We start from the raw sequence: 115,343 nt of genomic DNA, 5'->3' as shown, positions 1-115,343 counted from the left end.
AGTACGCGGCGAGCGTCTCGGCGTTCTCCGGGTTGGTGAACCACGCGAGGAAGTCGGCCGCGACGTCGGGGTGCTCCCCGGCCGCGAAGACGCCGATGCCGGCCTGGCCGATGACGTTCTGCTGGCCCGCCGGGCCCGCCGGGAGCGGCACGACGTCCCACCCGAACGAGTCGTCGAGCGACGACGCGCGGCTGATCTGCGTGATCGTCATGGCGGAGTCGCCCGCGAAGAAGTCGGCCGTCGTGCCGGGACCGGGCAGCGCCTTGTCGACGAACGTCGCGTCGTGGATCCACGTGAGCGCGTCGACCATCTCGGGGTCGGTGAACGTGCACTGCGTGCCGTCCTCGCTCCAGGGCGTCGCGTCCCAGCCGTCCCAGATCGTCGACAGGTTCTCCCACACCTTGTAGTCGAAGTCGCGGACCACGAGGCCCTGCTTGCCCGACGTCGCGGCGGCCGCCGCCGCGATCTCACGGACCTGGTCGTAGGTCCAGTCGCCCGACGCGACGAGGTCCGCCGGGTTCGGCTGGCCCGCCGCGGCGACCTGGTCGGTGTTGACGAACAGCGCGAACGGCGAGTTGGAGAACGGGTAGGCGTACAGGCCGTCGTCCTTCTGCCACAGCGCGAGCGAGGACTCGAGCAGGTCGTCGTACGCGTACCCCTCGGTCTCCTGCAGCTTGGGGGCGACGTCGACGAGCGCGCCGCTCGCCACGAACTCGGGCGCGTAGCTCTCGAGGATCCAGGCCAGGTCCGGCGCGTTGCCGCCGGCGAGCTGCGTCGTGAGCGACGTCGTGTAGTCCTCGAACGGGATCGTCTCGAACGTCACGCCGGACACGAGGTCCGGGTTCTCCGCGACGTACGCGTCGGCGATCTCCTGGAACTGCGCGAGCTGCGTCTCGTCGGCCGTCCAGACGGTCATGCGCAGCTCGACCGGCTCGCTCGGGGTGCTCGGCTCGCCCGCGACGTCGTCGCCGCCGCCGGAGCACGCGGTGAGGACGAGGGCGAGCGCGACGCCGCCGACGGCGAGAGGTGCGCCGACGAGGCGGCGTCGGGTGCGCGGGGTGAGGGGGTTCATCAGTTCTCCTTCGGACTGAGGGTGGGCGGGGTGTCGGGCGCGGGGAGCCCGGGTCAGTAGGGGTGGGCCTCGGCGGGCCAGCGCAGCTCGACGCCCGCCCGGACGAGCTCGTCCTGGTAGTCGGCGAGGAGGTCGGCCTTCGACTGGACGGCGTGCGGCGTGCGCCCGGTCGCGAGGCAGTGCGCCGCGAGGTGGCCGGCGGCCTCGCCGATGTTCCACTCGACCGGGTGCAGGCGGTAGCAGCCGTTGGTGATGTGCGTCGTGCCGATGTTCTTGTTGGCGGCGAGCAGGTTGGTCACGCGCTGCGGCAGCAGGGCGCCGAGCGGGATCTCGAACGGCGTCGACGCGACGTCGATGTACGTGTCGCCGCCCGTGGAGGGGTGCAGGTCGATCCGGTACATGCCGACGCCGACCGAGTCGTCGTAGCGCGTCGCGCCGCGGTCGCCGCGCACGGCGTACGAGACGTCGTTCTCCGTCACCGTCGTCACGGCGCGCAGGCGGCGGGACTCGCGGTGGTAGGCCGCCTGGGCGAGCCCGTCGGCCGAGCCCATGACGTCGGGCCGCAGGCGCAGGCCCGGGAAGCCGGTCCCGCCGTCGGCGCGGGGCGCCTCGGTCTGCATCCAGTAGAGCATCGAGAGGCTGAGCTGCCGGGCGTCGGCGATCCGGGCCTCCTCCACGTCGCGCGGCACGTCGAGCACGGGCTCGAGGAAGTAGTCGATGCTCGGCCAGTTCACGAGGCACAGGTCGCTCGCGTAGTGACCCGGCGCGAAGAGGTCGCGGGCCGCGATGCGCCGGAACGTCCAGAGGTTGCCGTCGCCGGGGTTCTTCGACTGGTCGGCGTCGACGGCGCGCGGGTCGTCGCCCGGGTTCGGGGTGAACGACCGCACGTCCATCGCGAGCGTGCGCGGGTTGGGCGCCTCCCACGACAGCATCCGCCGCCCGTTCCACGGTCCGGGGGTGTACGTGCTCCAGAAGTCGTAGCGCTCGGGACGGTCGATCGTGTGGTCGCCGTCCACGTGCTCGACGGCGAAGCACACGCTGAGGGCCTGCACGTTGTCCGGCTGCGCCTCGTCCGGCGCGCTCGGCTCCCCGGTCTCGCGGTTCGACTCGAACCCGGTGACGTACTCGGTGCCCGTCAGCGGCAGGAGCTCGCCCGTCTCCGTCGCGTCGACGACGAACGCGGCGTGGACCGTCACGGCCGCGCCCGCGCCGTCGGCGGTGACCGGGGTGAGCGTCACGGAGGTGACGCGGTCGCCGTCGGTGGTGGCCGCCGTCGGGCGCACGCGCTCGAGCAGGCGGACGCGGCCCGCGGACCGCCACGGGGCGAGCATCTCCTCGAGCACGCCCACCGCGACGCGCGGCTCGTGGCACAGCTTGGAGACCCAGCCCGCCCCGGGGTTGAGGGCGTCCCACGTGCGCGCGGCGTCGGTGAGCGGGTAGGAGCGGCGGTAGACGTCGCGGATGCCGTCGCGCAGCGCGCGGTAACGCGCGGTCACGCCGAACCGCTCGACCCACGGGCTCTCGTCCGGCGGTACCGCCTGGGACGTGAGCTGCCCGCCGATCCACGGGTGCTCCTCGGTGAGGACGACGCGGGCGCCGCGCTCCGCCGCCGCGAGCGCGGCGGCCACGCCGCCGAGCCCGCCGCCGACGACGAGGACGTCTGCCTGGAGGTCTGCATGGGTCACGCTGGGGTTTCCGTTTCTCTGGTGCTCGGTGGTGCGGTCTGAGGTCGGTCAGGCGGGCGCGGCGACGCCCGACGGCGCGGCGACGGTCTCGCCGTCGACGTCCACGCACTCGAGGAGCTGGTGGAGCTCCTCCTCCGGGACGGCGACGGCGCGCGACGCGCGGCGGTCCGAGCGGCCCGAGCCGGACTCGGCCGCGACGAGGCGGGACAGCAGCACGAGGGCGCGCGCGCCCATCTCCTCGCGCGGGATGGAGAAGCCCGACCAGCGGCGCCCGCCCGGGCGCCCGTGGTGCGGCTGGCCGAGCAGGAGCACCGAGACGTCCGCCGGCACGCGCACGCCCCGGTCCTCGAGCTCGTCGACGAGCTCCTCCGGGGAGTTCTCGGGCGCCACGACGACGGCGGTGAGCCGCTGGTCCACGATCTCGGTCGCCGTCGCGGGGACGTCGTCCAGCTCGACGAACCGCACGGTCAGGCCGTGCGCCTTCATCGTCGCGCGGTAGGCGTCGACGCGGTCGAGCGTGGGCTGGTCCGTGCCGCGGGGCCCGACGTACCCGATGCGCTCGTGCCCGAGCTCGACGAGCCGCTCGACCTGGCGCGCGGTCGCCGCGACGTAGTCGGCACCGACGTAGGGCAGGCGTCCGCCGTCGCTGCCGCGCTTGCCGATGAAGACGAAGGGGTAGTTCGTGTCGAGCAGGTGCTGGAGCTCGCCGCGGTCCTCGTGCTGGCCGAGCAGCAGGCAGCCGTCGGCGATCCCGAGGCGCTGCCAGCCGTCGCGCGTGAGGCGGCGGCGCCCGTCGACGACGCGCGCGCTCGTGAAGAGCAGGATGTCGATGCCGAGCTTCTCGGCCGCGTGCTCGATCCCGACGAGGAACGGCCCGTAGAAGTCGCGCCCGGCGCGCGGGAACGTCGCCTCGTAGGTGAAGACGCCGAGGATCTGGTTGCGCCCGCCCGCGAGACGCTGCGCGACGGGGTTCGCCGAGTAGCCCGTGATCCGGATCGCGTCGAGCACGCGCTGCCGCGTCTCCTCGCTGATCCGCACCCCCGCGGGCGTGGAGTCGTTCAGCACGAACGAGACCGTCGCCTGGCTGACGCCCGCCATGGCGGCGACGTCGGCCTGGGTGATGCGGTGCCTCGGCATGGATCCTCCTCGATCACGTCGTCGATGACGTGGAAGGAGTCTCGCCAGGCCGGGCCCGGCCGGTCAACGCGATAATACGCATTATTACGCCGGGACCCGCGCGACTCCGCGGGCGGGCGGCCGCCCGGTGATCCGCATAATGCCGTGCGCCACGGGCTGAGGCCGGCGCTGCGGCCGGGCGGGCGGGGCGCGGGGACGCACGACGGGCCCGGGGCCGCACCGTGGTGCGTCCCCGGGCCCGTCGCCCCCGCTCGCGCCGCGCGCTACCCGCAGGTCAGCGCGCCGTACGGCGCGGTCGTCGTCCCCTGCCCGACGCCGTCCGTCCCGACGACCTCGACCGTCGCCTCCCCCGCCGCGACCGTCGCGGCCCGCGTCGCGAACGACTGGTAGGCGCTGCGCCCGGACGCGACGTCGGCCACGGTGCGCTCGCCGAACGGCGTCGCGAGCCGGACCGCCACCGCGCCCTCGCCCGCGTTGCGCGCCGTCACGGCCACGTACGCGCGGCCCGCGAGGCACCGCGTGACGGCCTCGACCTCGACGGCGGGCTCGCCGTCGTCGCACGCCGCCGCCTCGTCCGCGGTCGGCGTCCAACGGAACCAGTCGAACGACGCGACGATCTCCGGCGGCGTCGCCGAGCCGCGCATCGCGAACGGGCCGACGCCGGTCGCCCGGAGCGCGGCGACGTCCACCGTGCGGCCCCACGGCGCGAACTCGACGCCGTCGACCGACACCGACGCCTGCACGGCGGTCCCGTCGCTCGTCAGGCGCAACCAGAAGGTGTCGCCGAGACCCGCGGGCGGGACGACCGAGTCGAAGCCGGTGTTGCGGTCCGTCCCGTCCTGGCGCCAGATGAACTCGACCCGCGGTCCGAGCGACCCGTGCACCAGGTCGAGCTTTGCGTAGTTCGCGTCGTCGCGGTACAGCAGGAGACCGCCCTGCTGGAACCGCTCCGTCGGGGAGACGGAGACGGCCGTCGTGACCTCCCACGGCCCGGCGGGGACGGCCTGGAGCGGCAGCGCGGCGCCGGCGACGCCGGTCGGGTACGCGGGGACGCGCAGGGAGCCGTCGACGAGCTCGTGCCGGGCGGTCCCCGGCCGGACGACGGTCCAGCGCGCCGGGTCGAGCGTCGTCCCGTCGAACTCGTCGGACGCCGCGCCGCTGCACCGCTCGCGCAGCGGGTCGGGGTCCTGGCCCGGCTCCGGGGGTCGCACGGCGTCGGGGTCGCGCTGCGCCCACGCGATCGTCGCGCCCAGGCGGTCGCCGGACTCGTAGAAGAGGTACGTCTCGTCACCGTCGGTGACGATCTCGGGGGCCGCGACCCGGCCCGTGTCGTCGCCCACGCCGCTCGCCCGGTGCAGCTCCCACCGCGGGCCGACCTGCGTCATCGTCGGGTCGAGCGTGCGGGCGAACGTGATGCCCGTGGAGCCGTGGTAGATCACGTACAGCTGGCCCTCCCACTCCCACAGGTTGCCGCCGGACACGTTGGTGCCGGTCGCGGCGTCGGGCACGACGAGCGGGTCCGGCCGCACGACCCAGGTCTTGCCGTCGACCGACTCGGCCACCTTGATGCGGCGGATGTTGTCGGTCCGGTTCTGCATGTACGTCATCGCGAACCGGTAGCCGGACGACGGGTCCGGGTGCTCGACGACGCGCGCGTACGAGGTCTCCGTGGTCCCCGCGCCGCTGTCGGCGTTCGTCACGGCGACCCCCGAGTCGTCGAACGCGAGCCCGTCGGGCGACGTCGCCCAGCGCGTCGTGGAGTTCTCGCCGTGGAAGTACAGGAGCACCTGGTCCGTCGCGTCGTCCCACAGGACGTCGGGCGACGAGACGTGCGAGACGCGCTCGTAGAACGGCAGCCACTCGTCCGCGACGATCGGGTTGTGGGCGTACTCCGTCCACGGGCCCTCGAGGGAGTCGGCGTACATGACCGAGATCCCGCCCGGGGAGTCGTGCGGGGCGTAGTAGAGGTACCACTCCCCCAGCGGGTCGTCGAGGTACGCGCCCGCGTGGAAGACGCTCGGGAAGATGAACTCGTCCGTCGGGTTGTAGATCATCGACTCCTTGTCGGTGACCACGCCGCGGTACTCGAACACGGGCAGGTCGGACGCCGACGGGCCGTCGGTCGTCGCTCCGGTCGTCGCTCCGGTCGTCGCTCCGGTCGTCGCTGGGGTCGTCGTCGTTCCGGTGGTCGCCCCGGTCGTCGTCGGGGCGGTGGCCGCGGACGGCGCGCCCGCGGCCTGGGCCGTGGCCGGGACGAGCGCCCCGGCGGCGAGGACCGCCGTCAGGGTGGCGACCGCCGTCGCCACGGTGCGCGGTCTGCGGCGTGGTGCTGCTGCTCGGGTTCTCACAGGGGACCTCCGTCGGTTCCTCGCCGGCGGCGTCGTCGCCGCCGGGCGCCACGTCGGGACGTGGGCTGCTGGCAGTGTCGCCGGACGAGCACGGTGGAGGTCAAAGGGATGATGCGCATTATTAGCGTGCTCACGGTGCCTGGGGCGACGACGCTAGAGTCGTCCCGACCGCACCTGAATGTCGGACATCAGATGTATTGACCGGAGGATCGCCCCGTGCCGCTCTTCGACCTGCCCCTCGCCGAGCTCGAGACCTACGCCCCCGTGCTCGACGAGCCCGCCGACCTCGACGCCTTCTGGGCGAAGACCCTCGCGGAGTCGCGCGAGGCGGGCGGGGACCTGGCCGGGTCGGTGCGGCTGGAGCGCGCGGAGACCGGCCTCGACCTCGTCGTGGTCGACGACGTGACGTTCCCCGGGTTCGCCGGCCAGCCCGTCAAGGCGTGGCTCGTGCGGCCCGCCGAGGCCGCCCGCGCCGCCGCGGCCGGCGACGACGACCCGCTGCCCGCGGTCGTCGAGTTCCTCGGGTACGGCGGCGGTCGCGGCCTGCCCCACGAGCACCTCGCGTGGGCGAACGCCGGGTACGCGCACCTCGTCGTGGACACGCGCGGGCAGGGCAGCCAGTGGGGCAGCGGCGGCGGCACGCCCGACCCGGCCGGGTCGGGACCCGCCGTCCCGGGCGTCCTCACGCGCGGCATCGAGGACCCGCACGACCACTACTACCGTCGCGTCTTCACCGACGGCGTGCGCGCCGTCGACGCCGTCCGCTCCCTGCCCGGCATCGACCCCGAGCGTGTCGCGGTGCACGGCGTGAGCCAGGGCGGCGGCATCGCCATCGCCGTCGCGGGCCTCGCCGACGGGCTCGTCGCGGCCCTCCCGGACGTCCCGTTCCTGTGCCACTACCGCCGCGCCGTCGAGATCACGGACCGGGACCCGTACCGCGAGCTGACGCGCTACCTCGCCGTCCACCGCGACGCGGAGGAGACCGTGTTCCGCACGCTGTCCTACCTCGACGGCGCGGTCCTCGGGCGCCGCGCCACCGCGCCGGCGCTGTTCTCCGTCGCGCTCATGGACCAGGTCTGCCCGCCGTCCACCGTCTACGCGGCGTACAACGGCTGGGGCGCGGCCGCCGGGGCGGCACCCGCGGCCGAGCGCGCGATCGACGTCTACCGCTACAACGAGCACGAGGGCGGCCAGGGCTACCGCTTCCCCCGCCAGCTCGCCTGGCTGCGCGACCGCTAGACCGCCGGGAGGTCAGTGCGCGACGACGCGCGCGCCCGCCGCGGGGGCCGTCGTGCACCACACGGTGTCGCACGCGTCGTTCGCGGTCCACGAGGCGGCGATCGCGAGCGCGTGCTGGCGGCTGCGCGCGAGCGCGGCGACGGTCGGGCCGGAGCCGGACACGATCGCGCCCAGGGCGCCGGCCTCGGTCGCGACGTCGATCGTCCGCCGGAGCTCGGGCCGCAGCGCGAGCGCCGGGCCCTGGAGGTCGTTGCGCAGCACCTGCCCGAGCCCGACGGCGTCGCCCGCGCGCAGGGCCTGCATGAGCGCGGTGTCCTCCGCGAGGTCGAGCTCGGCCGGCCCGCCCACGGTCTCGTCGAACGTGCGGTAGACCTGGGCGGTCGACAGGCCCTCGGCCTGGACCGCGAACACCCAGTGGAACTCCCCGCGCGTCATCGCGGGCGTGAGCACGTCGCCGCGCCCCGTGCCGACGGCGGTGTGCCCGACGAGGCCGAACGCGACGTCGGCCCCGAGCCCCGCGGCGAGGCGGACGAGCTCGGCCCGCGGCACGCCCGCGTCCCAGAGCGCGTCGCACGCGACGAGCGCGGCGGCGGCGTCGGCCGACCCGCCGGCCATGCCGCCCGCGACCGGGACCTCCTTGTGGATCTCCAGCCGGACGTCGGGGTCGAGCCCCACGTGCTCCGCGAGCGCGACGGCGGCGCGCCACGCGAGGTTCGTCTCGTCGGTCGGCACGGCGTCCGCCTGGAGGCCCGAGACGCTGAGCGACACCCCGGAGCCGGGCGGCACCTGGTGCGCGACGACGTCCTCGCTGAGCCCGACGGCCTGGAAGATCGTCACGAGCGGGTGGTAGCCGTCGTCCTGCACCGCACCGACGCGCAGCGAGAGGTTGACCTTGCCGGGCGCGCGCACGCGGACGGACGGGGGCGGCGCGAGGGAGATGCTCGGCGGGCGCGGGGGTGTCACGCGTCCACTGTGCCAGGTCGGCCGGTGGGCCGCCCCGCGGCCGGGCCGGCGCCGCGCGCCGGTCGGTCGGCGAGGCCGACGCGGCGGACGAGCTGCTCGGCGACGCGCGCGAAGGCCGCGACGTCGAGCACCTCGCCGCGCGCCTGCGGGTCGACGTCCGCGGCCTCCAGCACCTCGGCCGCGACGCTCGCCGAGCCGGCGAGGCCGGACAGGGCCGAGCGCAGCATCTTGCGGCGCTGCGCGAACGCGGCGTCCACGACGGCGAAGACCTGCTCCCGGGTCGCCGCGGTGGCGGGGGGCTCGCGACGGTCGAGCGCGACGAGGGCCGAGTCGACGTTGGGGACGGGCCAGAACACGTTGCGCCCGATCGTGCCCGCGCGTCGCGCGTCGGCGTACCAGGCGGCCTTCACCGACGGCACGCCGTACGTGCGCGACCCCGGGGGCGCCGCGAGCCGGTCCGCGACCTCGGCCTGCACCATGACGAGCACGCGCTCGAGCGAGTCGAAGCGCTCGAGGAACGTGAGCAGCACCGGCACCGCGACGTTGTACGGGAGGTTGGCGACGAGCGCCGTCGGGGCCTCGCCGGGCAGCGTCGTCACCTCGAGCGCGTCCGCGCCCACGACCTCGAGCCGCTCGCCGACGTCGGGCACGTGCGCCGCGACCGTGTCGGGGAGCTGGCGCGCGAGGACGGGGTCGATCTCGACCGCGACGACGCTCGCGCCCGCCTCGAGCAGCCCGAGGGTCAGCGAGCCGAGCCCGGGCCCGACCTCGACGACGCGCTCGCCCGGGCGGACGTCCGCCGCACGCACGATCTTGCGGACGGTGCCGCCGTCGTGCACGAAGTTCTGGCCGAGGGTCTTCGTGGGGCGGACGCCGAGACGCCCCGCCAGGTCACGGATCTCGGCCGGACCCAGCAGGGCGCCTCGGGTATCGCTCATGGGACGCAAGCCTACCGACCCGACGCCGACCGGCCCTCGCCGGGGACGACGAAGGGCGGGGCGCCGTGCGCCCCGCCCTCCGCGGTGTTCGTCGGTCCGCCGTCAGGCGGCCGCGTGCGTGCCGTGCGGGCTCAGAGGAGCCCGAGCTTGCGCGCGCACGCGGGCCACTGGCCCCAGCCCGAACGGGCCTGGAGCGCCTGGGCACGCTGCGTCTGCTCGGCCGCCGAGGCCTCCGAAGGGAGGCCGGAGCCGCCCATCGCGCGCCACGTGGACAGCGAGAACTGGTACAGGCCGTAGTAGCCGTTGCCCGTGTTCGTCGCGGGGTTGCCCCCGGACTCGCACTGCGCGAGGGCCGACCAGACGCCCGCCGGGGCCGACCCGAGGTCGGCGGCCGGGGTCGGCGCCGGGGCGGACGAACCGCCCGACGACGAGCCGCCGCTCGACGACGAGGACGACGAGCGCTGCGACGCAGCGGGCTTGGGCTCCGGCTTGGGGCGCTCCTTGGTGCCCTGCACGAGGATCTTGTTCACCGGGGGCGTCGTGACGCCCTCGGAGACGAGCTCGCGGGACTCCTCGACGCCGTCGACCGTCGTGACGCGGTGCACCGTCGTGTGGACGCCCTCGGCGCCCTCCTGCTTGACGACCGGGTCGAGGTCCTTGAAGCGGTCGGCGTCCTCCTCCGTGACCGTCTCGAACGGGACGGCCTTGTCGGTGGGCACCTCCTCGACCTTGACGCGCTGCACGACGAGGGAGACGGGCGCGGCGTCCGCCGCAGCCTCGGCGTCCTCGGACGTCGCGACGGCGGCAGGCTCCTCGGTGGCTGCCGCGTCGGCGGCGGGCGCCTCCTCGGCCGGGGCCGCGGCGGCCTGGGCCGCCTCGACCTGCTCGGTCTTCTCGACGTGGACACGGTCGAGCTCGCCGAGCTGGACGCCCTGCTGGTCGAGGATCGCGTCGATCCCGATGCTCCCGTCGGGAGCGACCTTCGTCTCGCCGTCGACGACGACGTTCACGGGGCCGTCCGCGTCGAGGCGGATCGGGAGGGAGGCACGCTCGCCGGAGCGCGACGCCACGAGGCGCACGTCGCTGCCGCGCGAGGCGAGGGTCGTGAGCGCCTCGTCGGCGTCGAGCGACGTGAGCCAGACGGAGGACTGGGAGCCGTCGACCTGCACGGGCACCTCGCGCCCGTAGCGCACGACGACGTCGCCGCCGCCGCGCAGGGCCGAGTCGACGTCCGGGACGACGAGGTCACGGTCGCCCACGGCGACGTCCTGCTCGGCGAGCAGGCCCTCGACGGATCCGGCGAAGGTCGTGACGGTGGTGATCTGGCCGTCGACGTCGAGCTCGACGGTCTTGCGCGCCTGGCCGTAGGCGACGGCACCGGTCGCGAGGAGCACGACGGTGGTCGCGCCGGCGACGAGCGGCCAGCGGCGGCGACGGTGCGCGGTGGTGGTCGCGGGGCTCTGGGGGCTCTCCGCGAGGGTCTCGGTGGTGTCGGGGGTGATGTCGGCGCCCTCGGGGGCGCCGGCCGCGTCAGCGGTCCGGTGGAAGGGGTTCTTCACTCGGGTCCAGTCGTCGTGCGTCCCGGGCACGGAGGCTCGACGGCGCGTAGCACCACCCGTGGCCCACGGCGGACTGTCGTCCTCCGCGGCGGGCGCACACGTGCGACCACGGGTCTCGAGCGGCCGATCCGGCTGCCGGCGCCACCCTCGGCACCCCTTCCCCAGGGTCCGTCGACGGCGCACCGCTCGCGTCGGTCCGGGCACGTCCCGCCGGTCCGGGTGGACCGTCGGAGCACGCCGTTCACGCGCGAGCGACGATCGACCGTAACCGATCTGTTATCGAAGTCCAACCCCTGGGGGGATACGCTAGTGAGTTCTGTCCGTATTTCGCCGTGAATGTCGTGCGTCCTCCACGACTCCCGCACGCCGTCTCACGGGCCCTCCCCCTCCGCGCGCGCACGCCCGGCGCGCACGCCGCGCGCCCCGAGCCGGGCGAGGACGACCGCGAGCTCGGGCGGGTCCAGCACGGTGAGGTCCACGTCCAGGCTCAGCAGGAACCCCGCGACCTGGGCGAGCGACGTGCCGCCGGTCTCGAGCAGGCACGCGTCGGGGCCGTCGTCGGCGAGCGCGCCCGCGACCGGGGAGAGCCGCTCCGCCACGACGACCGCCGGGGCGTGCAGCCGCACCCGCACCGGCCGGGCCCACGCGGCCGAGCCGACGCCGCGCACGACGTGCGCGACGGCGTCGCCGCCCGGCACGGCGCGCGGCACGAACCGCGGGCCGCCGGGCGTGCGCAGCGCGAGCCGGTCCACGCGGAACGTGCGCCAGTCGTCCCGGTCGAGGTCGAACGCGAGCAGGTACCAGCGGCGCCCCACGTGGACGAGACGGTAGGGCTCGACGGCGCGGGACGTCGTCGAGCCGTCGTGCGCGCGGTAGTCGAGGCGCAGCCCCGTGCGCGCGGCGATCGCCGCCGCGACGTCCGCCAGCACCTGCGCCCCGACGGCCGGCCCGCCGCCGGGCGCGCTCACCACGGCGGCGCGCAGGGCGTCCGCCCGGGCCCGCAGGCGGGCGGGCAGGACCGTGTCGAGCTTGACCAGCGCGCGTGCCGCGACCTCCTCGACCCCGACGATCGACCCGGCGGCGGCGGCGCGCAGCGTGACCGCCACGACGGTCGCCTCCTCGTCGTCGAGCAGGAGCGGCGGCAGCGCCGCCCCCGAGCCCAGCCGGTACCCGCCCGCGGCCCCGGGGGCCGACCGCACCTCGTAGCCGAGGAGGCGCAGGCGCTCGACGTCGTTGCGTACCGTGCGGGTCGTCACGCCCAGGCGCTCGGCGAGCTCGGGCCCGGACCACGACGGGCGCGCCGGCAGGAGCGCCAGGAGGCGCAGGAGCCGGACCGAGGTGTCGAGCACGCCCCCATCGTGCCGCACCATGCGGAACCGCACGTTCCGCAGAGGGTCCTACGGTCGAGGTGTCGGCCCCGCCGGGGACGACGGGACGACAGCACCGGGCACCGCCCGACGACGAAGGAGACGACGATGCTGCGTGGGATGGCGACGCTGAACCTGTGGGCCGACGACCTCGAGGCCGCGTCCGCGTGGTACGCGGAGGTGCTGGGGACCGAGCCCTACTACGTGGTGCCCGGCGGGTACGTCGAGTTCCGGGTGGGCGACCGGCAGGACGAGCTGGGCATCATCGCCCGGTCGTGGTCGCCGCACCCCCAGCCGGGGACGCCGGGCGGCGCGATCGCGAACTGGCACGTCGACGACGTGCGGGCCGCGTTCGCCCGGCTCCTGGCTCTCGGCGCGACCGAGTACGAGGGCGTCGTCGAGCGCGGGCAGGGCGAGGGCTTCGTCACCGCCTCGGTCGTGGACCCGTTCGGCAACGTCCTCGGGATCATGCAGAACCCGCACTACCTGGAGATGCTCGGGCGATGACGGGCCGGTAGCGGGGCGACAACGGGGAGCGGTCAGTACCAGCCCTTGGCCACGGAGTGGGACCACGCCGAGCACGGCGTGCCGTAGCGGCCCTCGATGTACCCGAGGCCCCACGTGATCTGCGTCGCCGGGTTGGTGCGCCAGTCGGAGCCGGCGCTCGCCATCTTGGAGCCGGGGAGGGCCTGCGGGATCCCGTACGCGCTCGAGCTCGGGTTGTCCGCGTCGACGCGCCAGTTGCTCTCCTTGGTCCAGAGCTTGTCGAGGCACACGAACTGGTCGTCGCCCCAGCCGCGCTGCGCGGCGAGGGAGCGGCCTACGGCGCGCGCCGAGCCGGGGTCGACCGAGACCGAGACGTCCATCGTCCCGACCTTGATGACCTCGTTGCGCGGCTCCGTCGTGACCGTGCGCGTGAGGACCGTGCGCGACACCTCCGCCCCGCCGAGCGTCTGCACCGAGTAGGTCGTGACCGCCTCGCCGACGCGACCGGACTGCACGACGACGCGGTGCCCCTGCGGGAGCGTGGGGTCCTCGCGCTCCTCCGTCTCGAACGGCAGGACCTCCGTGACCGTGTCCGCGGTGGCCGCCGCGCGGCTCACGAGCACGAGCATGCCGTCCACCGCCGCGGCGTCGAGCGGCGCGGACGTGCCGTCGCCCTCGGCGAGCACGATGCCCGCGGTCGCGAGGACCCCGCGCACCGTGGGCTCGGCCGTCGTGATGGGCATGACCGCGCCGTCCACCGCGACGTGGACCGTCTTGAGCGTGGAGACCCGGATCGGCTCGCGCCCGAGGGCCTGCGTGCGCGACACCTCGGTCACGGCACCCTCGGCACGCGGGCCGAGGTACGTGAGCAGCTCGCCCACGGTGCGGGCCGTCGTCGGGATCGTCTGCACCTGGCCGTCGATCTCGACGGTGACGTCGTGGCTCGTGCGCACGACGATCGTGCCGCCGTCGCGCGCCGGGTCGGCGAGCGCCGGCTCGACGAGGTCCTGCTCACCGACCGCGACGCCCTGGTAGTCGAGCACCGCGGCGACCGTGCGCCCGTACGCGGAGACCTGGTGCAGCTCGCCGTCGACGTCGAGCGTGACGTCCTTGTGGAGCGTGGCGAACGCGCCGGTGACCCCGACGAGGCTCGCGACGACGAGGCCCTGGGCCGCGAGGCGCTGCACGCGCCGCCGACCGGTTCCGTCAGGTGCGAGCACGCGGGCGGTCCCTTCTGCGGGAGGACGCCCGTCGGCGAGCGCCGAGGGCGAGGTGCGGGACGTCGTCGGCGCGGGGCGCACGACGCACGGACCCGACCGTAGCCGAAACGTGACCTGGGGCGAAACCTCGCAGCCCTCGCGCACCGGACGCGGTCCGCCCGCCCGGACGCGTCGTCGTCACCAGGGTCCGTAGACCGCGACGGAGGTCGCGGCCAGGCGCTCGCACACGTCCGCGAGCGGTCGGTCCACGACCTCGGCGACGGTACGGACCGTCGTCGGCAGGACGTACGGAGCGTTGGGACGCCCGCGGTACGGGTGCGGCGTGAGGTACGGGGCGTCCGTCTCGACGAGGACCTGCGCGAGCGGGACGGCGCGCAGCGCCGCCCGCAGCTCGTCGTTCGCGCGGAACGTCACCGGACCCGCGAAGGACAGGTACCAGCCCTGCTCCGCGCAGAACCGGGCCATCGCGGCGTCTCCCGAGTAGCAGTGGAAGACCGTCCGCTCCGGGGCGCCGTCGCGCGCCAGGACGTCGAGCACCTGCGCGTGGGCGTCGCGGTCGTGGATCTGGAGCGCGAGGCCGAGCTCCTTCGCGAGCGCGACGTGCGCGCGGAACGCCTCGCGCTGGACGGCCTCCCCCCGGGGGCCGGTCCGGAACAGGTCCATCCCGGTCTCGCCGATCGCGCGCACGCGGTCGTTCGCGCGGGCGATCGCCGCGATCTCCGCGACCGCGACGTCGAGCGGCACGTCGTGGTGCGGCCGCGGGTCGGGCTCGAGCCCGTCCGGGCCGACCTCCCGCACCCCACCGTGCAGCACGGCCTCGTTCGGATGGATCGCCACGGCCCCGAGCACCTTCCCCACCCCGGGGCCGAGCACGGGGTTGTCGCCCGTCACGGCCGCCGGGCGGGCAGCAACCCCATGCTCGGCAGACGCCGGTTCCCTCAGGAGGGCGTCGGTCCACCGCGCCGCCGGCAGGTCGCAGCCGACCTGCACGAGCCGGTCCACGCCGACGGCCGCCGCCCGGGCCAGGTGGTCCGCGACGGTCGGGGCAGGGGTGCCCTCGGGGAGGACGTGGGCGATCGAGTCGAGGTGCGTGTGGTTGTCCACCACCGGGACCGGCAGCGGCTCCGGGTCCGGCGGCCAGCCGCGCTCGCGCTGCTTGGCCACCGTCAGGCGTTCTCGCGCAGGCGGTCGAGCTCCTCCTCGACGATCGAGTCGTCGAGCTTGGTGAACACCGGCGTCGGCTTGCCGACCGGGGTGCCGGGCACGACGGCCTTCGGCTCCCACGTCGCCAGGCCCTCGGCGCGGTAGTCGCCCGTGATGACCGGGTAGTGGCGCGAGTCGTCGTCGAGGTCGGTCACCTCGTCGATGCGCGGCTGGGCGGCGAACGTGCCCGTGCCGCCGAACGCCTCGTGCACCTGCTGCGCCGAGTGCGGCAGGAACGGGGACAGGATCGTGTTGAGGTCGCTCACGGCCTGGGTCACGGTGTGCAGCACGGTCGCGAGCCGGTCCGGGTCGGTCTTGAGCTTCCACGGCTCGGTGTCCGACACGTACTTGTTCACCTCGCCGACCGTCTTCATGGCCTCGGCGACAGCCGCGCGCTGACGGTGCGTCGCGATGAGCTCGCCCACGCGCCCGAACGCGGTCGTCGTCGTCGCGAGGACGCCCTCGTCGATCGGCTGGCGCTGCCCCGGCTCCGGGATCGCCCCGAAGTTCTTGTGCACGAGGTTCGCCGTGCGGTTCACGAGGTTGCCCCAGCCGGCCACGAGCTCGTCGTTCGTGCGGCGCTGGAAGTCCGCCCACGTGAAGTCGACGTCCTGCGTCTCCGGCCCGGCCGACGCCACGTAGTACCGGAACGCGTCCGGCTGGTAGCGGGCCAGCATGTCGCGCACGTAGATGACGACGCCGCGCGACGACGAGAACTTCTGGCCCTCGACGTTGAGGAACTCGCTCGACACGACCTCGGTCGGGAGCTGGAGGTTCCCGTACGGGCCCGGGGCGCCGCCCTTGCTCCCCCGGCCGTCGTAGCCGAGCAGCTCGGCCGGCCAGATCTGGGAGTGGAACGTGATGTTGTCCTTGCCCATGAAGTAGTACGACCGCGCCTCCGGGTCGTTCCAGAACGCGCGCCACGCGTCCGGGTCGCCGCTGCGCCGCGCCCACTCGATCGACGCCGAGAGGTACCCGATCACCGCGTCGAACCACACGTACAGGCGCTTGCTCGAGTTCTCCTCCCACCCGGGCAGGGGGACCGGGATGCCCCAGTCGATGTCGCGCGTCATGGCGCGCGGGCGCACGTCGTCGAGCAGGTTGAGCGAGAACTTCAGGACGTTCGGGCGCCACGCGGTGCGCGTGCGCAGCCAGTCCCCCAGCGCGTCGACGAACGCGGGCAGGTCGAGGAAGAAGTGGTTCGACTCGACGAACTTCGGCGTCTCGCCGTTGATGCGGCTGTGCGGGTTGATGAGGTCGATCGCGTCGAGCTGGTTGCCGCAGTTGTCGCACTGGTCGCCGCGCGCGCCGTCGTAGCCGCAGATGGGGCACGTGCCCTCGATGTAGCGGTCGGGCAGCGTGCGGCCCGTCGACGGCGAGATCGCGCCCATGGTCGTCTGCTCGACCATGTACCCGTTCTTGTGGACCGTGCGGAACATCTCCTGCACGACGGCGTAGTGGTTGCGCGTCGTGGTCCGCGTGAACAGGTCGTACGACAGGCCGAGCTGGTGCAGGTCCTCGACGATGACCCGGTTGTACCGGTCCGCGAGCTCCTGCGGGCTCACGCCCTCCTTGTCGGCCTGGACGAGGATCGGCGTGCCGTGCTCGTCGGTGCCCGAGACCATGAGGACGTCGTGACCCGCCATCCGCATGTGCCGGCTGAAGACGTCCGACGGGACACCGAAACCTGCGACGTGGCCGATGTGGCGCGGCCCGTTGGCATACGGCCACGCCACGGCCGAGAGGATGTGGGTCATGGTGCCCGATCCTAGTCGGGCCGCGCCGCGCTCCGCGGCGTCGTCCGCCCCCCGGAGTTCGAGCGACGCCGAGAACGGGGTTGCCGACGTTCTCAGCTCCAGAACGTCGGCGACCCCGTGCTCGGCGGAGAGAAAGCGCGTGCTCAGTACCAGTTGACGGCCTGCGAGTGCGACCACGCGCCGCACGGCGAGCCGTAGGAGCCGGCGATGTAGTCGAGGCCCCAGGCGATCTGGGTCGCGGGGTTGGTGGCCCAGTCGGCGCCCTTGCTCGCCATCTTCGAGCCGGGCAGCGACTGCGGGATGCCGTAGGCGCTCGACGTCGGGTTGTCCGCCGTCGGGTTCCAGTTGGACTCCTTGGTCCACAGGCTCTCGAGGCACGTCCACTGCGAGCCGGTCCACCCGCGCTCGGCGGCCATGGCCTGCCCGATGGAGCGCGGGTCCTTCGGGCGCTCCTTCGTGCCGGTCGCGACGACCTCGTCCACGGGAGCGGTCGTCACCTCTTGCGAGAGCTGCTCGCGCGACTCCTCGACGCCGTCCACGAGGGTGACCTCGAACGTCGTCGTGGTGACGCCGTCGGCGCCCGCCTGGGTGACGGCCGACTCGTCGGTGTACCTGGCGTCGTCGGGCTGCTGCACGGTCCCGTGCGGCACGGGGGTCGTCGTCTGCTGCTGCTCGACGACGACGCGCTGCACGACGAGCGACACCGCCGGTGCGCCCGGCTCGGGCGCCTCGACGCGCTGGACGCTCACGCGGTCCAGCTCGCTGAGCTCGATGCCCTGCTGGTCGAGGATCGCGGGGATGCCGATGCTGCCGTCGGGCGCGACCTTCGTCTGCCCGTCGGCGACCACGTTCACCGGCCCGTCGGTGTCGAGGCGCAGGTCGAGCGACGCGCGCTCGCCGGACCGCGACGCGACGAGGCGGACGTCGCCGCCGCGCTCCGCGAGGGTGTCGAGCGCCTCGTCGGCGTCGAGCGCGGTGAGCCAGACGTCGGACTGCGCGCCGTCGGTCTGGACGGTGACCTTCTTGCCGAGGCGCACCACGACGTCGTCGCCGTCGCTGAGCGCGGAGCCGGGGTCGGGCGCGACCTGGTCGCGCGCGCCGACCTCGACCCCGGCGGCGTCGAGCGCGCCGCCGACGGAGCCGGCGAGCGTGCTGACGGTGGTCGTCTCGCCGTCGACGTCGATCGTCACGGTCTTGCTGGCCTCGCCGTAGGCGACGGCACCGGAGCCGACGAGCGCGACGGCGGTGGCCGCCGTGACGATCGACCAGCGCCGCCGGCGCGTCGACCGGAGGCTCCGGGCCGCGCGGGCGGACCGACGGGTGGGGTTCTCGGGGCTCTCGGCGGTCGGCACCGCCTCCGGGGTGGTCTCGGGGGTGTGCGCCATGACGTCGGCCGTCTCGGGCGCGCGGGAACGGAAGGGGTTGTGCACAGTGGTCCAAGTCGTCGGGGGCTCCCGGGCACGGGGGTCGACGGCGCGCACGCGCCTCCGGGGTGCTCCGCAGCGTGGCGGGCGCACCCGGCTCGACCGGCCGATCCGGCGTCCTGCGGCCCTCGGCGCCCTGGGCGCCCGGGAGAGGCCGCGTCCCACGGCCGGCCAATACACCTGTCCCCGGTGAGCGGCTACGCGAGACACTCGACCGTAACCGATTCGTTATCGCACACCAAACCGCCTGGTCACCCCGCGCGTCCCCGACATCGGCCCTGCGGTCTCCCGATCGGCCCTCAGGAGGTCGATCCCGGACGCCCGGGCCGATCTCGCGGCCGGGCGCCGGGCGGTCCCGGTGCTCACCTCGTCGGCGTCACCGTGACGCGCAGGAGCCGGTCGTCCCCGTCGCGCGGGTCCCCCCGACCGTCCGTGCTGCCCGTCAGCACGTAGAGCACCGCGCTCCCGTCGGCACCGGGCGGCGTCGCCGGGTCGACGAGGACCGCGCGCAGCCGGCCGCGGTCCGTGAGCACCGCCTGCGGCGCGCCGAAGGCGGCGGCGTCGGTGCCGCCGTCGGGCGACGTGAACGGCACGCGCCACAGGCGCTCCCCGCGCAGCCCGGCGAGGTACGCGCCCTCGCGGGTCACCGCGAGCCCGCTCGGCGAGGCGTCCGACGTCGGCCACGTCGCCACCGGGTCGACGAACCCGGCCGCCGCCCCGCCCGTGCCCTCGACGTCGGGCCAGCCGTAGTTCCCGCCGGGCACGACGACGTTGAGCTCGTCGAACGTGTCCTGGCCGAACTCGGACGCGAGCATCCGGCCCGTCACGTCCCACGCGATCCCCTGGACGTTGCGGTGCCCGAGGCTCCACACGGGCGAGGCCGGGTCCGGGTTGCCGGGCGCGGGGTCGCCGTCCACCGTGACGCGCAGGATCTTGCCCGCGAGCGCGCCCGGGTCCTGCGCCGCGCCGCGCTGCTGCGCGTCCCCCGTCGTGACGTAGAGCTGGCCGTCGGGACCGAACGCGAGCCGTCCGCCGTCGTGCGTGGACGCCGCGGGCACGCCCTCGACGACCGTGGTCAGGGCGGAGAGCTCACGCCCCGCGAGCGTCCCGCGCAGCACCTCGTTGCCGTCCGGCGCGGTCCGGTACGCGAACACCTCCCCCGCCGCGACCCCGCCCACCGGGCCCACCGCGACGCCGAGGAGCCCCGACTCGCCGCGCGCGACCGTGCCGTCGCGCAGGTCGTCCGCTCCTGGCCCGGTCACCGGTTCGACGGCGCCCGTCGCCGGGTCGACGACGACCAGCCGGCGCTCGTCGCGCAGCGAGACGAGCAGCGTGCCGTCCGCGAGCGCCGCGAGCCCCCACGGCGCCGGGAGCCCGGTCGCGACCTCGACCACGTCGACGCGCACCTCGGGCACCACGACCAGGCCGTCGGAGGCGGCCTCCGGTGACAGGGCGGACGCGTCGGGCGCGACCGGGTCGGCGGGCGGGGACGGGACGGTCGTGGCCGACGGCGCAGGGGCGGGCGCGTCGTCGGGCGCCCCGTCCGAGCACGCGCCCGCGCCGAGCACGACGGCGAGCCCGACGGCGAGCACGGGCACGCCGGTCCGCGCGCGCACGGCGGGACCTCGACCTGAGGCCCGGGTCCTGTGGTGGCGTCGCACCCGCCCATCGTCACCCGCAGCGGCGGGTCGTGCCGGGCGACGATCGGCAGGGGCGACGGACCTTCGGCCCGCGCCACCGGTCCTTCGGCGGCCGTCGGGGGCCGGACGACCAGGCATGCTGGAGGTGTCCCCGAGATCCGGGGACGTGGGCGAGGAGGCGTGTGCACATGTCGCGGACGTACGTGGTGACGGGATCGGCATCGGGCGTGGGGGCCTGCGTGGCCGGGTTGCTGCGCGAGCGGGGCGACCGGGTCGTCGGCGTGGACCTGCGCGACGCCGAGGTCCAGGCGGACCTCAGCACCGACGAGGGTCGCGAGCGTGCGGTCGAGGAGGTGCTCGCCGCCACGGACGGCACGGTCGACGCCGTCGTCGCGTGCGCCGGGATCTCCGCACCCGTGCCGACGACGGTCGCGGTGAACTTCTTCGGCGTCACCCGGTTCCTCACGGGACTCCTGCCCGCGCTCGAGCGCTCGCAGGCGCCGCGCGTCGCCGTCGTGTCGTCGATGGCGACGCTCCAGCCCGTGTCCGAGGCGATCGTGGACGCGTGCCTCGCGGACGACGAGGAGGAGGCCCTGCGCGTCGCGGGCACGCTCGCCGAGCAGGGCCCGCAGGTCGGGTACCTCGCCTACCCGTCGTCCAAGCGCGCGCTGTCGCGCTGGGTGCGGCGCGAGTGCGTGACGCCGGCGTGGGCCGGGCGGGGCGTCCCGCTCAACGCCGTCGCCCCCGGGACCGTGCTCACGCCCATGACGGCCCAGCTCCTGTCGACCCCGGAGTCGGTCGCCATGGTCGACGCCGCGGTGCCGATGCCCCTCAACGGGCACCAGTCGCCCGAGTCGGTCGCGTCGCTCCTGCTGTGGCTGACCGACGTCGCGAACACGCACGTCACCGGGCAGACGATCTACGACGACGGCGGCGCCGACGCCGTGCTGCGCGGCGACGACGTGTGGACGGGGACGGTCCCTAGCCCAGTCGCGTGAGCCCGCGGCGCAGGCCCCGGACGGCCTGACCGATGCGGTGCTCGTTCTCGATGAGCGCGAACCGCACGAACTCGTCGCCGCCGGGGCCGAACCCGACGCCCGGGGACACCGCGACGTCGCACTCCTCGACGAGGTGCGTCGCGAACTCGATCGAGCCCATGTCGCGGTACGGCTCGGGGATGCGGGCCCACGCGAACATCGTGCCGCCGGGCTTGTGGATGTCCCAGCCGATGCGCTGCAGGCCGTCGTGCAGGGCGTCGCGTCGCGACTCGTAGACGGACGAGATCTCCCGGGGGAACTCCGTCGCCTCGTTGAGCGTGACGGTCGCGGCGATCTGGATGGGCTGGAACGTGCCGTAGTCGAGGTAGCTCTTGAGCTTCGCGAGCGCCCCGACGACGTCCCGGCGCCCCACGAGGAACGCGACGCGCCAGCCCGCCATGGAGAACGACTTCGTCATCGAGTACAGCTCGACCGCGACCTCGCGCGCGCCCTCGCACTCCATGATCGACGGCGGCTCGAACCCGTCGAACGTCATGTCGGCGTACGCGAGGTCGTGCACGAGCACGACGTCCTTGTCCCGCGCCCAGTCGACGAGGCGCTGGAGGTCTTCCTTGGTCGCGACGGTGGTCGTCGGGTTGTGCGGGAACGACAGCACGACGACGCGCGGCTTGGGCCAGCCGAGCTCCCACGCCTCGATGATGCGGTCGATGTACCCCGCGGCGTCGGTCCCGTCGCCGATGGGGACCTGGCGCGCGTCGGCGCCCGCGAAGTAGGGGCCCCAGATGTGGATCGGGTAGCTCGGGGTGGGGACGAGCGCGACGTCGCCCGGCTGCAGCAGCACCCACATGAGGTGGCTGAAGCCCTCCTTGGCGCCGATGGTCGAGATGATCTCCGTGTCCGGGTCGAGGCTCACGCCGAACCGGCGCTGGTACAGCCCGGCGACGGCCTCGCGGAGCTTCGGGATGCCGCGCGACGCGGAGTATCGGTGGTTGCGCGAGTTCTGCGCGGCCTCGGCGAGCTTGTCGACCGCGACCTGCGGGCTCGGCAGGTCCGGGTTGCCGAAGCCGAGGTCCACGACGTCGCGCCCCGCTCGGCGTGCCTCGATCTTGAGCCCGTCGATGATCGTGAAGACGTAGGGCGGCAGACCGGGGATCCGGCGGAACTCCATCGCAGTGCTCCAGCTCTGTGCGGCGCTCCCGGGCGCGGGGGTGCGCACGGGTCGCGGGTCTCGCAGGGTACGCCTGCCGCCCGACGGCGCGACACCGCGTCTCGCGACCGGCTCACCGGCCGCGGGTCAGCCCGACCAGCCGAGGTTGCGCGCCATGCGCTCGAGCGTCGCGACCGTCCGCGCGTACTCCTCGCGGCTCACGCCCTGCGCGACGCGCTCGCGCGCGACCGACACCGCGTCGAGCAGGTCGTGGTACGCGTGGTTGCCCGCGACCGTCACGGACAGCCCCTGGTCGCCGCGCGCGACCCAGCCGCGGCGCACGAGGTCGTCGATCTCCGCCGTCACGGCGCTCGCGCCGCCCGCCGCGGCACCCGTGAAGGGTGACAGCACGCCGTCGACGCTCGTCTCCTCGCTCACGCCGTCGCGGATGGTGTTGAGCACCTGCCAGTGCCGGCGCGTGAGGCCCGAGTGCTGGAAGACGCCGTCGAGGTTCTCGTCGATGAGCCGGTCCACGAGCTTGAGCCAGTACCCGATGGGGCGTCCGGCGTCCGCGCCGGAGGGGGTCGTGGGCGGTGTCTGGTCCTCGGTCATGGGCTGCCTCCCGGTCGGATCACGGCTGGCCCCACTCTCGCACCCGCGCTCCCCCGGTGCCCGCCGGGGGTGGCAGAGTGGGCGCATGACCGAGAGCACCCCCGCGCCGCGCCGCGCGCTGATCGTCGTCGACGTCCAGCCCACGTTCTGCGAGGGCGGCGAGCTGGGCGTCGAGGGCGGGAACGCCGTCGCCGAGCGCATCGCCGAGCACGCGCGCGACCACCGCGACGCGTACGACCTCGTCGTGACCACCCAGGACTGGCACGTCGACCCGGGCCAGCACTGGAGCCCCGACCCGGACTTCGTCGACACCTGGCCGCCGCACGGGATCGCGGGCACCCCGAACGCCGAGCTGCACCCGGCGCTCGCCGACCTGGCGCCCGACGCCGGGGTGAAGAAGGGCGAGTACCAGGCCGCCTACTCGGGCTTCGAGGGCGTCGACGTCGCGGGCCGCCCGCTCGCGGACCTGCTGCGCGACGCCGGGATCGAGGCTGTCGACGTCGTCGGCATCGCCGAGTCCCACTGCGTGCGGGCGACCGCGCTCGACGCGCACGCGCTCGGCCTCGCGACGCGGGTCCTCACCGACCTCACCGTGCCGGTCACGCCCGAGCTCGGTGCCGCCGCGCGCGAGGAGCTCGCCGCGGCGGGCGTCGCGCTCGTGCCGAGCGACGCCGTCGGGCGCTGAGCACCGCGGGCGCGGGCCCGGCCACCCTGCGGGGCGCCCGGCCCGTGCTCACCCGCGGCGTGCGTCGAGCGCCGCGGCGTACAGGTCGCGCTTGGGCACCCCGGCGCCCTGGGCGACGTCCGCGACCACGTCCTTGAGCCGCTCCCCGCCGTCGACACGCGCCAGGACGGCGGGGACGAGCTCCGCGAGCGGCACGGGCCCGCGCGGCGGCGCCCCGCCGACCACCACGCAGATCTCCCCGCGCAGCTGCTCCTGCCCCGCGTGCTCCGCGAGCTCGGCGAGCGGACCGCGCAGCACCTCCTCGTACGTCTTGGTCAGCTCGCGCGCGACGGCGGCCGGCCGGTCCGGGCCGAACGCGTCGGCCATCGCGACGAGCGTCTCCGCGACGCGGTGCGGCGCCTCGAAGAACACGAGCGTGCGCGGCTCGTCGACGAGCGCCGCGAGCGCGCGTGACCGGTCCCCCGCCTTGCGGGGCAGGAAGCCCTCGAAGCAGAACCGGTCCGTCGGGAGCCCCGAGAGCGCGAGAGCGGTGAGGACCGCGCTCGGGCCGGGCGCCGTCGTCACGGGGAGACCGCGCTCGACCGCGCGGCCCACGACGCGGAAGCCCGGGTCGGACACGCTCGGCATCCCCGCGTCCGACACGACGAGCACCGTGCCGCCGCCGTCGACGACGTCGAGCAGGTCGTCGGCGCGCTCCGCCTCGTTGTGCTCGTGGAAGCTCACGACCCGCCCGCCCACCTGGACGCCGAGGCGACCCGCGAGCGCGTGCAGGCGGCGCGTGTCCTCCGCCGCGACGACGTCGGCCTCCGCGAGCAGACGGCGCAGGCGCGGGCTCGCGTCCTCCGCGTTCCCGATGGGCGTGCCGCCGAGGACGAGTTGCCCGGCCTCCCGCCGGGTCGTGGGCGCGTCGGGGCCGGGCACGTCGGTCGAGGAGGACATGGCTCCCAGGGTTGCACACGTGCGCGGCCCTACGATGGCCAGCGTGTCCCAGCCGCCCGCCGACGCGACCCCCGGCCCTCGTCCCCCGGCCGACGCCACCGACGCGCCGCCCGGCACGGGCGACGACGCCGAGCTTCGGCCGGTGCCCGACCTGCCGGTCGACGAGCACCCCGCGGGTCACGACGGTGCTCCGCCGTCGGCCGTGACGACGGACGACGGCCCCACGCAGAGCCACCGCGAGCGGCTCCTCCTCGCGCTGCTCGGCCCACGACGGCTCGCGCTCGGCGCGACCGCGCACGACCGGCTGTGGGGGTGGCTCGGGGTCGCGATCGTCGCCGTCGTCGCGGCGGTGCTGCGGCTGTGGAACCTCGGCCGGCCCGGCACCCTCGTGTTCGACGAGACGTACTACGTCAAGCACGCGTGGACGCTGCTCCAGGTCGGGTACGAGGCCGACTGGCCCGAGGAGCCGAACCCGGCGTTCGAGGCCGGGGACGTGAACTCGTTCCTGCCCACGGCCGACTACGTGGTCCACCCGCCGCTCGGCAAGTGGATGATCGCGCTCGGCATGAAGGCGCTCGGCGGGGCCGAGAACCCGTGGTCGTGGCGGATCGCGTCCGCCGTCGTCGGGGTGGTCGCCGTCGTGCTCGTCGCGCGCATCGCGCGCCGGCTGTTCGCCTCGACGGCGATGGGCATCGTCGCGGGTGCGCTCATGGCCGTGGACGGCGAGGCGATCGTCCACTCCCGCACCGGCCTGCTCGACAACATGCTCATGCTCTGGGTGCTCGTCGCGTTCGGCTGCCTCCTGCTCGACCGCGAGCAGGCGAGGCGACGCCTCGCCGAGCGCTGCGCGGCGATCCTCGACGCGGGCGGGCGCATCGGCCGCTACGGCCCGGGGCTCGGGTGGCGGTGGTGGCGGTTCGCCGCGGCCGTCGCGCTCGGGCTCGCGTGCGGGGTCAAGTGGTCCGGCCTGTACTTCCTCGCGGTGCTCGCGGTCGTCTCCGTGCTCTGGGACGCGACGGCGCGGCGCACCGCGGGCGTCGGGCGCTGGTGGGAGGACGCGCTCGTGCGCGACGCGATCCCGGCCGCGCTCGTCATGCTCCCCACCGCCGCGCTCACGTACGTCGCGACGTGGACGTCGTGGTTCCGGTCCCCCGGCGCGTACATGCGCCAGTGGGCCGTCGACCACCCCGGGGAGGGCGTCGGATGGCTGCCCCCGGCGCTGCGCTCGCTGTGGGAGTACCACCTGAAGATGTGGGACTTCCACACGGGGCTCACGTCCGAGCACACGTACGAGGCGCACCCGCTCGGCTGGATCCTCCAGTGGCGGCCCACGTCCTTCTACTGGCGCTCGTACGAGGCCGGCGAGGCGGGCTGCGAGGTCGAGCGGTGCGCGCGGGCGATCACGTCGCTCGGCAACCCCGTCCTGTGGTGGACGGCGGCGCTCGCGATCCTCGTCGCGCTCTACGCGCTCGTCCGGCTCAAGGACTGGCGCGCGCTCGCCGTGCTCAGCGGGCTCGTCGCCGGCTGGGCGCCGTGGTTCCTCTACGCCGAGCGGACGATCTTCACGTTCTACTCGATCGTGTTCCTGCCGTGGGTCGTGCTCACGCTCGTCTACGCGATCACGCTCGCGCTCGAGCGCACGGAGGGCCGGGCCGTCGCCCGGGCCCGCGTGCGCGTCGGGATCACGGTGCTCCTCACGACGATCGGCGCCGTGAGCGTGTTCTTCTACCCGATCTGGACGGCGTGGCAGGTGCCGTACTGGTTCTGGCGCATGCACATGTGGCTGCCCACGTGGATCTGACGCGCTGCCGGCCTCACTGGTAGCTGACGAAGTCCGGGGTCGGGCTGATCCCCCACGTCTGCTCGGGCGTGAGCATGGGCGCGTCCTCGTCGTAGAAGTTCTTCCAGCCCCAGAACAGCCCCGCCGGAGCGTCCCGGTGCAGCGTGGACCACGTGGCGGCCTTCGCCTCCTGGCCGCCCTGGCCGTCGGCGTGGACGACGGTCGCGAGCTCGGGGTGCGCGGTGTCGAGGCGCGCGCGGTCGGTGATCATCGACGTCCGGAACTGGTGCAGCAGGAAGACCTTCTGCGGGAGGTCGCGCTCGCGCACGAGGCCCGCGAGGTAGTCGCCGACGGCGTTGACCTCGTCCACCCCGACGGAGCCGATCTGGGCGAGGTGCACCTGGTCGGGGCCGAGGCGCCACTCCGGGTCGAGCGCGACGCCGACGTGCGGCTGCGCCACGAGGTCTTCGTACGCGCGCACCTGCGTGAGGAAGTCGGTGCGGCCCGGCTGGAAGTCCAGCACGACGTACACCCCCGCCTCGCGCGCGGCGTCCACGTAGGGGCGCGCGAGGTCGGCGGCACGCTCGTTGGAGTAGTTGCCGTCGGAGCCCGCGGAGCCGGAGGCGACCGTCGTGATGATCTCGAGCGTCGGGACCACGGGCTCGTCCGTGAACCCCTGGTACCAGGCGGCGTGCTCCTGGGCGCGAGCGATCGTCGCGGCGACGTCCTGCTCGCCGAGCACGCCGAGCACCGGTGCCCCCGGCGACCCGTAGAGCGCCACGTAGCGCTTGCCGGGCAGGGCGAGCTGCCCGCCGCCGGGCAGCTCCGTGCCCGTCGCGGCCGCCTCGACGCGCCACGCGAGGTCGTCCGGGCTGCCGAACGACGCCCCGAGGCCGACGGTCGCCGTCGCCCCGGCCGCGGCGACCGCCTGGACGGCCTCGGACGTGGTGCGGGGGTCGCCGCCGGGGGCGTCGACCACCGTCGCGCCCGACGCGCGGGCTGTCGCGGCCGCCGGTCGGGCCGCGCTCCCGGTCGCGGGGTCCGTGAGCGCGAGGACGCCGGTCGACGTCTCGGCGGTGCCCGTCGCCGGCACGTCCTGGACCGCGAGGTCGGCGGCGCCCGCGAGCGACTCCTCGTCGACGGCCCCGTCCGGCGCGACGGCCGCCGGGTCGACGTGCACTGCGGTGACGTCGCCGAGACCGGGGACGCTCGTCCCCTCCGGCGCGACGACGACCGCCGCGGCGGCGTCGAGACGCGCCAGCTCGTCGGCGAGCGCCGCGTCGTCCCCGGCGACGAGGACCGGGGCGACGACCCGCTCGGCCAGCGCCCCGGCGACGCCGACCGCGACGGCGTCCTCGGCGACGTCGGCCGGCACGACGACCGCGACCGGCGCGGTCGTGAAGAACGTGCGGCTCGCCGCGAGGGCGAGCGCGGCGGGGTCCTCCTCGGCGAGGGTGACGACGCCCTCGGGCGCCGCGGCGCGCGCGCCGTCGGCCTCGACGGCAGGTGCCGCGGTGCTCGCGGCGGGGTCCGGGTCCCCGCCCGTGCACGCGGCGAGCGCGGTCGCCAGGGTGAGCGTGGCGGCGAGCGCGACCGCACGACGGCGGGCGCCGCGCCGGCCCGTGCGGGTACCGGGACGCGCGGTGGAGGAGGGAGATCCGGTCGGGTCGTCGTGGCGGGAGGCGGACAGGGTCACGAAGGCCATCGATCGATGGTCCGTCAGCGGTCACCCGCCTCGCGACCGCTGGCGGGGTTTTCCCCGGTGACGTCCGCCACCCCGCGGGCGTCGCCCGCCTGCGTCACCAGTCGACCTGCTCCGAGGGGTGGAACGCGGTGCCGGTGCGTCGCCACGCGTGCGCCTCGCGCGCGACGCGGCGGCGGTAGTCGTCCCAGTCCTTGCGGTCGGGGGCCGTCCACGCGACCTCCGCGACGGCGGTCAGGCGCGGCAGGAGCATCGTGAACAGCGCGTCGAGCGTGGGGATGCGCTCCGTCCAGACCGCGGCCTCCACGCCCTCGATCGCGTCGGCCGGCATCCCCGGGACCGCCTGCTCGGGCTCCCAGTCGTACGCGTCGCGCACCTCGACGAGCCCCGCCCAGTCCTGGCCGAGCGGGAAGTCGGCCGTGTACTTCATGTCCAGGTAGACGCGGTTCGCGGGCGACATGATGACGCGCGCTCCCGCCGTCGCGGCGTCGACGAGGTACGTGAGGTCCATGGGGTGGGTGTCCCAGTACTGCACGAGCGTGCCCGGACGCAGCGGCGCCTTCGCCGCCTCCTGCCACGCGACGGGCTTCCTGCCCGCCTCGAGGATCAGCCGCTCGCACAGCTCGACGAACCGCGCGTACTCGGCGGGCTCCATCTTCAGCACCTCGTCACCGCCGAGGTGCACGTGCTCGCCGTCGGTCGCGTGCGCGAGGTCCGTGAAGACGTCGCGCAGGAAGGGCTCGGTGGCCGGGAGGTCGAACGTCAGGCGCGAGAAGCCCACCTCGATGCCGGAGTAGGCGTCCGTGGGGACGCCGTCGGGCATGAGGTCGCCGTACACGTGGGTCGCCGCGTTGATGTGGCCCGGCACGTCGATCTCCGGCACGACACGCACGAAGCGCTCGGCGGCGTGGTCCTGCAGGGCGCGGAAGTCGGCGAGCGAGAGGTGGCCGCCCGTCCCCCCGGACGTGTCGCCGCCCGAGGACAGCTTGGCGAGCTCGGGCCGCGACGGCGACTCGATGCGCCAGCCCTGGTCGTCCGTGAGGTGCAGGTGCAGCACGTTGAGCTTGTACGCCGCCACGACGTCGACCACGGCCCGCAGCGCGTCCAGCCCGAAGAACGTGCGCGCCACGTCCACGGAGAGGCCGCGCCAGGGGTAGCGCGGCGCGTCGTGCACGACGACGTACGGCACCCGCGCGGGCGCGCCGTCGCCCGCCGGGACGACGAGCTGGCGCAGCGTCTGCACCGCGTGGAAGAGCCCCGCCGGTCCGGGCGCCGTGGCGGTCACCCCGCCGGCGTCGACGACGAGGCTGTAGCGCTCGGGGCTCGTGGAGCCCTGCGGACCGGCCGACCCGTCGACGCGCAGCACGAGCGCGGTGCGCCCTCCGTCAGCGGCGGACGGGCCGGCGGCGGGGTCGTCGTGGGTCGCGGTGACGCCGTCGAGGCCGGAGAGGAGGCCCGCGGCGAGGTCGGCGAGCCACGGGGCGGCGCCGTCGAGCCCGACCGCGTGGACCTCCAGGGCGCCGGCGGGCACGTGGCCCTCGCCGGGCTCGACGTGCAGGGGCTGGGGGATGATCGAGACCATCAGGTACCTCGTCGTCTGGGTCTGGTCGAATCGATTCGGCTTTTGCGAGCGCCACACCCTAACCCGCCTGCGCGGGACCGACCAAGTGCCCGACCGGGCGGACCCGTCAGCGCGACGGCGCCACGTAGCGCGGGCTCGGGTCGAGCGACAGGACGCCCTCGACGTCCCGCGCCGGGTCCGCCGAACCCGTGGTCCAGCCGCCCACCACGCCCGCCGGCACGTCGTCGAGCAGCGTCCCCCACTCGCGCGCGCGGGCGCCGAAGCCCGACTGCGAGGTCGGCTGGAGCACGACGGCGGCCTCGCCCGCCCCCACGTCGAGCGCGGCGGCGTCGAGCACCGCCTCGGCGTCGGGTCGCTGCACGACGACGAGCTTCTGCGGCAGGCCCTGCGTGCGCACGACCTCCCCGACGGCGTCGATCGCGGCGCTGAGCTCCGCAGCGCCCACCGTGCCCGCGCGCGACCCCTCCCCTGCACGACGCGCGTCGACCGCGAGCGCGACGCCCACGGTCGGGCGTGCGAGCACGTCCGCGTACTCGGCGACCTGCTCGTCGAAGCTCGCTCGGCCGGGCTCCAGGCGCAGCACCACGAGCACCCCGGCGGCCGCCGCGGTGTCGACGAGCGGCACGAGCTCCTCGGCGGGGATCTCCGTCGAGTAGTCGCGGTCCGCGCCCGGGTTCGACGACGCCCGCGTGGCCGGCACCTCGAGCACCGGGACCACCACGTCCTCCGGGGCCGCCTCGGCGTACGCCGCCGCCGCCTCCTGCGCGCGCGTGACGGCCTCCGACGCCGAACGCTCCCCCACCGCCACGAGGCCCGACGTCACGGCGTCCGCCTCGACCGCGACGTACCGGACGCCGTCGGCGAGGACGAGCTGGGAACCGCTGGGGAGCAGGTCGCCCGCCTCGGCCGACCGCAGCCGCCACGCGAGGTCGTCGGCCGTGCCGAAGCCCTCGCCGATGCCGACGACCGCGAGCGCTTTCGCGGCCGAGATCGCGTCGACGACCTCCGCGGACGCCCGCGGGTCGCCCTGCGGCACCTCGAGCGGCACGGCCCCCGCGGCGCGCGCGGTCGCGATGGCCGCGGACTGCGGCCCGCCGGGCGTCGCGAGGCTCCCGGGCTCCGTGAGGGCGAGGACCTCGGTCAGCGTCTCCGGCTCGCCCCGCTCGGGCAGCGCGGAGCGGACCTCGTCGAGGTCGCGCTCGTCGAGCGTCCCGTCGGGCAGGAGCGCCCCGACCTCGAGCAGGACGCGCTCGACGCCGTCGACGTCGCCCAGGGTTGCTCGCGCGGGCTCCTCGCCCGCGTCCTCCTGGCCGGGAGGCGCCTCCGCCTCGCCCACCTCGACGACGGCGACCGTGCCGAGCCGGCTCAGCTCGGTGCGCAGCCCGCCGTCCGAGATGGCGCCGCCCACGAGGAGCACGGGCGCGGCGAGATCGACGGCGGCCGCGGCCGCGGTCGCGCGCGCGGCCTCGTCGTCGGCCGTGGCGAGCACGACGACGGGCGCGTTGGTGAAGAACGCCTGGCTGCTCGTCAGCGCGAGCTCCGCCGGCTCGGTCGAGCCGAGCACGAGGACGCCGTCGCTCGGCTCCGCAGCGCGGGCGACGAGCCCGGTCTCGCCCGAGGACGGCCCGTCGGCCTTCGCGGTCTCCGCGGCACAGCCGCCCAGTGCGACGACCGCACCGAGCGAGAGGACGACGGGGAGGGCGACAGGGACGAATCGGACCTTCCGAGTGTTCACGTCCCCATCATCGCGCACCCCGCGTGCCACGCAGACCGAGGGATGTGAGGGACTCGTGATGGTCGGACCCGGCCCGCGTGACCCGCACCACCTGCGCCGGTCGCCGGACGCGCGCGGAATCACAGGGCGCGCGGCGGCCCCGACCGGCATACTGGGCAGGCCCTGACCGAACGCCGAGGAGATCGCATGTCGACCCCCGACCAGCCCGACCAGAACCCGCAGCAGCCCGGCGGGACGCCGTCCGGCCCGCCCGCCTACGGCGCGCCGCAGTCCGGCGAGCCGCAGCAGCCGCCGCAGGCCCCGCAGTACGGCGCCCCGCAGGCCCCGCAGTACGGCGCCCCGCAGGCGCCCCAGTACGGCGCCCCGCAGGCGGGCACGCCGTCGTACGCCGCCCCGGGCCAGGACCCGGGCAAGACGATGGGGATCGTCGGCCTCGTGCTGTCGTTCCTCGGCTGCCTCTCGATCGTGGGTCTGATCCTCAGCATCGTGGCCTTCAACAAGTCGAAGAAGGCCGGCTACAAGAACGGCCTGGCGCTCGCCGGCATCATCGTCGGCGCGATCGTGCTCGTCCTGACGATCATCGGCTCGATCGTGTTCTTCAGCACCGTCGGCGCCGTGACGCAGGAGGTCCTCGACGCCTGCTCCGGCGTGCCGTCCGGCACGGTCGTCGAGGTGCGTGGCGAGCCCGTCACCTGCCCCTGACCTCCCGGCGGCGACGCCGCTCCGCGAAGGCCCTCACCGCTCGGTGGGGGCCTTCGTCGTGCCCGCGGCGGCAGCGGCGGCCACCGGCTCGCTGTCGGCGGACGTCCGCGGCGCGCCGCCCCGCCGCGCCGTACCGACCGCGCATCCCGACGACGCCCGCCTCCCCCGGCGCCCGGTGCGGCTGCTTGCCCCTGCCGCGCATCGCGCGAGACCGCAGACGACGCGTGGGCGAACGAGGCCGACGCGTATCGCCGACGTGGGGTGGGACGCCTGGCCCCGGGAGCTGCGCGCGGCGACCGGGGCGAGCCGGGACGCGAGCTTCGACCTGGACGCCGCACCGACCACGCGTCCGCTGCAGGCGACCGTGCACGAGCTGGCGGTCACCGACGTCGTCCGTGCCGTCCAGGTCTCGTGAGCCGCGCCGCGGAGCAGCCGGGACGCCCGACGACGAGCGCTCCGCGACATGCGGAAGGCCGCCGGTCAGGACTCTTGTCCTGGCCGACGGCCTTCCACCGGTGGAGCTAGGGGGATTCGAACCCCCGACCTTCTCATTGCGAACGAGACGCGCTACCAACTGCGCCATAGCCCCTCAAGCGAGGAACAGATTAGCACCCCGAGGGCGGGGTCTCGCAAACCGGCCGCCCCCGGGGGGTCTACTGGCCCGCCGCCCGACGGCGCGCCAGGATCTCGTTGAGGTCGAGACCGAGCGTCTCCGTGGAGGGCTTGCGCTCGTCGCCCGCGGCGGGCGCCGGGGCGCCCGACGGGGCAGCGTCTGCGACGGCCGCGACCACGGGCTCGACGCGGGCCGACCGCGTCGGCGAGACGACGTCGTCGTCCGTGAGCGGGGCGGGCTCGCGGCGAGGAGCCGTGGGCTTCATGGTGTACGTCGGCGGGGGCACCGGCACGGGGTCCCACGCGCGGCCCGTCGGGACGCGCTCCGCGTCGACGACCTCGGCCTCGACGACCGGGGCCGTCTCGCGAGCGGTGGTCGGCTCGTCGGACGCTGGGGCGGGCTCCTCGGAGGCCGGGCCCTCGGTCGCACCGGACGCGGTGACCCGCTCGCGGGACGACGCGGCAGGCGCGCCCGCGTCGGCCGACGCCGCGGCGTTGGCCCGCGCGAGGTCCTGCGGCGTGACGCGCGGGATCATCTGCGTGCTCACCTGCGACCCGTGGACGGCGCGGCCGGTGACGCGCGGCCGCGCGCCCCGGGGTGCGGGCGGTGCGCCGAGCACGGCGCCGCGCGCCGCGCGGGCCGCGGCACGACGCTCGGCCAGCCACGCGGCGTCGGACCGCTGCGCGGCGAGCACCGCACGACGGCCGAGCACGAGCACCAGCCCGAGGAACGCCGTCGGGACCACGCCCGCCCACCACGGGACGAGCCCGAGCGCGACGACGACCCACACCCCGACGGTCGCGAGGAGCAGCACGACCGTGAGCGTGAGACGACGGCGTGCCGCGGCGGCGCGCCGCTCGAGGAGCTCGAGGCGGGACTGCTCGGAGGCCGGCTGACGGCGCGGCGGTGCCCCGCGCGAGGGTGACGCGCTGACGGTGCTCCCCATGGCGTGCGTTCCCTCCTCGTCGTGCGTCCGGTCCTCGGACCGGCCCTGCGTCCCCGTTCCCGTTCCCCCGAGCAGGGGGCGCCCTCCGCCACCGGCGGGACCGGAGGCGATCGCCGCGGCCGTCGTGACGCCGTCGAGCCGGGCGTCCCAGCGGTCGAAGCCCCCGCCGCCCGGGCCGGCGACGGCCAGGACGCGCAGGGAGCCGGAGAAGCGGTCGTCCGTGCGCGCGTCCAGCAGCTGCTGCCGGTGACGCACCCGGTGCGGGACGTAGAAGCCGACCCACAGCAGGAACACCGCGAGCGCGACGATCCCCGAGGCCGATTCCACATCACGACCGTAGGCGAGGCCCGCGGCCACGCTCCGCACGCGCCCCGGCGTGTCGGGCGGCTCAGATGCTCTCGCGGCGCGTCGCCTGCCAGCGCGCGAGGAGCCCGTCCGGGACCTCCTCGCTCGTGACGGCGAACGTCCGGTGGTCGCGCCACTCCCCCTGGATGTGCAGGTACCGCTCGCGGACGCCCTCGTCGCGCAGGCCCAGCTTCTCCACGACGCGCAGGCTCGGGCCGTTCTCCGGGCGGATGTTGATCTCGATCCGGTGCAGCCCGAGGATCGTGAAGCAGTAGTCCGTGGCCATCGCGACGGCGGTCGGGATGACGCCGCGGCCCGCGACGTGCTCGCTTACCCAGTAGCCGATGCTCGCACCGCACAGCGAGCCGTACGTGATGGACGACACGGTGAGCTGGCCGACGAGCTCGCCGTCCAGCTCGACGGCGAACGGCAGCGAGGACCCGGCGCGCGCCTGGGCCGACAGGACCCGGACGTACTCCGCGAACGTGGGCGGTCCGCCCGGCGTGCCGGGGCGGGGCGACGTGCCCTCCCACCGCTCCAGCCAGTCGGCGTTGCGGGCGCGCAGGCGCATCCAGGCGTTCGCGTCCCGACGCCGCAGCGGGCGCAGGACGACGGACCCGCCCAGCGTGTCGTCCCGCAGCGTCACGGGCCACGGCTTGGCGACGGTCCAGCCGCGGGCGATCTTGTGGGTCATGCGGCGGTGTACCGTCCTCGGCCTGTCGGTGGGCGTGGCGACGAGGACAGACGGTGCGCCCGACCCTCGGTGCACAGGGTGACACCACCGGGCGCCCGCGCGCCACCGACCGGTGACGCGGGCACCCGGTGGTGTCACCCGTGCGCTGTCCCGCGATCAGCCCAGCGTGACGACGACCTTCGCCTCCGTGCCCGCGGGCAGCGCGGGGATCGGGCTCGCCGGGTCGTGCTCGACGCCGTCGACCGTCACCGAGCGCACGCCCTTCGACACGTGGTCCGGGTTGCGGACCTCGATGTCGTAGACGGCGCCGCGCCACTCACGACGCACCTCGAACCCGTCCCAGTCCTTCGGGATCGACGGGTCGACGACCAGGCCGTCGAGCGCGAGGCGGACGCCGAGGACGTACTTGGTCACGGCGGTGTACATCCAGCCGGCCGTGCCCGTGAGCCACGGGTTCTGCGCCTTGCCGAACCACTCGTGGTCGCGGCCGTAGAGGAACTGGACGTACGCGTACGGCTCCGCCCCGCGGACCTCGATGTTGTCGTTCTGGTGGTACGGCAGGATCGCGTCGTAGAACTGCACCGCCTCGTCGCCGCGCCCGAGCATCGCCTCGGCGATGATCGGCCACGCGTTCGGGTGGGAGAAGATCGCGGCGTTCTCCTTGATGCCCGGGTAGACGCGCGTCACGAAGCCGACGGTGTCGTCGACCTTCGTGAACGCCGGCCAGTTGAGGTGGTTGCCGTACTCGGAGCCCAGGAGCTCGCGCACCGCGTCCATCGACGCCTCGCCGCGCTCCTGGGTCGTGATCCCCGCGATGACGGGCCAGGCCTGGTGCTCGAGGAAGATCTTGCCCTCGTCGTTCTGCGCCGAGCCGATCTTCACGCCGTCGCGCGTGTAGCCGCGGATCCACCAGCGCCCGTCCCAGAGCTGCGCGTCCGCGACCTTCGCGATGCGCTCGCGCTCCGCCGTGAACCGGACGACGTCCGCCTCGGCCCGCTCGTCGCCCGCCGCCGCGAGCGGCTCCGCGACCTCGAGGAACGCGCCGATCGCCCACGCGTGGAGGAACGTCACGAGCGACGTCTCGCCGCCGCCGAGGTTGAGGCAGTCGTTCCAGTCGGCGCGCAGACCGAGCGCGACGCCGTTCTGGCCCACCTGCTCCGCGGAGAACTCGAGCGCGCGGACGAGGTGGTCGTAGACGGTCGCGGGCGTGCCCTCGGCGAACGGGATCTCCAGGTCGAGGAACGCGCGGTCGCCCGTCTCCTTGACGTACTCCACGACCGACGGCACGAGCCACAGGTGGTCGTCCGAGCACGTGTCCTCGAGGCCGTGGATGAGGTCCTTCGGGTCGACCGTCGGGACGATCGTGGGCGACGGGACGTCGGGCAGCTTCTCCGCGTCGGGGTCGAACGCCTTGGGGTCGAACAGGTGCAGGCCGTAGCCCGCCTCCGTCTGGGCCCGCAGGAGCTCGACGATGCGCTGCCGCGTCTTCGTGGGGTTCGAGTGGATGACGCTCATGACGTCCTGCGCGGTGTCGCGGTAGCCGAGCCCGGCGCGCCCGCCCACCTCGACGAACGACGCGAACCGCGACCACACGACGCACGTCTCCGCCTGGAGCAGCGTCCACGCGTTGATCATCGTGTTCATGCCCTCGTGGGGCGTGCGGATGCGCAGCTTGTCCTGCTTGGCGCGCCAGAAGTCGCGCAGGCGCTCGCGCTCGTGGTCCACCGCCGCGACGTCCGAGTACTTCGCCTGGATCGCTCGCCCGACCGCGTCACGCGAGCCGTAGCCGAGCATGAAGACGAGGCGCTTGGTCTCGCCCGGCGCGAGCGTCACCTTGTGCAGCAGCGCGCCGCAGTGGTTCTGCGTCGTCGCGCTCGCGTTGGTGCCCTCGCCCCGCTCGATCGCGATCGGGTTGCTCTCGGTGCGGTACGGGCCGACGAAGCTGTCGCGCAGCGAGTCGTACGACGACGGCGTCTCGCTCGACGCGAAGTAGTGGTACGTCCAGGGCTCGTAGTAGAAGTCGTACTCGATGATCCCGTCCTCGTACGAGGAGCCGGAAGCGTAGAGCGACATCTGCAGGTTCTGGTTGTCGATCGTGATCGTGTGGAACGAGAACTCGACGTACGACCCGACGGTGAGCTCGCGCACCTCGTCCGTCGTGTTGGTGACGCGCACGTCCCACAGCTCGACGTCGTCGTCGAGGGGGATGAAGACCGTCTGCTCGGCGTCGATGCCCTTGTACTCGGCGCGGAACGTCGTGTAGCTCAGGCCGTGGCGCGTGGTCCAGCGCCCCGCGCCGCCGGCCGGGTCGAGCTCCTCGTCCGGCCCGACGAACGGCTTGCCGACCGGCTGCCAGGACACCGACCAGTAGTCGCCGTCCGCGTCGTCGCGCAGGTAGACGTAGTGGCCGGGGCGGTCGAGCGGCACCCCGTTCTGGCGGAAGCGCGAGATGCGCCCGTACTGCGAGCTCTTGTAGTACGAGTACCCGCCGCCGTGGTGCGACAGGACCGTGCACATGTCCTTGGTGCCGAGGTAGTTCGTCCACGAGACGGGGACGTCGGGGCGCTCGACGACGTACTCGTCGTGCGTGGTGTCGAAGTGGCCGTAGCGCATCGTTGCTCTGGTTCCTGTCCTGGGGTGGGGCTGGGGCTGGGTGCGGCGGGGGTGCCGGGTGGGGACGCGGACGTCAGACGCCGGCCGTGACGAACCCCTGCAGCCACTCGAGGAGCTCGGCGGCCTTCTCGGGGGTGTCTGCCTCGACGAACATGCGCAGGACGGGCTCGGTCCCGGAGAACCGCAGGAGCGCCCAGTTGTCGTTCTCGAGGAAGATCTTGGTGCCGTCGAGGTGGGAGACCGAGACGACCGGGTACGGCCCGACGTGCGTGAGGGGCTGCGCCTCGAGCCGGCGCGGCACCTCGACGCGCATCTCCGGGGTGGCCGGCACGCCCGCCTCGAGCGTGTACAGGCGACCGGTGATCTCGTAGAGCATCGCGCGCAGCTCGGAGATCCGCTTGCCCGTGCGCGCGAGCATCTCGGCCACCAGGGCGCACGCGAAGATGCCGTCCTTGCCGAGGATCCAGCCGCGGATCGTCAGGCCGCCCGACGACTCGCCGCCGAGCACCGCGCCGATCTCCTCCATGCCGGCCGTCACGTGCTTGAACCCGACCTTGACCTCGCGCGACTCCTCGCCGAAGTGCGCCGCGAGCCGGTCGAGCAGGTGCGTCGTCGCGAGGTTGCGCACCACGCCGCCCTTCTCCCCGCGGACCTCGTGCAGGTACCAGTACAGGAGGAGGAGCAGGTCGTTCGTCGAGATGTACTCGCCCGTCTCGTCGACGATCCCGATGCGGTCCGAGTCGCCGTCCGTCGCCATGCCGAGGTCGTAGCGGCCGCCGCCCTGCTGGATCATCGTCACGAGCGTGCTGAGGCGCTGGAGGTCCGGTGCCGGCGCGACGCCGCCGAACAGCGGGTTGTGCGCCGCGTGGATGAACTCCGACCGCACGCGCATGTCGGACAGGATGGTGCCGAGCGTGAGCTGGCTCGTGCCGTACATCGGGTCGACCACGACCTGGAGGTCCGAGCCGCGGACCGCCTCGACGTCGATGATCCGCTCGATCGCGTCGACGTACGGGTCCGTGAGCGACCGGTCGACGACGACGCCCGTGCGGCGGGCCACGTCGATGTCGAGCGTGATGACGTCGTCGACCGAGAGCGCGTTCGCCTCGTCCTGGTAGCGGTCCGTCTCGTCGTCGAGCGGGAGCGAGCCGTCCTGGCGGAACACCTTCATGCCGTTCCACTCGGGCGGGTTGTGGCTCGACGTGACGATGATGCCGTAGGCCGCCCCGAGGTAGGGCGCGGCGAACGTCACGAGCGGGGTCGGGACGTCGTCGGGCAGGAGGGTCACCGCGATGTTGTTGCCGGCGAAGACCTCGGCCGCGGCGATGGCCGACTCGCGCGAGAGGAAGCGGCGGTCGCCGCCGATCACGACGCCCTTCGCGTCCAGCCCCCGGCGGATCGTCTCGTTCGCGATGGCCTGGCACAGCCGGCGCACGTTGGCGAGCGTGTAGCCCTCGCCGATGACCGCGCGCCAGCCGCCGGTGCCGAACACGATCTTCGTGTCGGTGTTCTTCTTCGGCACGAACAGGCGCTTGAGGACGATGTCCGCCGCCTGGGCGAGCTCGTCCGGGGTGTTGATGCCGCGGACCTCGTCCACGTCGACGATGCGGTACGACGAGATGCGCTTGCCCGCCCCGATGACGCGGCGGGCGAGCTCGGTGAGCCGGTGCTCGCCGTCGGCCGCCATGCGCTCCAGCTCCCCGAACAGCAGGCGGGGGGCCGCGACGTACGCGCCCACGTTGATCTCGGTGCGCGGCTCGGGAGCGGCGTCCGCGACCTCGGACGACTCGAGGATCGCCGTGATCTCGCCCCCGGCGCGGACCACGCGCCCGTACCCGTCCGGGTCGTCGACGACGGCGGAGAGCAGCGACAGGTCGGCGCCCGTGAGGGTGTGCCGCGTGAGCAGCCCGAGGAGCGACTCGGAGCGCAGCAGCGGCGTGTCCGCGTAGGCGACGAGGACCGGCTCGTCGACGCCCGGCCCGAGCACCGACGCGACCGCCTCGCGCGCCGCGAGGACCGCGTCGCCCGTGCCGAGCGGCGACTCCTGCTCCACGTAGACGACGTCCTCGCCGAGCAGCTCGCGCACGGTCGGGTCGTCGGGCGACACGACCACGACGATGCGGCCCGCGTCCACGACGCGGCGGACGTTCGCGACCGCCAGCTCGACGACCGTCGCGTCGCCGAGCGGCCGCGACAGGAGCTCGCGCGACGCGTCGTCGTGGCCTGCGGCGAGCACGACGGCGGCGCGGCCCGTCCTCGGGTGGGCGCCCCCTCGCGGGGTGGTCGCGGTGGGGTTCGCGGTCGTCGCGGTCATGGCGTCCTCACTGTCGGCACCTCTGTCGGACGGCGACCCATTTGTCAGGAGTCCGAACTACTGGCTCCCTCCGATCATAGGCACCCGGGACGCGTGCACGGAACCCGCTCCGGGCGTCCGGGGCCGAAGGTCACCCGCGCGGCGTCGGCGCGGAGGCGCGCGCCGGGTGACAATAGGGACATGAGTGGCCCGGTCCAGCCATACCCCCTGCACGGAAGCATCGAAGCCGAGGACGCGAAGGAGATCCTCCGCAAGGCCATCCGCACCCACCGCCAGGCGCGGTCCGAGCGGCTCCGCAAGGAAGCGGACGCCGCCATCGCCGACGTCGTCGAGACCATCCCCGAGGTCGCGGCCGCCACGTGCGTCGCGACCTACGCCGCGCGTCCGGGCGAGCCGGGCACGTCGGCGATGCTCGAGCGTCTCGCCGCGCGCGGCGTCCGCCTGCTGCTGCCCGTGCTCGGCGCGGGGCTCCAGCGGGACTGGGCCGTCTACGACGGCCCCGCCGACCTCCAGGTCCGCGCACCCGGGCGGCCTCCCGAACCCGGCACCCCGACCCTGGGCCCGGAGGCGATCGCCGAGGCCGACGTCGTCGTCGCCCCCGCGCTCGCCGTCGACTCGCGCGGCGTCCGGCTCGGCCAGGGCGGCGGGTGGTACGACCGCGCGCTCGAGCACGTGCGCCCCGGGACGAAGGTCGTGGCGGTCGTCTTCCCGGAGGAGGTCTACGACGCGAGCGACCGACCGCTGCCCGTCGAGCCGCACGACCGCACGGTCGACGCCGTCGCGACACCCCTCGGGTGGCGCTGGCTGCCGTAGCGGCCCGTGCCGTCCTCCCCCGGGGCGATCTCCGCCCCCGGGGAGGCTCCGAGCCCCGACGCCGCTACGGGACGAGGGTGAGCTCGTCCTTGCTCGCCTCGGCGACGGCCTCGGTGGAGAACGGCCACGTGTAGGTCTCGCCACGGGCCCAGGTCGAGAGCTGGTCCGCGTAGTGCTTCGACGCCGGGTGGCCCGAGGTGCCCGTGACGGTCACCCACGTCGAGCGGTCGAGGTCGCCGAGGTCGACGACCATGCGCATCGACGGGCCGGCCGTCACGTCGAACGACCCGGACGCGGCGTCCCACGCGGTCGCGTTGACGATCGACGAGCCACCGGGCATGCCCACCGGGGCGGGGTTGACGAAGTCGCGCACCGGCCCCGGGATCGACTCGCCGCCCAGCACCGGGTGCTCCAGGGCGAGCACGTGGATCTTGCCCCACGCCCAGTCCGACGGCTGCTTGCTCTGCTCGACGGTGAGGTCGAGGCGCGCGGAGACGAGCGCCTGCGTGAGCACCTCGTCGCGCGTCTCGACGACGCTGACCGTCTGGCGGTCGTCCCAGAACGGGTCGGTCGGGTTCTCCAGGAGGTTCTGCACGACGGCGAGCCAACGGCTCCCGCCGCTCGGGCGCGCCGACTCGGGCAGGTCGTCCCAGAAGGTGAGCTGGAGCAGGTTCCGCCACACGGCGGCGAAGTACGCCGCCGCGGCGGAGTCGGTGTCGGTCCGGTAGTCCCAGCCCGCGAGGAGCTGCTGGCCCTCGGCCGCGAAGTCGTCGTCGATCTCCTGCTCGAGCAGAGGCTGCACGAGCACCTCGGCGTACGGGCTGCGGTCGTCGACCTGGACCTCGTTCATCGTGTCGACGTCCACGGTGCGCCCGGCCGCGATCTCGGCCTCCAGGAGCTGACGGATGCGCTGCGAGCGGTACCCGTAGTCCCAGTCGGTCGTGAGGAACGGCGCGACGCCGTCCGGCAGCACGGCCTGGTTGGCGGCCACGATGAAGCCCTCGGCCGGGTCCACGACGCGCGGCATCTCCTCGCTGGGGACGTAGCCCTGCCAGTCGTAGCGCTCGTCGGACCCGTCGCGCGGCCACGTGCCGTCGGAGGGCACCTCGGCGTCGGGGACCGCCTGGCGGACGGGGATCTTGCCCGGAGCCTGGTAGCCGATGTGGCCGTCCGCGGTCGCGAAGACGATGTTCTGGGCCGGCACCTCGAAGAGCGCGGCGGCCGCCTGCATGTCCTCGGCGTCCTGCGCGAGGTTGAACGCGAAGACGGCGTCGGCCGTGCGGCCCGGCTCGAGCGCGGTCCACTGGAGCGCGACGGCGTACTCCCCCAGCCGCGTGTCCAGCGCGGGCGTGTCGACCGCCGCCTCGGTCGCCGGGATCGCCTCGGAGACGATCGGGCCGTGGAGCGTCGAGCGGACCTCGATCTCGATGTCGTCGCCCCCGGCGACCCGCAGCGTCTCGGTGCGGGTCTCCAGCGGGACCCACTCGTCGCCGCGGAGGTAGGTGTCGTCGCGCACGCGCTCGACGAAGAAGTCGGTGACGTCGGCACCCATGTTCGTCAGGCCCCAGGCGAGCTGGGCGTTGTGCCCGATGACGACGCCGGGGAATCCCGCGAACGAGAAGCCCGCGACGTCGAACCCGCACGCCGGGGAGACCTCGTTGCAGTGCAGCCCCACCTGCGCCCAGATGCCGGGCGCCCCGAGCGCGAGGTGCGGGTCGTTCGCGAGGATCGGCTTGCCCGACGCCGTGTGCTCGCCGGACACGACCCACGAGTTCGAGCCGGTGCCCTCGCCGCGGCCGATGAGCACGGGGACGGCACCGAGGGCGCGGTCCGCGGCCTCGAGCGCGGCCTGGAGGTGGTCGGAGCCGTACTCCGCACGGGCCTGCGGACCGAGGTCCAGCGCGACCTGCTGCGGGTTCTCCAGCTCGCCGGGGTCGAGGATCGGCGCGTTGAGCTCGGACGGGTAGGCGGGGAACAGCTCCGCCACGCGCGCCGCGTCCTGGATCGTCCCGTAGGCCAGCGCGCGGTCGAGCTCGTCGTCGTAGTTGCCCCGCAGGTCCCAGGCCATCGCCTTGAGCCAGGCGAGGGAGTCGACCGGGTCCCACGGCTCGGGCTCGGCGACGTCGACCTGGAGGCCCAGCACCGTGTACTCGAGCGCGATCTCCGACGGGCTGCGGTTCTCCAGGTAGGCGTTCACGCCCTCCGCGTACGCCTGGAGGTACGCCTTCGTCTCCGGGGAGACGACGTCCCACTCCTCCTCCGCGACCTGGCGCCAGCCGAACGTGCGCGTGACCGTGTCGGCGGCGATCGCATCCGGGTTGTCCCCGACGAGCTCGGCGAGCCGCCCCGAGGTGACGTGGCGGCGGTAGTCCATCTCGAAGAAGCGGTCCTGCGCCTGGACGTAGCCCTGGGCGCGGAAGAGGTCCTCGGGGGTGTCGGCGTAGATCTGCGGGACGCCCTGGGCGTCGCGCAGCACGGTCACCTCGCTGCCGAGCCCGGGCACGGAGATCTCGCCGGACGCCTGCGGCAGCGGACGCCGGACGGTGACCACGACGAACGCCGCACCCGCGACGAGCGCGACGACGAGCAGCGCCGCCACGCCGATCAGGACGCGCCGGCGCGCGGACCGGCGACGGCGCCGCGGCGGGGCCGACGCCTCGCCCGGGGTCGCGGGGTCGGCACCGGTGACGGGGTCACCGGCAGGGGCCTCGGCGGGTTCGTGCGCAGACACGGATGCGAGACTACCCCGGCCCTGCCCGGGCGCCGGTCCGCGTATGATTAGCACTCGGAAGTTTCGAGTGCCAGGCGGTGTTGACACCGTCGACCAGGCCGAGACCGTCCCGATCCCGACCCGCCGGTGGCCGCCTCGACGGCCGTCTCGTGAACGAGGAGAACCCGTGCCCACCTACGCGTACACCTGCACCGCCTGCGGTCACGCCTTCGACATCCACCAGTCGTTCAGCGACGACGCCCTCACCGTGTGCCCCGAGTGCTCGGGCCGCCTGCGCAAGGTGTTCTCCTCGGTGGGCGTGACCTTCAAGGGCTCCGGCTTCTACCGCACGGACTCGCGGTCCGGCGGCAAGACGTCGACGGCGCCCGCCGCCTCGACGTCCAGCGCGTCGTCGTCCTCGTCGTCGGGGTCGTCCTCGTCGTCGGGCGGCACGAGCTCGAGCGGCACGTCGAGCAGCTCCGCCGCGTCGTCCTGACCTGACGCGGCGCCGCCGGGCTGCTCGCCCCGGGCTCGGCCGGCTGCTCGGCCGGGCCGGCGTCGGCGCCCCACCGGTGCGCGGCCGACCACAACGGGTCGGTCGGCGCACGGTGCGCGGGTCCCCGCGCCGCGTCGTCCACAGGTCGCCGCGCATCGCGTCCGCCGGCCCGCCGCGCGCGGCTACGGTCGCGCCATGCCTCGCTCCTCCCGCCCGCCCGGCCCGTCGACCCGCCCCGGTCGCACCGCCGCGCGGCGACGCCTGCTGCACGGCCTGTGGTGGCGGTCCCGGTACGTCGTCGCGGCGCTCTGCTGCGGGCTCGCGGCGTCGGTCGTCGTCGGCGCGCTGCGGCCCCCGCCCCCGCCGACGACGACCGCCGTCGTGACGGCCCGCGCCGTGCCGCCCGGCACCACGCTGACGGCACCCGACGTGCGGGTGGACCACGTCCCGGCCTCCCTCCTGCCCGCCGGGGCACCGACCCGGGCCGACGACGTCGTCGGGCGCCGCGCGACCGTCGCCCTGCCGGAGGGCACGCTCCTCCAGGACGGCTTGGTCGCCGGCGGGGAGCTCGCCGCCGGGGCGCCCGACGGGACCGTGGTCGCACCCGTCCGGCTCGACCCGGGCGTCGCCGCGCTCCTCGGGCCGGGCGACCGCGTCGACCTGCTGGCCGCGGGCGACCCGGCGCTCGCCCCGGTGCCGACGGACGTCGCGGACGCGGGGACCGCTCCCCCGCATGATCCGTACCTGGCCCGCGCCGCGGTCGTCGTGCCGGCGCCCGAGCCCGACGACGGCGGAGGGCTGCTCGGCACCGGTGGGTCGGGCTCCGACGTCGTGACGCTCGTCGCGGTGCGCCCCGAGGAGGCCGTACGGCTCGCGGCCCGGACCGGCCACGCCCCGGTCACGGCGGTGCTGGTGCCCTGAGGACGTCGCGGGACCGGCCGGACCCGACCCGCCGGGCCGAACCGTTGCCCCGTGCCGCGCACGTTGGCAGGATCGCGCGTGCACGCGCCGTGGCACCGTCGTGACGCGCGATCGTCGACAGGAGAGGGAAGCAGCACATGAAGGGCGTGTTCCAAGGGTTCAAGGAGTTCGTGCTCCGCGGCAACGCGATCGACCTGGCGGTCGGCGTCGTCATCGGGGCGGCGTTCTCCGGGGTCGTCACGGCGATCGTCGAGGACTTCATCAACCCCCTCATCGGGGCGATCTTCGGCAAGCCCGACCTCACCGGCCTGTGGGACATCACGCTGCGCGCCGGAGACGCGGCGAAGGACATCCCGCCCTCCGTCATCTCCGTCGGCGGGGTCCTCAACGCGATCCTCCAGTTCCTCATCATCGCCGTCGCCCTCTACTTCGTCATCGTCCTGCCGATGAACAAGCTCGCGGAGCGACGCAAGAAGGACGAGGAGCCCGAGCCCGAGGCGCCGGCCGAGGACGTGCGCGTGCTCCAGGAGATTCGTGACCTCCTCGCCGCCCAGGCGGGCGGCGGACCCGGCGCGACAGCGGGCGGGATCGCACCCGGAGGGCCGACGCCCCCGCGCCACCTCTGACGCGGCCGTCGCTCACGAGCAGGTGGTCACCCGGCGGGCCGTCAGTGGCGCCCGTAGTGGGGCGGCACGTCGCCCAGCAGGCGGTCGTCGTTCTCGCCCGGCGCGCCGCGGCGCGGCGCCGCCTCGTCGCCCCATCCTTCGGCGCGCTCGTCGGCGCTCGTTCCGGGCACCACCGTGCTCTCGGTCCCCCGCCGCACGGCCCGCCGCGGACGCCGACGGTGCCCGGTCTCGGGACGGTCGCGCGCGTCGTCGGGCAGGTGCTGCGGGTCAGGGCTCGGGTCGGCGGTCGTGCTCACGCCTCCCATGGTCCCACCGGCGGGCTGCTACAGGTCCTCGTCGCCGTGCTGCTCGTCGTCGTCGAGCACCGGCACGACGACGATCCGGTCACCACCGCCCGTCTGCGCGACGCCGCCCGTCTCCGGGAGCCGCGCGTCGCGCACGGCCTGCACGACCCGCCGGATGCGCTCGGCCTCCTTGGCGGGGTCGAGGAACGCCGCGGCGGACCAGACCTGCGCGACCGTCCAGCCGATGCGCTCGAGCCGCTCGGCGACCTGCCGGTCGCGCACGCGGACGCTGCGCTCGGCGACGTACGCCGCGTCGTCGGTGAGGACGGCGACGAGGAGCTCGCCGGGCAGGTCCGGGTGGCCGACGACGAGCGGGATGCGGTCGCCGTCGCCGATGCCGTAGTCGGTCTCGACGACGAGCCCCGCGCGCCAGAGCCGCTCGGCGAGGTCCAGCACGAGCCGGTCGGGGCTGCCGCCGAGGTCGACGCCGTTGCCCAGCGTGACCTGGTCGGCGGCGCCGCTGCGCTGCTCGGCCAGGTCGAGGACCTCGGCGAGCAGCCGGGCGCCCGCGCCGCGCAGGCGCTCGGGGTCGAGGTCGCCCGCGGTGAAGCACGAGACGACGTGGAGACGCCGCCGCGTCGCCCCGACGGCGTCGAGCAGCATGGCCTCGGCGCCCGGGGTGTTGAGGATGCCGAACCGGTGCAGCACGCGGCCGTGCGGCGTCCGCCCGAAGCCGACGGACAGCACGATCGTGTCGCGCACGAGCCCGGCGACGCCCGAGACGTCCGCGACGACGACCGGCTCGGCGCGCGCGCCGGAGAAGAACCCGGCGAGCGCCGGGTTCTGCCGGACCTCGACGAGGAGCGCGTCGCGGATGCGGTCGGCGTGCAGGGGCGTGACGGTGACGATCGCGAGGGACTCGTCCGGCCGGGTGAGCGCGTGCTCGATCGCGACCTCGACGACGCGGTCGACCTCGGCCTGCGTGCTCTCGACCGCGCCGGACGCCGTGTCGGGCATCCCGGCACCGTCGACGACGTCGAGCTGGACGAGGACCTCCGCGCGCGGCAGCGGCGACGGGCGCAGGACCCCCGCATAGCCGTGCTCGGCGAGGAACGTGGTGACGAACGGGTCGCGCCGCGAGCCGTCGGCGAGCAGCTCGACCGTGGGCAGGAGCTCGGCGAGCTCGCGCACGGTGTCCGTGGACGCGGCACGCGGGTCGCCGACGGCGACGACCTGGCGCCCGCGGGCGAGCGCCGACAGGACGAGCTCGACGGGCGTGTGCTCGATCGCGTCGAGCACGACGAGGTCGACGGTGCGGGTCGCGGGCACGAGGTGCGGGACGAGCGTCGGGGTGGCGACGAGCACGGGACGCAGCCGGCGCAGCACGGCGGGGTGCTGCTCCGCCGTCTCGCGCAGGCTCACGAGCCGGCCCTCGAGCAGCTCGGTGAAGAGGGCCTCCGCCTCGTCGCGGTGCTCGCGCATCGCGGTCCCGAGGTGGTCGCGGACGGCCGCCCGGACGGGTGCCGCGAGGGACGCGACGTGCGCGCGGTCGAGCTCGCGGAACCGGCGCGCGAGCGCGTCGAGGCCCGCGCCGTCCTGCCCGGCGAGCGCCTGGTCCTGAGCGAGGATCTGCTCGAACACCGAGCTCCACCAGGCGAGCTCCAGCTCGGGGCCGACCTCGTCGGCCTCGACGCGGCGCGCTGCGAGGTCGGTGAGCAGCTCGCCGAGGCCGAGGTCGGTGAGCCGGTGCTGGATCGCGGTCCGCGCCGGGAGCGCGTCGAGCGCGGCGGCGTCCTCGGCGAGCGCGTCGAGGCGGGCGGCGAGCGCGTCGAGCGGCACGTCGAGCAGGCCTCCGCCTGCGGGCGTGCCCGCGAGCACCGGCTCGAGCTCCTCGACGTCGATGCGGACGGCCTCGTGCGTGTCCTCGATGGCCGACAGCCCCTCGGGCAGCACGGGCCAGCCGCCGCGGGGGCACTGCTCCTGCCAGACGGCGCGCTGCGCCTGCACCTCGACGAGCGCGGCGTGCAGGTCGGGCACGCGGACGCCGGGCCGCACCATGTCGCGTGCCTGACGGCGCAGCCGACGACGCGCGAACCAACCCATCTCGATCCCGTGCTGCTCGCGCCACTGCTTCGTCGCGGTGGCCTCCACCATGTCCTGCGCGGTGCGCTCGAAGATGAGCGGCTGGAACACGTCGAGCGTCCCGCGCATCCCGCCGAGCATCGTGAGCTGGTCGCCCCACTGGCGGAGCGTCGTCGCGGTGGTGAGCCCGGTGCGCTCCGCGACCTGCTCGACCTGTGCCCGCAGCTGCGGCAGCGTGTGCGCGCGCAGCCGCTCCACGCGCACGAGGGCGTCGTGCGCCTCCTGCGGCGTCGTGAGCGCGGCGCCGTGCCAGGGGGTCGACGTCGCGCGCGCGGTGAAGGCGCCGAGCATCGCGGCCTCGCGCAGCTCCGCGGCGACCCGCTCGCGCTGCGGCCCGACGCCGAGCACGACCTCCGTCGAGAGGCGCACCCGCGTGTCCGGCGCCGGTCGCTCGGCGGTGAGCCGGGCGAGCGCCTGGAGCGCGTCGTAGGCCGACACGCCCCACGGGTCGCGGACGAGGTGCAGCGCCTCGATGTACCCGGCGAGCCGGGCGCGCGCGCCGAGCAGGGCGTCGCGCGTGCGCACGAGGTCGTCGTCCTCGACCGGCTCCGGCTCCGTCGCCATCGCGGCGAGCAGCCGGTGCGAGGCGGTCTCGCGCCACGTCGGCTCGGGCGCGACGTCGAGCGCGAGCCCGCCGAGGCCCAGCGCGTCGAGGCGGGCCAGCAGCGCGTCGGCGGCGCGGCGGTGGCCGGGGACGTAGAGGACGTGGCGTCCCGACGCCGCAGCCTCCGCGACGACGGCGGCGAGCGTGCCCGCGACGTCGGACCCGGTGGGGGCGTCGACGAACAGGTGCGAGCCGCTCGCGAGGACGTCGACGACGTGCCGCTGGGACGGGTCGAGGTCGCCCGCGCCGCGCTCGAGCACGGGGTCGGCGTCGCCGACGCGCGGTGCCGGGAGGTCGGCCCGCAGCGCGGCGGCGGACCGCTCGTCCCCGGCGAGCGCGGCGACGACCTCGTGCCGCTCGAGCGCGGGCGCGAGCTCGTCGAGGTCGTCGACCAGCACCTGGCCCGGGTGCACGAACGTGCCGACGAGGACCCGGTGGGTGAGGTCGAAGTCGTCGAGGACCGCCTGCCCGAGGGCCGCGATCCGCCGGGTCGCGTCGCCCGGGTCGAAGCCCGCGCCGGTGAACGTGGACCGCGCCAGGGTCACGGGGTCGAGCAGCGCTCCGTGCGCACGGAGCGTGCGCGCGAGGAGCGGGTTGATCTCGGCGGTGGGCTCGAGCGTCAGCTCGTAGTCCGTCTCGCCGTCGCCGCGGGGCGTGACGGTGAGGGGGCGCAGCAGGACGGGCGCGCGCACCGTCCGGGGCGCGGGCTCCTCCTCGGGGCCCACCACGCCGTCGGACCGGTCGCCGGGGTGCGCGAGCTGGGTGTCCTCGGCGTCGGGTGCCGCCGCCGCGGGCTCCGGGTCCGTCGGGGCGCTCGCGTCCCCGTCGCCGGGCACCACCGTGGGCGCACGGCCGGCGACGCGGGCGAGCGCGGCGACGTCGTCCTCGGCGAGAGGCGCCGTCGGGCTCTGGGTCCAGGTCGCGACGCCGATGGCGAGGTACGTCGGAGCGACGCCGTAGCGCTGCGCGTGCTCGGCGGCCCGCACCACGACGGCGCGCGCGCGGCGGCGGGCGGCGGGCAGGGAGCCGCCCTCGCGGAAGAGGTTCGACAACCGGGTCGGCCGTCCCGCGAAGAGCTGCGCGACGCCCGAGGGGTGCGCGGCGGTGAGGTCGACGACGGCGTCGCCGAGGAGGGAGACGTCGGCGAGCGACGACCCCCCGGCGAGCTCGACGAGCCCGGCACGCCAGCGGGCGACCGCCTCGTCGACGAGGTCGGACGTCGTGGGCTCGGGCACGAGCACGGGGCGCGACGGCGTCACGTCGGCGGGCTCGGCGTCCGGCTGGTCGGTTCCGCCGGGAGGGGTCGAGGGCAGCCGAGCAGGATCGGCCACGCTCCGGGCGGCTGAGCTGGTGCGGGCTGCGGCATTCACCCTCCGACGCTAACCGGCCGCCTCGCGCCGCTCGGCGCGGCGCGCCGGGGAGGCCGCGACCCGCTGCGCCGCACGACGACGGGCGGCGACCCCAGCGGAGCGGGGCGGCACCTGGACGACGAACGGCCCCGGATCACGAGAATTCGTGTTCCGAGGCCGTCGTTCCCAACGATTCCGAGAGGAACTCCCGGAGAAGTGTGAAACAGCGCGCACCGCGCAGGGGGCAGGCGATGCGCGCTGTCGAGAACTATTTTGCACGGCCGGGACAGCAGGCGTCAACACGGCCCGGAGCGCTGGACGCTCGATCACCGGACGAGACGCGGAATGGCCTGAGAACGACCTGGACGAGCGTCCACGAGAAGCGCGGAATTCCGGGCGTCCGGACCCCTCGTCGCGGGAGGAGGAAATGTGGTGCGCATCACATCACGGCTCGCCGCACGGGGTCGGACCGACCACGACGACCCTCGGCAGGATACGGCCCTCCCCCGCGGTCCGGCGCGGCGGAGCGCCGCGCGAGCCCACCGGTCCGGCGTCCGGCACCGTGACCGGCGGCGTCACAGGATCTTCCCGGATCCTCTGAGGACCGGGCACGGCCCCCGTGAGCGAGGTCCACACGGGCGTCCTACCGTGGAGGGACGCCCGTGGCCCGACGCCGGTCCCTGGCGCGCGGCCGTCACGGCCGGTGGCGGCGGGCGGACCAGCCCGTCCGACGACCGGAAGCCAGCACCACGTGACCACGCCCTCCGACAGCCCCCGCCTCGACCGCGACGCCACCCGCGTCCCGCGCGACGAGCCCGGCCCCGACGCCGGGTCCCCCGCGGGACGCACCACCGCGGAGCCGGCGCCCGAGAAGGAGCGCGAGGCCCCCGCCCGCCTCTCGCTCACCCAGGTCATCGCGAGCGCGCTCGCCGCGGTGAGCACCACCGTGCTCCTGTCCTACTTCGGGACCGCCGGGACCATCATCGGCGCCGGCATCGCGAGCGCCCTGACCGTCGTCGCGAACTACGTCTACACACGCTCGATCCAGAAGACGCGCGAGCAGCTCGTGCCCGTAGTCGGCAAGGTCGTGCAGGCCACGGCGGGCACGGGCACCACACGCACCCGCACCACGACCGCGGTCGCGTCGGTCCCCCGCGGGGCGGTCGAGCCGGACGGGCAGGCGGACACCGTCGAGACGGCGGTGGCCACCGCCGTCGGCTCGGGCGGGACCGGCGACGAGGTGGCCCAGGCGGGCGAGGCGGACGACCCCGCGGGTGGCCCGAACCGCTGGCTGCGGCTCGTGGACCGGTACGGGCGCGGCCGCGTGCTCACCGTGACGGCGCTCGCGCTGTTCGTGGCCGTCATGGGCGTGGTCCTCGTGGTCGAGCTCGTCATCGGCAAGCCCCTCGCGGACGCCGTCCGCGGCGTCGAGGGATCGGGGACGACGATCAGCCGCGAGCGCACCCCGAGCAGCGAGGACCCGGCGACGCCGGCGCCCAGCGCGCCCTCGCAGGACCCGGCGACCGTCCCGACGCCGGGCCCGAGCCCGTCGCCGTCGACGGCGCCGTCCGACGAGCCGTCCACGACCCCCGCTCCTGCACCGGAGCCGACGGTGGATCCCACACCCGAGCCGACGCCGCCGGAGACGCCCGCGCCGACGCCCTCGCCCGGCCCGGGCGAGGGCGCCGGAGGCACGGGCGGTTCCGGCGGCGCCGGCGGAACCGAGTCCGAGGCGGAGACCGGGGCGGATGACGGGAGCACCGGGACCGCGCCGACGCCGTCGACGCCCGGCACCGGGCACGTCCCGGCGCCCGCGTCGGCCTAGCCGACCCAGGCAGCCGGACGGCGGCCGCACGCGAGAGAGCCCCGCAGTCCCGTCCGGGAGTGCGGGGCTCTGCCGTCTGCGGCGCCTACCGCAGGATCGCGTCGATGCGCTCGGCACAGTCCCCGCCGGCGCGTCCCGCCTCGTCGACGACGACGGACGCGAGCTCGCGCAGGCGGACGTTCTTGTCGTTCGAGACCTGCTTGAGGCGGGCGAACGCCTCGTCGGCGCTCACGCCGTGGGTGGCGATGAGGATGCCCTTGGCCTGCTCGATCGGGCCGCGGCCCTCGGCGGCCGCGGTGATGTCCCGGCGCGCACGCTCCTGCGCGCGCCCCGCGACCGTCGTCGTGATGTCGACGAAGTAGCCCAGCAGCTCGACGACCTCACCCGACTCGCGGTCCCGGCGCCCCTGCCCCACGAGGACGACGTACCGCTCGACGCCGTGGGCGTCCATGATGCGGTGCACGCTCGAGAAGGGCTCGCCCGTGGCCTCGGCGTGGTCGAGGACCGCACGGACGTGCTCGCGGTCGGCGGGATGCTTGTGCGCCAGGACGAGCTCGGTGGTCGGCACCACGTCGCCCGGCTCGAACCCGTGGACCCGGTACGTCTCCGACGACCACCACCAGGTGCCGGTCTCCAGGTCGAGGCGGTACTGGCCGATCTTCTGGCCCGTCTCGCGGGTCAGGGACGGGTCGATGGCATGGTCGTCTACGGACATGTCGGTGCTCCGTCTTCTCCAGAGGATGAGGAGCCAGGTCCAGACTCAACCCTTCGACCGTACTCCCGAACCGTGAAGTCCGACAGGTGGCGAGCACGGGGAGACGGTTCTTAGGGTGTCCTTGCGGCCGAGGTGCCGCAGGGGGCACCGGCCCGTGAAGAAGCCCGCAGCCGGTGCACCTCTGACCGACCAGCGCTCGACCAGAGATCGAACGGCGGCCGTCGCCCAGGCGGGCTCCGCGTGCGCCGCACCGGGACGCGCACGACCGGCCCCGGTGCTGTCTACGCTGAGCGGGTGAACCACGTGCCGGACGAGGGACCGTTCTTCCACGGGACGAAGGCCGACCTGCGGGCAGGTGATCTGCTGACCGCGGGGTTCCGGTCGAACTACCGGCCCGAGATCGTCATGAACCACGTCTACTTCACCGCGCTCGTCGGCGGCGCCGCGCTCGCCGCCGAGCTGGCGGCCGGCGACGCCGCCCCGCGTGTCTACGAGGTCGAGCCGACCGGCCCGTTCGAGGACGACCCGAACGTCACCGACAAGAAGCTCCCGGGCAACCCCACGCGGTCCTACCGGAGCAGCGCGCCCCTGCGGGTGGTCCGTGAGGTCGCCGAGTGGCCACGCCTGAGCCCCGAGGAGCTCGCGAGCTGGCGCGCGCGCCTCACGGCTCTGCGGACCGGGGAGCGCGGCGAGATCATCAACTGACCAGAGCGTGGTGCGGATGACGACCGGGCCGACGTCCCGCAGCACGCGCACACCTGCCAGGGTCGGTGACGGGCGTTCGACCTCTGTCCTGCTCGGTGCGCCTGGCCAGATTCGAACTGGCGACACCCGCTTTAGGAGAGCGGTGCTCTATCCCCTGAGCTACAGGCGCGTGGCCCCGGGTCAGGGCCGCAGCACAGCCTAGCCGTCACGGGCGCCCGGAGGCGAAGCGCCCCGGCGGCCGCCCCGGCCCCGGGGACGCGCGAGGATGGGTCGATGTCCGCTCACGACCCGGCCCAGCCCGTCCCGCCCACCCCCGACTCCCGCACGACCCCGCCCCGCCGGATCGTCCTCGACTGCGACCCCGGCCACGACGACGCGATCGCGATGCTCCTCGCGCACGGGAGCCCCGCCGTCGACCTGGTCGCGGTGACCACGGTCGCCGGGAACCAGACGCTCGAGAAGGTGACGCGGAACGCGCTCGCGGTCGCGGAGCTCGCCGGGATCGACGTCCCGGTCGCGGCCGGGTGCGACCGTCCGCTCGTCCGGCCCCGGATCGTCGCGCCGGACATCCACGGCGACTCGGGCATGGACGGGCCGGTGCTGCCCGCCCCGCGGCGCGCCGTCGACGACCGGCACGCGGTGGACCTCATCATCGAGACGGTCCTGGCGGCCGAGCCGGGCGAGATCACGCTCGTGCCGACGGGCCCGCTGACGAACGTCGCGATGGCGGCGCGCAAGGAGCCGCGGATCGTGCCGCGCGTCCGCGAGGTCGTCCTCATGGGCGGCGGGTACCACGTGGGCAACCGGACGCCGGTCGCGGAGTTCAACGTCCTCGCGGACCCGGAGGCGGCGCACGTCGTGCTCACCGAGGCGTGGCCGGTGACGATGGTGGGTCTCGACCTCACGCACCAGGCCGTCGCGACGGCGGACGTGCGCGACGGCATCGCCGCGCTCGGCACCGCCCCGGCCCGGTTCGTCGGCGAGCTGCTCGACTTCTACGGCACGACGTACCGCACCGCGCAGGGTTTCCCCTCCCCGCCCGTGCACGACCCGTGCGCGGTCGCGTACGTCGTCGACCCGTCGGTCATGACGACGCGCCGCGCCCCGCTGGACGTCGAGCTGCACGGCGGCCTGACGACCGGCATGACCGTCGCCGACCTGCGCGGCGACGAGCCCGGCCCCGAGGAGTGCCGCACACAGGTCGCGGTCACCCTCGACCACGCCCGGTTCTGGGACCTCGTGCTCGACGCGCTCGGGCGCGTCGGCGAGCCTGCCTGAGCCGGGTCGCCGACTGCTCAGGCCCCGAGGACGGCGCGGAGGAACTCCTGGGTGCGCTCGTGCCGCGGCGAGGTGAACATCGTCTCGGGGTCGGCCTCCTCGACGATGCGACCGTGGTCGAACATGAGCACCCGGTGCGAGACCTCGCGCGCGAACTGCATCTCGTGCGTGACGATGAGCATCGTGATGTCCGTCGTCTCCGCGACCTCGCGCAGGACGCCGAGCACGTCGGCGACGATCTCGGGGTCGAGGGCGGACGTCACCTCGTCGAGGAGCAGGATCTCCGGGTCCATCGCCAGCGCGCGCGCGATCGCGACACGCTGCTGCTGGCCGCCGGACAGCTGCGTGCAGCGGGCGTCGCGCTTGTCCGCGAGCCCGACCTGCTCGAGCAGCTCCTCCGCACGGACCGTCGCCTGCGCTCGGGTGAGGCCGAGCACGTGCATCGGCGCCTCGATGATGTTCTCCAGCACGGACATGTTCGGAAAGAGATTGAACTGCTGGAAGACCATCCCGACGCGGCGGCGGATCGGCCTCCGACGCTTCTCGGGGATCGCGACCCGCTTCCCGTTCCGCATCTCGTGCGTGTACGGGTCGCCGTCGACGAGGATGATCCCGCCGTCCGCCTCCTCGAGGGTCATGAGGAGCCGCAGGATCGTCGTCTTCCCGGACCCGGAGGGTCCGATGAGCGTGACCCGGTCGCCGCGCGCGACGCGGAAGTCGAGCCCGTCGAGCACGGTGTTGTCGCCGAAGCTCTTGACGACGCCCCGGAACTCGATCATGGGAACCACGTCGGGGTCGCCGGAGACCGTCCGAGCGGGGGACGTCGCAGGTACCGGCGCGCGGGCACCCTCGGGGGCAGTGGTCTCAGGCAAGGCGATTCTCCAATCTGCGGACGAGGAGCGATGTCGGGTAGCTCGCCAGGAGGAAGAGCAGGCCGACCATCGTGAGCGCCTCGGTGTAGACGAACGTGCGGGCCCCGAACTGCTGCGCGGCAGTGAACATCTCCACGACGCTGATCGCGAAGAGGAACGGGGTCTCCTTGAACATGGAGACGGCGTAGTTCCCCAGCCCCGGCAGCGTCTTGCGGATCGCCTGCGGCAGCACGACCGCGCGCCACACGCGCGGCCGAGGCAGGTCGAGCGCCTTCGCGGCCTCCCACTGGCCGCGGGGGACGGCGTCGATCCCCGCCCGGTAGACCTCCGACATGTAGGTCGCGTAGTGCACGCCGAGCACCGCGCAGCCGACCACCAGCGCCGGGGCGCCCGGCAGCATGAGGTAGACGAACACGAGCTGCACGAGCAGCGGCGTCGACCGGACGAACTCCACGACGAGGCCCACCGGGGCGCTGACCCACCGCGACGGCGAGCGTCGCACGAGCGCGACGACGAGGCCGAGCACCGCGGCGATCGCCGTGCCGACGACCGTCGCGAGCAGCGTGACGCGAAAGCCCTCCAGGATCGGCGGGAGCGCCTGGGCGGCGCGCTCCCAGCTCCAGACGTCGCTCATGCGGCACCTCCCCTCGCCGTGGCGGGGACCGGTGCGAGACGGAGCACCTCACGAAGAGACGGTCCGCGGCCGAGCCGGTGCTTCGCCCGGACCTCGAGGGCGTTCATGCCGAGCGTCAGCGCGTAGGCGAGCGCGAAGTAGACGAGCAGACCCACGGAGTAGGAGAAGAACGTGTCCTGCGTGCTGCGGCGGAGCTGCTCGATGAAGTAGTTGACGTCGTGCAGCAGGATGTAGGTGGCGAGGGCAGACCCCTTGAGGAGCTGGATCAGCAGGTTGGTCAGCAGCGGGATCATGAGCGCCCACGCCTGAGGCAGGATCACGCGGCGCAGCCGGTGCACGGGACCGAGGTCGAGCGCGACCGCCGCCTCCCACTGCCCGCGCGGCACGGCGTTGATCGACCCGCGGACCACCTCGGCGCCGTACGCGCCGTAGTTGAGCCCGAGCGCGAGGATGCCGCACGCGAGGGACTCCATGCGGAAGCCGAAGACCGGCAGGACGTAGAAGAGCCAGAAGAGCTGGACGACGAGCGACGTGCCGCGGAAGAACTCCACGACGACGCGTGACGGGCCACGGACCCACAGGCGGTGCGCACGCGAGCCGAGACCGAGCAGCAGCGCCAGGACGAGAGCGAGCGCGGCACCGCCCAGCGTGAGCTGGAGGGTGACCAGCACGCCCTCGCCGAGCCGCGGCAGCGCGTCGAGCAGCGTGCTGAGGTTGTCGGACACCCGGCGTCCCTCAGGAGTCCGCGCCGAGCTCCGGGGCGAGCTCGGTGGCGAGGGCGTCGAGGTCGCCGGCGCAGAGCTTCTCCGTGGTGAGGCCCTCCACGGGACGCTCGGACGCGGTGAAGCCGAACTCCCCCACGATCTCCAGATAGCGGTCCTCGTCGGCGACGATCTCGGCGAGCTTCTCGTTGTACGCCTCGAGCAGCGCGGTGTCGCTCGTGCGGAAGACCGTCCCGCCGGCACCGATCTGGGGGACGCCGTCGATCTCGGCGACGAACGACTCGGTGACCTCGACCGGGGCGTCGGAGCTGTCCGCGAGGTGGTTGAGCGAGATGCCGGTGAGGGCGAAGGCGTCCGCGCGCCCGGCGACGACGGCGTCGAGGCCGTCCTGCGGCGAGCCGACCTCGAGGTTCTCGATGCCGAGCTCTCGGGCGTAGTCGCCCTCGATGGCACCCGTCATCGTTGCCAGCCGGACACCCGCGTCGGCGGCGGACTGCATGTCCGTCAGGCCGTCAGGGTTCCCCGCGGGCGTCATGAACGCGGTGGTGTACATGAACTCCGGCTCGCTGAAGGCGGCTTGCGCGCAACGGTCCGGGAGGATCGACATCCCGGCGCTGACGGCGTCGAACCGGTTCGCGGTGAGCCCCGGGATGAGGGAGCCGAACTCGGTGTTCACACCCTCGACCGTCTCGATCCCCAGCTCGGCGAAGATCGCGCGGTGGAGCGCGACGGTCGCCCCGGTGAGCTCCCCACCCTCCTCGTAGCTGTAGGGGGCCTCCCCGGCGAAGCCGACGGTGATGGTGCCGCGGTCCTGGAGCGCCTCCAGCGCGCCGCCGTCCGCGGACGCGGTCCCGGGCTCGCCGGCGCCACCCCCGTCGACGCTCGTGCAGGCCGCGGTGGCGGCGAGGAGGACGACGGTGCCGGCACCCAGCAGGGCGCGGCGCCGGTGCGCGGTGGTTCGCGTGGAAGTCATGGTTCCCTTCGTGCCCGTCGACGCCGGGGCGTGACGGTCATGGCTGGTTGGACGGTCGACCACGTTAGCCTTCTGTCGACCGTTCGACAATCGAACGGTCAGAGCGTCTGATTGTCTACAATCGGTGCCCACGTGCGCGTTCGTCCGATCGAGCGTCGCCGACAGGGGATGATGTGATACCCGATCGTGACCTCGATCGACCGCACGACCACGACCTCGGAGGGAGAGAGCCGATGAGCCCGGCCTCGCGCGCACCGCTCACCGCACCGTTCCTCTCGCCGGTGACCCGACCCTCGACGGTCGACCTCATCGCGCGCGAGCTGCGCGACGCGATCTACTCCGGCGCGCTGCGCGTCGGCTCACCCATCCGCGAGGTCGAGATCGCCGGGCAGCTCGGCGTGAGCCGCGGCCCCTTCCGCGAGGCGGCCCAGCGGCTGGTCCAGGAGGGCCTGCTCACCGCGACGCCGGGACGCGGCCTGAGCGTCGTGACCATCGGGCGCGACCGCATCCCCGCGCTCTACGCCGCGCGCACCAGCGTCGAGACCGCCGCGGCGCGGCTCGCCGTCGCCCGCGCCTCCGAGACCGACGTCGCGTCCGTCCGCACCGCGTACGACGCGCTCGTCACGGCCGGAGCCTCCCAGGACCCTCGCCGCATCGGCGACGCCGACCTCAACCTGCACTGGGCGCTCGTCGCGGCGGGAGGGAACCCGTGGCTCCTGCGGTGGATGACCACCCTCATCGTCGAGGTGCGCGTCGCCAGCTTCACCGTGAGCGACGAGTACGCCGTGCGTGCCGACTCGGCGGCGTCCCACGAGGAGATCGTGACCCGCCTCGAGCAGCGGGACGCCGACGGCCTGGTCACGGCGATCACCGCCAACCTGGACGCGGCGGTCGCGCGGCTCACCGCCCCGCAGGACGCCGACGTCGAGACGCTCGAGGAGCCCCACCCCGTCCCGCCGCCGCGCCTCGACCCCATCGAACCGACCGGCCTGCTCTGACCCGCACGCTGCGGTCGCGCGGGTCTGATCAGCGAGACACGAAGACGACGCGGTACCGCGTGCCCGTCTGCGAGACCTGCCACTCCCCGACGTCTCGCACGCTGCCCGCGGGGATCTCGGGCGCGTACGTGTCACCCTCGACCACGGTGTCGATCTCGGTGACCACGCACCGGTCCGCGTCGGCGACGGTCGCGGCGTAGAGCTGGGCGCCGCCCATGACCCACACCTCGTCGGAGCCGCTCGCGCGGGCCGCGGCGCGAGCGTCCGCGAGCGCCGCGTCGACCGACCCGGCCACGCGCACGGGCGCGCCGCCCTCGCCGGCGGGGCGGCCGCCGTCGGGCACCCATGCCTCCTGGCGCGTGACGACGACGTTGAGGCGCCCCGGCAGGGGCCGGAACCGCGGCGGGAGCGAGTCCCACGTGCGGCGGCCCATGACCACGGGGTGGCCCGACGTGACGCGTCGGAAGTGCGCGAGGTCCTCGGGCAGGTGCCACGGCATGGTGCCGCCCGCGCCGATGACGGGCCGCCCGGCGGCGTCGCGCGCCTGGGCCCAGATCAGTCCCAGCATCAGACCGCGATCGGCGCCTTGATCGTCGGGTGGTGCTGGTACCCGACGACCTCGATGTCCTCGTACTCGTAGGCGTCGATCGAGTCGCGGGGCGCGAGGCGCAGGGTCGGGTACGGGTACGGGTCGCGCGTGAGCTGCTCGCGCACCTGCTCGACGTGGTTGTCGTAGATGTGCACGTCGCCGCCGGTCCAGACGAAGTCGCCGACCTCGAGGCCGGTCTGCGCGGCGACCATGTGGACGAGCAGCGCGTACGACGCGATGTTGAACGGCACGCCGAGGAACAGGTCTGCCGAGCGCTGGTAGAGCTGGCACGACAGCTTCCCGTCGGCCACGTAGAACTGGAAGAACGCGTGGCACGGCGGCAGCGCCATGTTCTCGATCTCCCCGACGTTCCACGCGGAGACGATGTGCCGCCGCGAGTCGGGGTTCGCCTTGATCTGCTCGATCACCTGCGCGACCTGGTCGACGTGGCGGCCGTCCGGCGTCGGCCACGAGCGCCACTGCACGCCGTAGACGGGTCCGAGCTCGCCGTCGGCGTCGGCCCACTCGTCCCAGATGCGCACGCCGCGCTCCTGCAGCCAGCGCACGTTCGAGTCGCCGCGCAGGAACCACAGCAGCTCGTACGCGACGGACTTGAGGTGCACGCGCTTGGTCGTGACGAGCGGGAAGCCCTGCGCGAGGTCGAACCGGAGCTGGCGGCCGAACACGCTGCGCGTGCCGGTCCCCGTGCGGTCGCCCTTGGGCGTGCCGTGCGCGAGGACGTCGCGCAGGAGGTCCTCGTACGGGGTGGGCACGGGCCCGGGCGCGCTGCCCGACGGCGCACGCTCGCCCTCGGTCGCCACGGCAAGGGTCGAGGAGGGTGCGTCGGGGGCCACGGTCGCCAGTGTCGGTCGTCGCCACGGGGTGGGTCAAACACCGCGGCCGGCCAGTCCCCACGTCGACGGTCCGCGACCTCGCGGCCTCGCGGTCGGCGTGACGCACGTCATGTCACGCGACGACGTCCGGATCGGTCGGAGGGGTAGGGACGTCGGAGAGGCGCCCACAAGCACCAGGAGGCTCGTGATGGAACGGATCGTCGTCGTCGGCGGGGGCTACGCCGGGTTCACCGTGGCCCGGGAGCTCGAGAAGGACCTGCGGCGCGAGCTGCGGCGCGGCGAGATCGAGCTCGTCCTGGTCGACCCCCGCCCGTACATGACCTATCAGCCGTTCCTGCCCGAGGTGGTCGCGGGCTCGGTCGAGGCACGCCACGCAGCGGTCTCGCACCGACGCCACCTGCGCCGGACGCGCCTCGTCGACGGCACGGTCACGCGCATCGACCACGCGGACCGCGCGGTCGTCGTGCAGCCCCGGTCCGGTCCGGCGTACCGGCTGCCGTACGGCACCGTGGTCGTCACCGCAGGCGCGGTGACGCGAGTCTTCCCCGTCCCGGGCGTCGCAGAGCACGCGATCGGCCTCAAGCACGTCGAGGAGGCCGTCGCCGTCCGAGACCGCCTGCTCACGTCGTTCGACCGTGCCGCGAGCCTGCCGCGGGGTCCGGAGCGCGAGCGCCTGCTCACCGTGACGTTCGTCGGCGGCGGGTTCTCCGGGGTCGAGGGCTTCGCCGAGCTCCTGTCGCTCGCGCACGACCTCCTGCACCTCTACCCCGAGATCGCGGCGCCCGAGGTGCAGTTCCACCTCGTCGAGCGGAGCCCACGGATCCTGCCCGAGGTCACCGACCGCCCCGGCCGCTGGGTGGTCGGCCGGCTCGAGGCCCGCGGGGCGCACGTCCACCTGGGCGCCGGGCTCGAGTCGGCCGAGGGCGGCGTCGTCCGGCTCTCGACCGGGGAGGAGTTCGCCTCGGGCCTCCTCGTGTGGACGGCGGGGAACGCCGCGAACCCCGTCGTCGCGACGCACACCGACCTGCCCGTGGATGCTCGGGGGTACGTCGTCACGCGAGCGGACCTCCGGGTCGGCACCGGCGACGAGCTCGTCCCGGACGCCTGGGCCGCGGGAGACGGGGCAGCCGTGCCGGATCTCTCGACCGCCCGACCGGGTGCGCTCACCGTGCCCAACGCGCAGCACGCCGTGCGGCAGGGGCGACGCCTCGCGCGCAACCTGGTCGCCGTCCGACGTGGGCGCCGGACCCACCCCTACCGGCACGGCAGCCTCGGTGTCGTGGCGACGCTCGGGATCGGGACGGGCCTGTTCGAGTACCGCGGGCTCGTCGTGCGCGGCGCGCTCGCCTGGCTCGCGCACCGCGGGTACCACGTGCTCGCGATCCCCACCTGGGAGCGGAAGGTCCGGGTCCTGGCGGTCTGGCTGACCGCGGCGATCTTCGGGCGCGACGTCGTCTCGCTCAGCGCCGTGCAGCGTCCGCGCGCCGCGTTCGTCGCAGGCGTGCCGCGGGCGGACGTCGGCTCCACCGAGGCGAGCACCGCCGGGCACGCCGACGCCGCGGCACGGGCTGCGGCGACGCACGGCGACGAGCCGGCTCGCGTCGCCTGAGGCGGTACGCGGCCGCGCGTCAGCCCGCGGCCGCGTAGCCGCCGAGCTTCTCCGGGTTCACCTGGAGATACACGTGCTCGATCCCGCGCGCCGTCACGTCGAGCGACACCAGGGCGAACGGCGCGTCGTCGACGACGACGAGGAGCGCGGGGCGACCGTTCGCCTCGACGACGTGCACCACGGCGTCCGCCCAGTACTTGCGCCACACGTTGTCGAGGAACAGCGACACCCGCGCGAGTCCGACGAGCTCGACGCGCGACGCGTGCACCTTCCCGCCGCCGTCAGGGCGGGCGACCACGTCGTCGGCCAGGTACCGCTCGAAGCGGGCCAGGTCGCCGTCGTGCGCGGCGGCCACGAACTCGTCGAGCAGCCGACGGTGCTCTCCGGGGTCGACCGGGACCGCCGGGCGCGCGCCGAGCCGCTCCCGCGCCCGACGCGCGAGCTGCCGGGCGTTCGCCTCCGTCAGGTCGAGGATCTCCGCGACGCGCCGGTACGGGTAGTCGAACGCCTCGCGGAGCACGTAGACGGCGCGCTCGACCGGCCCGAGCCGTTCGAGCAGCACGAGGGTCGCGATCTCGAGCGCCTCGGCCCGCTCCGCGCCCAGGGCGGGGTCGTCCGAGGTGTCGACGGGCTCGGGGAGCCACGGACCCACATACGTCTCGCGGCGCGCACGGGCGGACGTCGCGGCGTTGATCGCGAGCCGCGTCACCGTCGTCGTGAGGAACGCCGCCGGGTTCCGCACCACGGACCGGTCCGTGCCCTGCCAGCGGACCCACGCCTCCTGCACGACGTCCTCCGCCTCCGTCGCGCTGCCGAGCATGCGGTAGGCGATGCCGAAGAGCCGGGACCGGACGCTCAGGAACGCGTCGAGAGCCCCCTCGTCCTCCCGGACGACGGGGCTCTCGGGCGTTCGTGGGCCGAGACTCATGCCGCCACGCTACGACGCGGACCAGGCTCGCGCGGCCCTGCCGCACGACGACGTCACGCGACGCGCTCCGCGTGCTGCGCGAAGGTCGTGGCACCTCGCAGGGACTCCCCCCGGGGCACGAGCGCGTCCTCGACGAGCTGCGCCCCGAAGTAGGTCGCCTCCGGGTCCGCGACCACCTCCCGGTCGTCGCCCTGCGCCGCGAGCGCCTCGCGGACGAACTCGTCGAAGCGGAACCGCTCCGGCCCCGCGAGCTCGACGACGTCCGCGAGCGGCACACCCGTCGCGACGTCGGCCACGGTGCGCGCGACGTCCGCCGAGGCGACGGGCTGGAACGCGACGGGCGGGATGTGCACCACGCCGCCGACGGTCGCGCCGTCCGCGATGGAGCGCGCGAACTCGAAGAACTGCGTCGCGCGCACGACCGACCACCCGTGCCCGGAAGCACGCACGAGCCGCTCCTGGGCGACCTTGGCCCGCAGGTAGCCGGCGTCGGTCCGGTCCGTGCCGACGATCGACAGGACGACGTGGTGCCCGATCCCGGCGCGGGCCTCCGCGTCGAGGAGCGTGCGGGTGGACGTCTCGAAGAACCGCAGGACGTCGTCGTCCGCGAACGACGGCGAGTTCGACACGTCGACGACCACGTCCGCACCCGCGAGCGCCTCGTCGACACCCGCGCCGGACAACGTGTCCACGCCGGTGCTGGGCGCGGCGACGACCACCTCGTGCCCGGCGTCGCGCACGTCCTGCACGACCTGGCTCCCGATCAGCCCGGTGCCTCCGACGACGACGACTCTCATGATGTCTCCTCTCTCCGGCGCGGCGGGTGCCGCGCATCACCCTCACGACCGGACGACCGTCCCCGGTGTGACAGGCACGCGCGCGCGGGAATCGCGCGCGCCCGCCGCACGTTCCCCGGAGGGCGGACGCCCCGACGCCGCGACCCGACGAGTGCGAGGATTCACGCATGACGACGCAGCCTGCCGAGAGCTCCCTGAACGCCGCCGACGAGGCCGCGCACGACGTCCCCGCGCCGTCGCCCGCCCCGGCCGACGCGCTGTGGGTCGAGCGCACGGGCACCCGCACGTACACGGGCCGGTCGGCGCGCGGCGCCGAGGTCTCGATCGGCCCGGCGGGCGAGGGTGCGGTGTTCACGCCCGGCGAGCTGCTGAAGATCGCCCTCGCCGCGTGCGCGGGCATGAGCACGGACCGCACGTTCGCCCGCCGCCTCGGCGACGACTACGCCGTGACGATCCACGTCCAGGGCGACAAGCTCCTCGAGGAGGAGCGCTACCCGAAGATCACGGGCACGTACGACATCGACCTCACGTCGCTCGACGACGACGCGCGCGACCGTCTCGTCACCGTCGCCGCGCGAGCGATCGACAAGGCGTGCACGGTAGGACGGACGGTCAAGGCCGGCGCCGAGGTCGAGTACCTGTTCCAGCCGGAGGGTGCCGGCCGCGAGGTCGAGACCCAGGCCTGACCACGGGATGACGGGAGGCGCCATGGCGCACCAGCAGGACCCCTCGAGAAGCCCCGTGCCGCGCGGCGGCGCGCCCGAGTACGGGACCCCGCCCCGGGAGCCCGGGCGCAGGGACCTGTCGACGCAGGACGCGGTCGAGTGGTCCGCCTACCGGCCGACCCCGCTGCTCGACGCCGCGCTCGACAAGGCCGTGACCATCCCGTCGCACGTCATCCGGGCGCACGTCGACTCGGTGCGCCGTCGCAACCCCGAGGCGAGCCCTGCGCAGATCGTCCGGATCCTCGAGCGCGAGTACCTGCTCGTCATCCAGACGGCGGGCGGCGCCGTCGGCGCGGCGGCCGCCTTCCCTGCGGTCGGGACGGGGGTGGGGATCGCGCTGACGTCGAGCGACGTCGCGACGTTCTTCGCGTCCTCGGCGGCCTTCGCGCTCGCCGTGGCGGACGTGCACGGCATCGCGGTGGACGACGTCGGCCGCCGTCGGGCGCTCCTGCTCGCCACGGTGCTCGGCGAGAAGGGCGCGCGCGACGTCGAGCGCGCGACCCAGGGGTCCGGCCTCGCGTGGGGCAAGGTGCTCCTCACGAGCATGCCCGCCGGGACGCTCGTCAAGGTCAACAAGGCGCTCGGCAACCGGTTCCTGCGCACCCAGCTCGCGAAGCAGTCCGGGCTCGCGCTCGGCCGGCTCGTGCCGTTCGGCGTCGGTGCCGTCGTGGGCGTGGCGGGGGCGCGGGCGCTCGGGCACGGCGTGATCGCCCAGTCGCGGCGCGCGTTCGGTCCGCCGCCGTCGGTGTTCGGCCGGCTCCTCGAGGTCGTGGAGTCGCCCGTGCAGGACGCGTCGCCGCGGCTCGTCCCCGTCCCCGAGGACGCGGGACCGCGCCGCCGTCGTCGGCTGCTGCCGGGGCGGGGGCGTCGCGACCGCTCCCCCGCCCGCGACGCCGAGTGACGACCCGGGGCGTGCGGCGCGTCGCCGTCGCGCGCGAGCTCGACGTCGACGCGTCCGTCGCGTTCGCGTGGGTCGCGGACCCGCGGACCCATCCGCGGTTCATCCCCCTCACGGTGATGACGACCCCGGCGGGCCGGGGCCCCGAGGTGGGCGACCGGTTCACCATGGTGAGCGGCCCGCTCGTCCGCCGCACGGGCCGCGGCTTCCCGGACCGCATGGTCGTCGAGTCGCTCGACCGCCCGTCCGTGGCGGCGGGCCGCCCGGGCAGCACGCGGATCCGCAAGCTGGGTCCGGCGCTGCTCGGCGACGCGGGCTTCGAGGTCGTACCGCTCGGCACGGGCCGCTGCCGGGTCGTGTGGTGGGAGGAGGCCTACCTCGCCGGGCCTGTCCCCCGCGGGGTCACCGCGCCCCTCGTCGGGGTCGCGCTGCGCGTCATGATGCACGTGTCGCTGCGCCGCCTCGACGCGCGTCTGCGCGCCCGCCGGTAGGTCGCCGGCGGCCCGCCGCCCCGCGGACGCGACGGACCCGGGGCCGCGCCGCACCGACCAGCGCCGGTGCTGCGCGACCCCGGGTCCGCGGTAGGGGAGGTCAGGCCGTCGGCCCGTCCTCGACCGGCGCGTCCTCCACCGGAGCGTCCTCCACCGGGCTGCCCGACGGCGCACGGTCGCCCGCAGCGGTCGCCGTGGCACCCGGGGCTGTGCCGGGCGTGGCATCGGGCACGGCCGGGCCCGCGAGGATCAGGTAGAGCTCGCGGCGCGTGCGCTCGAGGAGCTCCGCCGCGGCCGTCGTCTGCTCGTCGGTGCCGGTGCGGGCGACCTGGTGGACCGCCGCAGCCACGGCCTCGACGCCCGCGCGCAGCTCGCGCCGCGGGCGGCCGCCGCGACCGGCGGCGTCGGCGAACGGGTCGCCCAGCTCACTGGCGTGCTCCGCGACGTACGCGGCGCCCGCCTCGGTGAGCGTCGCGAGGCGGCGCCCGCCGTCGGCCGAGAGCTCGACGAGCCCCTCGTCCTGGAGCAGGTTCAGCGCCGGGTAGACCGCGCCCGGGCTCGGGCGCCACTGGCCCTCGCTGCGCTCCGCGATCTCCTGGATGACCTGGTACCCGTGCATGGGCTGCTCGGCGAGGAGCAGCAGGACGGCGGCGCGGACGTCTCCGCGGCCGGCGCGCCCGGGGCCGCGACCGCGGCCCCCGTGCCGGCGACCGCCGTGACCCGGCCCGAAGCCGGGACCGCCCGGGCCGAACCCGGGGCCTCCCGGTCCGGGGCCGAACCCGCGACGCTCGTCAGCCGGGCCGCCGGGGCCGAAGCCTCGGCCGCCGTCGGCCGGTCCGCCGAACCCGCGCCCGCCACCGCGGCGGGCTCCGCCGCGGCCACGGGGGCCGTCGCCGCGGAACCACGCCGCGTCGTCGGGCACGGGCGGGAAGCCGTCACGACGACGGCGGTCCGGGCGCGGCCCGGGTCGCTCGCCGAACGGCTGGGACATGTTCTGGACGTTCTCCGGGGTCGTGCCCCGGTGCTGGTGTGCGTGGTGCATGAGTGGTGTCTCCTGTGCGTGTGATCGAGGGCTCCGGGTGATCCGCGGAGCGTGGCGGGCCGGTCCGGCCGCGCGGTCGTCGCGAGCCACGTGGTGGGCTCAGCGATACGGTAACGATATATCGATAGAATATCGCTGTCAACGCCCTCGTCGCTCGCGCGCCGTCCCAGGACGTGCACACCTCCCGGACGTACGCTGACTTCCAGCAGCCAACCGGCAGCCCACCAGCAGCACCGGACGCATCCCCCGTCCGGCACCCACCCGGGCCGCACCACCCCGGCGGCCCGGCTCCCGCGAGGAGGCGGCGATGCGCCCAGGCCAGCCCCGGCACTACCTGATGTGCCGGCCGACGTACTTCACCGTCAGCTACGAGATCAACCCCTGGATGGACCGGCACACGCCGGTCGACACCGCGCTCGCCGTCGCGCAGTGGGAACGCCTGCGCGACACCTTCCGCGACCTCGGCCACACCGTCGAGACGATCGACCCCGTCCCCGGCCTCCCGGACATGGTCTACGCGGCCAACGGCGCGACCGTCGTCGACGGCCTCGTGTACTCCGCGCGCTTCACCCACCCCGAGCGGGGGCCCGAGGGCCCCGCCTACCTCAAGTGGTTCGCCGACCACGGATACGTCACCCACCTCGCGGAGCACGTCAACGAGGGCGAGGGCGACCTCCTGGTGGCGGGCGACGTCGTGCTCGCCGGCACCGGCTTCCGCACCGACCGCGCCGCGCACGCCGAGGCCGCGGCCCTGTGGGGCCGGGAGGTCGTGACGCTCGAGCTCGTGGACCCGCGGTTCTACCACCTCGACACGGCCCTCACGGTGCTGCGCGGCAACGAGGGCAGCACCGGCGCCCCCGTGCCCGAGGACGGCGCGCGCCCCGCCGACGCCGCCCACCCCGCGCTCACCGGCCCGCCGCCCGTCGACGTCGTCTACCTGCCCGCCGCGTTCTCCCCCGCCGCCCAGGAGGTTCTGCGCGAGCGCTACCCCGACGCGCTCCTCGCGACCGAGGAGGACGCCGCCGTGCTCGGGCTCAACGCCGTGAGCGACGGGACGCACGTCGTGCACTCGCCGCGCGCGGACCGGCTCGCCGGGGCGCTGCGCGAGCGCGGCTACGAGACGGTCGCGGTGGACACGTCGGAGCTCCTGCGCGGCGGGGGCGGGGCGAAGTGCTGCACGCTCGAGGTCCGCGAGCCCGCCGTCCATGCCCCGGCGCCGTCCGGGAGCGCGTCGTGACCGCCCAGGAGGTCCGCGCGTCGGGCGGCGGCACGGGCGGGAGCCACGCCGAGGGCCGGCTCGACGGCGGCCGTCGGGGTGACGGCAGCGGCGGCGGCGCGCTCGCGCACAACTACCACCCGCTGCCCGTGACGGTCGCGAGCGCCGAGGGGTCGTGGGTCACCGACGTGACCGGTCGCCGCTACCTCGACCTCCTCGCGGGGTACTCGGCGCTCAACTTCGGGCACCGGCACCCCGCGCTCGTCGACGCCGCCACACGCCAGCTCGGCCGCGTCACCCTCACGTCGCGGGCGTTCGACCACGACCTCCTGCACCCGTTCGCCGAGGCGCTCGCCGCGCTCGTCGGGCCGCTCACCACGGGCGGCGAAGACTCCCTCGTGCTCCCGATGAACACGGGCGCGGAGGCCGTCGAGACCGCGATCAAGACGGCGCGCAAGTGGGGCTACGACGCCAAGGGCGTGCCCCCGGGCGAGGCGACCGTCGTCGTCGGCTCCGGGAACTTCCACGGCCGCACGACGACGATCGTGTCGTTCTCCGACGACCCCGACGCCCGGCGCGGGTTCGACCCGTACACGCCGGGGTTCCGGCTCGTGCCCTACGGCGACGCCGACGCGGTCGCCGCCGCGATCGACGACACGACCGTCGCGGTGCTCCTGGAGCCGGTGCAGGGCGAGTCCGGCGTCGTCGTGCCGCCCGACGACTACTGGCCGCGCCTGCGCGCGATCACGACCGCGCGGGACGTGCTCCTCGTGGCCGACGAGATCCAGTCCGGCCTCGGGCGCGCCGGTGCGACGCTCGCGACCGAGACGTGGGGCGTGCGGCCCGACCTCGTGACCCTCGGCAAGGCGCTCGGCGGCGGGATCGTGCCGGTCTCGGCCGTCGTCGGACGGCGCGACGTGCTCGAGGTGCTCACGCCCGGGACGCACGGCAGCACGTTCGGCGGCAACCCGCTCGCGTGCGCGGTCGGGCTCGCCGTCGTCGAGCTCCTGCGCACGGGCGAGCCGCAGCGGCGGGCGCGCGAGCTCGGCGCCGGGTTCCAGGACCGTCTCGCCGGGCTCGTCGACGCGGGCCTGCTCGACGACGTCCGTGGCCTCGGCCTGTGGTCGGGCCTCGACCTCGACCCCGCCCGGGGGACGGGACGCGACCTGTGCGAGGCGCTGCTCGCGCGCGGCGTCCTCGCCAAGGACACGCACGGCTCGACCATCCGCCTCGCTCCCCCGCTCACGATCACGACCGAGGATCTCGAGACCGGGCTGTCCGCCCTGGAGGACGCCCTGACGGACCTGGCGCGGGGTCGGTAGAGTCCGGAGGGTGACCACGCCCGAGCCCACCGCACCCGGTACCACCACCCTCGCGTCGTCCCTCGACGACCTGCGTCGCGCGTACGCCGACCTGCAGGCGCTGGGGCTGAAGCTCGACCTGACGCGCGGCAAGCCCTCAACCGAGCAGCTCGACCTCTCCGAGGCCCTGCTCGCGCTCCCGGGCGAGGGTGTGCACACGGACGCCGACGGCACGGACGTGCGCAACTACGGCGGCCTCGACGGGCTGCCGCAGCTCCGGCGCATCTTCGCCGAGCTGCTCGGCGTGCCCGTCGAGCAGCTCCTCGCGGGCGGCAACGCGAGCCTCACGCTCATGTACGACACGCTCGCGTACGCGACGCTCTTCGGCGTGCCCGGCTCCGAGCGTCCGTGGGGCCGCGAGGAGAAGGTCCGCTGGATCTGCCCCGTGCCCGGCTACGACCGCCACTTCTCGGTGTGCGAGGCGCTCGGCATCGAGATGGTCACCGTCCCCGTGACGGCGGACGGCCCCGACGCCGCGGCCGTCGCCGCGCTCGTCGCCGACGACCCCACGATCAAGGGCATGTGGGTCGTGCCGACGTACGCCAACCCGGACGGCTCGGTCGTCACCGAGGAGGTCGCGCGGGCGCTCGTGTCCGTGCCCGCCGCCGCCCCCGACTTCCGCATCCTCTGGGACAACGCGTACGCGCTGCACCACCTCACCGACGACGAGGTGACGAGCGCCGACGCGATCGGGCTCGCCGCGGACGCCGGGCACCCCGACCGTGTGATCCTCTACGCCTCGACGTCGAAGATCACGTTCGCGGGCGCCGGCGTCGCGTTCCTCGCGTCGTCCCCCGCGAACGTCGCCTGGTACAAGAAGCACCTGTCCGCCCAGTCCATCGGCCCGGACAAGGTCAACCAGCTCCGGCACGCGCTGTTCTTCGGCGACGCCGACGGCGTGCGCACCCACATGCGCAAGCACCGCGACATCATCGCCCCCAAGTTCGACGCCGTGACGCGCATCCTCGCCGACCGTCTCGGCGGCACGGGCGTCGCGTCGTGGACCGAGCCGAAGGGCGGCTACTTCGTCAGCCTCGAGGTCGTGCCGGGCACCGCGTCGCGCGTCGTCGAGCTCGCGAAGGCCGCCGGCATCGCGCTCACGCCCGCGGGCGCCCCGTTCCCCTACGGCCAGGACCCGGAGGACAAGGTCCTCCGCCTCGCCCCGACCCTCCCCCCGATCGAGGAGGTCCGCGTCGCGATGGACGGCGTCGCGACGTGCGTCCTCCTCGCTGCCGCGGAGCACGCCGCGAAGTAGCCGGTCCCCCTCCCTCCCCCTTCCTCCGCCGAGCAGGCGGTCGTGGCGCGTCCCGGTCTCCTGACGCGCCACGACCGCCTGTTCGACTCTCGGGCGCCCGATGCGGCGTCAGCGTCTCGTCCTGGTCTTCCGTGTCCTTCTCGGCGCACGATGGAGAGACGTGCACGACCGATGAGTTCTGCCGACCCGGGCGGTCGGTGGGTGCGTGGGTGACCCGGAGGTTCCGGGCGGCCCGTCGGCAACGGCCAGGAGGGGACATGACCGAACCTGCACGCGGCGACCTCGCCGTCGAGGCACGCGGCCTCGTCAAGCACTTCACGACCGGGAAGTCGGTGACCAAGGCGGTCGACGGCATCGACCTCCTCATCCCGGAGGGCACCGTCTTCGGCGTCCTCGGGCCGAACGGCGCGGGCAAGACGACCGCCGTCCGCATGCTCGCGACGCTCCTGCGCCCCGACGCGGGGACGGCGCGCGTGCTCGGCCACGACGTGGTGCACGACGCCGACAAGGTGCGGTCCGTCGTCGGGCTCACCGGGCAGTACGCGTCCGTGGACGACGACCTCACGGGCACGGAGAACCTCGTCATGCTCGCGCGGCTGTACGGGTTCCTCGGGGGCACGGCGCGCGGTCGCTCCGCCGAGCTCCTCGACGCGTTCGGGCTCGGGGACGCGGGCGACCGCCAGGTGAAGACGTACTCGGGCGGCATGCGGCGGCGGATCGACCTCGCGGCGAGCCTCGTCATGAGCCCGCGCGTCATCTTCCTCGACGAGCCGACCACCGGCCTCGACCCGCGCAGCCGCAACCAGGTGTGGGACATCGTGCGCGTGCTCGTCGCCGACGGCGCGACCGTGCTGCTCACGACCCAGTACCTGGAGGAGGCTGACCAGCTCGCCGACCGCATCGCCGTGATCGACCACGGCAAGGTCATCGCGGAAGGCACCGCGACCGAGCTCAAGCGCTCGGTGGGCGAGGGTGCGGTCCACCTGCGCCTCGCGGACGCGACGCAGCGGGGCCGGGCCGCGGAGGTCGTGGGCGCGCTGCTCGGCACCGACATCACCCTCGCGAACGACCCGTACGCCTTCACCGCGCGCGTGCCCGACGACGGCGCGGCGGACGTCGCGCGGATCCTGCCCGCTCTCGGCGACGAGGGGATCGCGGTGCCCGAGTTCACGCTCGGCCAGCCCAGCCTCGACGAGGTGTTCCTCGCGCTCACCGGCCAGCCCATGGACGACGACGAGACGATCGAGGAGGTGGCCTGATGGCCGCGGACCCTACGACCACAGCCGCGGAGCTGCGCGCGCCCGAGGCGAACGCGCTGCGGGCGGCGGTCGCGCTCGAGCGGCGACCGGACCGCCCGTCCCCCGTCTCGGCGACCCTGACGTACACGTGGCGCGCGCTGCTCAAGATCAAGCACGTGCCCGAGCAGCTGTTCGACGTCACGGTCTCGCCGATCATCTTCACGCTGATGTTCACGTACCTGTTCGGCGGCGCGCTCGCCGGCGACGTGCAGAGCTACCTGCAGTTCCTGCTGCCCGGCATCCTCGTGCAGGCGGTGCTCTTCACGACGATCTACACCGGCTACACGATGAACACGGACATCAGCAAGGGCGTGTTCGACCGGTTCCGGTCGCTGCCCGTGTGGCGGCCCGCGCCGATCGTCGGCGCGCTGCTCGGCGACACCGTGCGGTACACGATCGCGTCGGTCGTGACCCTCGCGCTCGGCCTCGTGCTGGGCTTCCGCCCGCCGGGCGGCGTCGTCGGCGTGGTCCTGGGGATCGTGCTGCTGCTCGTGTTCGCGTTCGCGCTGAGCTGGGTGTTCACGGCGCTCGGGCTCGTCCTGCGCTCCCCCAACGCCGTCATGGGGACGTCGATGCTCGTGCTCATGCCGCTCACGTTCGCATCGAACATCTTCGTCGACCCGTCGACGATGCCCGTCGTGCTCCAGCGCTTCGTCGACGTCAACCCGGTCACGCATCTCGTCACCGCGGTGCGCGGGCTCATGGCGGGCGAGCCCGCGACGGAGGGGATCGTGTGGGTCCTCGTGGCGTCGGTCGTGCTCACCGCGATCCTCGCGCCGATCACCATGCGGCTGTACCGCAACCGGAGCTGACCTCCCGCGCGGCACACCCGCCGGGGCGCCGCCCTCGGGTGTGCCGGCGGCTCAGCCCTCCGGGGCCGCCGGCGCGTCGTCCTCGCACTTCTTGGTCACGACCATGACGGGGCACGCGGAGTGGTGCAGCACCGCCTGGCTCGTGGAGCCCAGCAGCAGGCCGCGGAACCCACCACGCCCGCGCGAGCCCACGACGATGAGGTCGGACGCCGTGGAGAACTCCGTGAGGAGCTCGGCGCCCGTGCCGTCGAGCACGATGCGCTTGATCGTGAGCCCGGGGTGCTCCGCCTCGTGGCGGTCGATGATGACGTTGAGCCCTTCGGTGACGTCCGCGAGCACCTGCTCGTGGTCGATCGACGCCGGCAGCCACGCGAGCAGGCCCGCACCGGCACCGACCGGCACGCCCGCGACCGCGACGAGCTCGGCGTCCCACGCGCGGGCCTGGCGGATCGCGTGCCGCAGCGCGATCTCGGCGGACGGCGACCCGTCCACCCCGACGACGATCCGGCGCAGGTCCCGCACCGGCGGCAGCTCCTGGACGCCGCCCTCGTCGTCCTTCCCGCCCGCGCGGTACGGCACGACGACCGTCGGGCAGTGCGCGTGCGCGGGCAGCGCGGAGGAGACCGTGCCGAGCAGCCGCTCGGTGAAGCCACCACGGCCCCGGGTGCCGACGACGACGAGCGCGTGCTCGCGCGACATCTCGACGAGAACCCCTGCGGCGTCGCCGGTCGTGACGGTCGCCGTCGTGCGGACGCCGGCGCCCTCGGCGCGGGCGCGAGCCTCCTCCAGGACGGCGCGCGCGCCCTCCTGGATGGCCGAGTCGTCGAGGGCCGCGTAGCCGCCGTCGAGCGAGGCCGCCGTGAACGACGGCAGCGAGTAGGTGCACACGATGTGGAGCGGCCACCCGACGCGCAACGCGTACGCCGCGGCCCAGTCCAGGGCGTGGAGGCTCGGCGCCGAGCCGTCGACACCGACGAGGACGGATTCCGTGCGGGTCATGAGCGACTCTCCTCTCGACGGCCCGGTGCCATCGGACGACCAACCTAGCCGAGACCAGGCCCGGCCGTCCGTCTGCCACGAGTCACGAACACGTCAAGAATGCCACGAACCCCGCCCGCTCGCGCAGAGTGCGAGCGGACGGGGTTCGTCCAGCCAGTGACCGCAGGGGTCCTGATCGGGTGAGCGATCAGGCCACGCGGATGAAGGTGGGGTTCGACTGCCAGATCTGGCGGAACTGGACCGACTTCCCGGGGCGCGGGGCGTCGATCATCATGTTGTCGCCCGCGTAGATGGCGATGTGGCCCGGCGTCCAGATGAGGTCGCCCGGCTGCGCCTGGTCGCGCGACACCTTGGTGCCGACCGAACCCTGGGCGCCCGACGTGCGCGGCAGGTTGATGCCGACCTGCGCGTAGACGTAGCTGGTGAAGCCCGAGCAGTCGAAGCCGTCGGGGGTGGTGCCGCCGTAGACGTACGGCACGCCCACGTAGCGGGCCGCGATCGAGACGATCGCCGAGCCGTGCGCCGACGCGGGGGCGCCGACCGACGCCTCCTGCTGGGCCGGGGCCTGGGCCTCGTCGGACGAGGACGACTGCGTGGACTGGCGCTCCTGCGTGCGGCTCGTCTGCGTGGTGCGGACGGGCTCGGGCTCGGGCTCCGGCTCCGGCTCGGGGGCCGGGGTCACGGTGACCGGGGCCTCCTCGATGGTGAACGCCGCGTCGGCCGCGACGGTCACGGCCGGTGCGGCCTCGAGGGCCTGGCGGGCCTGCGCGGTGAGCGCGCTGAGGTCGACGGCGTTGAGCTTGCCGGACTCGTTGTCGACCGGGGCGGCCGTCGCGGGGGCGGCGGCGCCGATCATCGAGACGATGAGGCCGGAGGACGCGGCGACGACGGCGGTACGACGACCGACGCTCGACATCTGGTCCGATGCGGCCTGGGCGATGGTGCTGAGTGGCGTCACGGGACGCCGCGCCGCGCGGTGGCGGGCGCGAGTCGTGCTCACGGTCACTGTTGCCTCTCCTGGACGCCTGCGAGGTCAGCTGTCGGGTTCGGGTGGAAGAGTCACCCGGCCTGGCGGACCGAAGTCCGTCGGGCTTCACCCCAAGGGCGCTGTCTCCAGCACCCGGAAGTGGGTCCCCCGTCCCTGTCATCGGGTCGTCGTGGGCCTCTCGCGGTGACAGGGTTAGGCGTTCCGCGCGAGGTCTCCGCCAGATGGGTATCCCGACGGAGCAGGACGACCGTACAGGAGCCCTCGGCAAAAGTCACGTTCCCATCACGACGGAACGCCGCTCTCCGCATCACCGCAGGTCACGGCGTTCCGGCCGATGAACGGACGGCTATCCGCGGGCGACGAAGAGGTGGCGCGCGACGTCGTCGGGCAGGTCGAGGACGACCGGCGCGCCCTCGCCCTGCACGGTGACCCCGCCGGCCGGCGCGGGACGCACGACGAGCGTGCGGCGCGGCAGCACCCCGGCCTGGACGAACCGGGCGAGGAGATCGACGTCGACCTGGACCGGCTCGGCGATCCGCTGGAGCACGACGCGCGCCTCGCCCCCAGCGAGGCCGTGCTGGGCGAGGTGGACGGGGAGCGAGACGACGCCGTCGAGGAAGTCGACCTCGTCGAGCTGCTCACCGAGCTCCGGCAGGCCCGGGATGGGGTTGCCGTACGGGTCGAAGTGCGGGTGGTCGAGCAGCCCGAGGAGACGCTCCTCGACGAGCTCGCTCATCACGTGCTCCCAGCGGCACGCCTCGGTGTGCACGTACTCCCAGTCGAGCTTGATGACGTCCGTGAGGAGCCGCTCGGCGAGCCGGTGCTTGCGCATGACGCGCGTCGCCTTCTCGTGGCCCACGGGCGTGAGCTCGAGGTGGCGGTCGCCCGTGACGACGACGAGCCCGTCGCGCTCCATGCGCGCGACCGTCTGCGACACCGTGGGCCCCGAGTGCCCGAGGCGCTCCGCGATGCGCGCGCGCAGCGGGACGATGCCCTCTTCCACGAGCTCGTAGATCGTCTTCAGATACATCTCGGTGGTATCGATCAGATCGGTCACGTCACGCTCCCAGTCGCTCGTCGGCTCGGGGCGCCCGGTCGTCGCAGCCACGGGGCGCCTGCCCGCACCGGCGGGCCGCTGGGGGTCAGTCTATGGCGAGCCCGTGACCCGGCCGGGGTGCCGTCCGGGGGCACCCGTGGTGCGTCGCCGCCCGCACCTCCTCGCAGACCCCTCCCCGGCCCGCGCGGGCGACGGGGCCTGTGGACGAGGCTCCCGGGGCGCGTCGCGCGCGCGTAGGGTGACGCCGTGCCCGATCTCGCGAACACCCCGATCACGATCCCCTCGGACCTCCTGCCGGCCGACGGCCGCTTCGGGTCCGGGCCGTCCAAGGTCCGCGCCGCGCAGGTCCGGGCGCTGTCCGACGCCGGGACCTCCCTGCTGGGGACGTCCCACCGGCAGGCGCCCGTCCGGTCCCTGGTGCGCCGCACGCGCGAGGGCCTGGCCACGCTGTTCGCGCTGCCCGACGGCTACGAGGTCGTGCTGGGCAACGGCGGCTCCACGACGTTCTGGGACGTCGCGACCGCGTGCCTCGTCCGCTCGAAGGCGCAGCACGCGGCGTTCGGCGAGTTCGGCGCGAAGTTCGCCGCCGCGACGACCGCCGCGCCGTTCCTCGAGCCGTCCCAGGTGATCTCGGCCCCGGCCGGGACGGTCGCGCTCCCGGAGCCCGCGGACGACGTCGACGTGCACGCCTGGCCGCACAACGAGACCTCGACCGGCGCGATGGCGCCCGTGCGCCGCGTCCCCGGCTCGCGCGAGCGCGGCGCGCTCACGCTCGTGGACGCCACGTCCGGCGCGGGTGCGATCCCCGTGGACGTCGGGCAGACGGACGTCTACTACTTCGCCCCGCAGAAGGTCTTCGGGTCGGACGGCGGCCTGTGGCTCGCGCTGTGCTCGCCCGACGCGCTCGCGCGCGCGGACGAGGTCGAGAGCAGCGGCACCCGCTGGGTCCCGGAGTCGCTGTCGCTGCGCACCGCGGCGGCGAACTCGCGCCAGGACCAGACGCTCAACACGCCCGCGATCGCGACGCTCGTCATGCTCGCCGAGCAGGTGGAGTGGCTCCTGGGCAACGGGGGCCTGGAGTGGGCCGCCGCCCGGTCTGCCGAGTCGGCCGCGCACCTCTACGGCTGGGCGGACTCGCGCGAGTGGGCGACGCCCTTCGTCGCGAACCCGGCGGAGCGATCGACGGTCGTCGGCACGATCGACCTCGACGACAGCATCGACGCGACGGCCGTCGTGGCCGCGCTGCGCGAGAACGGCATCCTCGACGTCTTCCCGTACCGCAAGCTCGGCCGCAACCAGCTGCGCGTCGCGATGTTCCCGGCGATCGAGCCCGACGACGTCCGCGCCCTCACCGCGTGCGTGGACCACGTCGTCGACCACCTCGCCTGACGAGCACGGCCGAGGTCTGCGTCCAGCACGAGGCCGGTGCCGCCCGGGAGACCAGGGCGGCACCGGCCTCGCGGCTGGGCGGGAGGGACGGCGTCAGGCCGCCCGGGCGGCCTCCTGCGCGTCCTCGGCCTCGAGCCGGCGGCGCGTCTCGGCGCGCGCGGAGCGGTCAGTCGGCGTGCCGGCGTCGAGATAGCGCACCACGAGGTGCGGGCGCTGCAGGACGCGGTAGCGGACCTCGAGGTGCCAGTTGCGCACCGCCCAGACGGCGGCACCCACCGCGACGAGCGCGGCGGTGATCGACCCGACGCCGATCGCCCAGCGCGGGCCCCACGCCTCGGCGATCCAGCCGACGAGCGGGGAGCCGACGGGCGTCGCACCGAGGAACACGATCATGTAGAGCGACATGACGCGCCCGCGCATGACGGGGTCCACCGACATCTGGATGGTCGAGTTGGCCGCGGTCATCATCGTGAGCGACGCGAGCCCCACGGGGATGCACGCGACGGCGAAGGTCGCGTACGTGGGCATGAGCGCCATGACCCCGGTGGCGACGGCGAACCCGAACGCGGACCCGATGACGAGCCGGACGCGCGGGCGCTCCCGACGCGCGGCGAGCAGGGCCCCGGTGAGCGAGCCGATCGCGAGGATGGACCCCAGGATCCCGTACTCCCCCGGCCCCATGCCGAACTCGACCTTCGCCATCATCGCGGACGTGAGCTGGAAGTTGAGCCCGAACGTCGACACGACGCCGACGACGACCATGATGACGATGATGTCCGTCCGCCCGCGCACGTACCGGATGCCCTCGCGGATCTGACCCTTCTCGCGCGGCGCGCTCGGCAGCACGTGGAGCTCGCGCGTGCGCATGTACATCAGCGCGAGGATGGTCGCCCCGAACGTCACGCCGTTGATGATGAACAGCCAGCCGGAGCCGACGGCCGCGATGAGCAGCCCGGCGACGCCCGGCCCCACGAGGCGCGCCGCGTTGAACGACGCGCTGTTGAGCCCGACGGCGTTGGAGAGCTTGTCGGGGGGCACCATCTCGGCGACGAACGTCTGGCGCACGGGGTTGTCGAACGCCGAGACGACGCCGAGCAGGCCGGCGAAGACGTAGACGTGCCACAGCTCGACGTTCCCGGACAGCACGAGCGCGCCCAGGCCGAGCGCGAGCAGTCCCATCGCGCCCTGGGTGGCCATGAGGAGCCGACGGCGCGGGAGGCGGTCGGCGAGCAGCCCCGCCCACGCGGACAGGGCGAGCACGGGCGCGAACTGCAGCGCGGTGACGACGCCGACGGCGACGCCGGAGTTGTCGGTGAGGTCGCTGAGGACGAGCCAGTCCTGCGCGACGCGCTGCATCCAGGTGCCGACGTTCGCGACGAGCGCGGCGCCGAACCAGACGCGGTAGTTGTAGTACTGGAGGGAGGAGAACGTGGTGCTCATCGGGCGGCGATCCGGGTCAACAGCTCACTGGCGCGGGCCAAGGTCTCTCTTTCGTCAGGGGTGAGGGAGGACAGCTGCTGCGTGAGCCACGCGTCCCGGCGGCGCCGCGTCTCCTTGACCTCGCGCACGCCGGCGTCCGTGAGGCGCACGACGACCTGACGGCGGTCGCTCGCGTGCTCCCCCTTCTCGACGAGACCCATCTCGACGAGGGCGTTGACGGCGCGGGTCATCGAGGGCGGCCGGACGCGCTCGTGCTCCGCGAGCTCGCTGGGCGACATGGCGCCGTGCTTGTGCAGGACGGTGAGGACGCCGAACCGCCCCTCGGGGAGGTCCGCCTCGCCGCGCTGGGCACGCAGCCGCCGGGAGATCCGGGTGAGCGCGACCCGCAGGTCGCCGCCGAGCGTCGCGGGCCGGTACTGGTTCCGGGTGGGAGCAGTGAGGTCCGCAGCAGGCATGATAGTTACCCTAACTCATTACCTTGGGTAAGGAAAGGCCTGCGGGTGGAGATCCCCGTCACGAGCGGGCGTCCGAGACGTCCTGGACGTCCGCTATGGTGTGCGCCGTGCACCAGGAACTGACCCTCGCCGAGACGCTCCACCTGCTCGGCCTCATGGGCCGCAGGCTCCCCTCGTTCGTCACGTCCGTGTCGGGTCGCGGGGACGCGCTCGAGGTCGTCGCCGACCCGCGCCAGGTGAAGCGCCTGCCCGCGCCGCTCCGGCTCGCGACGCGTCTCGCCCCGACGGTCCGCGCCACGCTGCGTGTGGTCGACGTGCAGGACGGCGTCGCGACGATCTCCGTCGACGCGAGCGCCGGCGGCCTGCCCGCGCACAAGCTCCTCGGTCTCGCGGCGAGCCGGATCGAGTCCGTCGTCGCGGCGAAGGGCCTCCCCGCCGGGTCCGTGCGGGTGCTCCCGGACGCGCGCGTCGCCCTCGACGTCCAGCGCCTCCTCCAGGCACGCACCCCGGGTGCGCGCGTGAGCGGCGTGGCGTTCAAGGACGGCGTCGTCGTCCTCGACGGCGTCGCCTGACCCGTCGCGCGAGAGCCCGGCTCCGCGGGAGCCGCGTCCCCTCGGTGGGCCGGCGGTCCGGCGGAGCCCGCGTCAGACGGCGGCGCGCGTCGCCTCGTCGAGGAGGTCGAGGAACGCGCGGTAGTAGTCCTCGACGTAGTGGACCGGCGACGGTCCCCACCGGTGCGCCGGGTCGCCGACCACGAGCCGGTCCGGGACCCGGAGGAAGCGGGCCTCGCCCAGGTCCTTGCGCATGCGCGCGTAGAGGTAGGTGAGCGTGCGGTTCGCCGCCTCGACGCGCTGCTGGTCGAACGCCCCGCCCGCCGCGTCGCCCCGCGCCCAGTACGCCTCGTGCACGACGACGCGGCCCAGTCGACCCTGCCGGCGCGCGGTGGCCACGAGCGCAGCCCAGCCGGCCTCCCACCGGACGAGGAACTCCGGCGACCCCGACGCGACGCGACGCGACCGCACGCCGTCGCCACCGGCCCGCAGGAACTCCATGGAGCGCGTCGCCACGCCACCGTCCGACCCGACGACGAGGTCGTACTGCTCGTCGACGAGGTCGAGAACGACGACGTCCGCGTCCGTGGTCACCAGCTCCGTGGCGAAGGTCTTGGCCAGGTCCCGCTCGACCATGCGGCGCTGGAACGACGACTCGACGCGGGCGAGGTCCACGCCGCCCAGACCACCGGCCGCGAACGCCGACGCCAGGGAGCTGCGTGCGTAGTAGTCGGCGAGGCGGAACCGCGTCTCCTCCGCCAGCGCGAACGCGTCGCGGGTGACGCAGCTCCCGTGGACGAGGACGCTGCGCTGCGGGCTGCTGGAGCGGTCGGTCACCGGCGCCCGATCACTTGACCGTGGGCGGCAGGACCTCGAGCGCCTCGGCGTTCTGGACGAGGTAGTCCCCGACGGAGTCGTTCGCGATCGACGCCATGAGCGGGTCGAACCGGGCACGGTCGAGCACGACGATCGACTGCCCGTCGGCGCTGCGCCCGGTCCCGGAGTTGGGCGCCGTCATGAACGTGACGTCGTTCGTGCTCAGACCGCGGGCGCTCATGTAGAGGTTCCGCATCTCGTCGATGGTCAGGCCGTCGTCGGTCGCCACGGACTCGCTCACCGCGGTGAAGAAGCGCGTCATCATCGCGACGTCGTTGCGGTTGTTGTTGATCTTGCCGAGCATCGCGCGCATCCAGTTCTGCTGGCGCTGCACGCGCCCGAAGTCGCCGTTCGACAGGCCGTGGCGCTGACGCGTGTAGGTGAGCGCCTCCTCACCCGTCATCTGGTGCACGCCCGCCTCGAAGAACACCTTCTTGCCGTCGCCGATGTCCTCCGGGATGCGGATCTGCACGCCGCCCAGCGCGTCGGTGAGGGTCGTGAAGGACTCGAAGTCGGTCACGGCGAAGTGGTCGATCCGCACCCCGGTGAGGTCCTCGACCGTCTGGATCATGAGGGGCGGGCCACCGTAGGAGAAGGCGGCGTTGATCTTCGCCTCCCCGTGACCGGGGATCGGGACCCACGCGTCGCGCGGGATGGAGACCACCTGCGCCGTCTGCCGGTCGGCCGGCAGGTGCACGAGCATGATCGCGTCCGTGCGCTGCGCGCCCGCCTCCCACTGGGAGGGGTCCCCCGCCGAGATACGGCTGTCGGAGCCGAGCACCAGGAAGTTCACGGCCTCGGTCGCGACCTCGGGGTCGCTCGGTGCCGGGTCGGGACGGTTCTCCAGGCCCTCGAACGGGTCGGCGAGCTTCTCGATGTTGCCGTCGAGCTGGCGCTGGAACCACCAGGCGCCCCCGACGCCGGCCAGGACGAGCACGGCGAGGAGCGACACGAGCACGACGAGCGCCGTCCGGCCACCACGACGACGGCGCGCGTGCCGCCGGTCGGCAGGCGGCTCGGGCGAGGACTCGGGGAACAGGGTGTCGGCCACGGCTGGCATCCTACGGCTGATGACCGGCGTGGCACCGCTGTTCGGCGCCTTGTCACCCTCCTCTTCACCCCCCGCGCACCAGCGCTCCACGGGGGTGCCGGGCCGCCGGGCGGTACGCTCGTGACGCTCAGTTCCATGAAGGCACCGGCGGAGGCGCGCCCCGGCGAGCCGTCGATCGCAGGGGGCGACATGTCTACGAGTGCCGCGCGGCACGCCCGTCCGCGTCGTCGACCGGTCCCAGGGCCACGTCACCGGGACCGGCACGACCACCTGCTCCTGGTCACCCACCACTACGAGCCGGAGACGGGCGCGCCGCAGCGCCGCTGGGGTGCGCTCGTGCCCCGCCTGGTCGGCGCGGGCTTCCGCGTGACCGTCCTCGCCCCGCCTCCGCACTACCCGGCCGGCGTGCTCGACCCCGAGCACGCGCACCTGCGCCCCGGGCTCGTCCAGCGCGGTCGCCACGGCGAGCGGATCCTGCGCGTCAGCTATCGCGAGCACTCGTCGTCGCTCGTGTCCCGCACGGCCGACCACGTCGTCGCTGCTGCCCACTCGGTCGTCCTCGGGTGGCGGCACCTGCGCGCCCGGGCGCACCGCCCGACCGTCGTCGTCGGCACCGTGCCCGGCATCCCCAGCATGTTCGCCGCATGGGCCCTCGCCCGGCTCTTCCGCGCCCGCTTCGTCGTCGAGATGCGCGACGCGTGGCCCGACCTCATCCGGCCGTCCGGTGTCGTCGCGGACGGCTCCGGCCGCCGGGCGCGGGCCGCCGTGGTCGCCCTCGTGCACCGCGTGATCGTCCGCATGCAGACCCGCAGCGACCTCGTCGTGACGACGACGGAGACGTTCGCCGGCATCGTCGAGAGCCGGGGAGCCGCGAACGTGGGCGTCGTCCGGAACGGCACGGCGTTCACCGACCGGCTCGCGGACAAGGTCGACGACGAGGTCGACGCCCTGCCCGACGACGACGCGCACCCCCTGGGCCCGGACCGGCCGCTGCGCGCCGTCTACGTGGGGACCATCGGCCGGTCGCAGGGTCTCGAGGTCGTCGTGGAGGCCGCCGCGGCGCTCGCCGCGCGGGGCGTGCCGCTCGAGGTGCACCTCGCCGGCGCGGGGGCGGACATCCCCCACCTCAAGGCCCTGGCCACGACGCTCGGCGCGCCGGTGACGTTCCTCGGTCGTGTGCCGCACACGGACGTCCCCGCGCTGTACGCGTGGGCCGACACCGTGCTCGTGTCGCTGCGCGACTGGGAGCCCTTCCAGTGGACGGTGCCCTCGAAGCTCTACGAGACGATGGCGACGCGCCGGCACGTCACGGCGTGCGTCGCGGGCGAGGCCGCGGAGCTCGTGCTCTCCCTCGAGGCGGGCGACGTCGTCCCGCCCGGGGACGTCGAGGCGCTCGCCGCGCTCTGGGCCGGCTTCGTCGCCGCCGGCTCCGTCCCGGAGATCGGTCCCGCCGCCCAGGAGTGGGTCGCGCTCAACGCGGACGACGACGCGCTCGCGGCCCGGTACGTCGAGCTGCTCGACGGACTGCGTCGATGAGGGCGGCGGCACCGCGCGACGCCGTCCGCGCCCTCGTCCTCGCGCTCTCCTTCGGGGCACGCGCCGTCGTCGACGACCCGGTGTGGCTCGCGATCCAGGCCGCGCGGCGCGCGCCCGCCCGGGCCCGGCGCGGCGCGGTGCGCCTGCTCCTCGTGGCGCGCGACCCGTCCGCGCGCCGTACGCTCGGCCTCTTCCTCGACGGCTCCCCCGACGACGCAGCCCGCACCGTCGCTGCGGTGCTCCGAGCGCCCGGGTCGCGGCTCGGGCGCCGCGTGGCCGCCGAGGTCGCCGTCGCGGTCGGTCACCCCGAGCTGCTCGACGGCGTCCCCCACCCCGGCCCCGCCCGGTTGCGCGCGCTCTGGCAGGCGGGTGACGTGGACGCGCTCGATCGCGCCAGCGCGTCCGGCCGCGGCGAGCGTCGCACGCTCCGCACGATCCGCGCCCAGGTCGACGCGCTCCGGCCCGACGCCCCGACCAGCGGGACCTCGCCGCACCCGGTGCGGGGCGACGTCGGGCAGGCGCGGGTGCTCCACCACCTGACGAACTCGCTCCCCCACACGCAGAGCGGGTACACGCTGCGCAGCCACGCGATCCTCCGCGCGCAGCACGAGGACGGGCTGGCCGTGGCGGCGACGACGCGCGGCGCCTACCCGGTGACGATCGGCGTGCTCGGCGCACGCGCCGCGGACGTCGTGGACGGCGTGCGGTACGAGCGGCTGCTGCCCTGGGTGCTGCACGGCGACCCGGCGCGGCGTGCCGAGGTCGAGGTCGACCTGCTGGTGCGTGCGGCGCGGAGGTTCGCGCCCGACGTCGTGCACGCCACCACCCCCTATACGACCGGCGCGGCGGCGCGCGCCGCGGCCCGACGCCTCGGCGTGCCGTGGGTGTACGAAGTGCGAGGCCTGCCCGAGGAGACCTGGGCCGCGTCGCACCGCACGCCCGAGGCGCGGCGCGCCGCCGAGGCCTCGGGCCGGTACGCCCTCGTCCGGGCGAAGGAGACCGAGCTCGCGCTCGCCGCGGACCATGTGGTGACGCTCAGCGAGACCATGCGGGCCGAGCTCGTCGGGCGCGGCGTGCCGGCGGCCCGCGTCACGGTGGTCCCCAACGCCGTGCCGACGTCGCTCCTGGACGCGACGCACCCCACGCCCGACGCCGCCCGCGAGCGCCTCGGCATCCCGGCGCGCGGGCCCGTGGTCGGCACGGTGAGCAGCGTCGTCGACTACGAGGGCCTCGACACGGCCCTGCGCACGGTCGCCGCGCTCCGGGCGGACGGCGTCGACGCGACCGCGCTCGTGGTGGGCGACGGCGTCGCCCGCCCCGGCCTCCTCCGCCTCGCCGACGAGCTCGGGCTCGGCGAGCACGCGATCCTGCCGGGGCGCGTGCCGCGCGCCCTCGCCACGACGTACCTCGCGGCGCTCGACGTCGTCCTCGTCCCGCGCCGGGACGACCGCGTGACGCGCCTCGTCACCCCGCTCAAGCCGGTCGAGGCGATGGCCGTGGGCCGGCCGGTGGTCGCGAGCGACCTCCCCGCGCTGCGGGAGGCCGTCGGGGCCGCGGGACGCCTCGTGCCCGCGGGCGACGTCGCCGCGTGGACCACCGCCGTGGCGGACGTCCTGGGCGACGACGACGCGCGCCGTGGCATGCTGACGCGCGGTCGCGAGCTCGCGGCCACCAGGACGTGGGCCGCGAACACGGCCCGGTACCGCGAGGTGTACGCCCGAGCACTGGCAGGAGGAGCGCGATGAGCACCGCCCTCCTGCGTCGTCCCCTCGGCGCCCTCGTCGCGACGGCACTGCTCGCCGGCTGCACGACGGCGGCGCCGGAGCCCGCGCCGTCGGCGACGAGCGCGTCCCCCGCGCCGACGCGCTCCGCGGCTCCCAGCCCGACGCCCACGCCGACAGGACCGGCGGACCCGCTGCCCGAGGGGCCGGTGAACGCGCTCCTCGTCGGCACGGACTCACGAGACCCGGCCGACCTCACGGGCAACGCCGACACGATCCTGCTCGTCCACGTGCCGGCGGACCGGGAGAAGCTGTACCTCGTGTCCTTCACGCGCGACATGTGGGTCGACATCCCGGGGCTCGGCGAGGGGAAGATCAACGCGGCGTTCTCGCGCGGCGGGACGGACACGCTCGTCCAGACGGTGTCCGGCCTGCTCGGCGGTGCGGAGATCGACTACGTCGTCCAGTCGAACTTCGCGGGGTTCATCGCCCTCACGCGCGCGCTCGACGGGTTCGAGGTGGACAACCAGCACGCGAGCACGGTGACGGTGCAGAGCACGGGACGCGTCGTCGACTTCCCCGAGGGGCGCATCACGCTGTCCGGCACGGACGGTCTCATCTACGTGCGCGAGCGCAAGCGGCTCCCTCTCGGCGACCTCGACCGCACCGAGCGCCAGCGCGCCGCGGTCGTCGGGATGCTCGACCGCATCGCCGAGCGGGCGGACGAGCCGGAGGTGCTCGCCGAGCTCGTGCCGATGCTCGTGCGCAACGTCAAGATCTCCGGCGACCTCGACGTGGACGACGTGCTCGCGCTCGTCCCGCTCGCGGCCGAGCTGGAGCGCGAGGACGTCGTCGGGCTCATGGTGCCGATCACCGGGTTCGGCGACAGGGGCGGCGCGTCGGTCAACCTCGTGGACGCGGACCAGACCGCCGCGCTCGGCGACGCGGTGCGCACGGACACGCTCGACGAGTACGTCGCGACGTACGGCACGGCGTACGCGCCGACGGGATCCTAGGATGCCGCGATGACCGGAGAGACGAGCACCACCGAGAGCAGGTCCCCTCGCGGGGACCTGTACTCGATGCTGTTCGCTGGCCCGCCGTCGACGACGGAGGTCGTCTCCGCGGGTCGGCTCACCCGCGTCGGGGCTCGCCCGCCGCTCGGGGTGTACCTCGGGCAGCTGTGGAACCGTCGGCACTTCCTGTGGGCCGAGGCCCGCGCAAAGGTGACGAGCGGGACGCGCGAGAACCTGCTCGGCACCGTGTGGCTCGTGCTCAAGCCCGTGCTCGACGGGCTGACGTACTTCCTCATCTTCGGCCTGCTGCTGAAGTCGTCGCGCGGCATCGACAACTTCATCGGCTACCTCATCGTCGGGGTGTTCCTCTTCTCGTTCACGACGAAGGCTGTGACGGGCGGGGCCAACTCCATCAGGAACGGCCGCAACCTCATCCGGGCGTTCTCCTTCCCCCGCGCCTCTCTGCCCATCTCGGTGATCCTGCGCGGGATGCTCGACATGATCCCGGTGCTCGGTGCCATGGTCGTGCTGCTCACCGTCATGCCCCCCGCCGAGGTGTTCACCTGGCGCGTCGTGCTCGTGCCCGGCGTCCTTGCGCTCCAGGTGCTGTTCACCACCGGCCTGGCACTGCTGCTCGCGCGGTGCGTCGCCGTCGTTCCCGACCTCAACCAGCTCATCAGCTTCGGCATGCGGCTGTGGCTCTACGGCTCCGCGGTGTTCTTCTCCTACGACCAGTTCATCGACCACCCGACGGCGCTCGCCCTCATGGAGGCGAACCCGATGTTCATGGTGCTAAGCATGGTCCGCGACTGCCTGCTCTACGGCGTGACGCCGGCGCTGTCGTCGTGGCTCGGGCTGGGCGCCTGGGCCGTCGGGACGCTCGTCGTGGGGTTCCTCTTCTTCTACCACGGGGAGGAGTCCTATGGCCGAGCTTGACCCCTTCGCGTCCGCCACGGTCGCGGTCCAGGACGTGCACGTGCGCTACCGCGTCCCGTCCACGGACGCGGCCGAGCGTCGGCGCTCGAACCGGCTCGTCCGGGCCGCGAAGACCGTGCTCGGCCAGCAGCCCATGGTGCTCGTGCGGGCGCTCTCCGGGATCTCCTTCGTGGCACGCTCGGGCGAGCAGATCGGCCTCGTCGGCCAGAACGGCTCCGGCAAGAGCACGCTCCTGCGGATCATCGCCGGGCTCGAGCGGCCCGCGCGCGGGCGTGTGCTCGCCGAGAGCACGCCCGTCCTCATCGGGGTCAACGCCGCCCTCGTGCCCGACCTCTCGGGAGAGCAGAACGTCCGGCTCGGCTGCCTCGCCATGGGGCTCACCCCCGAGCAGACGGAGAAGGCGATTCCCGACGTCGTCGAGCTCGCCGGCCTCGGCAAGTCGATCTACCTGCCGATGAAGACGTACTCGTCCGGCATGGGGGCACGGCTGCGGTTCGCCATCGCGACCGCCGCGAACCCGCACATCATGCTCATCGACGAGGCCCTCGCCACCGGCGACGCGGCGTTCAAGGAGCGCAGCGAGGCCCGCATGAACCGGCTGCGGGAGAACGCCGGCACGGTGTTCCTCGTGAGCCACGCGGCGCAGACCATCGAGGAGACGTGCACCCGCGCGATCTGGCTCAACTACGGCCGCCTCGTGCTCGACGGCCCGGCCGAGGACGTCGCGCTGCGCTACCGCAAGTGGGCCTGGGCGATCGCCAAGGAGAAGCCCGACGAGGCGAAGAAGATCATCGAGGACGCCCTCGCGGAGAAGACCGAGACGCACGTGCAGGTGGAGGAGTCCCCTGGACGCAGCTACCGCCCCCGGCACGTCCGGGGACACGGCCGGGACGCGGCCGCAGCAGAGAAGAGAGAAGCATGACCGCTCGCATCATGACCGTCTACGGCACCCGACCGGAGGCGATCAAGGTCGCTCCCGTCATCAAGGCGCTCGAGGAGAGCCCCGACTTCGAGTCGGTGACCGTCGTGACCGGCCAGCACCGCGAGATGCTCGACCAGGTGAACGAGCTCTTCGGCATCGTCCCCGACCACGACCTCGACATCATGAGCCACGGGCAGACGCTGGCGCAGATCTTCGCGCGGGTCATCGAGGGTCTCGACCCGATCCTCGAGAAGGAGAGGCCCACCGCGGTCATCGTCCAGGGCGACACCTCCACCTCGACGGCCGCCGCACTCGCCGCGTTCTACCGGCAGATCCCCGTGGTGCACCTGGAGGCAGGCCTGCGCTCCGGGAACATCCAGTCCCCGTTCCCGGAGGAGGCGAACCGGAAGATCACGACCCAGATCGCCGCCCTCCACCTCGCTCCCACCGAGACCAGCCGGGCAAACCTCCTCGCCGAGGGGGTCGACGACTCCACGATCGTCGTCACCGGCAACACCGTCATCGATGCGCTGCTCACCACGGTCGGCAAGGAGATCCCCTTCACCGACGCGCGCCTCGAGGACCTCGCCGCGTCGGGGCGGCGCATCCTCCTCGTGACCACCCACCGCCGCGAGAACTGGGGCGGCGCGATGGAAGGCGTAGGGCGAGCGCTGGCACGGATCGCACGGTCGTTCCCCGACGTGGAGATCGTCCTCCCGGCGCACCGCAACCCCGTCGTGCGGGAGGCCGTCCTCCCCCAGCTTGAGGGCATCGAGAACGTCACCGTGACCGAGCCGCTGCCCTACGGCGAGTTCGCGCGTCTGATGGCCGCGAGCATCCTCATCCTCTCGGACTCCGGCGGCGTCCAGGAAGAAGCCCCCAGCCTCGGCAAGCCGGTGCTGGTCATGCGCGAGAACACGGAGCGCCCTGAGGCGGTCGAGGCTCGGACGGTACGCCTCGTCGGGACAGACGAAGCCCGGATCGTCGACGAGGTCACCGCACTGCTCACCGACGATGACCGCTACGGCGCCATGGCACGCGCGAGAAACCCGTACGGCGACGGCGACGCGGCCGAGAAGACGCTCGCCGCGCTTCGCGACTTTCCGCTGTGAGCAGCGGCGTGACGACAAGAGACACGCCCATGCACTCCCACGGCGAGCCGGACCTCAGGCAGTGGGGCGTCCACGTCGAGGACTGGGACGAGGACGAGTTCATCACTGGCAACCCCGCCGACGGGATCCACCGGTTGCACGTCGCCGACAATGGAGTCGTGGACGTGCTGCTCCGTGGTTCACCGCTCGGCGTCTCCAGCACGGTCGCTCGAGTGCCCGTGTTCTTCGCCGGGGCGGTGACGAACCGCGCGAACCGGCCGGGCCCCTTTTTCTCCGGCCACACCATCTCTGCCTCGCAGGGCCTCCCTGCGATCCTCATCGCCGACCCCACCATCACGGACCACCCTGAGCTCTCACTCGGGTGGTACCTGGGGTGCGACCGGTTCGACGCGCTGGGAGCGATCGCCCGTCTGCTCAGGAGGCTCGCCGCACGGTACGGGTGCCGCTTCCTGCTCGTGGGCGGTTCCGGCGGAGGCTACGCGGCCCTGGCGATCGCGGAGAGGCTCGAGGGGTGCGCCAGCGTCCTGTGCTGGAACCCCCAGACCGATGTCCTCGAGTACAACCCGCGAGACGTAACCCGGTACGTCGAGTCCGCATTCGACCGTGAGAGTGGAACCGTCGACCTCGCCGAGGCACGAGATCTCCTGCGGACGGCCGACAAGCAGACGGTCGTCGGTCGAGCCGACGTCGCCCGGGACATCCTGTACCTGCAGAACTCCGGCGACTGGCACGTCGGCAAGCACGTGGCGCCGTTCGTCGATCGATTGGGCCTCTCGCTCGATGGTGGCAGGGCGTACCACCCGGACGGGAGCACGGTGGTCGGGTTCGGCTCCTGGGGCGAAGGTCACGCCGTCCCGCCGCGTGACGTGATCCTGCGTGCACTGACACTGATGGCACTGGGATCGACGCCGCTCGAGTGCCTCGAGCAGCTGCAGAGAGACCATCCCGCACATTTCCCTGAGCTTCCCAGCGCGGAGGATCACGTGCCCCAGTACTTCTGGGAGCGCACGCACAGCGGGATCCGGATCTCGGCGAAGGGCCCGCACCCCCCGGGAATGACCTTCGCGTACTACGCGATGGACGGTACGCGACGTGCGAAGGTGCGCTGGTACGAGTCCGACGCCGACTTCGTCTTCGATCCTCGCGAGCTGGGCGGGGTGGACAGCGTGGCGTGCTTCGTTCGAGATCTCGCCGGCAGCCAGCGATCCACCGTCGTCACGCTGATCGACCCCGAGCAGGGCGCCACGGATCGCGACGACGTCCCCGCGTCACGACCCACCCTCTAGAAGGTCGTCGTCCCCGTCCCCGCACGATCGGCGATGTCTCGCTGACCCGGGCCGGGGACCCGCCGAGGCTGCTGCAGCACGCGGGGCCTCGCTCCTTCGCTCATCGAGCGTCCGGCCGCGGTCCGGCGTGACCGGGTCATCAGTCCTGCCGCAACCCGGGTCCTGGCACCGCGGCAAAGGGAGGTGGCGCCAGCAGCGCATCGATGGCCAGGATGCGCATCGCCAGCTGATAGCCACGGCGCGCCGAGGCGTCGAAGAGCGCATCCATCCGGCGCTGCAGGGCGGCGGCAACCTCTGCGGACAAGCCGATCTCCTCGACGCGTTGCAGCGCGCGCGTCGCCTGCAGGTGAATCCTCCCGGCCATCTCCGCCCAGACCAGACTCTGCGGCCCCTGGCGACGACGTGACGTGTGCACATGACGACGCCGCGTGGCGTCCGACCACGCTTCGGTCGACGCAGACTCCTGGATGTTGAGCACGATCCGCTCCGGGCCGCTCCGGAGCTCCCGCTGCACCCGCCCGAAGGGGTAGCCCCCGCCGAACGGCACATCCACGAGCGCGGGGTGAAGTCGGGCGAGCACGTCGAAGATGACGCGATTGCTGGATCGCTCGCCATGGTCGAGGCTGCGCGCCGCAGCGAACAAGTTGCTGGACAACAGCGGATACCACACCGCGCGCTCGTGGACGAGGGTGAAACCGCGCATGCCACAGTGCGACCTATTTCGATGGCGTAGGTAGTGGTCCTCCACCATGTCCTCCAGCGTCTCTCCAGCACCTCTCTCGAGGTCGGCCGCGAGATCGTCGGCGACAGCATCCAGGTAGGCGTGCGAGCGCCACTCGGGCTGCGACGCCGCCGACACCAGGCGGGTGGCGAGCTCGGCAGCCGTGGCGGACGTCTGGATGTGGTCCTGGACGACCTCCGTCCAGAAACCACGGAACAGCTCGCCGCAGGCTCCCCCGACGCCCAGCTCTGTTCTGTTCGCCCCGAGCGGGCTGTGAGAGGCCGCGCCGAAGCGGTGATACTCCCCGGCGTAGTAGCTGAGCCAGAAGTCGGTGTTCCACTCGAGCGTGACGGGCCGCAGCACGCTCTCGTCGTGCCCGGTGTAGAACCGCCCTCCGACGAGGTCGACCAACGTCGACGCGATCCGCACGTCGGGGCTCGACTCGGCGCCGAGCGTGTTGAACGAGACGCGGTCCTTCCATCCCGTAGACCCGAGGAGCGCCCCCAGCACGAGACGACTGTCCTTGCCCGCGGTGACGTCGACGACCGTCTGCTCGACAGACTCGCAGGTGACGGCAGCGCGGACCGAGGAGACGATCTGCTCGACGCCGAGTTCCAGCGAGGTGCCGTAGGAGTCGCTGCTCGTCAGCAACCCGGCATCGGGGTGCTGTCGGCGGACCAGCTGCCCCGCGCTCACCAGCAACGTGTTGGTCGCTTCGGAGGGGCGCACGCCCTCCACGGCTGTACGGCTCAGCGCATTCTGCTGCGCGAAGAAGCCGTGCTCGCTGAACAACGAAGCCGTCACGTAGACCCAGTCAGGCTTGGGCGGACGCCCCAGGGCGGCCAACAGGATCGAGACCATGTGCGCGCGGTTGCTGACGATGGCGACGCCGTCCCAGGCGTACTCGAAGACGGTCCCGAAGCCGAAGACGTCGGTCTGCACCGTGGCCTCGCCGTCGCGGATAACGAAGCGGCTGTACTGGCCCTGGTCAGGGCTGAGCGCTTCGATCTGCTCCGGGCGCGCCGGAGCCCGCGCCATGAAGAGACCGTCGTTGAGCATGCCGAGCCCGGACACGCCACAGGCACCGCCGGGCCACCGGTGCACGCGCGCCGGCGCAGAGGAAGCCAGCCACAGGCCGTCCTTCGCATCCCCTACCGGCTCGAGATACAACGTTCCATCGGTGAAGGGCTCCGGTGCCAGGAGACCGGCCCGGTGCGGAGCCAAGGAGATCACGGCGAAATCGAGCATCGGGGCCGCGAGCGGGACGAACGGCACCGTACGACGGCCCGCCTGTGCCTCAGGAGCGCGCAAGGTACCCCTCCGCTCTCGTGAAGGCGGAAGCGAGCGCCGATTCGAACTGCTCCCTCGAGGCCGGGACGTGCCCGGGACCGAGGTCCACGGGCACGATGCGCACTCGACGATCGACAGACTCCCCGCCCTCCGGCGACAGGCCGAACACCGCTGCGAACGGGGCGCAATGTTCCGCGACGTGGTGATGATCGTGACGGTTGATGACGTAGTCGACGAGATTCTCGGTACCAGCGCGATACCTCTCCACGGCCGATACCCGCCGGAGAACGGTCGGGTCTGACTCTACGTCCGTCGAGCCGAACACCACCCGCGCGGCACTGGCCCAGTCCTGCGTCTCATATCGCGACAGGACCGTCTGCGGGGCGAAGACGACGGCGATCGACCTCGGCATTCGCGCAGCGAGCTGGAGAGCGGCGAATCCGCCGCCGCTCCCGCCGGTGATGGCGGTCGATCGCGCCCCTGACACGGCGGCGACCTTCTCCACCACCAGCTGGATGACGTCCACCAGGTCGTGCTCCGCTGTCCCCAGGAACCAGCCAAGACTCAGCTCCGGGTCCATCGTGAGCGTGGGGTCGGAGAAGAGCACGAACGACCACGGGCTGTCCTTTCGAGACGCCATCCGCTCGAAGTAGGGGTACTCCGTGGTGCCGCGATCGGCCGCTCCGTGGAAACCTACGGTCAGGCGCTCGCTCGTCCTGATCCCCGCGGCCGCCCACAGCGTCAGGCTGTCGGCCACGACGGGGTACAGAGCAACGAGTCCCGGGATCGGGTTGAAGGCAGCAACCGACGACGTCTCAGCGATCGGCAGCTGATAGCGCGAGTGCCAGCCCTCGATCCAAAGGGTCTCGCCGCTTCGGGAGGCCGTGCGCTCGGCCCGATACTCTGCGAGGTCAGCGGTCCTCACTTCCAGGACCGCCGTACTGCTGGCCGCTCGACCACTGACGTAGAACCGGACCGCATCGACGTCGCCCGTGGAGTCGATCGCGGCGTCGGGAGCCTTCAGCACCGCCCGCGGGACAGCGACACGGATCCACGTTCCCTGCTCGACGGGCGCGAGAAGGATCCGGTAGTACGCGCCCTCGATCATGTACCCGAGACCAACGTACGACACGTCAGCCCACCCAGAGAGACGAAACTCTGCGACGAGCACGTCTCCGGTCGCGTGCTCCGGCCGGACGTCGAAGACGAACCGGCGGTCCTCACCGGACCGGGCGTGGAAGGTCGCAAGGACGTCGAGGTCCGCCGACGACGAGGAGCCGAGGCTCCTGACGAGCGCCGATCGTAGATGATCGTAGAACGCGTCCTGGTAGTGGAACGGTGACCTCCCCCACTTGTGGTCGCTCGCCGCTACACCGGCGTCCTTGGCACTGAACGAGACGAACTGGTCCGCGGAGATGTCCTCGCTCATCCTGCTGTAGAGGCGGTCCAAGAACTCGTTAGCCCGCCGGATGCGGTCGGGTGCGTACATGGCCGGGAACTCTGATCCGTCGTCGAGCGTCGTGGCCCACTTCGCGGCGTTGACACGCAGGTGCGCGCGCCGACCGCGCGCGTCGAGCGTGGCCAACAGGCGCACCCACCCCTGCTCCCACAGGACGTAGAACTCATCGGAGCCGGAGGGGATCGTCCGTGAGACGGGCACGTGCGCGGCTCGCGAGAGCTCGGCGGAGAGCGTGCAGACCGCACCGCTCACCGGATGGACCGCGAGGTCGAATCGTTCGTCGATGGGGTCGTAGACGACGAGGTCCGAGGTGTCCTCCGCGAGGTAGCTTGCGAGGCTCTTTCCTAGGTCTTGCTCGACCATGCGCCGTTGAAACGCCGATTCGATGCCCGTGAGGTCGACCCCCGCATACTCCACATCCGACATCGCGCTCGCGAGCCCCGAACGGGCGTAGTACGCGCTCAGCTCCCATCGTCGGTCCGAGCTGAGATCGAAAGCATCCCTCGTCACGCAGCTGCCGATGATGGTGAGGCGGACGGCTCTCTGGTTCATCACGATGCCCCTGCAATCAGCCCGAGACCTCGGGGAACGACGGAGTTGACGCGCTGGATCGAGCCGCGCTCGAGCCGCATCCGCGCGCTGGGACGAAGCACGGACTCGGGAGGCCGCTCCACTATCGCGCTCCGGTCTTGCCGATGAGGTTCAGCTCGGACTGCAGCACCAGCGACTTGTCGACCTGGGATCTCACCCGTTCCGCGGCACCGCGGGAGAGCCGCATGAAAAGACCCGGGTCGCGCGCCAGCCGGAGCAGTGCCGCCGCCAACGACTCTGCGCTCTCCGGATCGCACAGCATGCCCGACTCCGAGTCGACGAACTCAGGTACTGCGGCAACGCGCGACGTCACAGGTACCAGCCCAGACGACATCGCCTCGTCCCGAGACACTCCTTGGGCGTCCATGCGGGTCGGGACCAGGAAGACGCCGTACTGCCGGTGCATTCGCGCGATCTCGTCGTGCGACAGGAAGCGTCGCTCCACCCGCACGTTCGCAAGACCTCGTATCGGCTCCAGGGTCGCGTCGAACAAGGGGCCGTCACCCACGAAGCAGAAGTGCATGTTCTCGAACTCTGGTTCTCCTCGGAGGAGGTCGACCGCCGCGACGCTCAGGTCGTTCGCGTACTTGGGGGAGGCGAACGGCCGGATCGACAACACCTTGAGCCGCGCGTCCTCCTCCTTCTGCGTGAAGGCGAAGAGGTCCGTGTCGACGGGATTGTGCACGATGCTGTAGCGCGATGAGCGGAGCGTCACGCCGACGTCCTCCATCACCTCGTCCGCGAAGTACTGCGACACGAAGACGAAGTGGACGTCGACCGCGGTGTCCTCGAAGACCTCGCGCCAGAACGCGATGCGCGCCTCCGACGCACGCTTCGCCGCATCGAGCTCGTGGTCGCTCTGGTAGTTGTACGACCTACGCCACCATGGCTGCACCTCAGCGCCGTGCAACCACACGACGACGCGTCGGCCCCGGTGGTGCGTGCGAACGGACTTCCACATGGCGGAGTCCAGGAAGTGGATGAGGATCACGTTGTCAGCACGCGAGCGCAAGGCCATGTCGAGGACCTCGGGGGAACCGACGGCGACGTCGACGCCCTCGTGCTCGTAGGTCCGATAGGTCTGCCCGGGTTGCACCGCTAGGACGTCGACACCGACACCGGCGCGGGCGTATGCCAGCACGCGTGAGTGCACGAACCCGTTCCGATAGCGGTCGTCTCTCGACGGGTACACATTCGTCAGCAGAAGGGCGTCGCCCCGCAGCGGCATGAAGGCCGGGGCTTCCGACCGGTGGTCGAACTCCACGCTTCGCAGCTGGGCCGTACCCTCACCCGCCACCCGGAGCGCGACCCGCAGCGTCCGCGCGCCGACGGGCGGCGTGCTGACGGCGTTCTGATTCGCGAAGTGGACCGACGAGCCGATCCTCTTCTCGGCCGCGTCGTAGTAGATCACCGCGATCTGCACGTTGAGCCCAGGCGTGCACTCTACGTACAGCTTCAGCTGGTCACCCTGAACGAGCGTCGCAGTCTCGTGCTCCGACCGAGAGAACAGATAGTCGTGCGTGCCGACCTCGAGAGTCGACTCGATCACCACGCTCGAGCCCTCGGCATCGGTGCGTACGGCGGAACGCCGGAACCCTCCGAACCCCGAGACGATGTCCTCCTCGGCGTCGACACCTCGTGACCGCGCCTCGGACTGCGCCCCCAGTGCTTCGGCCGCCGCGTAGAGCTCTGTCATCGACAGCCCTTCGTCGCCCGGCGAGGCTTCGACCGCATCCGAGACGTCCGCGCCGCGCGCGCCACGGCAGTAGCCGAACGGCTCGACGGCGAGCCCGTCCGCGACGAAGTCCCACCCCTCGACCAGGTCGGCGAACCCCATCTGATCGCTGAGTGCCGCCGTACTCACGACAGCCGCACGAAGAGCGCCTGGTCCGACGATTCGGTAGCGAGCGCCGGGCCTCTCGACGACCTCGTCGGCGACGAGCTCGAACCCGCCGTCGATACCAACCGCCTCCGCGGCGGTGTATCGATGCGCGAGAGTCAGGTCGCGGAGCAGGTAAGGACCGTGGTAGTCGCCGGGTCGCCACACCGTGACGTAGTCGAAGCGTCGTCGAAGACGGCCGATGCTCTCCGGCGCACCCGTGCGCGTACTCGCGTGCTCCTCGACGGCGCCGAGGCGAAATGGCTGCAGGTCGCTGCCCCTCCACAGGAACGCCGTCGCGTGCACGCCCTGCTGCGCGACCAGGTCCGCCGCGAGGCTCTCCGGCTCGTCTGCTCCGCGTGCATCGACGAGGACCGCCACGCTCGGCGCGTACGCCTCGAAGCGGTCACCGGTGATCCTGGAACGTAGGTAGGAGAACCTGTCTGCATAGGTGTGCTCGCCCAGGACCTTGCGCAGCGCGGCGTGGCGCTTCTTGCGGACGTCCAGCTCGCTGAGGCGATCGATCAGCTCTCTCGCGCTGCCCCCGTCGTCCACGGCGATCGTGAGGTCGCCGAACAACGTCCGAACGCCGCGCGAGTAGTTCCCCAGGACGAGCGTCCCTGAACCCATGAGCTCGAAGACGCGTCGAGCGAACATAGTCGTCGACTGCTTCACGGAGTTCATGTTCAGACCGAAGCGATACCTCTTGTAAGCATCGGGGACGTCGCCCGGGGCGAGCGTGCCGCGGATGTGCTCGGCGTAGCGGTCCGGGAACCGGTAGTCCTCGAGGTCCGAGCCGAAGTTCCGGTCATAGATGTCGATGGCGTAGGCGGGCGCGAGCTCGTCGACCATCGACTCGAAATCTTGGTTCCGTTCGGGATACCTGCGGTAGAACGCCCCGGCGAACATGATGGCCGCCTGCCGCTCGACGGTGGCGACCGGGTTGTGGATCGCGGGCTGGCAGGCGAAAGGCATCAACCACACGCGGTCGTGCCCGACGGCGTGCTTGTAGGCGGGGATCGAGTCGATGTCCGTTGTGAAGATGTGATCGAAGCGCGACGCGACGTTGAGGAACGTCGAGAAGTGAACAGGGTCTTCCTTGTTCCAGAACACGGTCGGCGTGCCGTGGGTACGGCACCACTCCAGTATCCCGGCGAGCTCCCGCGGCATGTGCCCGACCCGGTTCTCCCACACGTTGTCGATCCCGCGCCACGCGGACTCGACGAAGAGGAGGTGGGGCTGCCCGCTCTCCAGCTCCTCGCGCCAGCGGTCAGGCGTTAGATGGATGGCCTCGCACTCCGGCTCGAGAGACATCCGGGTGAAGTCGTCGACGATCATGGCGACACGCGGTCGCGAGCCGCTTCTCAGCGCTCTGAGGGCGGAATTCCTAGGGAGAGCGACCTCACCGGCGTCGGGAGCTGCCTCAGCGAGCCGCGATGCTGCACGAACGGCCTCCAGCCGCTCACGGTGTGCCTCCGCGTGGCGTTGCACCTTCGCGACCGCCCGCGCAGAGTCGTCCGAGTCGCCCCGGTCCCGCAGGATTCGCAGGATCGCGACTGGCAGACCGAGGAGCGCACCGGGGCCGCGCGCGGCGTTCCGGGTGGCCCGAGCCATCTTCACCGGCCGGCTCGACCTCAGCTTCGCGAGCGCCTTCACTGCTCTCAGCAGCTCCGAGACGACCTCACTCTCGTACTGGCGTCGTACGCGGAGCTCTTCCTCGGCACACTGCAGAGCCTGCTCGAGCTCCGCAGCCCTCCGCTTGAGCTTCTTCTCGACCTGCATCGCCCGCCGGTACTTTTCGTTGGCCGTGCGGAGCTTCGTACGAAGTCGGCGGAGCTCGGGCTCGAGCTCCGTGTCCTCGCTGCGAATCACCTCCAGACCCCCTTGGTATCGATGACGATCTTCTCCCGCAGACGGAGCGGCTTGCGGTCCGCCTGCTTGAACTCGGTGTGGTCGACGAGCACCAGGACGATGTCGGCGTCGTCGACGGCGCTGTTGAGGTTCGTCAGCCGGACGTCAGGTCGGTCCGCGAGGACGCGCGGCAGCTCAAGGATGTGCGGTTCGACCGCGTAGATCGTCGCGCCCTCGATCTCGTCGGCCAGGCGGGTCGTGATCGCGAGCGCGGGCGACTCGCGGAGGTCGTCGATGTCCGGCTTGAAGGCCAGGCCGAGCACCGCGATGCGCGGCGCCTTGAACCGGTCGGCGTGCGCCTTGACCCGGGAGATCACGTACTCGGGCTTGGCGTCGTTGACCTCGCGCGCCGTCCGGATGAGCTGTGCTCGCTCGGGCGCCGCGTCGACGATGAACCACGGGTCGACCGCGATGCAGTGGCCGCCCACGCCCGGGCCGGGCTGAAGGATGTTCACGCGCGGGTGGTGGTTGGCGAGGCGGATCAGCTCCCACACGTCGATGCCGAGGTCGGCGGAGATGAGGGAGAGCTCGTTGGCGAACGCGATGTTGACGTCGCGGTACGAGTTCTCCACGAGCTTCGCCATCTCGGCGGTGACCGCGTCGGTGAGCAGGATCTCGCCCTGGCAGAAGACCTGGTAGAGCTCCTTGGCCCGCTCGGCGGCGTCTGCCGTCAGCCCGCCGACGATGCGGTCGTTCGTGACGAGCTCGATCATGACCCGGCCCGGGAGCACGCGCTCGGGGCAGTGCGCCACGTGGATGCGCGCGCGTCCCTCGGACCCGTCGAGCGACAGGTCGGGGCGCGCCGCGAGGATCCACTCCGCCATCTGCTGCGTCGCCTGGGGCGGGGACGTCGACTCGAGGATCACGAGGGCCTCGGCGGACAGGTGCGGCGCGATCGCCTCGGCCGCGGCCCGGATGTAGGAGAGGTCCGGCTTGTGCCCGTCGGTGAACGGGGTCGGCACGGCGACGATGAAGGCGTCGGCCGGCTCGGGCTTCGTCGTCGCACGCAGCGTGCCCTGGGTGACGGCGCCGGCGACGTAGGTCGCGAGGTCGGGCTCCACGAAGGGCACGTCGCCACGGTTCACCGCCTCGACGGTGCGCTCGTTGATGTCGACCCCGATGACCTCCACGCCGTTCGACGCGAGGATCGCTGCGGTCGGGAGCCCGATGTAGCCGAGCCCGACGACGCACACGCTGGTGCTGCTCATGTTTCCCCTTAGATCAGGGCATGCCGGTCGGCACGCCCGTAGAACTGGACCTCACCGCTCGCGAGCAGCTCGGCGTCGGACACGTCCCACGTGTGTGCCGCGCCCGAGCGCACCTGGACGAAGTTGTACCGGTCGGCGGAGAAGACCCGCGCCCCGGCGTCGATCGCCGACCGGAGGAACCCGGTGTCCTCGCCCCGGCCGACGGACGCGAACGGCACCCGCTCGGCGAGACCGCGGGTCGCGACGATCGTCGGGCCCATGACGAAGTCCGTGTACCGGTGCTCCCAGTCAGCGAAGCGCAGCAGCGTCGCGTCGAGCGACGCCACGTACAGGTAGTGGGCCTGCTTGCCCACCACGTCGGCACCGGAGTAGGCCAGGGCGTCGAGCTGGTCGGACAGGTAGTGCTCGCCGTACAGGTCGTCGTCGTCCATCTTCGCGACGACGTCGCCGTCCGACGCCGCGACGAGGCGGTTGAGGCACTCCCCCAGCGGCACGTCCTCACCTGCCGTGAGGAGGACGAGGTCCTCGACCCCGGCCTCCTTGGCGCGCAGCCGCACGTCCGCCTCGTCCACGGCGAACCCGTGCGTGAGGAGCGCGAGCTGCACGTCCACGTCGCGCTGCGCGCCGACGGTCCGCAGCACGTGGTCGAGCTGGCCCGGGCGGTTGGTCGAGACCAGGGCAGAGACGCTCGGGCGAGCGACCGTCGCCGAGCCGGCCAGCCCGACGTCGTGCAGCACGCGCTGGACCCGCGCCCCGTACGTGTGCTCGCGCCAGATCCGCCGCTGCCCCCGGTGCGTGGCGCGGTCGCGCAGCTCGCGCGAGCGGACGAGCGCACGGATCGTGTGCGCGGCCTCGGCGCGCTCCCCGACGACGAACACCTCGTCGGGCGGGAAGAACTCGCCGACCGCCGCGCTCGGCGTCGTCACCACGGGCGTGCCGCACGCCGTGATCTCGAAGACACGGCGCGCGCACATGCTCGGCGAGTCGACGACCGAGCTCACGTTGAGGAACACCTTGTACTCGCGGTACGCGGTGAGCATGCGGTCGTAGTCGAGCGACCCGACGACGCGCGAGCCGAACGGCTCCGGGAACTGGTACCTCTCGTCCCCGCCCCGGAACCGGGAGAAGATCTCGAGACCGTGCTGCATGCGCGGCGAGACGTCGACGGCCGCGCCGAGCAGCAGGTCCATCTGCGCCCGACGCTCCGGGTACTTGTGCGCGAAGTACATGCCGCCGAACGCGACGTCGCCCGAGGGCCCGTCGCCGTGCGCGCGCGCGGGGTTGTGGATCGCGGGCTGCGCCCCGAACGCCAGGACCCCCACGCGGTCGTGGCCCAGCCGCTCGCGGTACGCGTCCACCCGCCCGACGTCGGTCGTGTACACGTGGTCGAACAGCGCCGCCGCGTCGAGGAAGTCCTCGAAGTGCGCCGGGTCCTCCTTGTTCCAGAAGACCGTGGGCACGCCGCGCTCGCGGCACGCGGCGACGAGCTCGACGAACGCCGGACGCGGGGCCGACGTCCCGGTGAGGTGGTACTGCCAGGCGCCCCCGTTCCCGTTCCACGCGGACTCGACGAACAGCAGGTCCAGCCCGGGACGACCGTCGCGCTCGCGGTCGAGCTCGTCGCGCCACGACGTCGGGGTGAGGACGACCTGGTCCCACTCGAACCCGAGGGCGAGCCGGGAGAAGTCGTCGAGGACGACACCGACGCGCAGGTCGGGGCGGGCAGCCGGACGGTCCGAGACCGTCCAGGGCTCGAAGGTCACCCCGTGGTCGGAACGGCTCGCCCCCGAGGAACCCGCGAGCCGCGGCACGCCGCGTCGACGAACATAGGTGCGGAACTGAGACAAACCGCCCCGGCGAAGGTGCCAGAAGGCTCTGCGTGCGTCATCGAGGCGAGAGCCCCCCCGTGCGTCCATGCCACCGTCTCGTCCGTTCGCAGCCGGCGCTCACGTCGTACTCCGGCCGCGCACATAGTACCGCTGTGCCGGTACTGCGGGAGCACCGGTCCGAGGCGCCGGTCAGGGCACGTACGCGACGACGACGTCGCCCTCCCCGTCCACGACGACGGCCCCGGTGCCGTGCGGGACGAACACGGACTCCCCCCGCACGAGCCGCGTCCCGGGCTCGGCCTCGGCGTCCGCGCGGCGCTCGGCACCGGCGTCCGCCCGGGGCGCGGCCGTGAGCGCCACCGCGCCGTCGAGGCACAGCACGACGCGCGGGCCGGCGGCGGGCAGGGCCACCGCTCCGGCGACGCGGCCTGCCCGGAGCGCGAACTCCGCGACGGGCGGGCGGTAGGCGACGAGGCCGCTGCCGTCGTCGACCAGGCGCGGGCGCGCGGCGGGGCCCGGTGTGCACGTGGCGCACTCGAGCAGGGCGTCGACGTCGACGAGCTTGCTCGTCAGCCCGGCCCGCAGGACGTTGTCGGAGCTCGCCATGATCTCGACGGCGCACCCGGACAGGTACGCGTGCACGTGCCCCGAGGGGACGAACATCGACTCACCGGGCTCCAGCGTGACGCGGTTGAGCATGAGCGACACGACGGCGCCCGGGTCACCCGGGTGCTGCTCCGCGAGCGCGAGGACGGTCGCGTCGGCGCGGCGCGACGTGCGTCGGCCGCCCGGCGCGGGCACCGCCGGCTCGCGCTCGGCGCGGGCCCGCACGGACGCGACGGTCAGCGCGAGGTCGGCCGCGACGTCGGGCTCCGCGCGGGCGTGGAGCGCGAGGGTGAACGCCTCGCGGACGCCCGCCTCGGTGGGGCGGGTGCGCAGGGTGTCACGCATCCGTCCGGCGAGCGCGCCGTCGAGCCCGTCGAGCAGCTCGAGGATGCGCGCGGGCCGGCGGAATCCGGAGAGGCCCTCGAAGCGGGAGACCGCCACGACCATCTCGGGCTTGTGCTGGTCGTCGTGGAAGCTGCGCAGCGGCGAGTCGCGCGCCACGCCCTCCCGGTTCTCGCGGTTGAACCCCTCGCGGGCGCGGTGCGGGTGCGGGTGGACCTGGAGCGAGAGCGCGCGCTCGGCCGCGAGCACCTTGAGGAGGTACGGCAGCCGGGGCCCGTACTGGTCGAGCACGCGCTGGCCCAGCACCCCCGCCGGGTCCGCGCGCACCAGGTCCGCGAGCGTCGTGCCCGACGCCGTCGCCGCGCCCGGGTCCGCCGTCCCGCCCGGGTGGGCGGCGCCGTCGGGCACGACGCGCGACGGCGCGAGCGGGTGCGCCCCCATCCACAGCTCGGCCGCCGGACGACCGTCCGGTGCCACCCCCAGGAGGTCCTGGATCGCCGACGTCGAGCCCCAGTCGTACCGCTGGACGGTGTTCTCCAGGCGGTAGAACGCGGGCGGACGAGCGCCGGGGAGGGCGTCGTCCACCGACGCCTCCCCCGACCGCTCGTCCGCCGCGCTCGTCATGGGCCGAGCCTAGAGGCCCAGGGCGTCCCGGATGGGGCCGAGGAGGAAGTACACGACGAACATCGCCGCCGCGACCCACATCAGCGGGTGGATCGCCCGGACCTTGCCGAGCGCGAGCTTGATGAGCACGAAAGCGAGGAAGCCCGCCCCGATGCCGTCCGCGATCGAGTACGTGAACGGCATGACGATGATCGTGAGGAACGCGGGGATGCCGATCTCGACGTTCTTCCAGGAGATGCCGGCGATCTGCGTCATCATGAGGAACCCGACGAAGACGAGCGCGGGCGCCGCGGCCTCGTAGGGCACGAGCGCGACGAGCGGCGACAGGAAGGTCGCGAGCAGGAACGCGATCCCCGTGACGACCGACGCGAGGCCCGTGCGGGCACCCTCGCCGGCACCCGTCGTCGACTCGACGAAGCTCGTGTTCGACGACACGGACCCGGCACCACCGGCCGCGGCGGCGATCGAGTCGACGACGAGGATCGCGCGCGAGCGCGGCGGGACGCCCTCGGCGTCGTTGAGGCGCGCCTCGGCGCCGACGGCGACCATCGTGCCCATCGAGTCGAAGAAGTCCGCGAGCAGGAGCGAGAACACCAGCAGGATCACGGTGACGGTCGCGATGTTCTGGAACGAGCCCAGGAGCGAGAACTGGCCGAGGAGGCCGAAGTCCGGGACCTGCACGACGCCGTCGAACGTGGGCGCGTTGAGGTTGAAGCCGTCCGGGTTCGAGCCGTCGGGGGCCTTCGCACCGATGTGGAGCGTGTTCTCCAGCACGACGGCGAGCACGGTCGCCGTGAGGATCGCGACGAGCAGGGCGCCCTTGACCTTGCGGACCCACAGCACGATCGTCAGCACGAGGCCCACGACGAACACGAGGATCGGCCACGTGCCGAGGTTGCCGAGCGCGAGGAGCGTGCCGCTGCCCGCGGTGACGAAGCCCGCGTTGACGAGGCCGATGAGCGCGATGAACAGGCCGATGCCGACGCTGATGGCGGTCTTCAGCTCGAGCGGCACCGCCCGGAAGACGGCCTCGCGGAACCCGGTCAGCACGAGCACGAGGATGATGAGGCCCTCGATGACGACGAGGCCCATCGCGTCCGCCCACGTGACCCCGGGCAGCGACGCGATCGAGTACGCGACCACCGCGTTGAGGCCGAGGCCGGCCGCGAGACCGAGCGGGAAGTTCGCGAAGACGCCCATGGCGAGCGTCATGACGCCCGCGACGAGCGCGGTGGCCGCGGCGATCTTGCCGAAGTCGGGCTCGGCACCCCCGCCGAGGAACTGGCCCGTGCCGTCCTGGACGGTCCCGATGATCAGCGGGTTCAGCACGATGATGTAGGCCATCGCGAAGAACGTCACGAGACCGCCGCGGATCTCGGTGCCGATCGTCGAGCCGCGCTCGGTGATCTTGAAGAAGCGGTCGATCGCGCCGCGCGCAGGCGCGGGGGCGTGCTCGTCCTCACGGACGGAGGTGGGGGTGGACATGGGGAGAATGCTGCCAGAACCGTGTGACCGCGCGGTAACGCGCCGGACACGGTCGGGCATCGCCCGTCGGGGTCGTCCGCGCACGTCAGGCCGCGCCGACGGCGTCGAGCGCCGCCCGGGGTGTGCTCGACGCCACGTCCGCCGCCCCGGGTGCCGCGCCGTCGTCGTGCGCGCGGGGTGCGCCGTGACCGTGCCCGAGGGACTCGGCCGTCGCGAGGTCGGTGACGCTGCGCGGCGCGCCCGAGGCGAGCGGGACCGCGTGCAGCACGTCGAGGATCGCGCTCGCCCGCTCCCCGGCCGGGCCGGCGGGGACGCCGTGCACGACCCGGGCCGGGTGCAGCAGGTCGACGACGGCGTGGCCCGGCCGGTGCTCGTCCGGCACCCAGGCGACCGTGGCGGGGACGCCGTCCGCGGCGAGGCACGCTGCGAGCAGCTCGGCGGTGCCCGCGGGGACGCGGGCGCGCCCGACGACGAGGTCGCCCGGGCCGAGGTGCGGGGCGAGGCCGTCGAGCGCGTCCCGCAGCGTCGCGACGCGCGCCGCACCCCCGGCGTCGGGCGCGGACCCGGCGCCGACGCAGAGCAGGTGCACACGCGCCCCGGCCACGGCCGTGCGGTCGGTCGTCGGGCGCAGGCGCCCGCTCACGAGGCCGAGCGTGAGGAGCCGGGGCAGCCGCGGCTCAGCGGTCCTCGGCCCAGCGCGGAGCGCGGCGAGCGCGCGCGGGTCCGGGTCGAGGAGCACGACCTCGTGCCCGGCGGCGGCGAGGCAGGCCGCGTGCAGGACGCCGCGCCGACCGCCTCCCGAGACCGAGACCCGCACGACGCACCTCCTCCTGCCCGCCCCGACATCCCGGCGGGCCTCAGTAGGCCCCGGAGCCGGAGAACACCGCGCGCGCCGTGCGCGCGAGGATGAGGAAGTCGCCGAACATCGTCCAGTTCTCCACGTAGTACACGTCGAGGCGGACGCTCTCCTCCCACGACAGGTCCGACCGGCCACCGACCTGCCACAGACCCGTGAGACCGGGCTTGACCAGGAGCCGACGGCGGACCTTCTTCTCGTACTTCTGCACCTCGCGCGGCAGCGGGGGCCGCGGGCCGACGAGGCTCATGTCACCGCGCAGGACGTTGAAGAGCTGCGGAAGCTCGTCGAGCGAGTAGCGGCGCAGCACCCGGCCGACGGGCGTCACGCGGGGGTCGTCGCGCATCTTGAACAGGAGGCCCGAGCCGTCGTTCTGCTCCTCGAGGTGCTCGACCTCGCGGTCGGCGCCCACGCGCATCGAGCGGAACTTGTACATCGAGAACGTGCGCCCGTTGCGGCCGACGCGCTCCTGGCGGTAGAGGACGGGACCGCGGCTCGTGAGCATGACGGCGAGCGCGACCGCGACGAGCACGGGCAGCGCGACGAGCGTGATGACGGCCGCGCCCGTCCAGTCCACGACCGACTTCACGGCGAACTTCGGCCCCGTGAAGCGGGGCGCGTCCACGTGCAGGAGCGAGACGCTCTCGGCGGGCGTGATGGTGATGCGGGGGCCGGCGACGTCCGCGAGCTCCGCCGTGAGCATGAGGTCGACGCCGTACGGCTCGAGCTCCCAGCCCAGGCGGCGCACGACCTCGGCCGTGATGGCGTCCGAGCCGGAGACCGCGACGACGTCCGCGCCCACGCGGGTCGCGACCTCGCCCGCGTGCCGGAGCTCGCCGAGGACCGGCACGCCGTGGATCTCCTCCCCCGCGCCGAACCCGCCCGACGGGACGCACACGCCGACGACGCGGTAGCCCGACTCGTCGCGGGAGTTGAGGTCGCGGATGAGGCGCTCGGCCTGGTCGCGGTGCCCGATCGCGAGCACCGCGGACCGCATGCCGCCGTGGGCGCGCTGACGGTGCAGCCACTGGCGCCAGGCGTACCGGCCCGCGAGCAGCCCGGCGAGACCGAGCGGGAAGGCGAACGCGAGGTAGCCCCGCGTCTCCGGGAAGCGGAGCAGGAAGGCGAGGACGGCGAGCACCGCGAAGAGGCGCCACGACGCGTCGAACACCCGGTGGTACTCCGTGGGCCCGCTGCCCATGACGCGAGGGTCGCGCGTCCGGCTGGCCACGAGGGACACCGACCAGGCCACGCCCACGAGCACGGACAGCACCACGTAGGGGACACGGGCCCGGCTCACGGGCTCGTCGATCACGGCGTCCCAGCGCAGGAAGTAGGCGACCAGCACGGCCACGACGATCACGACCGTGTCGGTGACGAGCAGCCGACGGCGGTACGCGACCTCCCAGCCCTGCGCGGCGAACGCGGCCCGTGCGGCACGGATGCGTGCCGCGGGCGACGCGGTGAGAAGGGTGCGCAGACCTCGTCTCGTGTCGTCGGTGACGCTGTGGGACATGCGTCCACCTCCGGTCGGCTCCACACCCTGCATGGCGACTCATCCTAGGTTCGAGAAAGTGCGATAACGAGGGTTGACGAGGGCTTTCACCCGGGTGAGAAGGCGTTCCGGACGACCGCTGTCCGGAAGGTCCCGAGCCGCAGGATCCTGCGGTTCTCACGTCGACTGCATGTCGCGGAGGAATTCACTGGACAGGTGTCCAGGTCTGGCGTTCCGCAGCACGCGACGCAGCGTACGGAGAAGGCGTGAGGGAGTTCCCACCCACAGACCGGGGCGGTTCGAGCTGGACGGGCGACCACGAGCGGGAGAGCGTGGCGGGCCGCTTGCATCGTAGCGCGCGGTTGCGGGTGCTCCGGACGTGTGCTCACACCAGAAGGAGAAGAGACGCAGGTCACGCGTGTGACGCGCCGTGGGGGTGAAAAGAGCGGCCCGTCGCTACGATGCTCGGGTGCCCTCGGTCGTGACCCTCCTCCTCCACCCCGAACGCCGGCGCCCCGACCCGGCGCCCTGGCGGGTCGACCTGCGCGTCGTCATCCTCGCCGGCATGGCGCTCTGGACGGTTGCGCTCGTCGTGTGCGCCGTCCTGCTCGCCACCGGGACGCTCGCGCCCCGCGCGGTCGCGACGTGCGCCGTCGGCCTCGCGCTCGGCGCTCTCGGCCTCGTCTGGGAGCGGCGGAACCGGACCCGCTACCGCGCGTCCGCCGACGACTGAGGGGCGTCCCAGGCCGTCCGCGCCACCGTGCCCTGCGCCCCGCGCGGGTCGCGGAGCACCTCTTCGAGCACGTGCCGTGCGCCGTGACGTCCCGCGACCACGGCGAGTGCCGCCGCGAGCCCTGCCGGGCCGGTCGCGTGCACGACGACGCCCGCTCCCCCACGACCCTCGACCCACCACGGGACCGCGACCCCGTCGACGCGGAGGTCGTCGTGCCGTTCCCAGGTGCGTGGCAGGGGCGCACCGACGACGGCCACCACCTCGGCCGGGACGTCCTCGCGGTGCCCGGCGGCGTCCGGCGCCGGAGCGGTACCGGTGACCGTCGCGACGTCGAGCAGGTCCGCGACGTCCTCGACCAGGTCCCGTCCGGCGGGCACGAGCGGGCGCAGCGGCGCCCACATCGGGTCCGGGGCCACCGCGACGTCCTCGGCCGGCGCGACGACGACCGCCCCGCCGTGCAGCGCGGGCACCCGCGCGGGGGGCGGGTCGAGCCGCAGCCCGCGCCCGGCCAGCGTCTCCAGGGCGCGCCACAGGGCCAGCGCCGCCCGGGCGTCGACCCGTGATCCGACCGGGGGCAGCCCGTCGAGCAGGTCGGCCCACTCCTCCGGGTCGAGCTCGGCGAGGTCGTGCACACCCCCGACGGCGGCGAGCGACGCGTCGTCGAGCCCCGCCACCTCGGGCGGTGCCGGACGCAGGAACGCGGCGGCCGGGCCGCCGTCGAGCGCGAACGGCCCGCCGAGCTCCTCGCGCAGCCACCACGCCGTGTACGAGCGCGCCGCCGTCGCGCGCCCGCCCTCCGCGCGCACAGGCGTGAGCAGCGCCTCCCGCGCCGCGGGATCGCCCGCGAGCCGGGCGAGCACGTCGGGCCACGCGTGTTCGGCCACCGCGTCCAGGTCCGCGACGGCGAGCACGTCCCCCACGTACGCCTCGGGGCCGAGCGTCGCCGCGAGGTGCTCGAGGTACCCGGCCCAGTCGGAGAGCCAGCCCTCGGGCGCGTGCGGGTCCAGGTCGGGCTCGTCGTCGTCCGACGTGGGCGTGAGGACGTCGCGCACCCGCAGCACGGTCGGCCCCGCCGCCGCGCCCACCGCGCGCAGCACCGGCTCGCCCCAGCGCGCGACGACCCCCGGGTCGACGACGTCGAGCCCGTCGAGCGCGTCCGCCGCCCAGGTCCCCGGCAGTGCGCAGCCGCGCGCGGGCGACCAGCCGCCGCCCGTCGTCGGGACCGGGAGCTCGCCCCACCAGAACGGCAGGGCGTCGCCGGGGTCCCGCACGTCGCGCAGCGCGGCGGCGACCAGCGCGAGCAGCCGCTCGACCTCGGGGGCGGGGTCGTCGTCCGCCTCCGCGGCGTCGGCGGCGGCCAGCACGCGCTCGCGCACCGCGCCGTCGGCGAGCACCGCGCGCAGGTCCGTCGCCCGTGCGCCCAGCCGTTCGAGCAGCGGGTGCGCCGCCCGCGGGTCGACGACGCGGAGACCGAGGTCGGCGGCGTCCCGCGCGTCGAGCGTCCCGCCGTCCGTGCCGCCGTCCGTGCCGTCGGCCGTGCCGTCGTCCGGGCCGTCGTCGAGGAGCAGCAGGCCGCGCGCCCCGCGCACGACCTGCCCGCCGAGCAGCGGGACCGGGAGCGCGCCCAGCGCCTCGAGCACCGACCGGTCCCCTGCGTGCGGGGCGAGGGCGTCGTACAGCGCCCGCCAGCGCGCGGGGTCGGCGACGAGAGGGAGGTCGTCCAGGACGTCGGCGAGATCGACGTGCTGCGCCCCGAGCGACCGCGCGACCGCGCGCAGCGGTCCCGGCACGTCGACGAGGTGCGCCACCCCGAGCTCGGCACGCACGCGCGCGTCGCCCACGTCCCCGGCGAGGACGCGCGCCTCGGCGGGCGCGAGGAGCCGCCGCCCGTCCCGGTGCGGCGCGCCGTGCTCGTCGGGCTCGTCGTGCTCCGCGAGGCTCGGCAGGTCCCCCCACGGGTCGTCCCGCGCGAGGTCGGGCTGATCGGGCGGCAGGTCGAGCGGGAGGAGCGGCGTGCGGGCCAGGGCCGTCGTCGCCGCCGCGCGGACCGCCTCGTCGACCGCGCTCGTCGGCAGCCCGGTCGGCACGAGCCCGAGCACGTCGGCGCCGCGGTCGGCCGCGAGCGACCCGAGGAGCGCCGCGTACGCGCGACCCGCCTCGTGCGCGACGTGGTCGGTCACGGCGCCCCGCGGGACGTGCCGGCGCGCCGGGTCGAGCGGGAACGTCGCGAGGAGCAGCGCCGGGAACGTGAGCCGCTCGTCCGTCGGGGTGGGGGCGTGCAGCACGGTCGGAGCCGCCGCGTCGTGGGGCAGCGCCCAGGTGACGGACCAGCGGTCGGCGCCACGCTCCTCGACGGGACGGTCCGCGAGGAGCGCAGGGTCGAGCGTCCCCTCGCGTCGCAGCACCGTCCAGCGCTCGTCGACGTCCGCGACCCGGCGCTCCACGACGCCGTCGCCGGCCACGACGACCTCCGTGAGCGCGGGCAGCGCGAGCAGCAGCGGGTCGCCGACGTCCGCGAGCTCGGCCCGCACGGCGTCGAGCGCCGCGTCGTCGCGCAGCTCGACCTCGACCACCGTGTCGTACCCCGGCGGCACCTCGACGCGTGCCGGGAAGGGCAGCCGCAGCACCGGGAGCCGGTCTCCGCGGCCCGCGACCTCGGCGGCGAGGTCCGGGCGGTCCGACAGCACGTCGTCGAGCGCGGCGCGCGTGCGGTCGAGCGAGAGCTCGACGGCGCGGTCTCCCGCGCCGACGCGTACGCGGTCCGCGACCGAGCGGACCGCCGCGAAGCCGACCCCGAAACGCCCGACCGTGCGCGGGCCACCGGCTGCACCCGCGCCCCGGCCCGTGGCCGAGGCCCGCATCGCGACGAGCGACGCGACGCCCGCCGCGTCGAGGGGTTCGCCCGTGTTGGCCGCGCGCAGCACCCAGCGCCCGCCGAGGTCGGACGGCGCGTGGAGGCTCAGCCGGAGCCGACCGGGGACGCCCGCGCGGGCGGCGGCGTCGGCCGCGTTCTGCGCGAGCTCGACGACGACCCGCCCCCGGTACGACCCGTGGGCGTGGTCCTCCTCGGTGTTCGCGTCCTCACGCAGGCGCGTCGGCGAGGACCGCCACGCCTCCAGGACCGCACGACGCAGCGCGGCCGTCCCGAAGACGTCCCGCGTCACTCCCGCGGCTCGTCCGGCGCGGCGTCGACGACGGCATCCGGCGCGGCGTCGGGATCGGGCGCGGTCTCCCCGTCGGCCGGCTCACCGGCCACGGCGGCCTCCGGCGCGGTGGTGACCGACGTCGGGACGTCGGTCACCGGCGTCGGCTCGTCCTGCGCCGCCGGAACCGTCGCCTCCTGGGCGGTCTCGTCCGGGGCGGTCTCCGTCGGCGCGGCCCCGTCCCGGGCCGCCTCCTTCCGGGCGACCGCGGACTCGAGGAGCGTGACGATCTCGACGTGCAGCTCGTCGACGAGCGGGTCCGGGTCCGGCCACTCGCTGCGCTGCGGCTCGACGTCCGTCTCCGAGTGCGCGCCGCAGCCGTGGTCGAGGCTCACGACCTTGCCGTCGTCCGGCGACCACTCGTTCGCGCACACGCCGAAGACCTGGCCGAGGCTGCCCTGGAGCGGCACGAGGAAGCCGCACGACCCGCAGTCGGCCGCGGCGGCCACGGCACCGCGCGTCGTCGGGCCGCGCGACCCGCGGTACCAGCGCTCCGCGGCCTCGTCGCGGCCCTGCGGCGACAGCACGCGGGCACGCGCGAGCGCGAGCTCCTCGATCGCGACGGCGTCCTGCTCCTCGTCGCCCGTGGGCACGTAGCCGGGCTCGAGGCGCGGGTCGTCGGCGCGGAAGGGCAGCACGTCGCCTGGGCCCACGTCGCCCGGGCGCAGGCGCTCGGACCACGGGAGCCACGACGGCGCGAGCAGCGCACCGTCACCGGGCAGCAGCTCGACCTCGCACACCGTGGCCGTCCGGCCGCGCGGCACGCGCGCGAGCGTGACCGTCCAGTGCCAGCCGCGGTAGCCGCGCATCGTGCACGCGAACCGGTGGGAGATGAGGCGGTCCGCCTCGGCGACCGTGCCGAGGTGCTCGCCCACGTCCTCCGGGCTCTCGGCCACCTCCTGCGCCGCGGCGCGCGCGAGCTCGACCGCGCCCGTGAGCACGGCGTCCCGCGCCGCGCGCGCGGAGACTCCTCGGACGCGCTCCTCTGCGGCTGCCACGGCGGACATCGTCAGGCCTCGATCTCGTCCGCGACCGCGCGCAGGACCGCGGCGACCTTGGTGGCCTTGCCCTTCTCCGGGTAGCGGCCACGGCGCAGGCCGTTGCCGATCCCGTCGAGCTCCTTGATGAGGTCCTCCACGATGACCGCCATCTCGTCCGCCGAGCGACGCTTCGCCTTGACGACCGAGGGCGCCGGGTCGAGGAACGTGACGGCGAGCGCCTGCGGGCCACGGCGCCCGTCCGCGACGCCGAAGTCGACGCGAGCGCCCGGCTTGGGCGCGGGGGCGTCCGCGGGCAGGGCGGAGGCGTGCAGGAAGACCTCGCCGCCGTCGTCGTTGGCGATGAAGCCGAACCCGCGTTCGGTGTCGAACCACTTGACCTTGCCGGTGGGCACGTGAACCTCGTTCGTGCTCGTAGGAACCAGAACCCCCAGGTTACCGGCCACGCGGCGGCAAAGCCGCATCCATACCGTGGGCGCGCTCCGGGCGAGCCCCGACGACCGGGCGCGGCACGTCGTCGGCCCGGTCAGCGCGCAGGCGACCGCGGGACCACGCCGGCGTCCGCCCCGACCCGCAGCGCGACGGCGTCGAACCAGTCGGCGTAGTCGGCGACCGTGCGGTGGAGGTGGCCGAAGAGCTCGAACGACACCGTGCCGAACAGGGTCGTCCAGGCCATGAGCGTGCGCACGACGGCCTCGGGCGGGACGTCGGGCGTGGTCAGCCCGCGCGCGCTCACGTACGCGACGGCGGGGGCGACGAGCGCGGCCGCCTCCCCGCCCGACGGCGGTGCGGGCACCGGGCCCTCGCCGTCCGCCCAGGAGTCGGCGACGACCCGGACGAGCGCCCGCACGACGCGCGTCGCGGGCTCGACCGTGTCCTGCGGCGCCGCGTACCCCGGGACGGGGGTGCCGTAGAGCAGCCCGAACTCCCCGGGACGCGCGACGCACCACGTGCGGAGCGCACGGCACGCGGCGAGCCAGCGACCGGGCAGGTCGTCGCGCGCGACGACGGCCTCCGCGGCCTCGACGGCGGCCCCGAGCTCGTCGTAGCACTCGACGAGGAGCGCGGTGAGCAGCGCGTCCCGGCTCGGGAAGTACCGGTAGACGGCGGACGACACCATGCCGACGTCGCGCGCGACGGCCCGCAGCGAGAGCGCGGCGGGCCCGTCGGCGACGAGCCGCGCGCGGGCGGCGTCGAGGATCTCGCGCGTGAGGGTCTCGCGCGCCAGGGCGCGCGCCGTCCGAGGTGCCGTCATCCCGTCAGGGTCGCAGACGAGAGCGCTGACCACCAACGAGAGCAGTGCTCTTGCTTTGTCGTGGCCGCCGTGCCAGGCTGCTGCTGACACGAGAGCACTGCTCTCGGAAAGGAGCCCTCATGTCCAGCGCCTCGTCCTCCCCCGACCGGCACGTCGTCGTCGGCGCCGGCCCGGTCGGCCGCCACGTCGCCGCCGAGCTCGCGGCCCGCGGGTCCCACGTCACCGTCGTGACCCGCAGCGGACGCGACACCGGGATCGCCGGCGTCACGCACCTCGCCCTCGACGCGTCCGACGCCGACGCGCTGAGCCGCGCCGCGGACGGCGCCGCCGTGCTCTACAACTGCGCCAACCCCGGCGACTACACGCAGTGGGAGCGGGTCTGGCCGCCGCTCGCCGCCGCGCTGCTCACCACGGCCGAGCGGACCGGCGCCGTCTACGCGATCACCGGCAACCTCTACCCCTACGGCCCGGTCGACGGACCCATGACCGAGGACCTGCCCGACGCCGCGACCGACCACAAGGGCGTCCTGCGCGCCCGGTTGTGGGCCGACGCCCTCGCCGCGCACCGCGCCGGCCGTGCGCGCGTCGTCGAGGTGCGCAGCTCCGACTTCGTCGGGCCCGGGGTCGGCGCCAACGGCCACGTGTCGCGCGTGGTCCCCGCCGCGCTGCGCGGCCGGGCCGTCACGATGATCGGCCGCACCGACCTGCCGCACTCGTTCACCGACGTGCAGGACGCGGCGCGCACGCTCGTCGCGGCGGCCGCCGACCCGAGCGCGCTCGGTCGCACGTGGCACACCCCGAGCAACCCGCCGCGCACCCAGCGCGAGGCGCTGGCCGACGTCCTCGCGAGCGTCGGGCGCCCGCCGGTCCCGGTGCGCTCGCTGCGCGGCCCCGGGCTCGCGGTCGCCGGGCTGTTCTCGCCGCTGCTGCGCGAGCTGCGCGACCTCGCCTACCAGTGGGAGAGGCCCTACGTCCTCGACGACACCGCGGCCCGCGCCCGCTTCGGCATCGAGCCCACGCCCTGGGACGAGGTCTGCCGCCGGACCGCCCGCGGCTGACCGGTGGCGGGTGACAGGACGCGCGATTCGGCACGCCATGCGCTGTTCGGCACCTGGGGCTGCCGACGTCCCGCATGCGGTGCCGACCCGCGTCCGCCCTGCCGAAGCGTCTGACCGTCGCGCACAGGCGCCGTCGACCGGAGACCGTCCACAGGACCGGTCCGGACGACCCGCGCGCGCTCCCGGACCGGGCACGCTCGCCCGATGCACGACGACGACCCTCTCGCCCCCGGCGGACCTCGACGACCCGCGTTGCTGCTCGCGGCGGAGCACCCGCCCCAGCTCGTGCGACAGGCCGCGTCCTCCGGGTCCTGGGAGCGGGTGCGTCGGGGCGTCTACCGCGAGACCGGCACCACCAGGAGGATCGGGCCCGCTGACGAGCGCGACCTCGTGCTGGACCGGGCGACCGCGCTCCATCGCACCCTCCGCGCGGACCACGTCCTCAGCCACACCACCGCCGCCCTCGTCCACGGCCTGCGTCTGTGGACGGCGCCCCGCGACGTGCACGTGGTGCAGCCCTACCGGCGGTCCGGGCGCGCGGATCCCACGGTCGCGAGGCACCTCGGACTCGTCGACGCCGTCGACCGGTGCGTCGTCGGCGGCCTGCCGGTGACGACACCTGCCCGCACCGTCGCCGACTGCCTGCGCACCCTGAGCCCGCTCGAGGGGCTGGTCGTCGCGGACGCGGCGCTCGCGCGGGGTCTCTCCCGCGAGGACGTCGCGGCCTGCCTCGCGCGACAGCCCCGGGCTGCCGGGGCATCTCGCGCCCGGCACGTCCTCCGGCTCGCGGACGCCGGCGCCGAGTCGGCCTGGGAGACGTGGTTGCGGTACCTCGTCCTCCGGCTCGGCCTGCCCCGCCCGTCGACGCAGGTCCCGGTCCGTACCTCGGTCGGTCGGGTCCGCGCGGACCTCGGGTGGGAGCCGTGGCGGCTGCTGCTGGAGTTCGACGGGCTGGTGAAGTACCGCACGACGGGCGACGGCCTCGCTCCCCGTGAGGACCCGGGCCGCGTCCTCGTCGCGGAGAAGCGACGGCACGAGGCGATCGAGGCGACCGGACGTCGCGTGCTGCGGTTCAGCGCGCGGGACGCACCCGACGCCGTCGGCGAACGGGTCCTGCGCTGGGTGCCGCCGGACGTCGTGGCGTCGCTGCGCCCTGACCGTCACCTTCCCCCGCTGCGCTGACCGGTCGGCACCCCGGCGGCGGTTCGGCACTCGCAGCACTCTTCGGCACCTCGAGGTGCCGAAGAACGACAGGAGGTACCGAACCGTCAGCACAACCCGCGTAGCATCGTACGGATGGCCACCTCCCGGCCCGAGCGGGCTCCGACGTACAGCGAGTCGCTGCGCCAGCGCGACGACGACGCGCTGGTCACCCTGCTCGCGGGGCGTCCCGACCTCGCCACCCCCTCCCCCTCGACGCTGCTCTCGCTCGCCGCGCGCGCGATGAACCGCACGAGCCTCGAGCGCGCGCTCGCCGGCCTCGACGAGCTGACGCTGCACGTGCTCGAGTCGGTGCTCGTGCTCGACTCGGTGGGCACGCCCGCGACGGCGGCCGCGGTGGCCCGCGCGACGGGCGTGGACCGCGCGTCGGTCACTGCAGCGCTCGCGCGCCTCGACGAGCTCGCGCTCGTGTGGTCGCCCGGTACGCGCTCGGCCGGGTTCCGCCCGGCGCCCGGGACGGCCGAGGTGCTCGGACCGCACCCCGCGGGCCTGGGCCCGGTCTCCGGCGACACGGGCGGCGCCCCGGCGCCGTCCGTCGACCTGCCCGACGACGCACCGCCGGGCGCGCGCGCCATCCTCGACGCGCTCGCGTGGGGGCCGCCCGTCGGCGTCGCCCCGCGCTCCGACCCGTCCGCACGCCGGGCGACGGCCTGGCTGGTCGAGCGCGGCTACCTCCGCGCGACCGACGAGCGGCACGTCGTCCTGCCGCGCGAGGTGGGGCTCGCGCTGCGCGGCGGCCGCACCCACCGCGACGTGCGCACGACGCCGCCCGCGCCCGAGGTGCGCGAGCTCCCCGCGGCGACGGTCGAGGCGGAGTCCGCGAGCGCCGGTCTGGAGGCGGTGCGCCTCGTCGCGCGCCTCGTCACGCACTGGACCGAGCACCCGCCGGGCGTCCTGCGCGCGGGGGGCCTCGGGGTGCGCGACCTGCGCCGCGCGGCCCTCGCGCTCGAGGTCGACGACGCGACGGCGGCCGCGGTCGTCGAGCTCGCCGCGGCGGCAGGCCTCGTGGCCGACGACGGCGACGACCCGCCCACGTTCGCCCCGACCCCGACGGCCGAGGACTGGCTCGACGACGACCTGGGCGACCGGTGGGCGACGCTGGCGCGCGGGTGGTGGCGGTCGCGCCGCACGCCGTGGCTCGTCGGGAGCCGTGACGAGAAGGGCGCCCTGCGCGCCGCGCTCGACCCCGAGCTGTGGCGGCCCTGGGTCCCGCGGCTGCGCCGCTCGGTCCTCGACGTGCTCGCCCTCGCGCCCGAC

92 protein-coding genes, 2 tRNA genes, 3 pseudogenes and 1 riboswitch (2 of these 98 running past the window's edge) are annotated in these 115,343 nt (G+C 74.1%); of the genes and pseudogenes, 37 read left to right on the top strand and 60 right to left on the bottom strand.

Features of this window, described 5'->3' with window-relative positions; translation table 11 throughout:
• From ACZ4MO_RS12175 to ACZ4MO_RS12160, 4 genes are all read right to left on the bottom strand, one after another.
• Window positions 1-1,072 carry the 5' portion of an extracellular solute-binding protein gene (locus ACZ4MO_RS12175; protein WP_175008934.1) on the bottom strand. The gene continues 254 nt to the left of window position 1, outside the view, so only the first 1,072 of its 1,326 coding nucleotides appear in the window; its start codon is at window positions 1,070-1,072; its stop codon lies off the left edge, out of view.
• A gap of 53 nt (window positions 1,073-1,125) precedes the next feature.
• Window positions 1,126-2,757 carry an FAD-dependent oxidoreductase gene (locus tag ACZ4MO_RS12170; protein ID WP_108050077.1) on the bottom strand — a complete coding sequence of 544 codons (1,632 nt, stop codon included), beginning with the start codon at window positions 2,755-2,757 and terminating at the stop codon, window positions 1,126-1,128.
• A gap of 48 nt (window positions 2,758-2,805) precedes the next feature.
• The gene (locus ACZ4MO_RS12165) at window positions 2,806-3,894 is read right to left on the bottom strand and encodes a LacI family DNA-binding transcriptional regulator (RefSeq protein ID WP_074808016.1); all 1,089 of its coding nucleotides are present in this window, start codon (window positions 3,892-3,894) and stop codon (window positions 2,806-2,808) included.
• Window positions 3,895-4,157: 263 nt separating this feature from the next.
• Window positions 4,158-6,200: a beta-xylosidase family glycoside hydrolase gene (locus tag ACZ4MO_RS12160; protein ID WP_175008935.1), complete on the bottom strand. Its 2,043-nt coding sequence runs from the start codon at window positions 6,198-6,200 to the stop codon at window positions 4,158-4,160.
• A gap of 258 nt (window positions 6,201-6,458) precedes the next feature.
• On the opposite strand from ACZ4MO_RS12160, the gene ACZ4MO_RS12155 reads away from it, so the two are divergent.
• Window positions 6,459-7,481, top strand: coding sequence for an acetylxylan esterase (locus ACZ4MO_RS12155; protein WP_175008936.1), 1,023 nt, complete (start codon window positions 6,459-6,461; stop codon window positions 7,479-7,481).
• Between the two features lie 12 nt (window positions 7,482-7,493).
• Here ACZ4MO_RS12155 and ACZ4MO_RS12150 read toward each other — a convergent pair whose 3' ends face one another.
• The 4 genes from ACZ4MO_RS12150 to ACZ4MO_RS12135 form a co-directional block, all read right to left on the bottom strand.
• A complete protein-coding gene (locus ACZ4MO_RS12150; protein ID WP_083385171.1) occupies window positions 7,494-8,444 on the bottom strand; it encodes a 4-(cytidine 5'-diphospho)-2-C-methyl-D-erythritol kinase in 951 nt (316 codons plus the stop codon).
• A complete protein-coding gene (rsmA, locus tag ACZ4MO_RS12145; protein WP_175008937.1) occupies window positions 8,441-9,382 on the bottom strand; it encodes a 16S rRNA (adenine(1518)-N(6)/adenine(1519)-N(6))-dimethyltransferase RsmA in 942 nt (313 codons plus the stop codon). The genes ACZ4MO_RS12150 and rsmA overlap by 4 nt, the downstream gene beginning before the upstream one ends.
• A 131-nt stretch (window positions 9,383-9,513) precedes the next feature.
• Complete coding sequence (locus ACZ4MO_RS12140) at window positions 9,514-10,971, bottom strand: resuscitation-promoting factor (protein ID WP_342779578.1); 1,458 nt, start codon at window positions 10,969-10,971, stop codon at window positions 9,514-9,516.
• A gap of 341 nt (window positions 10,972-11,312) precedes the next feature.
• A complete protein-coding gene (locus ACZ4MO_RS12135) occupies window positions 11,313-12,290 on the bottom strand; it encodes a WYL domain-containing protein (protein WP_175008938.1) in 978 nt (325 codons plus the stop codon).
• Between the two features lie 126 nt (window positions 12,291-12,416).
• Here ACZ4MO_RS12135 and ACZ4MO_RS12130 point away from each other — a divergent pair, with 126 nt between their 5' ends.
• The gene (locus ACZ4MO_RS12130; protein ID WP_074808028.1) at window positions 12,417-12,815 is read left to right on the top strand and encodes a VOC family protein; all 399 of its coding nucleotides are present in this window, start codon (window positions 12,417-12,419) and stop codon (window positions 12,813-12,815) included.
• 32 nt (window positions 12,816-12,847) lie between these two features.
• Here the strand turns inward: ACZ4MO_RS12130 and ACZ4MO_RS12125 are convergent.
• The 7 genes and pseudogenes from ACZ4MO_RS12125 to ACZ4MO_RS12095 form a co-directional block, all read right to left on the bottom strand.
• Window positions 12,848-13,108: pseudogene (locus tag ACZ4MO_RS12125) on the bottom strand (aggregation-promoting factor C-terminal-like domain-containing protein); the annotation flags it as partial.
• Window positions 13,109-13,186: 78 nt separating this feature from the next.
• A pseudogene (locus ACZ4MO_RS12120) lies at window positions 13,187-13,981 on the bottom strand (resuscitation-promoting factor); the annotation flags it as partial.
• Window positions 13,982-14,191: 210 nt separating this feature from the next.
• Window positions 14,192-15,178, bottom strand: a complete 987-nt coding sequence (locus ACZ4MO_RS12115) for a TatD family hydrolase (protein ID WP_175008939.1) — start codon at window positions 15,176-15,178, stop codon at window positions 14,192-14,194.
• Window positions 15,179-15,180: 2 nt separating this feature from the next.
• Window positions 15,181-16,974: a methionine--tRNA ligase gene (gene metG, locus ACZ4MO_RS12110; RefSeq protein ID WP_175008940.1), complete on the bottom strand. Its 1,794-nt coding sequence runs from the start codon at window positions 16,972-16,974 to the stop codon at window positions 15,181-15,183.
• A 143-nt stretch (window positions 16,975-17,117) separates the two neighbouring features.
• A complete protein-coding gene (locus ACZ4MO_RS12105; RefSeq protein WP_499278995.1) occupies window positions 17,118-17,666 on the bottom strand; it encodes an aggregation-promoting factor C-terminal-like domain-containing protein in 549 nt (182 codons plus the stop codon).
• 390 nt (window positions 17,667-18,056) lie between these two features.
• Window positions 18,057-18,359: pseudogene (locus ACZ4MO_RS12100) on the bottom strand (ubiquitin-like domain-containing protein); the annotation flags it as partial.
• Window positions 18,360-18,760: 401 nt separating this feature from the next.
• Window positions 18,761-20,014 carry a PQQ-dependent sugar dehydrogenase gene (locus tag ACZ4MO_RS12095; protein WP_255437204.1) on the bottom strand — a complete coding sequence of 418 codons (1,254 nt, stop codon included), beginning with the start codon at window positions 20,012-20,014 and terminating at the stop codon, window positions 18,761-18,763.
• A 212-nt stretch (window positions 20,015-20,226) separates the two neighbouring features.
• Here ACZ4MO_RS12095 and ACZ4MO_RS12090 point away from each other — a divergent pair, with 212 nt between their 5' ends.
• On the top strand, window positions 20,227-21,036 hold the full coding sequence (locus ACZ4MO_RS12090; RefSeq protein ID WP_114553889.1) for an SDR family oxidoreductase: 810 nt from the start codon (window positions 20,227-20,229) through the stop codon (window positions 21,034-21,036).
• Here ACZ4MO_RS12090 and ACZ4MO_RS12085 read toward each other — a convergent pair.
• Together ACZ4MO_RS12085 and ACZ4MO_RS12080 are read right to left on the bottom strand one after the other, a co-directional pair.
• The gene (locus tag ACZ4MO_RS12085; RefSeq protein WP_114553888.1) at window positions 21,020-22,204 is read right to left on the bottom strand and encodes an aminotransferase class I/II-fold pyridoxal phosphate-dependent enzyme; all 1,185 of its coding nucleotides are present in this window, start codon (window positions 22,202-22,204) and stop codon (window positions 21,020-21,022) included. The genes ACZ4MO_RS12090 and ACZ4MO_RS12085 overlap by 17 nt on opposite strands.
• Before the next feature lie 126 nt (window positions 22,205-22,330).
• Window positions 22,331-22,795, bottom strand: coding sequence for a winged helix DNA-binding protein (locus ACZ4MO_RS12080; RefSeq protein ID WP_114553887.1), 465 nt, complete (start codon window positions 22,793-22,795; stop codon window positions 22,331-22,333).
• Between the two features lie 85 nt (window positions 22,796-22,880).
• On the opposite strand from ACZ4MO_RS12080, the gene ACZ4MO_RS12075 reads away from it, so the two are divergent.
• Window positions 22,881-23,480, top strand: coding sequence for an isochorismatase family protein (locus tag ACZ4MO_RS12075; RefSeq protein WP_114553886.1), 600 nt, complete (start codon window positions 22,881-22,883; stop codon window positions 23,478-23,480).
• Between the two features lie 48 nt (window positions 23,481-23,528).
• Here the strand turns inward: ACZ4MO_RS12075 and rsmI are convergent, their stop codons facing one another.
• Window positions 23,529-24,419 (bottom strand): 16S rRNA (cytidine(1402)-2'-O)-methyltransferase, encoded by an 891-nt coding sequence (gene rsmI, locus ACZ4MO_RS12070; protein ID WP_175008943.1) that lies wholly within the window; start codon window positions 24,417-24,419, stop codon window positions 23,529-23,531.
• Window positions 24,420-24,462: 43 nt separating this feature from the next.
• Between rsmI and ACZ4MO_RS12065 the strand changes: the two genes are divergently transcribed.
• Window positions 24,463-26,220, top strand: coding sequence for a dolichyl-phosphate-mannose--protein mannosyltransferase (locus ACZ4MO_RS12065; RefSeq protein ID WP_499278967.1), 1,758 nt, complete (start codon window positions 24,463-24,465; stop codon window positions 26,218-26,220).
• A gap of 13 nt (window positions 26,221-26,233) precedes the next feature.
• Here the strand turns inward: ACZ4MO_RS12065 and ACZ4MO_RS12060 are convergent, their stop codons facing one another.
• The 3 genes from ACZ4MO_RS12060 to ACZ4MO_RS12050 all read right to left on the bottom strand — a co-directional run bounded on the left by ACZ4MO_RS12060 (window position 26,234) and on the right by ACZ4MO_RS12050 (window position 31,218).
• On the bottom strand, window positions 26,234-27,904 hold the full coding sequence (locus ACZ4MO_RS12060; RefSeq protein ID WP_255437206.1) for a hypothetical protein: 1,671 nt from the start codon (window positions 27,902-27,904) through the stop codon (window positions 26,234-26,236).
• Between the two features lie 94 nt (window positions 27,905-27,998).
• Complete coding sequence (locus ACZ4MO_RS12055) at window positions 27,999-29,483, bottom strand: family 20 glycosylhydrolase (protein ID WP_175008945.1); 1,485 nt, start codon at window positions 29,481-29,483, stop codon at window positions 27,999-28,001.
• Window positions 29,484-29,589: 106 nt separating this feature from the next.
• Window positions 29,590-31,218: a hypothetical protein gene (locus ACZ4MO_RS12050; RefSeq protein ID WP_175008946.1), complete on the bottom strand. Its 1,629-nt coding sequence runs from the start codon at window positions 31,216-31,218 to the stop codon at window positions 29,590-29,592.
• Window positions 31,219-31,404: 186 nt separating this feature from the next.
• Between ACZ4MO_RS12050 and ACZ4MO_RS12045 the strand changes: the two genes are divergently transcribed.
• Both ACZ4MO_RS12045 and ACZ4MO_RS12040 read left to right on the top strand, forming a co-directional pair.
• Window positions 31,405-31,920 carry a DUF4190 domain-containing protein gene (locus ACZ4MO_RS12045; RefSeq protein ID WP_074808066.1) on the top strand — a complete coding sequence of 172 codons (516 nt, stop codon included), beginning with the start codon at window positions 31,405-31,407 and terminating at the stop codon, window positions 31,918-31,920.
• A gap of 256 nt (window positions 31,921-32,176) precedes the next feature.
• Window positions 32,177-32,335, top strand: a complete 159-nt coding sequence (locus tag ACZ4MO_RS12040; protein ID WP_186810427.1) for a hypothetical protein — start codon at window positions 32,177-32,179, stop codon at window positions 32,333-32,335.
• 101 nt (window positions 32,336-32,436) lie between these two features.
• On the opposite strand, the gene ACZ4MO_RS12035 is transcribed toward ACZ4MO_RS12040, so the two are convergent.
• The 5 genes from ACZ4MO_RS12035 to ACZ4MO_RS12015 form a co-directional block, all read right to left on the bottom strand.
• Window positions 32,437-32,509: transfer RNA gene (locus ACZ4MO_RS12035), tRNA-Ala, on the bottom strand.
• 64 nt (window positions 32,510-32,573) lie between these two features.
• Window positions 32,574-33,806 carry a hypothetical protein gene (locus ACZ4MO_RS12030; RefSeq protein ID WP_175008947.1) on the bottom strand — a complete coding sequence of 411 codons (1,233 nt, stop codon included), beginning with the start codon at window positions 33,804-33,806 and terminating at the stop codon, window positions 32,574-32,576.
• Between the two features lie 61 nt (window positions 33,807-33,867).
• Window positions 33,868-34,518 carry a GNAT family N-acetyltransferase gene (locus ACZ4MO_RS12025; protein WP_021479886.1) on the bottom strand — a complete coding sequence of 217 codons (651 nt, stop codon included), beginning with the start codon at window positions 34,516-34,518 and terminating at the stop codon, window positions 33,868-33,870.
• 156 nt (window positions 34,519-34,674) lie between these two features.
• Window positions 34,675-37,131 (bottom strand): GH36-type glycosyl hydrolase domain-containing protein, encoded by a 2,457-nt coding sequence (locus ACZ4MO_RS12020; RefSeq protein ID WP_175008948.1) that lies wholly within the window; start codon window positions 37,129-37,131, stop codon window positions 34,675-34,677.
• Window positions 37,132-37,204: 73 nt separating this feature from the next.
• The gene (locus ACZ4MO_RS12015) at window positions 37,205-39,445 is read right to left on the bottom strand and encodes an NTP transferase domain-containing protein (RefSeq protein WP_175008949.1); all 2,241 of its coding nucleotides are present in this window, start codon (window positions 39,443-39,445) and stop codon (window positions 37,205-37,207) included.
• 180 nt (window positions 39,446-39,625) lie between these two features.
• Between ACZ4MO_RS12015 and ACZ4MO_RS12010 the strand changes: the two genes are divergently transcribed.
• The gene (locus ACZ4MO_RS12010) at window positions 39,626-40,258 is read left to right on the top strand and encodes a 5-formyltetrahydrofolate cyclo-ligase (protein ID WP_034654285.1); all 633 of its coding nucleotides are present in this window, start codon (window positions 39,626-39,628) and stop codon (window positions 40,256-40,258) included.
• 64 nt (window positions 40,259-40,322) lie between these two features.
• Here ACZ4MO_RS12010 and ACZ4MO_RS12005 read toward each other — a convergent pair whose 3' ends face one another.
• Window positions 40,323-42,989, bottom strand: coding sequence for a penicillin acylase family protein (locus ACZ4MO_RS12005; RefSeq protein WP_175008950.1), 2,667 nt, complete (start codon window positions 42,987-42,989; stop codon window positions 40,323-40,325).
• A 166-nt stretch (window positions 42,990-43,155) separates the two neighbouring features.
• Here ACZ4MO_RS12005 and ACZ4MO_RS12000 point away from each other — a divergent pair, with 166 nt between their 5' ends.
• The 3 genes from ACZ4MO_RS12000 (at window position 43,156) to mscL (ending at window position 45,011) form a co-directional block, all read left to right on the top strand.
• Window positions 43,156-43,464, top strand: a complete 309-nt coding sequence (locus ACZ4MO_RS12000) for an FmdB family zinc ribbon protein (protein WP_175008951.1) — start codon at window positions 43,156-43,158, stop codon at window positions 43,462-43,464.
• 195 nt (window positions 43,465-43,659) lie between these two features.
• On the top strand, window positions 43,660-44,385 hold the full coding sequence (locus ACZ4MO_RS11995) for an SAF domain-containing protein (RefSeq protein ID WP_209829461.1): 726 nt from the start codon (window positions 43,660-43,662) through the stop codon (window positions 44,383-44,385).
• Window positions 44,386-44,522: 137 nt separating this feature from the next.
• Window positions 44,523-45,011, top strand: coding sequence for a large conductance mechanosensitive channel protein MscL (gene mscL / locus ACZ4MO_RS11990; RefSeq protein ID WP_175008953.1), 489 nt, complete (start codon window positions 44,523-44,525; stop codon window positions 45,009-45,011).
• A 41-nt stretch (window positions 45,012-45,052) separates the two neighbouring features.
• On the opposite strand, the gene ACZ4MO_RS11985 is transcribed toward mscL, so the two are convergent.
• Both ACZ4MO_RS11985 and ACZ4MO_RS11980 read right to left on the bottom strand, forming a co-directional pair.
• Window positions 45,053-45,307, bottom strand: a complete 255-nt coding sequence (locus tag ACZ4MO_RS11985) for a hypothetical protein (protein WP_175008954.1) — start codon at window positions 45,305-45,307, stop codon at window positions 45,053-45,055.
• 27 nt (window positions 45,308-45,334) lie between these two features.
• The gene (locus ACZ4MO_RS11980; protein ID WP_255437210.1) at window positions 45,335-49,372 is read right to left on the bottom strand and encodes a PDDEXK-like endonuclease domain-containing protein; all 4,038 of its coding nucleotides are present in this window, start codon (window positions 49,370-49,372) and stop codon (window positions 45,335-45,337) included.
• Between the two features lie 769 nt (window positions 49,373-50,141).
• Between ACZ4MO_RS11980 and ACZ4MO_RS11975 the strand changes: the two genes are divergently transcribed.
• A complete protein-coding gene (locus tag ACZ4MO_RS11975; protein ID WP_175008955.1) occupies window positions 50,142-51,215 on the top strand; it encodes a hypothetical protein in 1,074 nt (357 codons plus the stop codon).
• 85 nt (window positions 51,216-51,300) lie between these two features.
• Here the strand turns inward: ACZ4MO_RS11975 and ACZ4MO_RS11970 are convergent, their stop codons facing one another.
• Window positions 51,301-51,930: an ANTAR domain-containing protein gene (locus ACZ4MO_RS11970; RefSeq protein WP_255437211.1), complete on the bottom strand. Its 630-nt coding sequence runs from the start codon at window positions 51,928-51,930 to the stop codon at window positions 51,301-51,303.
• A 294-nt stretch (window positions 51,931-52,224) separates the two neighbouring features.
• On the opposite strand from ACZ4MO_RS11970, the gene arr reads away from it, so the two are divergent.
• Complete coding sequence (gene arr, locus ACZ4MO_RS11965; RefSeq protein WP_175008956.1) at window positions 52,225-52,635, top strand: NAD(+)--rifampin ADP-ribosyltransferase; 411 nt, start codon at window positions 52,225-52,227, stop codon at window positions 52,633-52,635.
• Window positions 52,636-52,731: 96 nt separating this feature from the next.
• Here arr and ACZ4MO_RS11960 read toward each other — a convergent pair.
• Window positions 52,732-52,804 (bottom strand) — tRNA-Arg (locus tag ACZ4MO_RS11960).
• A gap of 104 nt (window positions 52,805-52,908) precedes the next feature.
• Here ACZ4MO_RS11960 and uriH point away from each other — a divergent pair.
• Window positions 52,909-53,913: a uridine-preferring nucleoside hydrolase UriH gene (uriH, locus tag ACZ4MO_RS11955; protein ID WP_175008957.1), complete on the top strand. Its 1,005-nt coding sequence runs from the start codon at window positions 52,909-52,911 to the stop codon at window positions 53,911-53,913.
• A 17-nt stretch (window positions 53,914-53,930) separates the two neighbouring features.
• Here uriH and ehuA read toward each other — a convergent pair whose 3' ends face one another.
• The 4 genes from ehuA to ACZ4MO_RS11935 form a co-directional block, all read right to left on the bottom strand.
• A complete protein-coding gene (gene ehuA, locus ACZ4MO_RS11950; protein ID WP_175008958.1) occupies window positions 53,931-54,692 on the bottom strand; it encodes an ectoine/hydroxyectoine ABC transporter ATP-binding protein EhuA in 762 nt (253 codons plus the stop codon).
• A gap of 85 nt (window positions 54,693-54,777) precedes the next feature.
• Window positions 54,778-55,419 carry an ectoine/hydroxyectoine ABC transporter permease subunit EhuD gene (gene ehuD / locus ACZ4MO_RS11945; RefSeq protein WP_175008959.1) on the bottom strand — a complete coding sequence of 214 codons (642 nt, stop codon included), beginning with the start codon at window positions 55,417-55,419 and terminating at the stop codon, window positions 54,778-54,780.
• The gene (ehuC, locus tag ACZ4MO_RS11940) at window positions 55,416-56,144 is read right to left on the bottom strand and encodes an ectoine/hydroxyectoine ABC transporter permease subunit EhuC (RefSeq protein ID WP_175008960.1); all 729 of its coding nucleotides are present in this window, start codon (window positions 56,142-56,144) and stop codon (window positions 55,416-55,418) included. The genes ehuD and ehuC overlap by 4 nt, the downstream gene beginning before the upstream one ends.
• Before the next feature lie 10 nt (window positions 56,145-56,154).
• Window positions 56,155-57,114, bottom strand: a complete 960-nt coding sequence (locus ACZ4MO_RS11935; protein WP_175008961.1) for a transporter substrate-binding domain-containing protein — start codon at window positions 57,112-57,114, stop codon at window positions 56,155-56,157.
• A 233-nt stretch (window positions 57,115-57,347) separates the two neighbouring features.
• Between ACZ4MO_RS11935 and ACZ4MO_RS11930 the strand changes: the two genes are divergently transcribed.
• A complete protein-coding gene (locus ACZ4MO_RS11930) occupies window positions 57,348-58,112 on the top strand; it encodes a GntR family transcriptional regulator (RefSeq protein WP_051028107.1) in 765 nt (254 codons plus the stop codon).
• Window positions 58,113-58,140: 28 nt separating this feature from the next.
• On the opposite strand, the gene ACZ4MO_RS11925 is transcribed toward ACZ4MO_RS11930, so the two are convergent.
• Window positions 58,141-58,680 (bottom strand): dihydrofolate reductase, encoded by a 540-nt coding sequence (locus ACZ4MO_RS11925; RefSeq protein WP_186810429.1) that lies wholly within the window; start codon window positions 58,678-58,680, stop codon window positions 58,141-58,143.
• Window positions 58,680-59,555: a thymidylate synthase gene (locus ACZ4MO_RS11920; RefSeq protein ID WP_499278956.1), complete on the bottom strand. Its 876-nt coding sequence runs from the start codon at window positions 59,553-59,555 to the stop codon at window positions 58,680-58,682. Before ACZ4MO_RS11920 ends, ACZ4MO_RS11925 begins: the two co-directional genes overlap by 1 nt.
• Window positions 59,556-59,742: 187 nt before the next feature.
• Here ACZ4MO_RS11920 and ACZ4MO_RS11915 point away from each other — a divergent pair, with 187 nt between their 5' ends.
• Window positions 59,743-61,164: an FAD-dependent oxidoreductase gene (locus ACZ4MO_RS11915; RefSeq protein ID WP_175008962.1), complete on the top strand. Its 1,422-nt coding sequence runs from the start codon at window positions 59,743-59,745 to the stop codon at window positions 61,162-61,164.
• Between the two features lie 19 nt (window positions 61,165-61,183).
• On the opposite strand, the gene ACZ4MO_RS11910 is transcribed toward ACZ4MO_RS11915, so the two are convergent.
• On the bottom strand, window positions 61,184-62,092 hold the full coding sequence (locus ACZ4MO_RS11910; protein WP_175008963.1) for an RNA polymerase sigma-70 factor: 909 nt from the start codon (window positions 62,090-62,092) through the stop codon (window positions 61,184-61,186).
• A gap of 53 nt (window positions 62,093-62,145) precedes the next feature.
• Complete coding sequence (locus ACZ4MO_RS11905; protein WP_085387411.1) at window positions 62,146-62,889, bottom strand: SDR family oxidoreductase; 744 nt, start codon at window positions 62,887-62,889, stop codon at window positions 62,146-62,148.
• A gap of 167 nt (window positions 62,890-63,056) precedes the next feature.
• Here ACZ4MO_RS11905 and ACZ4MO_RS11900 point away from each other — a divergent pair, with 167 nt between their 5' ends.
• From ACZ4MO_RS11900 to ACZ4MO_RS11890, 3 genes are read left to right on the top strand one after another with little or no spacing between them, the layout of a single operon-like run.
• A complete protein-coding gene (locus tag ACZ4MO_RS11900; protein WP_175008964.1) occupies window positions 63,057-63,575 on the top strand; it encodes an OsmC family protein in 519 nt (172 codons plus the stop codon).
• A gap of 22 nt (window positions 63,576-63,597) precedes the next feature.
• Window positions 63,598-64,515 (top strand): hypothetical protein, encoded by a 918-nt coding sequence (locus ACZ4MO_RS11895; protein ID WP_255437212.1) that lies wholly within the window; start codon window positions 63,598-63,600, stop codon window positions 64,513-64,515.
• Between the two features lie 11 nt (window positions 64,516-64,526).
• Window positions 64,527-65,003, top strand: a complete 477-nt coding sequence (locus ACZ4MO_RS11890; RefSeq protein ID WP_186810430.1) for an SRPBCC family protein — start codon at window positions 64,527-64,529, stop codon at window positions 65,001-65,003.
• 100 nt (window positions 65,004-65,103) lie between these two features.
• Here the strand turns inward: ACZ4MO_RS11890 and ACZ4MO_RS11885 are convergent, their stop codons facing one another.
• A complete protein-coding gene (locus ACZ4MO_RS11885) occupies window positions 65,104-66,045 on the bottom strand; it encodes a PadR family transcriptional regulator (protein ID WP_255437213.1) in 942 nt (313 codons plus the stop codon).
• A gap of 241 nt (window positions 66,046-66,286) precedes the next feature.
• On the opposite strand from ACZ4MO_RS11885, the gene ddaH reads away from it, so the two are divergent.
• The 5 genes from ddaH to ACZ4MO_RS11860 all read left to right on the top strand — a co-directional run bounded on the left by ddaH (window position 66,287) and on the right by ACZ4MO_RS11860 (window position 71,987).
• Window positions 66,287-67,282, top strand: coding sequence for a dimethylargininase (gene ddaH / locus ACZ4MO_RS11880; protein ID WP_342779583.1), 996 nt, complete (start codon window positions 66,287-66,289; stop codon window positions 67,280-67,282).
• Entirely contained in the window at window positions 67,279-68,583 is a 1,305-nt protein-coding gene (gene rocD / locus ACZ4MO_RS11875) for an ornithine--oxo-acid transaminase (protein ID WP_175008966.1), read from the top strand. Before ddaH ends, rocD begins: the two co-directional genes overlap by 4 nt.
• Window positions 68,584-68,593: 10 nt before the next feature.
• Complete coding sequence (locus ACZ4MO_RS11870) at window positions 68,594-69,877, top strand: aspartate aminotransferase type Ic (RefSeq protein WP_175008967.1); 1,284 nt, start codon at window positions 68,594-68,596, stop codon at window positions 69,875-69,877.
• 257 nt (window positions 69,878-70,134) lie between these two features.
• The gene (locus ACZ4MO_RS11865; protein WP_175008968.1) at window positions 70,135-71,136 is read left to right on the top strand and encodes an ATP-binding cassette domain-containing protein; all 1,002 of its coding nucleotides are present in this window, start codon (window positions 70,135-70,137) and stop codon (window positions 71,134-71,136) included.
• The gene (locus ACZ4MO_RS11860; protein ID WP_074808135.1) at window positions 71,136-71,987 is read left to right on the top strand and encodes an ABC transporter permease; all 852 of its coding nucleotides are present in this window, start codon (window positions 71,136-71,138) and stop codon (window positions 71,985-71,987) included. Before ACZ4MO_RS11865 ends, ACZ4MO_RS11860 begins: the two co-directional genes overlap by 1 nt.
• Window positions 71,988-72,038: 51 nt before the next feature.
• On the opposite strand, the gene ACZ4MO_RS11855 is transcribed toward ACZ4MO_RS11860, so the two are convergent.
• The 3 genes from ACZ4MO_RS11855 to ACZ4MO_RS11845 all read right to left on the bottom strand — a co-directional run bounded on the left by ACZ4MO_RS11855 (window position 72,039) and on the right by ACZ4MO_RS11845 (window position 75,004).
• A complete protein-coding gene (locus tag ACZ4MO_RS11855; protein ID WP_175008969.1) occupies window positions 72,039-72,986 on the bottom strand; it encodes a universal stress protein in 948 nt (315 codons plus the stop codon).
• A 187-nt stretch (window positions 72,987-73,173) separates the two neighbouring features.
• Window positions 73,174-73,986, bottom strand: coding sequence for a C40 family peptidase (locus ACZ4MO_RS11850; protein ID WP_499278951.1), 813 nt, complete (start codon window positions 73,984-73,986; stop codon window positions 73,174-73,176).
• 7 nt (window positions 73,987-73,993) lie between these two features.
• A riboswitch (cyclic di-AMP (ydaO/yuaA leader) is annotated at window positions 73,994-74,154 on the bottom strand.
• A gap of 166 nt (window positions 74,155-74,320) precedes the next feature.
• The gene (locus ACZ4MO_RS11845; RefSeq protein WP_499278994.1) at window positions 74,321-75,004 is read right to left on the bottom strand and encodes a metal-dependent transcriptional regulator; all 684 of its coding nucleotides are present in this window, start codon (window positions 75,002-75,004) and stop codon (window positions 74,321-74,323) included.
• Between the two features lie 273 nt (window positions 75,005-75,277).
• Between ACZ4MO_RS11845 and serC the strand changes: the two genes are divergently transcribed.
• Entirely contained in the window at window positions 75,278-76,420 is a 1,143-nt protein-coding gene (gene serC, locus ACZ4MO_RS11840; RefSeq protein WP_255437216.1) for a phosphoserine transaminase, read from the top strand.
• A gap of 93 nt (window positions 76,421-76,513) precedes the next feature.
• Here serC and ACZ4MO_RS11835 read toward each other — a convergent pair whose 3' ends face one another.
• Together ACZ4MO_RS11835 and ACZ4MO_RS11830 are read right to left on the bottom strand one after the other, a co-directional pair.
• Window positions 76,514-77,860 (bottom strand): MFS transporter, encoded by a 1,347-nt coding sequence (locus tag ACZ4MO_RS11835; RefSeq protein ID WP_175008970.1) that lies wholly within the window; start codon window positions 77,858-77,860, stop codon window positions 76,514-76,516.
• A complete protein-coding gene (locus tag ACZ4MO_RS11830) occupies window positions 77,857-78,315 on the bottom strand; it encodes a MarR family winged helix-turn-helix transcriptional regulator (RefSeq protein ID WP_021483075.1) in 459 nt (152 codons plus the stop codon). The genes ACZ4MO_RS11835 and ACZ4MO_RS11830 overlap by 4 nt, the downstream gene beginning before the upstream one ends.
• A gap of 107 nt (window positions 78,316-78,422) precedes the next feature.
• Between ACZ4MO_RS11830 and ACZ4MO_RS11825 the strand changes: the two genes are divergently transcribed.
• On the top strand, window positions 78,423-78,887 hold the full coding sequence (locus ACZ4MO_RS11825; protein ID WP_255437217.1) for a hypothetical protein: 465 nt from the start codon (window positions 78,423-78,425) through the stop codon (window positions 78,885-78,887).
• Between the two features lie 72 nt (window positions 78,888-78,959).
• Here ACZ4MO_RS11825 and ACZ4MO_RS11820 read toward each other — a convergent pair whose 3' ends face one another.
• Window positions 78,960-79,703, bottom strand: a complete 744-nt coding sequence (locus ACZ4MO_RS11820; protein ID WP_175008971.1) for a DUF6270 domain-containing protein — start codon at window positions 79,701-79,703, stop codon at window positions 78,960-78,962.
• 10 nt (window positions 79,704-79,713) lie between these two features.
• Complete coding sequence (locus ACZ4MO_RS11815; RefSeq protein ID WP_255437218.1) at window positions 79,714-80,793, bottom strand: LCP family protein; 1,080 nt, start codon at window positions 80,791-80,793, stop codon at window positions 79,714-79,716.
• 135 nt (window positions 80,794-80,928) lie between these two features.
• Between ACZ4MO_RS11815 and ACZ4MO_RS11810 the strand changes: the two genes are divergently transcribed.
• From ACZ4MO_RS11810 to ACZ4MO_RS11780, 7 genes are read left to right on the top strand one after another with little or no spacing between them, the layout of a single operon-like run.
• Window positions 80,929-82,329 (top strand): glycosyltransferase family 4 protein, encoded by a 1,401-nt coding sequence (locus ACZ4MO_RS11810; protein ID WP_255437220.1) that lies wholly within the window; start codon window positions 80,929-80,931, stop codon window positions 82,327-82,329.
• Window positions 82,326-84,074 carry a glycosyltransferase gene (locus tag ACZ4MO_RS11805; protein ID WP_175008973.1) on the top strand — a complete coding sequence of 583 codons (1,749 nt, stop codon included), beginning with the start codon at window positions 82,326-82,328 and terminating at the stop codon, window positions 84,072-84,074. The genes ACZ4MO_RS11810 and ACZ4MO_RS11805 overlap by 4 nt, the downstream gene beginning before the upstream one ends.
• Window positions 84,071-85,066: an LCP family glycopolymer transferase gene (locus ACZ4MO_RS11800; RefSeq protein WP_175008974.1), complete on the top strand. Its 996-nt coding sequence runs from the start codon at window positions 84,071-84,073 to the stop codon at window positions 85,064-85,066. The genes ACZ4MO_RS11805 and ACZ4MO_RS11800 overlap by 4 nt, the downstream gene beginning before the upstream one ends.
• 9 nt (window positions 85,067-85,075) lie before the next feature.
• The gene (locus ACZ4MO_RS11795; RefSeq protein ID WP_175008975.1) at window positions 85,076-86,002 is read left to right on the top strand and encodes an ABC transporter permease; all 927 of its coding nucleotides are present in this window, start codon (window positions 85,076-85,078) and stop codon (window positions 86,000-86,002) included.
• On the top strand, window positions 85,989-86,924 hold the full coding sequence (locus tag ACZ4MO_RS11790) for an ABC transporter ATP-binding protein (protein WP_051876538.1): 936 nt from the start codon (window positions 85,989-85,991) through the stop codon (window positions 86,922-86,924). The genes ACZ4MO_RS11795 and ACZ4MO_RS11790 overlap by 14 nt, the downstream gene beginning before the upstream one ends.
• Window positions 86,921-88,036, top strand: coding sequence for a non-hydrolyzing UDP-N-acetylglucosamine 2-epimerase (gene wecB, locus ACZ4MO_RS11785; protein ID WP_255437222.1), 1,116 nt, complete (start codon window positions 86,921-86,923; stop codon window positions 88,034-88,036). The genes ACZ4MO_RS11790 and wecB overlap by 4 nt, the downstream gene beginning before the upstream one ends.
• A gap of 8 nt (window positions 88,037-88,044) precedes the next feature.
• Window positions 88,045-89,322: a hypothetical protein gene (locus ACZ4MO_RS11780; protein WP_186810432.1), complete on the top strand. Its 1,278-nt coding sequence runs from the start codon at window positions 88,045-88,047 to the stop codon at window positions 89,320-89,322.
• Window positions 89,323-89,461: 139 nt separating this feature from the next.
• On the opposite strand, the gene ACZ4MO_RS11775 is transcribed toward ACZ4MO_RS11780, so the two are convergent.
• The 9 genes from ACZ4MO_RS11775 to ACZ4MO_RS11735 form a co-directional block, all read right to left on the bottom strand.
• Window positions 89,462-91,318, bottom strand: a complete 1,857-nt coding sequence (locus tag ACZ4MO_RS11775; RefSeq protein WP_175008977.1) for a hypothetical protein — start codon at window positions 91,316-91,318, stop codon at window positions 89,462-89,464.
• A gap of 22 nt (window positions 91,319-91,340) precedes the next feature.
• Window positions 91,341-93,344: a DUF6270 domain-containing protein gene (locus ACZ4MO_RS11770; RefSeq protein ID WP_175008978.1), complete on the bottom strand. Its 2,004-nt coding sequence runs from the start codon at window positions 93,342-93,344 to the stop codon at window positions 91,341-91,343.
• 121 nt (window positions 93,345-93,465) lie between these two features.
• Window positions 93,466-97,134 carry a glycosyltransferase gene (locus ACZ4MO_RS11765; RefSeq protein WP_175008979.1) on the bottom strand — a complete coding sequence of 1,223 codons (3,669 nt, stop codon included), beginning with the start codon at window positions 97,132-97,134 and terminating at the stop codon, window positions 93,466-93,468.
• Complete coding sequence (wecC, locus tag ACZ4MO_RS11760; protein ID WP_175008980.1) at window positions 97,131-98,381, bottom strand: UDP-N-acetyl-D-mannosamine dehydrogenase; 1,251 nt, start codon at window positions 98,379-98,381, stop codon at window positions 97,131-97,133. Before wecC ends, ACZ4MO_RS11765 begins: the two co-directional genes overlap by 4 nt.
• 8 nt (window positions 98,382-98,389) lie before the next feature.
• Complete coding sequence (locus tag ACZ4MO_RS11755; protein WP_342779580.1) at window positions 98,390-100,144, bottom strand: glycosyltransferase family protein; 1,755 nt, start codon at window positions 100,142-100,144, stop codon at window positions 98,390-98,392.
• 255 nt (window positions 100,145-100,399) lie between these two features.
• Window positions 100,400-101,782, bottom strand: coding sequence for a mannose-6-phosphate isomerase, class I (gene manA, locus ACZ4MO_RS11750; RefSeq protein WP_175008982.1), 1,383 nt, complete (start codon window positions 101,780-101,782; stop codon window positions 100,400-100,402).
• Between the two features lie 9 nt (window positions 101,783-101,791).
• Window positions 101,792-103,267, bottom strand: a complete 1,476-nt coding sequence (locus ACZ4MO_RS11745; protein WP_074808173.1) for an NCS2 family permease — start codon at window positions 103,265-103,267, stop codon at window positions 101,792-101,794.
• Window positions 103,268-103,352: 85 nt separating this feature from the next.
• A complete protein-coding gene (locus ACZ4MO_RS11740) occupies window positions 103,353-104,084 on the bottom strand; it encodes a hypothetical protein (RefSeq protein ID WP_499278943.1) in 732 nt (243 codons plus the stop codon).
• A gap of 40 nt (window positions 104,085-104,124) precedes the next feature.
• Window positions 104,125-105,639 (bottom strand): exopolysaccharide biosynthesis polyprenyl glycosylphosphotransferase, encoded by a 1,515-nt coding sequence (locus ACZ4MO_RS11735; protein ID WP_175008984.1) that lies wholly within the window; start codon window positions 105,637-105,639, stop codon window positions 104,125-104,127.
• A gap of 448 nt (window positions 105,640-106,087) precedes the next feature.
• On the opposite strand from ACZ4MO_RS11735, the gene ACZ4MO_RS11730 reads away from it, so the two are divergent.
• Window positions 106,088-106,351 (top strand): DUF2530 domain-containing protein, encoded by a 264-nt coding sequence (locus ACZ4MO_RS11730; protein WP_108049455.1) that lies wholly within the window; start codon window positions 106,088-106,090, stop codon window positions 106,349-106,351.
• Here ACZ4MO_RS11730 and ACZ4MO_RS11725 read toward each other — a convergent pair.
• From ACZ4MO_RS11725 to ACZ4MO_RS11710, 4 genes are all read right to left on the bottom strand, one after another.
• Window positions 106,327-109,515, bottom strand: a complete 3,189-nt coding sequence (locus ACZ4MO_RS11725; protein WP_186810433.1) for a sacsin N-terminal ATP-binding-like domain-containing protein — start codon at window positions 109,513-109,515, stop codon at window positions 106,327-106,329. The genes ACZ4MO_RS11730 and ACZ4MO_RS11725 overlap by 25 nt on opposite strands.
• Entirely contained in the window at window positions 109,512-110,552 is a 1,041-nt protein-coding gene (locus ACZ4MO_RS11720; protein WP_499278941.1) for a DUF3027 domain-containing protein, read from the bottom strand. The genes ACZ4MO_RS11725 and ACZ4MO_RS11720 overlap by 4 nt, the downstream gene beginning before the upstream one ends.
• A gap of 11 nt (window positions 110,553-110,563) precedes the next feature.
• Entirely contained in the window at window positions 110,564-110,947 is a 384-nt protein-coding gene (locus ACZ4MO_RS11715; protein ID WP_034651071.1) for a cold-shock protein, read from the bottom strand.
• Between the two features lie 131 nt (window positions 110,948-111,078).
• The gene (locus tag ACZ4MO_RS11710; protein ID WP_175008986.1) at window positions 111,079-111,807 is read right to left on the bottom strand and encodes a WHG domain-containing protein; all 729 of its coding nucleotides are present in this window, start codon (window positions 111,805-111,807) and stop codon (window positions 111,079-111,081) included.
• Window positions 111,808-111,926: 119 nt separating this feature from the next.
• Between ACZ4MO_RS11710 and ACZ4MO_RS11705 the strand changes: the two genes are divergently transcribed.
• The 3 genes from ACZ4MO_RS11705 to ACZ4MO_RS11695 form a co-directional block, all read left to right on the top strand.
• Window positions 111,927-112,865 (top strand): NAD-dependent epimerase/dehydratase family protein, encoded by a 939-nt coding sequence (locus ACZ4MO_RS11705; RefSeq protein WP_175008987.1) that lies wholly within the window; start codon window positions 111,927-111,929, stop codon window positions 112,863-112,865.
• Window positions 112,866-113,069: 204 nt separating this feature from the next.
• A complete protein-coding gene (locus ACZ4MO_RS11700; RefSeq protein WP_255437224.1) occupies window positions 113,070-114,047 on the top strand; it encodes a hypothetical protein in 978 nt (325 codons plus the stop codon).
• A 114-nt stretch (window positions 114,048-114,161) separates the two neighbouring features.
• Window positions 114,162-115,343: the 5' portion of a helicase-associated domain-containing protein gene (locus ACZ4MO_RS11695; RefSeq protein WP_175008988.1), read on the top strand. It continues 1,263 nt past the right edge of the window; the window shows 1,182 of its 2,445 coding nt (coding positions 1-1,182); its start codon is at window positions 114,162-114,164; its stop codon lies off the right edge, out of view.

This window comes from Sphaerisporangium cinnabarinum, assembly GCF_055567015.1.
Note: the sequence above shows the minus strand (reverse complement) of the source record. Positions and strands in the feature narration are given on the sequence as shown.

What these genes read in the sequence shown, in the direction of transcription:
- ACZ4MO_RS11795 (WP_175008975.1), top strand. Translation starts at nt 85,076, where the DNA reads ATGACCGGAGAGACGAGCACCACCGAGAGCAGGTCCCCTCGCGGGGAC.
- ACZ4MO_RS12045 (WP_074808066.1), top strand. Translation starts at nt 31,405, where the DNA reads ATGTCGACCCCCGACCAGCCCGACCAGAACCCGCAGCAGCCCGGCGGG.
- ACZ4MO_RS11805 (WP_175008973.1), top strand. Translation starts at nt 82,326, where the DNA reads ATGAGGGCGGCGGCACCGCGCGACGCCGTCCGCGCCCTCGTCCTCGCG.
- ACZ4MO_RS11970 (WP_255437211.1), bottom strand. Translation starts at nt 51,930, where the DNA reads ATGTCCGTAGACGACCATGCCATCGACCCGTCCCTGACCCGCGAGACG.
- ACZ4MO_RS11735 (WP_175008984.1), bottom strand. Translation starts at nt 105,639, where the DNA reads ATGTCCCACAGCGTCACCGACGACACGAGACGAGGTCTGCGCACCCTT.
- ACZ4MO_RS11930 (WP_051028107.1), top strand. Translation starts at nt 57,348, where the DNA reads ATGAGCCCGGCCTCGCGCGCACCGCTCACCGCACCGTTCCTCTCGCCG.
- ACZ4MO_RS11705 (WP_175008987.1), top strand. Translation starts at nt 111,927, where the DNA reads ATGTCCAGCGCCTCGTCCTCCCCCGACCGGCACGTCGTCGTCGGCGCC.
- wecB (WP_255437222.1), top strand. Translation starts at nt 86,921, where the DNA reads ATGACCGCTCGCATCATGACCGTCTACGGCACCCGACCGGAGGCGATC.
- manA (WP_175008982.1), bottom strand. Translation starts at nt 101,782, where the DNA reads ATGACGAGCGCGGCGGACGAGCGGTCGGGGGAGGCGTCGGTGGACGAC.
- ACZ4MO_RS12025 (WP_021479886.1), bottom strand. Translation starts at nt 34,518, where the DNA reads ATGACCCACAAGATCGCCCGCGGCTGGACCGTCGCCAAGCCGTGGCCC.
- ACZ4MO_RS12020 (WP_175008948.1), bottom strand. Translation starts at nt 37,131, where the DNA reads ATGCGCTACGGCCACTTCGACACCACGCACGACGAGTACGTCGTCGAG.
- ACZ4MO_RS11910 (WP_175008963.1), bottom strand. Translation starts at nt 62,092, where the DNA reads ATGAGTCTCGGCCCACGAACGCCCGAGAGCCCCGTCGTCCGGGAGGAC.
- ACZ4MO_RS11745 (WP_074808173.1), bottom strand. Translation starts at nt 103,267, where the DNA reads ATGTCCACCCCCACCTCCGTCCGTGAGGACGAGCACGCCCCCGCGCCT.
- ACZ4MO_RS12130 (WP_074808028.1), top strand. Translation starts at nt 12,417, where the DNA reads ATGCTGCGTGGGATGGCGACGCTGAACCTGTGGGCCGACGACCTCGAG.
- ACZ4MO_RS11915 (WP_175008962.1), top strand. Translation starts at nt 59,743, where the DNA reads ATGGAACGGATCGTCGTCGTCGGCGGGGGCTACGCCGGGTTCACCGTG.
- ACZ4MO_RS12090 (WP_114553889.1), top strand. Translation starts at nt 20,227, where the DNA reads ATGTCGCGGACGTACGTGGTGACGGGATCGGCATCGGGCGTGGGGGCC.
- mscL (WP_175008953.1), top strand. Translation starts at nt 44,523, where the DNA reads ATGAAGGGCGTGTTCCAAGGGTTCAAGGAGTTCGTGCTCCGCGGCAAC.
- ACZ4MO_RS11865 (WP_175008968.1), top strand. Translation starts at nt 70,135, where the DNA reads ATGACCGAACCTGCACGCGGCGACCTCGCCGTCGAGGCACGCGGCCTC.
- ACZ4MO_RS12060 (WP_255437206.1), bottom strand. Translation starts at nt 27,904, where the DNA reads ATGGCCTTCGTGACCCTGTCCGCCTCCCGCCACGACGACCCGACCGGA.
- ACZ4MO_RS12055 (WP_175008945.1), bottom strand. Translation starts at nt 29,483, where the DNA reads ATGGTCTCGATCATCCCCCAGCCCCTGCACGTCGAGCCCGGCGAGGGC.
- ACZ4MO_RS11855 (WP_175008969.1), bottom strand. Translation starts at nt 72,986, where the DNA reads ATGACCCGCACGGAATCCGTCCTCGTCGGTGTCGACGGCTCGGCGCCG.
- ACZ4MO_RS11995 (WP_209829461.1), top strand. Translation starts at nt 43,660, where the DNA reads ATGCCTCGCTCCTCCCGCCCGCCCGGCCCGTCGACCCGCCCCGGTCGC.
- ACZ4MO_RS11900 (WP_175008964.1), top strand. Translation starts at nt 63,057, where the DNA reads ATGACGACGCAGCCTGCCGAGAGCTCCCTGAACGCCGCCGACGAGGCC.
- ACZ4MO_RS11835 (WP_175008970.1), bottom strand. Translation starts at nt 77,860, where the DNA reads ATGAGCACCACGTTCTCCTCCCTCCAGTACTACAACTACCGCGTCTGG.
- ACZ4MO_RS11810 (WP_255437220.1), top strand. Translation starts at nt 80,929, where the DNA reads ATGAAGGCACCGGCGGAGGCGCGCCCCGGCGAGCCGTCGATCGCAGGG.
- ACZ4MO_RS11800 (WP_175008974.1), top strand. Translation starts at nt 84,071, where the DNA reads ATGAGCACCGCCCTCCTGCGTCGTCCCCTCGGCGCCCTCGTCGCGACG.
- ACZ4MO_RS12010 (WP_034654285.1), top strand. Translation starts at nt 39,626, where the DNA reads ATGAGTGGCCCGGTCCAGCCATACCCCCTGCACGGAAGCATCGAAGCC.
- wecC (WP_175008980.1), bottom strand. Translation starts at nt 98,381, where the DNA reads ATGAGCAGCACCAGCGTGTGCGTCGTCGGGCTCGGCTACATCGGGCTC.
- ACZ4MO_RS12085 (WP_114553888.1), bottom strand. Translation starts at nt 22,204, where the DNA reads ATGGAGTTCCGCCGGATCCCCGGTCTGCCGCCCTACGTCTTCACGATC.
- ACZ4MO_RS11830 (WP_021483075.1), bottom strand. Translation starts at nt 78,315, where the DNA reads ATGCCTGCTGCGGACCTCACTGCTCCCACCCGGAACCAGTACCGGCCC.
- ACZ4MO_RS12015 (WP_175008949.1), bottom strand. Translation starts at nt 39,445, where the DNA reads ATGACCGCGACGACCGCGAACCCCACCGCGACCACCCCGCGAGGGGGC.
- ehuD (WP_175008959.1), bottom strand. Translation starts at nt 55,419, where the DNA reads ATGAGCGACGTCTGGAGCTGGGAGCGCGCCGCCCAGGCGCTCCCGCCG.
- ACZ4MO_RS11905 (WP_085387411.1), bottom strand. Translation starts at nt 62,889, where the DNA reads ATGAGAGTCGTCGTCGTCGGAGGCACCGGGCTGATCGGGAGCCAGGTC.
- ACZ4MO_RS11935 (WP_175008961.1), bottom strand. Translation starts at nt 57,114, where the DNA reads ATGACTTCCACGCGAACCACCGCGCACCGGCGCCGCGCCCTGCTGGGT.
- uriH (WP_175008957.1), top strand. Translation starts at nt 52,909, where the DNA reads ATGTCCGCTCACGACCCGGCCCAGCCCGTCCCGCCCACCCCCGACTCC.
- ACZ4MO_RS11885 (WP_255437213.1), bottom strand. Translation starts at nt 66,045, where the DNA reads ATGCACCACGCACACCAGCACCGGGGCACGACCCCGGAGAACGTCCAG.
- ACZ4MO_RS11790 (WP_051876538.1), top strand. Translation starts at nt 85,989, where the DNA reads ATGGCCGAGCTTGACCCCTTCGCGTCCGCCACGGTCGCGGTCCAGGAC.
- ACZ4MO_RS11700 (WP_255437224.1), top strand. Translation starts at nt 113,070, where the DNA reads ATGCACGACGACGACCCTCTCGCCCCCGGCGGACCTCGACGACCCGCG.
- ACZ4MO_RS12075 (WP_114553886.1), top strand. Translation starts at nt 22,881, where the DNA reads ATGACCGAGAGCACCCCCGCGCCGCGCCGCGCGCTGATCGTCGTCGAC.
- ACZ4MO_RS12165 (WP_074808016.1), bottom strand. Translation starts at nt 3,894, where the DNA reads ATGCCGAGGCACCGCATCACCCAGGCCGACGTCGCCGCCATGGCGGGC.
- rsmI (WP_175008943.1), bottom strand. Translation starts at nt 24,419, where the DNA reads ATGTCCTCCTCGACCGACGTGCCCGGCCCCGACGCGCCCACGACCCGG.
- ACZ4MO_RS11770 (WP_175008978.1), bottom strand. Translation starts at nt 93,344, where the DNA reads ATGAACCAGAGAGCCGTCCGCCTCACCATCATCGGCAGCTGCGTGACG.
- ACZ4MO_RS11860 (WP_074808135.1), top strand. Translation starts at nt 71,136, where the DNA reads ATGGCCGCGGACCCTACGACCACAGCCGCGGAGCTGCGCGCGCCCGAG.
- ACZ4MO_RS12080 (WP_114553887.1), bottom strand. Translation starts at nt 22,795, where the DNA reads ATGACCGAGGACCAGACACCGCCCACGACCCCCTCCGGCGCGGACGCC.
- ACZ4MO_RS11895 (WP_255437212.1), top strand. Translation starts at nt 63,598, where the DNA reads ATGGCGCACCAGCAGGACCCCTCGAGAAGCCCCGTGCCGCGCGGCGGC.
- ACZ4MO_RS11925 (WP_186810429.1), bottom strand. Translation starts at nt 58,680, where the DNA reads ATGCTGGGACTGATCTGGGCCCAGGCGCGCGACGCCGCCGGGCGGCCC.
- metG (WP_175008940.1), bottom strand. Translation starts at nt 16,974, where the DNA reads ATGACCCACATCCTCTCGGCCGTGGCGTGGCCGTATGCCAACGGGCCG.
- ehuA (WP_175008958.1), bottom strand. Translation starts at nt 54,692, where the DNA reads ATGATCGAGTTCCGGGGCGTCGTCAAGAGCTTCGGCGACAACACCGTG.
- ACZ4MO_RS11710 (WP_175008986.1), bottom strand. Translation starts at nt 111,807, where the DNA reads ATGACGGCACCTCGGACGGCGCGCGCCCTGGCGCGCGAGACCCTCACG.
- rsmA (WP_175008937.1), bottom strand. Translation starts at nt 9,382, where the DNA reads ATGAGCGATACCCGAGGCGCCCTGCTGGGTCCGGCCGAGATCCGTGAC.
- ACZ4MO_RS11845 (WP_499278994.1), bottom strand. Translation starts at nt 75,004, where the DNA reads ATGTATCTGAAGACGATCTACGAGCTCGTGGAAGAGGGCATCGTCCCG.